The organism is Acidipila sp. EB88 (assembly GCF_003858395.1).
Taxonomy (GTDB): domain Bacteria; phylum Acidobacteriota; class Terriglobia; order Terriglobales; family Acidobacteriaceae; genus EB88.
The window spans coordinates 3516234-3631576 of sequence record NZ_QWEV01000005.1 but is presented as its reverse complement, the minus strand read 5'-3'; the positions used below and the strand labels follow the sequence as shown (position 1 = coordinate 3631576).

General features: G+C 64.9%; 101 protein-coding genes (2 of these 101 cut by a window edge). 43 read left to right on the top strand and 58 right to left on the bottom strand.

The features are described 5' to 3' along the window. From D1Y84_RS15330 to queF, 3 genes are all read right to left on the bottom strand, one after another. Window positions 1–674, bottom strand: partial view of a hypothetical protein gene (locus tag D1Y84_RS15330; protein ID WP_158615509.1) — the 5' portion only. Its footprint begins 73 nt before the window's first position; only the first 674 of its 747 coding nucleotides appear in the window; its start codon is at window positions 672–674; its stop codon lies beyond the left edge, outside the window. Window positions 675–854: 180 nt separating this feature from the next. Beyond that, on the bottom strand, window positions 855–2168 hold the full coding sequence (locus tag D1Y84_RS15325; RefSeq protein WP_158615508.1) for a glycosyltransferase family 2 protein: 1314 nt from the start codon (window positions 2166–2168) through the stop codon (window positions 855–857). Window positions 2169–2437: 269 nt separating this feature from the next. Then, complete coding sequence (gene queF / locus D1Y84_RS15320; RefSeq protein WP_124849460.1) at window positions 2438–2869, bottom strand: preQ(1) synthase; 432 nt, start codon at window positions 2867–2869, stop codon at window positions 2438–2440. A 149-nt stretch (window positions 2870–3018) separates the two neighbouring features. Here queF and D1Y84_RS15315 point away from each other — a divergent pair, with 149 nt between their 5' ends. From D1Y84_RS15315 to D1Y84_RS15305, 3 genes are all read left to right on the top strand, one after another. Continuing rightward, window positions 3019–4266, top strand: a complete 1248-nt coding sequence (locus D1Y84_RS15315; RefSeq protein ID WP_124849459.1) for an efflux RND transporter periplasmic adaptor subunit — start codon at window positions 3019–3021, stop codon at window positions 4264–4266. 224 nt (window positions 4267–4490) lie between these two features. Continuing rightward, window positions 4491–5453: a hypothetical protein gene (locus tag D1Y84_RS15310; protein WP_124849458.1), complete on the top strand. Its 963-nt coding sequence runs from the start codon at window positions 4491–4493 to the stop codon at window positions 5451–5453. Window positions 5454–5614: 161 nt separating this feature from the next. Continuing rightward, on the top strand, window positions 5615–6934 hold the full coding sequence (locus tag D1Y84_RS15305; RefSeq protein WP_124849457.1) for a TolC family protein: 1320 nt from the start codon (window positions 5615–5617) through the stop codon (window positions 6932–6934). A gap of 92 nt (window positions 6935–7026) precedes the next feature. Here the strand turns inward: D1Y84_RS15305 and D1Y84_RS15300 are convergent, their stop codons facing one another. Beyond that, a complete protein-coding gene (locus D1Y84_RS15300; RefSeq protein ID WP_124849456.1) occupies window positions 7027–7947 on the bottom strand; it encodes a LysR substrate-binding domain-containing protein in 921 nt (306 codons plus the stop codon). Window positions 7948–8030: 83 nt separating this feature from the next. On the opposite strand from D1Y84_RS15300, the gene D1Y84_RS15295 reads away from it, so the two are divergent. The 4 genes from D1Y84_RS15295 (at window position 8031) to D1Y84_RS15280 (ending at window position 11196) form a co-directional block, all read left to right on the top strand. Beyond that, window positions 8031–8552: a GNAT family N-acetyltransferase gene (locus tag D1Y84_RS15295; protein ID WP_124849455.1), complete on the top strand. Its 522-nt coding sequence runs from the start codon at window positions 8031–8033 to the stop codon at window positions 8550–8552. 185 nt (window positions 8553–8737) lie between these two features. Then, window positions 8738–10225, top strand: coding sequence for a hopanoid biosynthesis associated radical SAM protein HpnJ (gene hpnJ / locus D1Y84_RS15290; RefSeq protein WP_124849454.1), 1488 nt, complete (start codon window positions 8738–8740; stop codon window positions 10223–10225). A 99-nt stretch (window positions 10226–10324) separates the two neighbouring features. Then, the gene (locus D1Y84_RS15285) at window positions 10325–10774 is read left to right on the top strand and encodes an EamA family transporter (RefSeq protein WP_233581461.1); all 450 of its coding nucleotides are present in this window, start codon (window positions 10325–10327) and stop codon (window positions 10772–10774) included. Window positions 10775–10809: 35 nt separating this feature from the next. Continuing rightward, window positions 10810–11196: a hypothetical protein gene (locus D1Y84_RS15280; RefSeq protein WP_233581460.1), complete on the top strand. Its 387-nt coding sequence runs from the start codon at window positions 10810–10812 to the stop codon at window positions 11194–11196. A gap of 90 nt (window positions 11197–11286) precedes the next feature. On the opposite strand, the gene D1Y84_RS15275 is transcribed toward D1Y84_RS15280, so the two are convergent. The 7 genes from D1Y84_RS15275 to hpnA form a co-directional block, all read right to left on the bottom strand. Continuing rightward, window positions 11287–13140, bottom strand: coding sequence for a glycoside hydrolase family 15 protein (locus tag D1Y84_RS15275; protein WP_233581459.1), 1854 nt, complete (start codon window positions 13138–13140; stop codon window positions 11287–11289). Between the two features lie 89 nt (window positions 13141–13229). Then, entirely contained in the window at window positions 13230–15764 is a 2535-nt protein-coding gene (hpnE, locus tag D1Y84_RS19015; RefSeq protein ID WP_370245781.1) for a hydroxysqualene dehydroxylase HpnE, read from the bottom strand. Window positions 15765–15769: 5 nt separating this feature from the next. Then, complete coding sequence (gene hpnC / locus D1Y84_RS15260; protein WP_124849453.1) at window positions 15770–16780, bottom strand: squalene synthase HpnC; 1011 nt, start codon at window positions 16778–16780, stop codon at window positions 15770–15772. Between the two features lie 2 nt (window positions 16781–16782). Next, window positions 16783–17850: a zinc-binding dehydrogenase gene (locus D1Y84_RS15255; RefSeq protein WP_233581458.1), complete on the bottom strand. Its 1068-nt coding sequence runs from the start codon at window positions 17848–17850 to the stop codon at window positions 16783–16785. Then, complete coding sequence (locus D1Y84_RS15250) at window positions 17847–18932, bottom strand: alcohol dehydrogenase catalytic domain-containing protein (RefSeq protein ID WP_124850191.1); 1086 nt, start codon at window positions 18930–18932, stop codon at window positions 17847–17849. Before D1Y84_RS15250 ends, D1Y84_RS15255 begins: the two co-directional genes overlap by 4 nt. 134 nt (window positions 18933–19066) lie before the next feature. After that, window positions 19067–19753 carry a nucleoside phosphorylase gene (locus D1Y84_RS15245; RefSeq protein WP_124849452.1) on the bottom strand — a complete coding sequence of 229 codons (687 nt, stop codon included), beginning with the start codon at window positions 19751–19753 and terminating at the stop codon, window positions 19067–19069. Beyond that, entirely contained in the window at window positions 19750–20805 is a 1056-nt protein-coding gene (hpnA, locus tag D1Y84_RS15240; RefSeq protein WP_124849451.1) for a hopanoid-associated sugar epimerase, read from the bottom strand. The genes D1Y84_RS15245 and hpnA overlap by 4 nt, the downstream gene beginning before the upstream one ends. A 72-nt stretch (window positions 20806–20877) precedes the next feature. Between hpnA and D1Y84_RS15235 the strand changes: the two genes are divergently transcribed. Beyond that, window positions 20878–21183: a putative quinol monooxygenase gene (locus D1Y84_RS15235; protein WP_124849450.1), complete on the top strand. Its 306-nt coding sequence runs from the start codon at window positions 20878–20880 to the stop codon at window positions 21181–21183. 92 nt (window positions 21184–21275) lie between these two features. On the opposite strand, the gene bla is transcribed toward D1Y84_RS15235, so the two are convergent. The 5 genes from bla to D1Y84_RS15210 form a co-directional block, all read right to left on the bottom strand. After that, window positions 21276–22160 carry a class A beta-lactamase gene (bla, locus tag D1Y84_RS15230; RefSeq protein WP_199726424.1) on the bottom strand — a complete coding sequence of 295 codons (885 nt, stop codon included), beginning with the start codon at window positions 22158–22160 and terminating at the stop codon, window positions 21276–21278. A 46-nt stretch (window positions 22161–22206) separates the two neighbouring features. Beyond that, a complete protein-coding gene (locus D1Y84_RS15225; RefSeq protein ID WP_370245780.1) occupies window positions 22207–22782 on the bottom strand; it encodes a hypothetical protein in 576 nt (191 codons plus the stop codon). Further along, on the bottom strand, window positions 22782–23915 hold the full coding sequence (hpnH, locus tag D1Y84_RS15220; RefSeq protein WP_124849449.1) for an adenosyl-hopene transferase HpnH: 1134 nt from the start codon (window positions 23913–23915) through the stop codon (window positions 22782–22784). Before hpnH ends, D1Y84_RS15225 begins: the two co-directional genes overlap by 1 nt. A 22-nt stretch (window positions 23916–23937) precedes the next feature. After that, complete coding sequence (shc, locus tag D1Y84_RS15215; RefSeq protein ID WP_124849448.1) at window positions 23938–25962, bottom strand: squalene--hopene cyclase; 2025 nt, start codon at window positions 25960–25962, stop codon at window positions 23938–23940. 86 nt (window positions 25963–26048) lie between these two features. Beyond that, window positions 26049–27080: a 4-hydroxy-3-methylbut-2-enyl diphosphate reductase gene (locus tag D1Y84_RS15210; protein ID WP_124849447.1), complete on the bottom strand. Its 1032-nt coding sequence runs from the start codon at window positions 27078–27080 to the stop codon at window positions 26049–26051. A 370-nt stretch (window positions 27081–27450) separates the two neighbouring features. Between D1Y84_RS15210 and D1Y84_RS15205 the strand changes: the two genes are divergently transcribed. Next, on the top strand, window positions 27451–27870 hold the full coding sequence (locus D1Y84_RS15205) for a DUF6640 family protein (RefSeq protein WP_124849446.1): 420 nt from the start codon (window positions 27451–27453) through the stop codon (window positions 27868–27870). A gap of 131 nt (window positions 27871–28001) precedes the next feature. Here D1Y84_RS15205 and recN read toward each other — a convergent pair whose 3' ends face one another. Then, on the bottom strand, window positions 28002–29687 hold the full coding sequence (recN, locus tag D1Y84_RS15200) for a DNA repair protein RecN (RefSeq protein ID WP_124849445.1): 1686 nt from the start codon (window positions 29685–29687) through the stop codon (window positions 28002–28004). 285 nt (window positions 29688–29972) lie between these two features. On the opposite strand from recN, the gene D1Y84_RS15195 reads away from it, so the two are divergent. The 6 genes from D1Y84_RS15195 (at window position 29973) to D1Y84_RS15170 (ending at window position 35415) form a co-directional block, all read left to right on the top strand. Next, window positions 29973–30779, top strand: coding sequence for a MotA/TolQ/ExbB proton channel family protein (locus tag D1Y84_RS15195; protein ID WP_124849444.1), 807 nt, complete (start codon window positions 29973–29975; stop codon window positions 30777–30779). Beyond that, window positions 30763–31179: a biopolymer transporter ExbD gene (locus D1Y84_RS15190; protein WP_124849443.1), complete on the top strand. Its 417-nt coding sequence runs from the start codon at window positions 30763–30765 to the stop codon at window positions 31177–31179. Before D1Y84_RS15195 ends, D1Y84_RS15190 begins: the two co-directional genes overlap by 17 nt. Further along, a complete protein-coding gene (locus D1Y84_RS15185) occupies window positions 31180–32043 on the top strand; it encodes a TonB family protein (RefSeq protein ID WP_124849442.1) in 864 nt (287 codons plus the stop codon). Between the two features lie 28 nt (window positions 32044–32071). After that, entirely contained in the window at window positions 32072–33418 is a 1347-nt protein-coding gene (gene tolB, locus D1Y84_RS15180) for a Tol-Pal system beta propeller repeat protein TolB (protein ID WP_370245779.1), read from the top strand. Window positions 33419–33493: 75 nt separating this feature from the next. Next, complete coding sequence (locus D1Y84_RS15175; RefSeq protein ID WP_233581457.1) at window positions 33494–34258, top strand: OmpA family protein; 765 nt, start codon at window positions 33494–33496, stop codon at window positions 34256–34258. 185 nt (window positions 34259–34443) lie between these two features. Then, window positions 34444–35415 (top strand): tetratricopeptide repeat protein, encoded by a 972-nt coding sequence (locus D1Y84_RS15170; protein ID WP_124849440.1) that lies wholly within the window; start codon window positions 34444–34446, stop codon window positions 35413–35415. Between the two features lie 42 nt (window positions 35416–35457). Here the strand turns inward: D1Y84_RS15170 and D1Y84_RS15165 are convergent, their stop codons facing one another. The 7 genes from D1Y84_RS15165 to carA all read right to left on the bottom strand — a co-directional run bounded on the left by D1Y84_RS15165 (window position 35458) and on the right by carA (window position 45523). Then, window positions 35458–36519 carry an acetamidase/formamidase family protein gene (locus D1Y84_RS15165; RefSeq protein WP_124849439.1) on the bottom strand — a complete coding sequence of 354 codons (1062 nt, stop codon included), beginning with the start codon at window positions 36517–36519 and terminating at the stop codon, window positions 35458–35460. A gap of 94 nt (window positions 36520–36613) precedes the next feature. Beyond that, the gene (locus D1Y84_RS15160; RefSeq protein ID WP_233581456.1) at window positions 36614–38161 is read right to left on the bottom strand and encodes a M20/M25/M40 family metallo-hydrolase; all 1548 of its coding nucleotides are present in this window, start codon (window positions 38159–38161) and stop codon (window positions 36614–36616) included. A 43-nt stretch (window positions 38162–38204) separates the two neighbouring features. Next, entirely contained in the window at window positions 38205–38711 is a 507-nt protein-coding gene (locus D1Y84_RS15155) for a hypothetical protein (protein ID WP_124849438.1), read from the bottom strand. A 221-nt stretch (window positions 38712–38932) separates the two neighbouring features. Beyond that, window positions 38933–40030 (bottom strand): dihydrodipicolinate synthase family protein, encoded by a 1098-nt coding sequence (locus D1Y84_RS15150; protein WP_124849437.1) that lies wholly within the window; start codon window positions 40028–40030, stop codon window positions 38933–38935. A 57-nt stretch (window positions 40031–40087) separates the two neighbouring features. Then, window positions 40088–40957, bottom strand: a complete 870-nt coding sequence (locus tag D1Y84_RS15145) for a hypothetical protein (RefSeq protein WP_124849436.1) — start codon at window positions 40955–40957, stop codon at window positions 40088–40090. Further along, window positions 40950–44261 (bottom strand): carbamoyl-phosphate synthase large subunit, encoded by a 3312-nt coding sequence (carB, locus tag D1Y84_RS15140; RefSeq protein ID WP_124849435.1) that lies wholly within the window; start codon window positions 44259–44261, stop codon window positions 40950–40952. Before carB ends, D1Y84_RS15145 begins: the two co-directional genes overlap by 8 nt. A 134-nt stretch (window positions 44262–44395) precedes the next feature. Then, window positions 44396–45523, bottom strand: coding sequence for a glutamine-hydrolyzing carbamoyl-phosphate synthase small subunit (gene carA, locus D1Y84_RS15135; RefSeq protein ID WP_124849434.1), 1128 nt, complete (start codon window positions 45521–45523; stop codon window positions 44396–44398). Between the two features lie 133 nt (window positions 45524–45656). Between carA and D1Y84_RS15130 the strand changes: the two genes are divergently transcribed. After that, complete coding sequence (locus tag D1Y84_RS15130) at window positions 45657–46568, top strand: NADP-dependent oxidoreductase (protein WP_124849433.1); 912 nt, start codon at window positions 45657–45659, stop codon at window positions 46566–46568. A 155-nt stretch (window positions 46569–46723) separates the two neighbouring features. Here the strand turns inward: D1Y84_RS15130 and D1Y84_RS15125 are convergent, their stop codons facing one another. Genes D1Y84_RS15125 through ccsA form a run of 4 tightly spaced genes read right to left on the bottom strand, consistent with a single transcriptional unit; the run spans window position 46724 to window position 50830 of the window. After that, window positions 46724–47569: a uroporphyrinogen-III synthase gene (locus D1Y84_RS15125; RefSeq protein WP_124849432.1), complete on the bottom strand. Its 846-nt coding sequence runs from the start codon at window positions 47567–47569 to the stop codon at window positions 46724–46726. Window positions 47570–47586: 17 nt separating this feature from the next. Further along, complete coding sequence (gene hemC, locus D1Y84_RS15120) at window positions 47587–48519, bottom strand: hydroxymethylbilane synthase (protein WP_124849431.1); 933 nt, start codon at window positions 48517–48519, stop codon at window positions 47587–47589. Next, a complete protein-coding gene (hemA, locus tag D1Y84_RS15115; protein ID WP_124849430.1) occupies window positions 48516–50039 on the bottom strand; it encodes a glutamyl-tRNA reductase in 1524 nt (507 codons plus the stop codon). Before hemA ends, hemC begins: the two co-directional genes overlap by 4 nt. Continuing rightward, the gene (ccsA, locus tag D1Y84_RS15110; RefSeq protein ID WP_233581454.1) at window positions 50036–50830 is read right to left on the bottom strand and encodes a cytochrome c biogenesis protein CcsA; all 795 of its coding nucleotides are present in this window, start codon (window positions 50828–50830) and stop codon (window positions 50036–50038) included. The genes hemA and ccsA overlap by 4 nt, the downstream gene beginning before the upstream one ends. A 299-nt stretch (window positions 50831–51129) precedes the next feature. On the opposite strand from ccsA, the gene D1Y84_RS15105 reads away from it, so the two are divergent. The 5 genes from D1Y84_RS15105 to D1Y84_RS15085 all read left to right on the top strand — a co-directional run bounded on the left by D1Y84_RS15105 (window position 51130) and on the right by D1Y84_RS15085 (window position 58355). After that, window positions 51130–51390 carry a hypothetical protein gene (locus D1Y84_RS15105; RefSeq protein ID WP_124849428.1) on the top strand — a complete coding sequence of 87 codons (261 nt, stop codon included), beginning with the start codon at window positions 51130–51132 and terminating at the stop codon, window positions 51388–51390. A gap of 138 nt (window positions 51391–51528) precedes the next feature. Continuing rightward, the gene (gene mutS, locus D1Y84_RS15100) at window positions 51529–54384 is read left to right on the top strand and encodes a DNA mismatch repair protein MutS (protein WP_370245778.1); all 2856 of its coding nucleotides are present in this window, start codon (window positions 51529–51531) and stop codon (window positions 54382–54384) included. Next, window positions 54381–55601, top strand: coding sequence for a glycoside hydrolase family 3 N-terminal domain-containing protein (locus tag D1Y84_RS15095; RefSeq protein WP_124849427.1), 1221 nt, complete (start codon window positions 54381–54383; stop codon window positions 55599–55601). The genes mutS and D1Y84_RS15095 overlap by 4 nt, the downstream gene beginning before the upstream one ends. Continuing rightward, the gene (locus tag D1Y84_RS15090) at window positions 55598–56824 is read left to right on the top strand and encodes an anhydro-N-acetylmuramic acid kinase (RefSeq protein WP_124849426.1); all 1227 of its coding nucleotides are present in this window, start codon (window positions 55598–55600) and stop codon (window positions 56822–56824) included. The genes D1Y84_RS15095 and D1Y84_RS15090 overlap by 4 nt, the downstream gene beginning before the upstream one ends. Next, window positions 56817–58355, top strand: coding sequence for an ABC transporter substrate-binding protein (locus tag D1Y84_RS15085; RefSeq protein WP_233581453.1), 1539 nt, complete (start codon window positions 56817–56819; stop codon window positions 58353–58355). Before D1Y84_RS15090 ends, D1Y84_RS15085 begins: the two co-directional genes overlap by 8 nt. Window positions 58356–58389: 34 nt before the next feature. Here D1Y84_RS15085 and D1Y84_RS15080 read toward each other — a convergent pair whose 3' ends face one another. From D1Y84_RS15080 to D1Y84_RS15070, 3 genes are all read right to left on the bottom strand, one after another. Next, window positions 58390–59247, bottom strand: a complete 858-nt coding sequence (locus D1Y84_RS15080; protein WP_124849425.1) for an NAD(+)/NADH kinase — start codon at window positions 59245–59247, stop codon at window positions 58390–58392. 163 nt (window positions 59248–59410) lie between these two features. Continuing rightward, window positions 59411–60157 (bottom strand): TlyA family RNA methyltransferase, encoded by a 747-nt coding sequence (locus D1Y84_RS15075; protein WP_124849424.1) that lies wholly within the window; start codon window positions 60155–60157, stop codon window positions 59411–59413. Between the two features lie 4 nt (window positions 60158–60161). Then, window positions 60162–61733, bottom strand: coding sequence for a YncE family protein (locus D1Y84_RS15070; RefSeq protein ID WP_124849423.1), 1572 nt, complete (start codon window positions 61731–61733; stop codon window positions 60162–60164). 237 nt (window positions 61734–61970) lie between these two features. Between D1Y84_RS15070 and D1Y84_RS15065 the strand changes: the two genes are divergently transcribed. Further along, complete coding sequence (locus tag D1Y84_RS15065) at window positions 61971–62858, top strand: DUF92 domain-containing protein (protein ID WP_124849422.1); 888 nt, start codon at window positions 61971–61973, stop codon at window positions 62856–62858. Window positions 62859–62878: 20 nt separating this feature from the next. Here D1Y84_RS15065 and D1Y84_RS15060 read toward each other — a convergent pair whose 3' ends face one another. Further along, the gene (locus D1Y84_RS15060) at window positions 62879–63403 is read right to left on the bottom strand and encodes a YdcF family protein (protein WP_233581452.1); all 525 of its coding nucleotides are present in this window, start codon (window positions 63401–63403) and stop codon (window positions 62879–62881) included. A gap of 286 nt (window positions 63404–63689) precedes the next feature. Continuing rightward, a complete protein-coding gene (locus D1Y84_RS15055; RefSeq protein ID WP_124849420.1) occupies window positions 63690–64334 on the bottom strand; it encodes an L-threonylcarbamoyladenylate synthase in 645 nt (214 codons plus the stop codon). Between the two features lie 144 nt (window positions 64335–64478). Between D1Y84_RS15055 and D1Y84_RS15050 the strand changes: the two genes are divergently transcribed. From D1Y84_RS15050 to D1Y84_RS15035, 4 genes are all read left to right on the top strand, one after another. Beyond that, window positions 64479–65363 (top strand): RNA methyltransferase, encoded by an 885-nt coding sequence (locus tag D1Y84_RS15050; RefSeq protein ID WP_158615507.1) that lies wholly within the window; start codon window positions 64479–64481, stop codon window positions 65361–65363. Then, entirely contained in the window at window positions 65360–66685 is a 1326-nt protein-coding gene (locus tag D1Y84_RS15045; protein WP_124849418.1) for a replication-associated recombination protein A, read from the top strand. The genes D1Y84_RS15050 and D1Y84_RS15045 overlap by 4 nt, the downstream gene beginning before the upstream one ends. Before the next feature lie 311 nt (window positions 66686–66996). Next, complete coding sequence (locus D1Y84_RS15040) at window positions 66997–67575, top strand: DUF305 domain-containing protein (RefSeq protein ID WP_233581451.1); 579 nt, start codon at window positions 66997–66999, stop codon at window positions 67573–67575. Next, window positions 67572–69602, top strand: a complete 2031-nt coding sequence (locus D1Y84_RS15035) for an LVIVD repeat-containing protein (protein WP_199726423.1) — start codon at window positions 67572–67574, stop codon at window positions 69600–69602. Before D1Y84_RS15040 ends, D1Y84_RS15035 begins: the two co-directional genes overlap by 4 nt. A 76-nt stretch (window positions 69603–69678) precedes the next feature. Here D1Y84_RS15035 and D1Y84_RS15030 read toward each other — a convergent pair whose 3' ends face one another. From D1Y84_RS15030 to lnt, 12 genes are all read right to left on the bottom strand, one after another. Next, window positions 69679–70455, bottom strand: coding sequence for a glucose 1-dehydrogenase (locus D1Y84_RS15030; protein ID WP_233581450.1), 777 nt, complete (start codon window positions 70453–70455; stop codon window positions 69679–69681). Between the two features lie 19 nt (window positions 70456–70474). Further along, window positions 70475–71743: a tagaturonate epimerase family protein gene (locus D1Y84_RS15025; protein WP_124849417.1), complete on the bottom strand. Its 1269-nt coding sequence runs from the start codon at window positions 71741–71743 to the stop codon at window positions 70475–70477. 9 nt (window positions 71744–71752) lie between these two features. Next, a complete protein-coding gene (locus D1Y84_RS15020; RefSeq protein ID WP_124849416.1) occupies window positions 71753–73027 on the bottom strand; it encodes a lactate racemase domain-containing protein in 1275 nt (424 codons plus the stop codon). Continuing rightward, window positions 73024–74319, bottom strand: a complete 1296-nt coding sequence (locus D1Y84_RS15015; protein ID WP_124849415.1) for an MFS transporter — start codon at window positions 74317–74319, stop codon at window positions 73024–73026. Before D1Y84_RS15015 ends, D1Y84_RS15020 begins: the two co-directional genes overlap by 4 nt. A gap of 14 nt (window positions 74320–74333) precedes the next feature. Next, complete coding sequence (gene uxaC / locus D1Y84_RS15010; protein ID WP_124849414.1) at window positions 74334–75728, bottom strand: glucuronate isomerase; 1395 nt, start codon at window positions 75726–75728, stop codon at window positions 74334–74336. Between the two features lie 112 nt (window positions 75729–75840). Next, window positions 75841–77439 carry a glycoside hydrolase family 28 protein gene (locus D1Y84_RS15005; RefSeq protein WP_124849413.1) on the bottom strand — a complete coding sequence of 533 codons (1599 nt, stop codon included), beginning with the start codon at window positions 77437–77439 and terminating at the stop codon, window positions 75841–75843. A 150-nt stretch (window positions 77440–77589) separates the two neighbouring features. Further along, entirely contained in the window at window positions 77590–78195 is a 606-nt protein-coding gene (locus tag D1Y84_RS15000) for a redoxin domain-containing protein (protein WP_124849412.1), read from the bottom strand. Window positions 78196–78348: 153 nt separating this feature from the next. After that, the gene (locus tag D1Y84_RS14995) at window positions 78349–80541 is read right to left on the bottom strand and encodes a protein-disulfide reductase DsbD (protein ID WP_124849411.1); all 2193 of its coding nucleotides are present in this window, start codon (window positions 80539–80541) and stop codon (window positions 78349–78351) included. 8 nt (window positions 80542–80549) lie between these two features. Beyond that, on the bottom strand, window positions 80550–80825 hold the full coding sequence (locus D1Y84_RS14990; RefSeq protein WP_124849410.1) for a hypothetical protein: 276 nt from the start codon (window positions 80823–80825) through the stop codon (window positions 80550–80552). After that, window positions 80822–81265 carry a CoA-binding protein gene (locus D1Y84_RS14985; protein WP_124849409.1) on the bottom strand — a complete coding sequence of 148 codons (444 nt, stop codon included), beginning with the start codon at window positions 81263–81265 and terminating at the stop codon, window positions 80822–80824. The genes D1Y84_RS14990 and D1Y84_RS14985 overlap by 4 nt, the downstream gene beginning before the upstream one ends. A gap of 18 nt (window positions 81266–81283) precedes the next feature. After that, a protein-coding gene (gene prfB / locus D1Y84_RS14980; protein ID WP_199726422.1) for a peptide chain release factor 2 occupies window positions 81284–82427 on the bottom strand; the annotation gives its coding sequence in 2 pieces (ribosomal slippage) (window positions 81284–82357 and window positions 82359–82427; 1143 coding nt in all). A gap of 44 nt (window positions 82428–82471) precedes the next feature. Beyond that, complete coding sequence (gene lnt, locus D1Y84_RS14975; RefSeq protein ID WP_158615506.1) at window positions 82472–84178, bottom strand: apolipoprotein N-acyltransferase; 1707 nt, start codon at window positions 84176–84178, stop codon at window positions 82472–82474. 166 nt (window positions 84179–84344) lie between these two features. Between lnt and D1Y84_RS14970 the strand changes: the two genes are divergently transcribed. The 3 genes from D1Y84_RS14970 (at window position 84345) to D1Y84_RS14965 (ending at window position 87503) form a co-directional block, all read left to right on the top strand. Beyond that, on the top strand, window positions 84345–84701 hold the full coding sequence (locus D1Y84_RS14970; protein ID WP_124849406.1) for a VOC family protein: 357 nt from the start codon (window positions 84345–84347) through the stop codon (window positions 84699–84701). Between the two features lie 101 nt (window positions 84702–84802). Further along, entirely contained in the window at window positions 84803–84946 is a 144-nt protein-coding gene (locus D1Y84_RS17995; RefSeq protein ID WP_158615505.1) for a hypothetical protein, read from the top strand. A 262-nt stretch (window positions 84947–85208) separates the two neighbouring features. Continuing rightward, a complete protein-coding gene (locus tag D1Y84_RS14965) occupies window positions 85209–87503 on the top strand; it encodes an APC family permease (RefSeq protein ID WP_124850182.1) in 2295 nt (764 codons plus the stop codon). Window positions 87504–87666: 163 nt separating this feature from the next. Here D1Y84_RS14965 and D1Y84_RS14960 read toward each other — a convergent pair whose 3' ends face one another. Further along, window positions 87667–88377, bottom strand: coding sequence for a metal-dependent hydrolase (locus tag D1Y84_RS14960; RefSeq protein ID WP_124849405.1), 711 nt, complete (start codon window positions 88375–88377; stop codon window positions 87667–87669). 265 nt (window positions 88378–88642) lie between these two features. Between D1Y84_RS14960 and D1Y84_RS14955 the strand changes: the two genes are divergently transcribed. The 3 genes from D1Y84_RS14955 (at window position 88643) to D1Y84_RS14945 (ending at window position 91796) form a co-directional block, all read left to right on the top strand. Beyond that, the gene (locus D1Y84_RS14955; RefSeq protein ID WP_233581448.1) at window positions 88643–89974 is read left to right on the top strand and encodes a cytochrome P450; all 1332 of its coding nucleotides are present in this window, start codon (window positions 88643–88645) and stop codon (window positions 89972–89974) included. 61 nt (window positions 89975–90035) lie between these two features. Continuing rightward, window positions 90036–90557, top strand: coding sequence for a peptide-methionine (S)-S-oxide reductase MsrA (msrA, locus tag D1Y84_RS14950; RefSeq protein WP_124849403.1), 522 nt, complete (start codon window positions 90036–90038; stop codon window positions 90555–90557). A 123-nt stretch (window positions 90558–90680) separates the two neighbouring features. Beyond that, window positions 90681–91796: a radical SAM protein gene (locus D1Y84_RS14945; RefSeq protein WP_233581447.1), complete on the top strand. Its 1116-nt coding sequence runs from the start codon at window positions 90681–90683 to the stop codon at window positions 91794–91796. A gap of 84 nt (window positions 91797–91880) precedes the next feature. Here the strand turns inward: D1Y84_RS14945 and D1Y84_RS14940 are convergent, their stop codons facing one another. From D1Y84_RS14940 to D1Y84_RS14930, 3 genes are all read right to left on the bottom strand, one after another. Then, the gene (locus tag D1Y84_RS14940) at window positions 91881–92759 is read right to left on the bottom strand and encodes an aldo/keto reductase (protein ID WP_124849401.1); all 879 of its coding nucleotides are present in this window, start codon (window positions 92757–92759) and stop codon (window positions 91881–91883) included. 169 nt (window positions 92760–92928) lie between these two features. Then, a complete protein-coding gene (locus D1Y84_RS14935) occupies window positions 92929–93582 on the bottom strand; it encodes a class I SAM-dependent methyltransferase (RefSeq protein WP_124849400.1) in 654 nt (217 codons plus the stop codon). Window positions 93583–93703: 121 nt separating this feature from the next. Then, the gene (locus tag D1Y84_RS14930; RefSeq protein WP_124849399.1) at window positions 93704–94117 is read right to left on the bottom strand and encodes a polymer-forming cytoskeletal protein; all 414 of its coding nucleotides are present in this window, start codon (window positions 94115–94117) and stop codon (window positions 93704–93706) included. Between the two features lie 291 nt (window positions 94118–94408). On the opposite strand from D1Y84_RS14930, the gene D1Y84_RS14925 reads away from it, so the two are divergent. Next, window positions 94409–95302: a hypothetical protein gene (locus tag D1Y84_RS14925; protein ID WP_124849398.1), complete on the top strand. Its 894-nt coding sequence runs from the start codon at window positions 94409–94411 to the stop codon at window positions 95300–95302. A 20-nt stretch (window positions 95303–95322) separates the two neighbouring features. On the opposite strand, the gene D1Y84_RS14920 is transcribed toward D1Y84_RS14925, so the two are convergent. The 7 genes from D1Y84_RS14920 to mazG form a co-directional block, all read right to left on the bottom strand. Continuing rightward, the gene (locus D1Y84_RS14920) at window positions 95323–96108 is read right to left on the bottom strand and encodes a phosphotransferase (RefSeq protein ID WP_124849397.1); all 786 of its coding nucleotides are present in this window, start codon (window positions 96106–96108) and stop codon (window positions 95323–95325) included. 96 nt (window positions 96109–96204) lie between these two features. Further along, window positions 96205–96867: an HD domain-containing protein gene (locus D1Y84_RS14915; RefSeq protein ID WP_124849396.1), complete on the bottom strand. Its 663-nt coding sequence runs from the start codon at window positions 96865–96867 to the stop codon at window positions 96205–96207. Between the two features lie 91 nt (window positions 96868–96958). Beyond that, window positions 96959–97918: a GlxA family transcriptional regulator gene (locus tag D1Y84_RS14910; RefSeq protein WP_124849395.1), complete on the bottom strand. Its 960-nt coding sequence runs from the start codon at window positions 97916–97918 to the stop codon at window positions 96959–96961. A gap of 190 nt (window positions 97919–98108) precedes the next feature. Next, on the bottom strand, window positions 98109–98855 hold the full coding sequence (locus D1Y84_RS14905; protein WP_124849394.1) for a DUF2076 family protein: 747 nt from the start codon (window positions 98853–98855) through the stop codon (window positions 98109–98111). A 174-nt stretch (window positions 98856–99029) separates the two neighbouring features. After that, window positions 99030–100151 carry an o-succinylbenzoate synthase gene (gene menC / locus D1Y84_RS14900; protein ID WP_124849393.1) on the bottom strand — a complete coding sequence of 374 codons (1122 nt, stop codon included), beginning with the start codon at window positions 100149–100151 and terminating at the stop codon, window positions 99030–99032. 544 nt (window positions 100152–100695) lie between these two features. After that, entirely contained in the window at window positions 100696–101724 is a 1029-nt protein-coding gene (locus D1Y84_RS14895; RefSeq protein ID WP_370245813.1) for a hypothetical protein, read from the bottom strand. 5 nt (window positions 101725–101729) lie between these two features. Then, a complete protein-coding gene (gene mazG / locus D1Y84_RS14890; protein ID WP_124849391.1) occupies window positions 101730–102737 on the bottom strand; it encodes a nucleoside triphosphate pyrophosphohydrolase in 1008 nt (335 codons plus the stop codon). Between the two features lie 36 nt (window positions 102738–102773). Here mazG and D1Y84_RS17990 point away from each other — a divergent pair, with 36 nt between their 5' ends. After that, window positions 102774–103787, top strand: a complete 1014-nt coding sequence (locus D1Y84_RS17990) for an A24 family peptidase (RefSeq protein ID WP_158615504.1) — start codon at window positions 102774–102776, stop codon at window positions 103785–103787. Between the two features lie 108 nt (window positions 103788–103895). Here D1Y84_RS17990 and D1Y84_RS18725 read toward each other — a convergent pair whose 3' ends face one another. After that, window positions 103896–104594: a tetratricopeptide repeat protein gene (locus D1Y84_RS18725; protein WP_158615503.1), complete on the bottom strand. Its 699-nt coding sequence runs from the start codon at window positions 104592–104594 to the stop codon at window positions 103896–103898. A 129-nt stretch (window positions 104595–104723) separates the two neighbouring features. Between D1Y84_RS18725 and D1Y84_RS14870 the strand changes: the two genes are divergently transcribed. From D1Y84_RS14870 to recR, 4 genes are all read left to right on the top strand, one after another. Then, on the top strand, window positions 104724–105131 hold the full coding sequence (locus D1Y84_RS14870; RefSeq protein WP_124849389.1) for an SET domain-containing protein: 408 nt from the start codon (window positions 104724–104726) through the stop codon (window positions 105129–105131). 198 nt (window positions 105132–105329) lie between these two features. Further along, window positions 105330–107630, top strand: a complete 2301-nt coding sequence (gene dnaX, locus D1Y84_RS14865; RefSeq protein ID WP_124849388.1) for a DNA polymerase III subunit gamma/tau — start codon at window positions 105330–105332, stop codon at window positions 107628–107630. A 115-nt stretch (window positions 107631–107745) separates the two neighbouring features. Beyond that, window positions 107746–108072 carry a YbaB/EbfC family nucleoid-associated protein gene (locus D1Y84_RS14860; RefSeq protein WP_124849387.1) on the top strand — a complete coding sequence of 109 codons (327 nt, stop codon included), beginning with the start codon at window positions 107746–107748 and terminating at the stop codon, window positions 108070–108072. An 88-nt stretch (window positions 108073–108160) separates the two neighbouring features. Continuing rightward, complete coding sequence (gene recR, locus D1Y84_RS14855) at window positions 108161–108793, top strand: recombination mediator RecR (RefSeq protein WP_233581446.1); 633 nt, start codon at window positions 108161–108163, stop codon at window positions 108791–108793. Window positions 108794–108970: 177 nt separating this feature from the next. Here recR and D1Y84_RS14850 read toward each other — a convergent pair whose 3' ends face one another. Beyond that, on the bottom strand, window positions 108971–109342 hold the full coding sequence (locus D1Y84_RS14850; RefSeq protein WP_124849386.1) for a response regulator: 372 nt from the start codon (window positions 109340–109342) through the stop codon (window positions 108971–108973). Between the two features lie 260 nt (window positions 109343–109602). Here D1Y84_RS14850 and D1Y84_RS14845 point away from each other — a divergent pair, with 260 nt between their 5' ends. The 5 genes from D1Y84_RS14845 to D1Y84_RS14825 all read left to right on the top strand — a co-directional run. Next, window positions 109603–110961, top strand: a complete 1359-nt coding sequence (locus D1Y84_RS14845) for an AAA-associated domain-containing protein (RefSeq protein WP_124849385.1) — start codon at window positions 109603–109605, stop codon at window positions 110959–110961. Next, complete coding sequence (locus D1Y84_RS14840) at window positions 110958–112718, top strand: ABC transporter permease subunit (RefSeq protein ID WP_124849384.1); 1761 nt, start codon at window positions 110958–110960, stop codon at window positions 112716–112718. The genes D1Y84_RS14845 and D1Y84_RS14840 overlap by 4 nt, the downstream gene beginning before the upstream one ends. Window positions 112719–112804: 86 nt before the next feature. Next, window positions 112805–114736, top strand: a complete 1932-nt coding sequence (locus D1Y84_RS14835; RefSeq protein WP_158615502.1) for a CHASE3 domain-containing protein — start codon at window positions 112805–112807, stop codon at window positions 114734–114736. 6 nt (window positions 114737–114742) lie between these two features. Beyond that, a complete protein-coding gene (locus D1Y84_RS14830; protein WP_124849382.1) occupies window positions 114743–115186 on the top strand; it encodes a response regulator in 444 nt (147 codons plus the stop codon). Between the two features lie 50 nt (window positions 115187–115236). Then, a protein-coding gene (locus tag D1Y84_RS14825; protein WP_124849381.1) for a hybrid sensor histidine kinase/response regulator crosses the window boundary here: on the top strand, window positions 115237–115343 show its 5' end (the start). Its footprint extends 1561 nt past the window's final position; only the first 107 of its 1668 coding nucleotides appear in the window; the start codon lies at window positions 115237–115239; the stop codon falls past the right edge of the window.

Here is a 115343-nt window from a genome sequence, read left to right as displayed (position 1 = left end):
ACAAACGCGGTCGCGCTCAACAGGGTCGCAAGCGGAAGCCCGATTGGGATGATCTTGTTTTCGGCAACCCAGTCGCCTATCGCGGTACCGGTGGTGCGAGCCACCGCAATGATGCTCCAGTACCCCACTGCCCACTGCGCAGCCCGGCGGTACCCCGCCAGCAGCGCCAGCAGCAGGATCGCCCCGAGGGCGAGCGCGGCAAAGCCCTCTCCAAACGCATGCTCGCAAATGTCGCCAAGCACCGTGCCAAAGATCCCGGCACTCAGCATGGCGAGCCAGTACGCCGCGTTGGTTCCCGGCAGGCCGGGGGTGTGTTCCGGGCCGCGCGCACGACGTGAACTCATCCAGCCGAAGAGCCCGATCAGCGCTGCCGTCCCCAGCGTAAGCGGCAGGCCGGGCACGCGCAGGCGATAGGCAGAGTAGTCAGCAATATTGGTGGCCCCGGTCCGAATCAGCAGGATCACCAACCAGTAGTAAATCTCACGCCGATGATCGTCGAAGCGCTCAAGCAGGAACACGGCGGCTGCCAGCAGCGCCAGCACCACCAGGCCCATGCCAATCCCAAGCCCGCTTTTATGGGCATACAGGTCGCCCATGTTGGTTCCAAACACACTGGCAAGCGTGATGGCCGCCCAGTACCGCACATCCATCTGAGGTGTATGCACACGCTTCATCTGGTCTCCTGATCTGCTCGGGGGCAAACTGCCTGCGCTGGGTGCGCTTTGCTTTGCAGTCATAGACGCTCCGGCCGGCATCCCCGAGTACAGCTTTATGCACGGTAACTCGGCAAGCTTAAGGGCACGTGAAGCCGGGAGCAATGGCGCGGCACTGGCGCGTCCAGCGCTTGCACCCGCTTACCGGAGCGGCCCGGCTTCCCTGCGCAGCGTCGCCAGCGGGTACAGCGTGCCGCGCCACTCCACGCCGCCACGCACGAGCGTCAGGCAAATGGAGCGCAGGATGGCGTAGACAAACACCAGCGCGCCGAATGGGAAAAGCAGAGCGTACCCGACACTGTTGCCGGTCTTGCCCAGGTCGCGCCGGTACAGCAGCAGCAGCGCCAGCGCAAACGGCGCGAACGACCAACGCGTCGCCGGCGGCCCGAACAGCGCGGCAATGGGCGCAAACACCATCACGCACAGCGAAACCACGGCCAGGAGCGCCGGGACAAGCCGGTAGCGGAACAAGGCGAAGCCATTCTTGGTGAGGTTATTCGCCAGCCCCAGCGCCCCCACAGCCCAGCGCAATCGCAGCAGGTCCCGGCCGGTCGCGAACTGCTGATGCAGATGGTGCCTCCGTTTGATCTCCCATCCGAAACGCAGGTCTTCCAGCACCTCCAAACGCAACCGGTCCCAGCCGCCCACCTGCAGGTAAGCCTCCCGTCGAACCAGCGTGAACGAACCGACGCCAACGGAATCCTTGGCTCTTGGGTCGCTGATCTTCCAAAGCCGCAGCGACCACACGCCAATAGCCTGCAAGGCGCCGATCACCATGCGCTCGCCCACCGTTTCGGAAACAGGGGTCGCCGCGAACGCGAGGTGATCCAGTTGCTGCTGCTGAAAGAACGCGACACACCGCAACAGTGCGTCAGCCCGGTAGAGGATGTCGGCATCGGTGAACAGCAGCAGGGGTGCACGGGCGCGCGCGAAGCCCTGTGCCAGCGCGTGCGGCTTGCCAAGCCAGCCTTCCGGAAGCGTGTAAATGTGCAGCACCTCGAACGTATGCGGCCCCACATCTGCAGCGCTTTGCTCCGCATCGGGCGAGTGCGCGCGGGGCGCCGCCCGCGTAGCGGCAATCGAGTCCACGATCGAGTCCAGGATGCTCCCGGTTTGGTCAGTGGAACGATCATTCACCGCGATGATCTGCAACGGCACGCCCCGGCTCGCAAGCAGCGAGTGGATCGTAGCCGCGATCGCGGCTTCCTCGTTGCAGGCCGGAACAATCACGCTGAGTAGTGGCTCGGTGGAAGGAGCGAATGGCGCGGGCTCCGGGAGCCGCACCAGATCAGGTATGCGGTGCGAATACGCCAAGGCCTCAAGCGTCCGCAGCAGCCACGCACAGGAAACCAGCCACGGCAGCCCGAGAACCAGCAGGCGAAACAGGCCAGGCAGTGTGAGCGCACGGTGCCAGGGACCCAGAAGCAGCGGAATAGCGAAGTGGACCTGCGGCACGGTGTCCTCACGAAGGCAGTGCAGGCCTGGTTGCTGCAGAACGCGTGGATGAAGTGAGTCTAGCGAGGTATGCAGTAGCGATCCGAAGCCGAGCATACCGGCGGCGCAATGCCCGGCCGCTCGGAGCGCTCGCTACTCGCTCATTGCCGCAGTGCAACGGCTAAAACGCCCGCCGTCGACGGCCGGACCATCATGGTGTGGTCGACAGGCGGACTGGCGCGCACCACGCTACCGCCAGCCAGAAGCCACGGGCGCTTTACGCCAGCACCCTACTTCTTAGGCCGCGGCCAGCGGGCATCCACCAACGTGGAAATGCCGCCACGCGGACGGAAGTTCCCGTGCACATGCGCCCAGATCGGGTCGCAGGCTTTGACCACGTCGTTCAGCACCTGGTTGACGATGTTCTCCTGAAAAATGCCGAGGTTGCGGTAGCAGAAGAGGTATTCCTTGTAGCTCTTGAGCTCCAGGCAACGGTGGCGCGGCATGTAGCGCAGCTGGATCACGCCGAAATCTGGCAGGCCAGTCTTGGGGCACACGGAGGTGAACTCCGGATCATCGATGAGGATCTCGTAGCCGGCGAATTGGTTCTCCCAAGTTTCAATTTCGGGGAACACGGTGTCGAGGCCTGCGCGGGCGTGCTCGTCGGTGTATCGGGGGCTCGCTGCGGAAGAAGCGGATGAGGCTGAGGTGGTGGTCGCCATACCTACCAGTTTAGCTGACCGGCGCCCACCCGCATTGGGCATACACGCCGAGCCCTGCCGGATCGCAGGCAGACTCGCTGCCTTAGGGCCCGGGCAGGAAGAGGCCGCCAAAACGCTCCGGTATACTCAAGCGGGATTCCAAGACCTCGATGGCAAATGATCGACCGACCAGCGGCACCCGCAACATCATCATCTGGACAGCCGCCGTACTCGTTGTAGCACTGGTGTCTTACATGGCGCACGTTGCCACCCGTACCGTGCTGCAGGTGCGAGCCTTCACCGTCGTGCGCGGCCCGATTCGTAGTTCCGTTTCGACCAACGGCAAGGTGCAACCCGTAAACAACTACGAGGCGCATGCGCCGTACCCGGGACTGGTGAAGTCTCTACTGGTGCACGAGGGCGACGTGGTGCCGGCTGGTAAGCTGCTGCTCACCATGGATAGCGTGGACGCGCAAACGCGCCTGGCGCAGGCGCGCGCCACCCTGGCCGGCGCCCTTGCCAACCAGCGCTCCGTAGAGAGCGGCGGCGTGCCGGAAGACCGGTACACCTTCAATGGCCAGGTAGAGCAGGCCCAGGCCGATGAGCGCGCCGCGCAGCAGTCGCTCACGACTTTGCAGCAGCTGGCCGCCAAGGGGGCAGCCTCACCGAGTGAAGTGCTCCAGGCGCAGAACCGCCTGGCCAGTGATCACGCCAACCTCCAGGTGCTGCAGCAGCGCCAGACCGCCCGCAAGACACCACCCAACGCCGAGCAGGCACGCGCCGAGGTAGTGGAGGCGCAGGCAGCAGTCAATGGCGCGCTCGATGCGCTCAACAAGAGCAGCGTGCGCGCGCCCTTTGCAGGCACCGTCTACTCCGTGCCCGCCTCGCAGACCGAGTACGTGCAGCAGGGCGACAAGCTTCTGCAGGAAGCCGACCTGACACACATGGAGGTCTTGGCCTACTTCGACGAGCCCGACATCGGCAAGCTCAGCATCGGCCAGCCCGTGCGCGTCACCTGGACGGGCAAGCCCGACGAAGTGTGGCACGGCCACATCAAGCGGTTGCCGGCCACGGTGGTGACCTACACCACCCGCAACGTGGGCGAGTTGATCTGCTCCCTCGACGACCCGCATGATGGCCTTCTGCCCGACACCAACGTGGACGTCACCGTGACGACCCGCGAGGTGCAGGATGCCCTGTATGTTCCGCGCGAAGCGCTGCACACCGAGCAGGGGCTGACTTATGTCTACAAGGTCGTGCACGGCGCGCTGAAGCGTGCTGCCGTACAGGTGGGCAACCTCAACCTGACGCAGGTGCAGATCGTGACCGGGGTAGCTGCGGGCGATGTGGTAGCGCTCAATACCCTGGGCGGGCAACCGCTCGTGGACAAGGTCGCGGTTGCGGTGCAGCAGCAGTAGCTGCATCCGCTGACCGCTTCGGCTCATCCTTGCTTGCTATGTGGAGTTTCACCAGGCTTCCTCATGACTGCAGACGGTGGGTTCGCGGCACGGCCAGCAGTGGCAAAGCCATTCCACCGCCAGCCAGTTCCCAGCCAGTACCAACTCCCCGGACGGTCTGCCACGCGGCAACCCTCGCCTTTCCCGGCCGCCTGGCCGTCGCAACTCTGTGCGCCCTCACCCTGTTGCACCCGGCCATAGCCGCTCCGGGCGATGCGCGGACCGGCAACGAGCCGCAGGCCGCGGCAAGGCTGCTCGCGCGGGGCGAAGCCGACCAGGCACTTACCGTGCTGGGTCGCCGCCTCGCCACAAACGCCAAGGACGCGCTGGCACTGAACCTCCAGTGCCGCGTGCTGTACGCGGAACAGCGGGCCACGGACGCCGAGAAGCCTTGCACACGCGCCGCGCAACTGGCACCCGGCGTAAGCAGCTATCACCTCTGGCTGGGGCGCGTGCTGGGTGTCGAGGCCGAACATGCTTCGCTGTTTTCGGCGTATGGCCTGGCCAGGCAGGTCCGGGCGGAGTTTGAAGCAGCACACCAGCTGGACCCGCACGATGCCGGAGCGGCAGCCGATCTGGGCCGCTTCTACGTGGAGGCCCCTCGATTCGTGGGTGGCGGCCAGGCGAAAGCCCAGGCATTGGCCAACGAGGTCGAGGTGTGGTCGCCCGCGCTGGCGCACACCCTGCGCGCCGAGCTTGCTCAGTCCGCCAAAGACCCTGCCGCCGCCGAAACCGAGTGGAAAGCCGCCGCAGCGAGCCGCGATGCGCGACCCGACGAGTGGGTGACGCTGGCGGCATTCGAGCGCAAACAGAACCGCATCCCCGAAATGCTCACCGCGCTCGACCGGGCGATCGCGCTCGACACCGCGCAGGACGATGCGCTGGTCGCGGCAGCGCGTGAGCTGATGCACAGCGGGCAGCGCCTCTCCGAGGCGGCCACGCTGCTCCGCAGCTACCTCGCCTCGCCCAATCAGTCCGAGGGTGCGCCGGCGTTCGTGGTGCATGCGGAGCTGGCACGGGTGCTCGCGCAGATGGGTGACACCGGCGGAGCAGACCAGGAAATGGCCGCGGCCCGTGCGCTGGCCACGGGCTGGCAGCCACACCGGGGAAACAGGCAAGGCCCAGGCAGCGACCGGCAGGGTGCCTGACTGCGAAGCTACTCCTCTGGAGCGAGCGCGCATGCCGCGGCTGGCCACTCGCCGGTTCCGTTCAGCCAGGACGCCGCAGCGCATGTTGCGGCCACAGGACGCGCCGGCGCGTTCGGTCGCAGTAGTATGAGTGGAGTCTTTTCTTCCAAAGGAAGCAGCATTTGATCGGAACTGTTTCGCTGCGCGGCATACTGGCCGTCTGGTTCGCGATGGCTGGGCCGCTTGGAGCGATGCTGCTAAGCGCGCCGGCGCAGGCCCAGGTGTCGCTGTACACGGCGGTTGACCTGGCACGCCGCAACAGTGCGCCGGTGCGGATCGCGCAGGCCGACGTGGCGCGCGCCCAGGCCTCTTTGTCGGAGACCCGCGACGTTTACCTGCCTTCGTTCTCGGCCGGCTCTTCGGTCGGTTACACGTACGGCTTCCCCGTGGGACAGCCAACGCTTTTCAATGGGCAGGCGCAATCGCTGGTGGTGTCGTTTTCGCAGCCGGACTACATCCGCGCAGCGCGTGCCGGACTGCACGCGGCAACGCTGAGCCTGCAGGATGCGCTGGACCAGGTGGAACTCGACGCCTCGCTAGATTACCTGCAGCTGGACACCATTACCCAGCAGCTGGTGGCGTTGGGCGAGCAAAAAAGCTACGCCGAAAAGCTCGAGCAGGTTGAAGAAGCACGGCTCTCGGCCGGCGTGGAAAGCCAGATCGCAGCGACAAAGGCCGAGCTTAATGGGTCGCGGGCTGACCTGAAGCGCCTCGACCTGGAAGCGCAGGCCGCGGTGCTGCGCGAGCGGCTCAGCCACCTTGCCGGCCTGCCTGCAGACAGCTTCCGCACCAAGCCGGAGTCGGTACCCGGGGCACCGCCCAACCTGGACCGCACAGCCTTGCCGATGCAGACCTCCGGGGTGCAGGCGGCGTTCAGCGATGCGGCCAGCAAGCACTACCTCGCGCGCGGCGACGATCGGCAGATCCTTCGGCCGCAGGCAGCCTTCGGCGTGCAGTACTCGCGTTTTGCAATGTTCAACAACTATCGCCAGTACTACAACGCGTTTCAGCACAACAACTTCGATGTCGGTATCCAGCTGACCATTCCGCTATTCGACGCTGTCAAGACGGCCCATGCGCGGCAGAGCGCAGCCGATGCAGTGCACGCGGACACGCAGGCCGAGCAGGACCGGCAGAACGCCGATGAGCAGGTGGTGCAACTGCGCAAGAGCCTGGCCACCCTGCGTGCGCAGGCGAAGATCGCGGACCTGGAAGCGCAGCTTGCCAGCCAGCAACTGCAATCGGTGCTGCTGCAGCTTGCGAGCCCGCCGGCCTCGGCCACTCCGCTGACACCAGCCGACGAGATGCAGGCGCGCATCAACGAAAGGGCGCGTTTCAGCGATGCGCTGGATGCCCGCTTTGCCCTGCTGAAGGCGGAGCTGTCGCTTCTGCGCGTGACCGGCGGCCTGCACGCCTGGGTCGATACCGCGGCACGCCAGTAGCTATCCTGCTCGTCTACGGCAGGATAGCTGGCGGGCCTTGGGCAACTAACGAGTCGCAGAATGGTCAGTAAACAGGCCCACTGCGTCCCAGTTCAACGGCGACCCACCGCCGGCTCCGTCTTTGTCTGCAGGGTACCGGCAAGCCGGGCAAAGTTCTGCACGATGGGCCGCGTATCCCCCGCCGCATACGCCACCTCCAACTCGCTCGCGGCCTCGGTCCCTCGCAGCGGCAGGCAGACCACTTCCGCTGAGGTGATTTGCCGAACGCAGGCCGGCGCCACCGAGACTCCCATCCCCGCGCCCACCAGGCGCAGGATCGTCAACCAGTGCGACGCCTCCTGCACGATCTGCGGGCGGAAACCATGCTCCTCGAAAATGCGCAGCGGCTTTTCAAAAGCCCTCGCGCCCGCGCTGCGCGGGTAGTACACAAACGGCTCTCCCTGCAGCGCCGCCGGCGCAAGGCTCTTCTGCCGTGCGCATGCGTGCGTCGCAGGGAGCACGGCCACGTACGGCTCGGCATAAAGCGGCGCGGTGTGCAGTTGTTCCACCACATCGCTGTCCCGCAGGATGCCCACGTCCAGGGATCCGTTCTGCAGGCCTTCCTGCACCCGCGACGTAAATGATTCGTACAGGTGCAGCCGCACGCGCGGGTGGGTCTCGCGAAACGTCCGGAAGATCTCCGGCAGGTTGGACAGCATGGCGGAACCCACAAAGCCGATGTGCAGCGAGCCCACCTCTCCCTCGGCGACATGGCGGGTCTCGTCGATGTCGCGCTGCATCGTTGTGAGCACGCGTCGCGCCCGCTCCAGCAGACACTCGCCCGCATCGGTCAGCTTCACCGATCGCGACGTGCGCTGAAACAGCGGGTAACCGAGAATCTCCTCAAGCCGGCGAATCTGCTGCGAAAGCGGTGGCTGCGACAGGTGCAGCCGTGCGGCTGCCCGTCCGAAATGCAGTTCTTCGGCGACTACGACAAAGTACCGGAGGTGGCGAAGTTCAACATCCTGATCCATATGCGTAACGTCCTGATCCAGAGTTTTAATATATTGGACCTAACCAATAGGAGCGAGCACACTGTTTCTACGAGGTGCCACCCATGCACACTGACTCACCCACACATAGCAGTTCCGCCAGACTCCTCCGTTCGCCCGCGATCCACATCCGCCCGCTGCAGTCAGTGGCCGACGCACGCGCGTTTCGCGCCCTCAACGAGGAGTGGATACGTGCCCTGTTCGCGCTTGAGGCAAAGGACATTGAGGTGCTCGGCGATCCGGAGAACACAATCCTGCGCAAGGGCGGACACGTCTTCATGGTCTGCGAGGGCGAGGAAGCAGTTGGCTGCGCCGCATTGATCCCCATGCCGGAGCACACGTACGAGCTTTCCAAAATGGCCATTTCGCCGCGCCTGCGGGGCCGTGGTATCGGTCGCCGGTTGCTGCTCCACGTGATCGGGGAAGCAAGAAGGCTCGGGGCAAAGTCGCTGTTCCTGGGCAGCAGCACCCGGCTCGCCAACGCCGTGCACCTTTACGAGGCGGTCGGCTTTCTCCATGTGCCGCCTGCGGCACTGCCGCCCATGCCGTATACCCGCGCCGATGTCTTCATGGCGATGGAACTGTAATGCGTGCGAACTGCCTGCGGAGGGAACCCCAAGCCCGGCCGCACCGGTTGTGGTGCAGTTCGTATCAGCGGATATGCGGCACGTCGCCCGTCCCCGTGAGCTGCCCTGCGCGGGTTTGAGCTTGCGATTACAGGCTGGAAACGTGGTCACGCCAACTTAAAATGTTAGACTTGACCCATACGGATATGCCGCTAAAGACACTGTTTCTGAACCCGCCCTCCTTTGAGAATTTTGATGGTGGCGCCAGCTCACGCTGGCCCGCGACCCGTGAGATCGAGAGCTACTGGTACCCGGTGTGGCTGGCGTACCCGGCCGGCATGCTGGAAGGCTCCCGCCTGCTCGATGCCAATCCCCACCATGTGTCCTGGGATGGCGTGATCGAGATCCTCAAGGATTATGAGTTTCTGGTGCTGTTCACCAGCACCATCGGCTGGACCGGCGATCAGCGCGCGGCGGAAAAGGTCAAGGCAGCGTACCCGAACCTGAAGATCGCGTTTGTCGGGCCGCCCGTCACCACTGACACCGACAAGGCGCTGGACGAGTGTGCGGCAATTGACTTCATCTGCCGCCGCGAGTTCGACTTCTCCGTGGTCGAGTTTGCCGAAGGCAAGCCGCTCGCGGAGATCCTGGGCATCTCGTACCGCGATGCCTCGGGCAAGCACATCCACAACCCGGATCGTGCGCAGGTCGAGAAGCTGGACCGTCCGGACATGCCCTGGGTCACCGACATCTACAAGCGCGACCTCGACGTCACCAAGTACAACGTGCCCTTCCTGCTGCACCCGTACGTGGCGCTTTACTCCACGCGCGGCTGCCCGGCGCAGTGCACGTTCTGCCTCTGGCCGCAGACGCTGTCGGGCCATGCTTGGCGCAAGCGCTCTACCGATGATGTGGCCGCCGAAATGGCGCACGCCAAGAAGCTCTTTCCGGAAGTGAAAGAGTTCTTCTTCGACGACGACACCTTCAACATCCAGAAGGCGCGCACCATCGAGCTCTGCGCCAAGCTCAAGCCGCTCGGCCTTACGTGGAGTTGCACCTCGCGTGTCACCACCGACCGCGACACGCTCAAGGCGATGAAGGATGCCGGCTGCCGTTTGCTCATCGTCGGCTTTGAGTCAGGCGATCCGCAGATCCTCAAGAACATCAAGAAGGGCGCTACCGTACAGCGCGCGCGCGACTTCGTGAAGGACTGCCACGATCTCGGTCTGATCATCCACGGTGACTTTATCCTGGGCCTGCCAGGCGAGACGGCCGAGTCGATCCGCAACACGATCGATTTTGCGAAGCAGCTCGACGTCGAAACGATCCAGGTCTCGATCGCACACGCTTTCCCGGGCACCGAGTTCTTCGATTACGCCAAGCAGCACGGGTTCATCACCAATGAGACCAAGATGGTCGACGAAGGTGGACATCAGTTGGCGCACATCGAGTACCCGGGGTTGCCAACCGAGTATGTGCTCGAGATGGTGCACCGCTTCTACGATGAGTACTACTTCCGCCCCAAGGCCGCGTTCCGCGTGGTGTGGAAAGCAGTAGTCAACCGCGACCTGCCTCGCCTGTACGTGGAAGCCAAGTCGTTCCTGAAGCTGCGCAGCGAGCGCAACAAGATGGTGAAGCAAAGCAAGAGTGACAAGGCCCGCGAATCGCGGGAAGCAGTCAGCGCAGGCGTATAGTCGCGCAAGAGGGCAATGGCGTGGGCGATCTCGTATCGGCCGCGCCATTGTCGCAGCCACACCTGGTACCTCCCCTGCACACGCTGCTGATCCCTGCCGATGACCACAACCTCTTCCATGACGACGCAGCGTTATCTGGTCCTGTTGATCGTGGCCGTCACTGCGCCGCTTGGGGACACCCTGCTGGCCGTCGGCATGAAGCAGATCGGTCCGGTCTCGCTTGAGCACCCCGCGCTGTTGCTGCATGCGATTCTGAACCCATCGGTCGCGGCAGGTATTGCGTTGCTGATCGGCTTCTTCGCCTCCTACACCGCCGCGCTCTCCTGGGCTGACCTCACCTTCGTGCTTCCCACCACCTCGATCGGCAATGTCCTGATCGCGCTGCTCTCGCGCTTCTGGCTGCACGAACACATCTCGGCTTCGCGGTGGCTGGGCATCGCGCTGATCACAATGGGTGTAGGTTTTGTTGCAAATGGCAGCTCCTACACGGAGCACGCAGAACCAGCGGCACAACCTGCCTTCAGCGGACGAACGGCGGGCGACCTGTGACAGCGGCCCTGGCAGTCGCGTTACTGCTCCCCCCCGTGCACAGTTCTTCCGGCTGGGCAATCGCCTCGATGATTGCCGCCATCGTATTTTTCGCCACGCTCGGCGATCTGTTGATCGCCTCCGCCATGCGGCGACTCGACCTCGACGCAATCCGCGCCGAGCGAGGCATCGCCGGCGCCAGCTGGGCGGTCGTAACGAACCTCAGGTTTGTATGCGGCGTGCTCGGCATGGCGGGCGGGTTTTTCTCGCTGCTGTTCGCCCTGTCGCACGCGGACGTCAGCCTGATCGGTCCTGCATCTGCATCGCTGACGTTTGTGAGCAACGCAGTGGCAGCAAAGTTCTTTCTGCACGAAAATGTGGATGGGCGCCGCTGGGCGGCTGCCCTGTTTGTCTGCCTGGGCGTCGGGCTGCTTTCGCTCTGAACTGCCTTGCTCTCCCGAGCAACGCAACAGCCAACGACATCACGCAGAAAGGCGAGGCGGCATGCCGCGCAACACCTGGATCGATACCCTCTAGAGCCACTCCCCTTTGCCGCCATCCAGAGCCTTGTTCAGGTAGGTCGCAGTGCTGATCAGCGCAAGGTGTGTCAGCGCCTGAGGAAAGTTGCCCAGGTGCTCGCCGCTCGAACCGAGTTGCTCGGAGTACAGCCCGACATGGTTGGCGTACCCTAGCATCTTGTCGAACAGCAACCGCGCCTTGTCTAGCTGCTGCGAGCGCGCGAGGCATTCGATAAACCAGAACGAGCAGGCCGTAAACGAACCTTCCGCACCCTCCATGCCGTCGGAGCCCGGCGCATAGCGGAACACGAGACTATCCTCGGTGAGCTCTTCCTCGATCCGCTTCAGGGTAGAAAGCCAGCGAGGGTCGGTGGGGCTGATGTAACGCAGCATGGGCATCAGCAGCATGGCTGCGTCGACCGCCTTTTCTCCCTTGACCTGCACGAATGACTGCAACTCCTCGTCCCAGAAGTTGTCCAGGATGTCTTCGTTGATCAGCCGGCGCGCCTCGTACCACTCACGCAATGGCGCTTCCAGCGAGCGCTTGTCGGCAAGGCGAATGGCGCGGTCGAACGCGACCCACGACATCAGGCGAGAATGCAGCATTTCGCGGCGGCCGCCGCGCATCTCCCAGATGCCCTCGTCCGGCCGTCGCCAGTTCTTGCACAGCCAGTCCATCAACCGGCAGATGCGGCGCCAGCCGTCCTTGGAAATGCCATCGGAGTACTTGTTGGACAGGTACACCGCATCCATGACTTCGCCGTAGATGTCGAGCTGGAGTTGACTGTTGGCGCCGTTACCGATTCTCACCGGCCGCGAGTCGCGATAGCCCGCGAGATGCGAAAGTTCAGTCTCTTCCAGGTCGCTGGTCCCGTCGGAGCGGTACATGATCCGCAGCGGGCCATCCTCGGTGTCGTTCTTGAGGCCATCCATCACCCGCTCACGCAGCCAGGTGGTGTAGGCGCGCACTTCGCTTGAAAAGCCAAGCCGCACCAGCGCATACAGGGAGAAGGAAGAGTCGCGCAGCCAGGTGTACCGGTAGTCCCAGTTGCGAGAGCCCCCGATCTGCTCCGGCAGCCCGAAGGTAACGGCAGCGATGGTGGCGCCATGCTGCTCGTCGAAAAGAAGCTTCAGCGTCAACGCAGAACGGTTCACCATTTCGCGCCAGCGGCCCTTGTAGGCTGACTTCGCCATCCAGTCCCGCCAGAACTGCGCAGTCTCCTTAAAGCAGTGCTCGATCCGTTCCGGATCCAGAAGCTCGCGGCGGTCCTTCTCTTCCGGCAAAATTGCACCGAAGGCAAAGGAGGCAGCCTCACCCTGGTTCAGGGTGAAGTCAGCCTCCGCTTCGTTGTCATTAATCGTCAGCGGCACTGTGGCGTGCAGGGCCATGGAGCGAAGCTCCTGCTGCTGCGGGCAAAAGCAGACGGCATCACCTTGCCGCTCGACACGGTGATCGCCACGCGCGTAGTCAAAACGCGGCGCGCATCGCACCTGGAATCGAACCGTCCCCTTGATGACGCGCACCATGCGGATGATCTGATTGGCGTAAGCGCTTTGCGCGCCTTCCTCGGTCACCGGCATAAAGTCCGTCACCTCGGCTACCCCGCACTCGGACAGATACCGGGTCAACAGGATGTTGGTGTCGGGCAGGTAAAGCTGCTTGTAGCGCACATCGTCCATCTGGGGGTCGATGCGGAAGCAGCCACCCTTCTGCGTGTCCAGCAGCGAAGCAAAGATCGTCGGCGAGTCAAAGTTAGGAAAGCAGAAGAAATCAATAGTGCCGTCAACAGCGATAACGGCTGCAGAGCGCATATTGCCGATGACAGCATGGTTCTCAATGGGTTGCGAACTACCGGGAACGTTCAACAAAATGGTCCTCCACCAATTGGCGCACGAGGGCCAACGTTTGTTGGATGCCGAACCGAACGAGGGAAGCCGAGGGGCCTGCTGGGGTACTGCTAGCCGAGAAAACGCATCAGCCCGCGCGGCGGGAGGTCGGGAGCCACGAATCGCCGGTAATGGCCCGACCGGGCATGCACGGCCTCCGCGGCAAGGAATCCGGAGCGGGCCGCGCCTTCCATGGTCGCGGGCCAGCCCGTGTCTGTCCAGTCACCGGCGAGGAACAACCCTGGCCACGCAGTGCGCGCACCAGGCCGGTGGGCATCCACCCCCGGCGTAACGGCGAAGGTGGCGCGCACTTCCTTGGTCACGACGCCCTTGAGCAGGGTAGCTTCGGCAACGGCCGGAAAGAACAGCGCAAGCTCCCGCAAGGCGAGCTCGATGATTTCGGGCTGCGTCATTGGCACCAGCTTGTGAGCGACGCTGATGACAAGCTCGAGGTGACTGCCGGAGGCTGCCGCCGATGCATCCGCGGAGGCTTCTTTCGGTCGCAGCTTGTCGCGCTGGTACATCCACTGGATCGTGGTATCCAGTAGGACGGCATGCGCCAGCTCGGTGATCTCTCGATCGAACCAGAGATGCACACCGGCCAGCGGCACATGCTCAAACTGCTCCAGGGTATGCGCGAGCTCGTCACGATCCGGCCCGGCCGGCAGTGCAGGGACGAGACGCTGCGTGGCTTCGAACGGGAGCGCAACGATTACGTCGTCGAACACCCCGGCATGGGGACCGTCGGCCGTATGCACGCGCCACCCGACCGTGTCACGCCCAGCCTCCGTAACCTGCTCCAGCTTCTCCACCGAGGTGCGCAGGTGCACCGTGCCGCCTAGCTGCACGAGGTAGCGCGCCGCGCCCGCATACATCTCTGACAGCGGCAACAGCGGCACGCCGATCTGCCCGGCCTCGGCCGAGTTCAGGAAGGACTCCTTGAGCACCTTGCCCGCGTAATGCACCGAGATGCGGTCCAGATCATCATTGAGCGCGGACTGCAGGATCGGCTCCCAGAACCGCTTGATCGCTCCCGGCGTCTGCCGGTTTCGCAGCGCCCACGCAAGAAAGCTTTCGCCACCCGGCGTGTCGACCGGGTAGCCCGAGAAGAACTGGCGCAGACCGTGCGCAATGGCGCGCTTGTCTCCCGGGGAGAAGCACCGTGCCCGCAGGAACGAGGGCGCGGACTGCAGCGGCGCGGGCAGTGCCGTGGGCTGCACGACACTGCGGCGGCCGCCCGGTTCGATGTAGGTGATGGCCGAAGTCCAGGCAATCGCGTCGGCGCGCCCCACCCGCTCCAGCAGCGAGCGCAGGCTGGTGCAGCAGCCCAGCAGGATGTGCTGGCAGTTATCGATGACCTCGCCCGAACCAGGATGGAGGTACGACGATGCACGTCCACCCACGTAGGGTCGCCGCTCAAAAACCGTCACAGCGTGGCCGGCTTCGGCAAGCGCGCAGGCAGCCGCGAGGCCCGAGACCCCGGCGCCCACGATAGCGACGGAACGCCCCGAACCGTGCTTGGAATTCTGCCCGAACGGATCGACTGATACCCGGCTACACGAACACGTCACCGAATCCAGCATTGCCGGCGAGCCGGCAGAAGGCTGCATCTTGGGCGTACCGGGGGTCTGCAAAGTGCTGGCGGTACCCGGCAGGACAGCAGTGCGCGCACCCTCGGGAGACTCATGCCGGGTGCGCAGCACCCGCACGCCGAACGTGCGCATCAGCCCGCGCGCAAGCAGCCCGAGCTTTTCTGCGGTCGGTACACTGTGCCGCTCGGTAAACACGTCGTAGTCTGCACGCCGGATGCGCAGCAGCAGCCGATGGTAGATCTGCATCAGCACCTGCAGCGCAGGACGGCTGTCAGGCGCGATGTACGGCAACAAGAGAGTCCCGGAGCGATACAGCTGATCGGCGCGCGTGCACTGCGCGGCCAGCATGGTGCGCATCGTGGCGTCGGGCGCCTTGCCACTGCGCGCGGCAGCGGCAAGCGACTCGGGCGTAAAGCCATAGGCATCCAGCTCATCGACCGGGAGATACACGCGGCCACGCTCGGCATCTTCCCGCACGTCCCGCAGGATGTTGGTCAGCTGGAACGCAATGCCCAGCTCCTCGGCAAGTGACTCGGCTTCCGCGCCGCTGTACTCAAAGATGCGAATGCACACCAGCCCCACCACCGATGCCACCAGGTAGCAGTAGTGGCGGAGCGCGGCGTAATCGGCGAAGGTCTGCCCCGCGTCATGCTCCTCGCTGAGATCCATCGTCGTGCCTTCCACGAGCTGGTCCAGCAGCGTCAGCGGGATCCGGAAGCGGAGACGGGCATCGTTCAGGGCGAAAAAGACCGGGTCGTCGGAGTTTCCCAGTGTCGCAGCCTGGTGCCAGGCCGCCGTCCAGGCAGCCATGCGGGCACGCCGCTCGGCACGCGGCACGGACTCGTCATCAGAGATGTCGTCGGCCTGCCGCATAAACGCATACACCGCGCAGATGGCATTGCGCTTGGCCGGGGGCAACGCCAGGAATGCAAAGTAGAAGTTCTTCGCCTCCCTGCGCGCGATGAGGCGGCAGGTGCGGTACGCGCTGTTGAGAATCTCGGAAGGTGTCGGCACTCGGCTCAGCCCTTGCTGCCTCGCAGGCGCAGGTACTTGCCGGCGATTGCGTGCAGAAGCAAAGCAGCTTTGCGTGGTTTGGAGATGGAAGGACGCGCACACAGCACGTCGAACTCCTGCTTTTCGATGGCCCGCAAAATCTCCAGGCCGCCGCGGGAGAACAGGTCCAGGTCCACAGCAAGCTCGCGATTCACCATGCCGATCAATGGCATCCCGCTGCGGAACATCACCCGCGCATACCCCACTTCATAGCGGAGCAGCTCCCGCACTGCAGGGTTGGCCACGCGTGCGGCAATGCCTTCGGCCAGCATCGCCTCCGTGACCTTGAAACGCTTCATATCGGCCTGGGGAAGGTAGATCCGGCCCTTCTCGTGGTCGACCCGCACGTCCTGCCAGAAGTTCGCAAGCTGCAGTGCGGTGCAGGTCTGGTCCGACAGGCGAAAACGCTCTTCATCCCGGTAGCCCGCGACATAAAGCACCAGCCGGCCCACCGGGTTCGCCGAGTAGCGGCAGTAGTCGAGCACGTCTTCAATCGAGGCGAAACGGGTCGTGTGCTGGTCCTGCCGGAAGGCGTGCAGCAGGTCGGCGAACGGCTTGATCGGAATGTTGCAGGCCTGGATCGTCGGGAGCAGCGCCACGAACACAGGGTGCGTCGCAATACCACGGTAGCAAAGCTCAAGCTGTTCCTGCCACCAATCCAGCAGGGCCAGCGACTGGGCTGCGTCGCCTACCTCGTCGCCAAGGTCGTCGGACACGCGGCAGTACGCGTAAATGGCGTGAAAGTGCGTGCGCATGCGGGCCGGCAGAAAAATGCTGGCCACGTGGAAGTTCTCGTAGTGTGTCTCGGTGAGGTGCTGGCACCAGCGCCGGGCTTCCTCGAGACTGGGCGTGTAGGACGGCGGCCGGTACGCGGCAGGCAGCGCAGCCCAGCCTGCTGCAAGCAGCTGCGCGCGTTCCGCGTCGGGCTGTTCACCGGGCCGGGCCTGAGGGTCGTGCTCGATCGGAAAGGTCGCCATGACTAAGGAAGAATCACCGTCTTGATGCCCCGCGTGGCTCCACTGCTCATGGTGCGATACAGCGAGACTACATCGCCGAGGGAGGCACGCGCGGTAAGAAACTGCCGTGTCTGGAAGCGGCCGCCCGCCAGCAGCGCGAAGGCACGACGCACCGTGCGCGGCGTGTGATGAAAACTCGCGCGCAGGGAAAGCCCGCTGTAGTGCAGCTGGTTGGTGTCGAGCTGCACCTGGGTGCCGGCCGGGGGGCCTCCGAAAAAGTTCACCGTACCGCCCTTGCGGGCCATGTCCACCGCCCATCCCCACGTTGTGGGCGAGGCAACGGCCTCGATCGCGATGTCCACGCCACGGCTTTCCTCGGTAAGCGCCCGCACCGCATTCACGGGGCTCTGGTCCCGCTCCAGCATCACGATTTCGGCCGCGCCGAGTTCTTTGGCGATTGCTGCCTGCTCGCGGTGCTTGGCGATGGCGATCACGTGCATGCCCGAAAGCGCCGCGGCATGCACAAACAGCAGGCCGATAGGACCACAGCCAATCACTGCAAGCGTATCGCCGGGGCGCGCATTGGCCTCTTCGAGCCCCAGCATGACGCACGCCAGGGGTTCCGTCAGCGCGGCATGCTCGAGCGGCAGGTAGTCGGGCACGCGCAAAGTGTTTTTGCCCGCGATGCGTGCCGGCACCCGCAGAAACTCCGCATACGCACCGTTGTTGAAGAGCAGGTCGTTGCACAGGTTGGCCTGGTCGCGACGGCAGAAGAAGCACTGTCCGCACGGGGCAGAATTAAGCGCCACCACGCGGTCGCCCACGCGAAAGGTCGAGCCTTCGCCGGCTTCGGCGACTACGCCCGCGATTTCATGCCCGAACGGGATTGGCGGCTTGAGCATGCGCGCGTGATACCCACGCCGGAATACCTTGAGGTCGGTTCCGCAGGTCAGCGCGGCGCCTACCTGCAGAACAATTTCACCCGCGGCAGCGCGGGGACGCGGCACTGTCTCGAGCCGCAGGTCTTCCTTGCCATACAACACGGCAGCCTGCATCGTCGGGCCGTGGGGGGATCGCTTCAGCAGGCTCATCGCTTCCCTGCCTCGCTGCCGGGCTGTTGCTGGGGCAGGATAAAAATCTTCATCGAATCGGCCACGGGATGCGAAGCAAGATCGATTGCCTCCACGGCGTCGGCAAGCGCAAACCGGTGCGAGATGAGTCCGGTAAGATCGAAGCCGTTGCGATACCCCTCGAACACAAGCGCAGCCCCTTCATCCTGGATCTCGACCGAGGCACTGTAGGAGCCGATCAGCGCCTTCTCGTCCATGCAGATCGCCGCCGGATCAATCGGCGCGTCGCCATGCTGGGTCTGCGCGAACAGCAGCACTCGGCCGCCACAACGGGTCGCGTTCATCGCGACCTTGATCAACGGATCACCCGCCACCGCCACAATGGCAGCGTCCACTCCTCGGCCTTCCGTCTCGGCATGCGCGCGCGCCACAACGTCTTCCCTCGCTGCGTCGATTGGGTGCGACAGTCCGTAGCCCGCAGCCACCGCGTGTCGTTCCGCATACAGATCAGAGGTAAGCACCTTTGCCCCGGTCCGGGCAGCCAGCGCAGCCAGGATGATCCCGATCGGGCCCTGCCCGATTACGAGCACGGTCTCGTCCGCCTCGAGCGCCAGGTTCTTGATGGCCTTCAGACAGGTGTTGACCGGCTCAATGAAGGCCGCCTGCTCAAACGGGATTCCATCCGGAACCCTCACGAGCCCCCGCTCCACAATCCAGTCCATCACTCGCACATATTGCGCGAACCCTCCGCCAGAAGGCTCGTAGGCCGCGGTGACACCGACCTTCTTGTAGACGGGGCACTGCGCAAACGTCTTTTTGCGGCAATAGTAACAGTGACCGCAGGGAATGTGATGAAACACCATGGCGCGATCGCCCGGCGCGAATGCAGTGACTCCTTCGCCGACGGCAATTACCGTACCGGCTGTCTCATGCCCGAAGACGCGCGGGGCCGAGTGGGAGCCGGTATGAATCTTCTTCAGGTCCGTGCCGCAGATTCCGCATGCTTCTACGCGCAAAAGCACTTCACCCGCTGCAATCTCGGGCGTTTCGACCTGTTCGATGCGAACGTCGTCAACGCCACGATAAACGGCTGCCTGCATCATCGCCGGGACGCGAGGACCGTCAAGCGGACTCCGGGCCGATACTGCGGAAGGCAGCGACTCGGATGCCGGCTTCGAAACTGGCTCTGCAACGGTTTCGGAGCGCGGCTCAGAGATGTGTGTCGCTATACCCATGGTTAGTAGGATACCAACTTGGCGCTTGCCAGCAGGTTAGGAATTTCACGCGCCAGTAACCGGGCAGACTCGCTGCTCTGCCGCTGCAGCGTCAGCAGCGCGCCCCAGTCCGCCGGACGCACCAGTGTGCGCAGCAGAAACCGGGCGGTACGCAGCTGTCCGCGCCCATCGATAAAGGGGTTGAAGTCGGGCATGTGGTCGGTGTACCCGTCGGAGATGCCGCGCAGGCACAGAAACGGAATCCCGTGTGCGCGGGCCAGCCGGCCCACTGTAGCCGCCTCCATGTCCACAAGCGAAGCCTGGTAACGCTCAGCCAGTGGGCGCTTTTCGTCAGGACGTGCCACGTGGTTCAGCGTCACCAGCCGCTGCGTGGCTTCCGGCGAAATCGTGCGAAAGCGCTCGCCCGTACCCGCATCCACCACTTCGCGCACAGGGTGCACCTGTGGCGGCTTGACCCCGCAGGAGAGCGCGCCCGACCAGCCATAGGAAAGCACCGCATCCAGCTGCCCGGCGGCCGCGCGCACCGCCGCGAACGAGCGCGTGGCAGCGTCCGCACCCATACCTTCGGCAGCGGCAAAGCACTGTAGGTTTCCGATCTGGCCGCAGAACACCTGGTCGGTTCGAGGCCACTCGCGGACCAGCGGGTGCAGCTCAGCGGGGAGTGCGGCAATGATGCCGACGTTGATCATGCGCTTGCTCCAATGTTCGGTGGCGAACCAAGATCGACCGGATCACCCTGGGCCCCGCCCGCTGGCGCATAGCCATTGGCGCGGAACCAGTCAATGGCAGCCCGGAGCGCCGGGTACACAGGCAGCACGCGAAAACCCAGCTCTGCCTCTGCTTTCGCCGACGATGCAAACATCTTCTTTCGCCCCATCCGCACCGCCTCGACCGTCGCGCGCGGCTCGCGGCCACGTAAGCGCCCGGTGATCCATTCATCGAAGAATGCGAAAGTGGCAGCCACACTATGCGGCACCTTGTGCTTCGGCGAGGGAATCCCGGTAATCGCCGACATCTTGTCGAGGATCTGCTTGAGCGTCAGGTTTTCGCCGCCCAGGATGTAGCGCTCACCCGGCGTTCCGCGTTCAAGCGCCGCAACATGGGTGCGGGCGACCTCGGTCACGTCCACGAGGTTGAGTCCGGTGTCCATGTAAGCGGGAAAGTTACCGTTCAGAAAATCCACCACGATGCGACCGGTAGGCGTCGGCTTGCGGTCGCCCGGTCCGATCGGGGTGGTCGGGTTGAGTGTGATGACATGCTGGCCTGCCCGTGCTGCGGCAAGGGCCACTTCTTCCGCCATGTATTTGGAACGCTTGTAGTGGCCAACCATGTTGTTGAGTGAGACCGGCGTTGCCTCATCGACCACGAGGCCGCTCTCGTGAAAGCCCATGGTCGCGACGCTCGACGTGTACACCGCGCGAGGAACATTTTCATCGCGCGCAAGCTGTAACAATGCGCGCGTGCCTTCCACGTTCGAGGCGTACATTTCGTCCGGATCGCGCACCCACAAACGGTAATCAGCAGCCACGTGCATCAGCGCATCGCAGCCACGCAGGCCAAGGCGCAGGGACTCGGGCTGGCGCAGGTCGCCGGTATGCGACTCAAATGCACTGAGCCGCTCCAGGTTGCGCAGATCGCTGGTGGGGCGCACCAGCACCCGCAGTGTCGCACCCTGCTCCAGCAGTGCTGCGGCTACATGGGCCCCGAGAAATCCTGTCGCGCCAGTAATAAAGACTTTCATGCCTGCTTCTGATTGTACGAGGCGCGAGGGTGCGTCCTCGTGCACCGCGCATCACAGAAAGTGGAGGCTTTCATGGACAAGCTGGCGATCTGGGTACAACTGGAAGCGAAACAGGGCAAGGAAACGGAACTGGAAGAATTCTTGAAATCAGCGCTGCCGCTGGCGCAGGCCGAGGCAGGTACCACTACCTGGTACGCGCTCAAGATCGGGCCATCCAAGTACGGGATCTTCGACACATTTGCGGACGATACAGCACGGGAAAAGCACCTGACCGGCGAGATCGCCAAGGCCCTGTTCGCTAAGGCCGACGAACTGCTGGCAAAGCCACCAGAGATCGACAAGCCGGAGATCCTGGCGGTCAAGGCTCCCGGCGCCTAGCTGGCTTGACTTATCCCACTTACCTCAAGAAAGGCCAGACCGCGTCCTGCGGATCTGGCCTTTCTTCCGTCTCGGCCGCAAGCGAGCTGTCTCTACCTGGCCCAGCCCGCAATGACACTGCCTATGTTGCGAATGGCTTCTTCGCGGGTGTCGATCGAGACGGAGTCCTCGCCCTGGTTGTACAGCGCAGCCACCAGGATGGGGCGCTCGGCGGCTCGACCCTGAGGCCATGCCACCGCGATGTCATTAGTTTCCGTATCACCGGTGCCGGTGCGGTCACCCACCATCCACGTGGCCGGGAACCCCGCGCGCAGACGATGCACACCCACGGTGGTGGCACAGAGCCACTCGACCAGGCGCCGGCGCGAAGCGGCACCCAGCGCCGTACCCAGCACCAGGCTCTTGAGCAGCATCACCGCCGCCCGTGGCGTCGTGGTATCGAGCTCGCCCGATGGCCGGTTCAGGGCAAGCTCAAAGCGATCGAACCGCGACACCGCGTCGCCGGCGGACCGGACGAAGCGGGTGAGCGCCGCAGGCCCACCGATGCGCCGCAGCAGCAGGTTGGCTGCGCCGTTGTCGCTGACCGTCATGGCTGCAGCGCACAACTCCTCAACCGACATGGCGCCTTCAGCCACGTGCTGCTCGGTCACCGGCGAGTGCGGAAACAGGTCCTGGCGCATGTAGTGCACCGGCGCGTCGAGTCGTTCCTCGCCGCGGTCCACGCGGGCCAGCACCGCGGCCACCAGCGGCAGTTTCATGGTGGAGCACCACAGAAAGCGCTCGTCCGCACGGTGAGTGAGGGTGCGCCCCGTGGCCAGGTCCAGCGCGAACACTCCAAGCCGTCCGCCGTACCGATGTTCCATTGCCTGGAGTGGGTCGTCCTGGGCTGAGAGCGGTGTCAGCGCCAGGCCAGTAGCTGTTAGTGCAGCAAGCGCGGCGAGGATTTCGCGGCGGGAAAGATCCGGCATATGCTTCATGGCTCCAACTGTTTTCCCGGTTCGGCCAGTGGGTATCCACTCGAAGTTAGTCGAGCGTCTCCGGCGTGATCGCGATGTTGGTTTCGCCTGCCGCTTTTTTCTCGTGGTACTTCTTCACCCAGGCTTCAAAGCTCTTGCCGGCAGCCGTGTCGCGCCCGGTAAACTTCAGCGCGGCGATCTCGCTGTAAGGCACAGAGATCTTGGTTCGCTCGGAGGCGGGGATGATGCGCACCACGGAGGTCGCAAGACTGCTGCCCACGCGGCGATCGAAGATGTAGCCTGTCAGGATCGATCCGTCGCGCAGCGTCAGCGTCACGTCGCCGCGGTAGTCGAATGCCTTCTCGAAAGCCTCCTGCTTTTCAGCGTCGGTGGCCAAAGCAGGCACCCAGCCTTCCAACTGCTCGCGCTCGCGTCCTGCGGCGATCTCGAGCTGGTCTGGATCCACAAACGCGTCCATGCCCTTGCCGCTGATTTCCTCCGCTCCGGTCGACGGCCCCGAAGCGATGCCGGTGCCGAAGTTGGGCACCTGGTGCGGGTCGAGCGGCGACAGCGATTCCGTGGAGCCGGGAGCGTAGATCGAGTGCGTCGAGGCAGGCGTGTCCGGCGAAGCGTTCGTGCTCATCAGGCCACCGTCTCGTGCTTCTGCTCGGCACGGGCTTCCGCGCTGGCGCCGATTTGTACCAGCGGCGCATGCGCCGGCTTGATCGGCTCATTCAACAGGTCCAGCGCGCCGCGGTCCTCGTACTTCGAGAACAGGGTCGCCATCGCCGTCTCGGCAAAGCCCTTCCAGGATGAAAAGGTGTAGTACGCGCCGGAGGCTTCATACCCGGAGTGCACCATGCAGTTTGCGCACTTGGGGTTGCCGGACTCCGTACCGTAGTTGTTCCAGTCGGTGGTCTCGATCAGCTCGTTGAACGTGTCCGCATAACCGTCCTGCAGCAGGTAGCAGGGCTTCTGCCAGCCAAACACCGAGTACGCGGGCATGCCCCAGGGCGTGCAGGTAAACTCCCGCTTGCCCATCAGGAACTCCATGTACATGGGCGACGCGTTGAACTTCCATGCCTGCTTGCGATTGGACAGAATCGCGCGGAACAACCGGCGGGAACGAGCGCGGCCCAGGAAGTGCTTCTGGTCGGGCGCCTTCTCGTAGGTGTATCCGGGTGCCACCATCATGCCCTCGACGCCGAGCTGCATCAGCTCGTCGAAGAACGCGCGCACCGAGTTCGGGTCGGCTCCGTCGAACAGCGTGGTGTTGGTGGTCACACGGAAGCCCGCCGCCACCGCTGCCTTGATGCCTTCGACCGCAATATCGTAGCCGCCCTCACGGCAGACGGAAAAGTCGTGGTGCTCGCGCTGCCCATCCAGGTGCACCGAGAACGACAGGTACTTGGACGGCTTGAAGAGGTGAAGCTTCTCCTTGAGCAGCAGCGCGTTGGTGCACATGTACACGTACTTCTTGCGCTCCACCAGCCCCGCCACGATCTCGGCAATCTGCGGGTGCAGCAGCGGCTCGCCGCCCGGGATCGACACCATGGGTGCTCCGGCTTCCTCGACTGCGCGGAAGCACTCTTCAGGCGACAGCTCCTGCTTGAGGATGTGCGCGGGATACTGGATTTTGCCGCAGCCGGCACAAGCCAGGTTGCAGCGGAACAGCGGCTCGAGCATGGTGACGAGCGGAAACCGCTTCCGGCCACTCAGCTTCTGCTTCAGGATGTAGGTGGCCACTGTCCAGGCCTGCGATACGGGAACTGCCATGCTGTGTACTTCCCTTCTGTGCTTACTCGTCGCCGCGTTCGATCGCGCGTTTATACGTCGTCAGCGCGAGGAGTGGGAAATAATCCCGGTACAGGTGGTACGCGAGATAGAACACGCGTGGAAAACCTGTACCGGTATAAACCGCCTGTTTCTGCGTCGCAGCGTCGGTGGACTCGTCCCACCCACCCGACTCCGCCTGGTGCTCAAGCAGCCAGCGCACGCCCTTGGCCACCGAATCGGAACGCTTGTCGCCCGCTGACAGCAGCCCGAGCACCGCCCAGGCGGTCTGCGAGGGCGTGCTCGCGCCGACGCCACGCAGGTCAGGTTCATCGTAGGAGAGGCAGCTTTCGCCCCAGCCGCCGTCCGCGTTCTGCACCATGCGGATCCACTCGGCGGCCTGCTGAATCTGCGGCTCGTGGTTCCAGATACCGATCGCCTCAAGCCCGCGCAGCACCAGGAACGTGCCATACAGGTAATTGACGCCCCAGCGTCCGAACCAGGAGCCGTCCGACTCCTGCTCATCGAAGATGAACTTGATCGCCCGCTCGATGCGCTTGTCCGAGCGGGTGTAGCCATAGGTCGACAGCGTCTCGAGCACGCGGCCCGTGATGTCCACCGTCGGCGGGTCCAGCATCGCGTTGTGATCGGCAAACGGGATGTACTGGAAGATCATCTTGGTGTTGTCTTTGTCGAACGATGCCCAGCCGCCATTGCGGCACTGCATCGCGAAGATCCAGTCGAGCGCACGCTTGGACACGTCGTACTGGTAGCGCTCGCGCGGGTTGTCGACCTTGTTCAGTGCCAGCAGTACCTGCGCGGTGTCATCCACGTCCGGGTACCACTCGTTGGCAAACTCGAAATACCAGCCGCCCGGCTCGGTGTTGCGCACCTTCTCGGCCCAGTCGCCCTTGTGCCGGACTTCCTTGGACAGCATCCAGTCCACGGCCTTGAGCATGCGCGGGTCGGTACGCTCAACCCCTGCTTCCCCCAGCGCGAACACGGCCTGGGCCGTATCCCACACCGGCGATACGCACGGCTGCATGCGAAAGGTCGGCTCGGCGTAGTCGGCGGTGCCCTCGGGCGCGTCGATACCGAGCTTCTCGAACTCGTCACTCGCGCGGATCATCTGCGGGTCGTCAATTGAGTACCCCAGCCAGCGCAGCGCGATCATGCTGTTCAGGATGGCCGGATAGATGGCGCCCAGGCCGTCCGATAGTTCGAGCCGGGCCAGCATCCACTTTTCCGCGCGCTTCAGCGCCATGCGCCGCAGCGGACGGATATGCACCCGCTCGGCCCAGTGCGTCAAACGATCCGTCAACAGGAAGAAGTTTCGCCACGAGACCGGCTTCTCACGGTCCCAGCGCAAGTGCAGGTTGGCGTTCTCGCGGCCACCCACGAACAGCTCATCGATGCCCTGCTCCGGAGCAATCTTTTTGAACGGCTTCTTGGCGTAGGCGATCGACAACGGCACCAGGATCGCCCGCGACCACGAGCTGATCTCGTAAATGTTGAAGTAGAACCAGTTCGGGAACAGAACGATCTCGGGCGGCACAGCCGGTACCGCGTCGTACTCGTACTGCCCCATGAAGCAAAGGTAGATCTTGGTGAAGGTGTTGCACTCCACCACGCCGCCATTCGCCAGGATCCACTCGCGCGCTCTGACCAGGCGAGGCTCGTCCTGCGACCAGCCCATCAGCTTGCAGGCAAAGTAGCACTTGACCGAGACCGAGATATTGCCGGGCCCTCCGGGGTAGTTCGCCCAGCTGCCATCCTCTCCCTGTGTGCGCATCATCTCGGCAAGCGCGCGCTCGAGCCGGGCAGGGTCTCCCGTGCCCAGCAGCATGTGGCCAAAGATGTAGTCGGCCTCGAGCAGCGAGTCCGCTTCGAGCTCACCGCACCAGTAGCCATCCGGGTGCTGCTGCGAGAAGAGCCAGTCCCGCACGCGGCCGATCGCCGACTCCACTGAGTCGAGTGCCACGTCGAGGCGGCCGAACCGCAAGCGTGAGCCCTGGTTGCCGAGTTGTTCCTGCTGGGGTGCTGTGCTCATGCGCTCTTATCTGATTACAACAAGGTGACTGGAGATTCCACAGGTTCGGGCGCTGCGAAGGTATATGTGGAGGTACGCGAACCGGGCTAGACCGGTTCCGAGGTCGCCCCCGTGGCAGCTCCGGCGAGGGATTGTGCCGCTGCAGCCTGGGCAATCTCGGGCGGCAGGCCAAACCGGACATTCTCCGGCATGACCTCGACCTCCTCGGCATCGCCAAAGCCACGCGACGAAAGGAACTCGACCACGCCCTGCACCAGCACCTCGGGCGCGGACGCACCCGCGGTCACGGCGACCGATGTCACGCCCTCCAGCCACTCCGCGCGAATGTCTTCTGCCTTGTCGATCAGGTACGAACTGGTGCTGAGGTTCTGCGATACCTCGACCAGACGGTTGGAATTGGAGGAGTTGGTGGAGCCGACCACGAGCACGAGGTCCGCCTGGTGCGCGACGTTCTTGACGGCGACCTGGCGGTTCTCGGTCGCGTAGCAGATGTCCTGCGAGTGCGGACCGGCGATCGCGGGAAACTTTTCCTTGAGCGCCTGGATGATGTCGCGGGCTTCGTCCAGCGACAGCGTGGTTTGGGTCAGGTACGCCACGCGGTTCGGGTTCGGCACCTCGAGCGCCTGCACCTCCTCCACGGTGGACACCACCTGCGTTACGTCCGGGGCTTCCCCGAGCGTGCCTTCGATTTCGTCGTGGTCACGATGGCCGATCAACACCAGCGAGTATCCCTGCTTGGCGAATTTGATCGCTTCCACGTGCACCTTGGTGACCAGCGGGCAGGTCGCGTCAATCACCTTGAGTCCGCGCCGCTTGGAGTTCTCACGCACGGCCGGCGAGACACCGTGCGCCGAATAGATCACACGCGCGCCTTCCGGCACCTCGGAGATATCTTCAACGAAGATTGCACCTTTCGCGGCCAGCTCGTTCACAACAAAGCTGTTATGCACGATCTCCTTGCGCACATAGATTGGGGCGCCAAAGGTTTCGATCGCGATGTTCACGATGTCGATAGCGCGCACTACGCCGGCGCAGAACCCGCGCGGCTTGAGCAGAAGGATGCGCTTCGATCCAGGGGTACGCGGCGTCTTGAGGGTGATTTGAACGGTGGAGGTCACGTCGGTCAGTATATCGTGCGCGGCGCCACAGGGTAAGCAGTTTGCACTGCAGTCGGTGCAAAGCTTCAGCAAAGCCGACGCCCCTACGCTTTCAGAGTTTGTTCAAAACTTTACGCGCATCTCCCTTTTGCGCGCGGCACACGCGCTCCGCAGCCCACCCCGGGATGCAAGACCGTCCAGGCTTCCAGGCTGCCCGGGCCACGTGTTGACCAGGATCATGCCATCGCTCTAGTTTGCCGCGAGACGCGCGCACGCCCTGGAGCCTCGATCCGTCCGGGAACAAGCGCATCGTCACGTCACGCTGGGCAGATAGTCGGGCTGGCTGGGACCAATCGCGTCATCTTCCCCGGCAGCAGAGAAGGGGTGTCGCATGGATAAAGCGAGGTGGCTCGTCGTGATCGTAGCCTTAGCCAACTACGGTGGCGTGGTGGCCGACGCCATCGTGCCCGGCACGGCCAGGCAGCACCTGTGGAACCCCGCGTGGCCGCCCCATGCCAAGTTCCATAATGGCCAGACCATGGTCATGGGGCTTTTCGGAGGAACGCTGTCCCTGATCCTGCTGTTCGGTTGCGGGCCGCTTACCCGCTTGCACTTGTTCCTCGCCTGCGCGGCCGCGGGCAGCTACTTCTTCGCAATGGTCTTCGCGCCGCTCTTTCCCGGCACCGCCTGGACCGATCCCGAGTTTGCCGCGATCACGCCGGCACCGCTCGGCCTCGCACCCCAGCAACTGATCACCTACGTGCTGTGCGTTTTGATCGTCATCGCAGTCGCGCTTGGATCCGTACACTAGGCACGAGCCGCCGGCCATTGCACCGGCGCGCACTTACGTCCATGTCTCTTGTTCGGCGCCTCTGGCCTTGCGCGGCGGCAATGCGGCGATGCCGAGGGCTATGGCAGTGAAGCCCGCACCAGCAGCCGCCGCTAGCGGCTGGAGGCCAGCATCTGCTCGGCGTGCTTGCGGCTGGTTTCGGTCACGGTCGCGCCCGAGATCATGCGGGCCAGCTCCTCGGTGCGTTCGCTCGAGGTCAGCAGGCGCACGCTAGTGGCCGTACGGGCCTGCTTCTCGCGCTTCTCGATCAGGAAGTGCTGGTCGGCAAAGGCGGCGATCTGCGGCAGGTGCGTGACGCACAGCACCTGCTGCGAACGGGAAAGCGCCTTGAGCTTCTGCCCCACCGCCTCAGCCGCGCGGCCGCCGATACCGATGTCGATCTCGTCAAAGACCAGCGTGCGCGGCGTCGGCGCCTTGCGGCGGTTTCGCGCGTTCGCGCCCTCTTCCACGCTGACCTTGAGCGCCAGCAGCACCCGCGACATCTCCCCGCCCGACGCGACCTCGTTCAAAGGCTTGAGCGGCTCGCCCGCGTTGGTCGCAATCCGGCAGGTCACCAGATCCCAGCCGTGGCTCTGCCAGCCGGCTTGTTCGTGGCGCGCGGTCACCAGCACCTCGAAGCGGACCTTCATGGCCAAGTCGTTGATCTGCTGCGCCGCTGACTTGCCCAGGCGCGCGGCGGCTGCCTTGCGCTCGGCCGACAATGCTTCTGCCGCGGCCCCGTACGCGCTCTCGGCTGCTGCGAGTTCCACGCGCAGCAGCTTCACGAGCTCGTCCCGGTTCTCGATCTCGGCGATCTTGCCCGCGACCTCTTCGCCGTAGCGGATCACCTCGGCAAGCGTCGCGCCATACTTGCGCTTGAGCCGGTCGAGCGCGGCAAGACGATCTTCAATCTCTTCCAGCCGGTCGGGCGAGCTTTGCACCGTCTCGGCGTAATCGCGCACCGTTGCGGAGACGTCCCCGATCATGGCGCGGGCCTCCACCAGCTGCGAAACCTGCTCGGCAAAACGCGTATCGTAGCGGGCCAGCTCCTCCACCTGGCGCAACGCGGCAGCCAGCGTCGTTTCGGCGGAAGCAGAGCCCTCGTAGAGCAGGTCGTGCGCGCTCAGCGAGGCGGCCAGCAATTTCTCAGAGTTGGCCAGCACGCGGCGCTCGGCTTCGAGGCTCGCATCCTCCTGGTCCTGGGGTGCGACCGAGGAGATCTCCTTGTGCTGAAAGCTCCAAAGGTCCAGCGCACGCAGGCGGTCCTGCTCTTCCTGCTCGAGCGACCGAAGCCGCTGCTGAATGGTGCGCCAGTTCCGGTGCGCCTGGGCCACCGCTTCGCAGGAGAGGCTGGCGAAGCGATCCAGCAGGCCACGCTGCTGCGCCTCGTCAAAGTCTGCGCCGGTTTCTGTCTGCGCGTGCACCAGGGCAAGCTCCGGCGCGAGCTGGCGCAACACGCTCACCGTTGCTGGCTGGTTGTTGATGAAGACGCGGCCCTTGCCGGTCGCCAGCACCTCTCGGCGCAGGATGATCTCGCTGCCCTGCGGATCGATGCCGTTTTCCTCAAGGATGCCCTCGGCCCCCGTGGTCGACTCGAACACGCAGGCAACCACGGCACGCTCGGCGCCGTGACGCACGATGTCGCTCGACGCCTTTTCGCCAAGCAACAGCGCCAGCGCGTCGACCAGGATGGACTTGCCGGCGCCGGTTTCGCCCGTCAGCAGGTTGAGCCCGGGGCCAAAGGTAGCGATCGCGTGATCGATGACGGCGTAGTTTTCAGCGCGCAGTTCGAGCAGCATGGGGTCCTATTCGGGAGCATAGCAGCCCAGGGCCTGCAGGCTGGTCGGGATCACTCAGGGAACAGGTTACGAACAAAGCCCCTCGCGCACTGCTCTTCCCGGCAATCAAGCAGCCTACTTTGGTCGACGGGACGAGCAACCAGCGAAAAGACCGGTCACGAAGTGCCCGCCTCCCACGCAGGGGAATCTGCTTGAAGCAGTGGTAACGCAGGCTTCAGGTGCAGTGGCAACTTGGAAGCCGTATCCGGCGTCTGCTAACGTGAACGCGGGCTTCCTTTCCTACGAATGACATATTCCTTGACCCTAGCCGTACTTCTATTTCAGGCCGACACCGACACCGGCGCGCCCCCACCTGTCGCCGAGCATGGTTCCGCATTGCTGGAGATGCTGCGCAACTCCGGGCCCGTTGCCCTGGCAGTGCTGCTCGCGTTGCTGCTGCTCTCCCTGTACTCCTGGGCCATCATCCTAGGCAAGCTGGGCACGTTCCGCAAGGCGCGCGCGCAGAGCCTGCGCTTTCTCCGGGCTTTCCGCAAAGCGCAGCGCCTGCAGGAAATCGCCACCGTCAGTGAACAGTTCAAGCCTTCGCCCCTGGTCTCCGTGTTTGACGAGGTGTACGAGACATATCGCCGGCAGACCGGCGGTGGCGGCCCGCCGCGCAACATCACGGCGCTCGAGCGCTCGGCGCAGACTGCATCGAGCGAGTCGCTCACCGTTCTGGAAACACGCCTGACCTGGCTCGCCACCATTGGCTCCATCTCCACCTATGTCGGCCTGTTCGGCACAGTGATGGGCATCGTGGACGCGTTCCACGGGTTGGGCACGCAGGGTTCGGCCACGCTGCGCGCTGTTGCGCCCGGAGTGTCGGAAGCGTTGATTACCACCGCTGCCGGCCTGCTGGTCGCGATCCCTGCGGTTATCGCCTACAACCAGTTCACCGCGCGGCTGCGGGAGTTTGGCGCACGCAACGACGACTTCGCGCGCGAGCTGCTCAACTCGCTTGAAGAGGTGCAGCTTCGCCCCGGTCAGGATCCGCGGCAGGCGACCGGCGAGCTGCAGATGGAACGGGAGTCCACGCGTGGCATTCACAACTAGAGAAGGCCACACCCGCACCTCGCTCGCCGAGATCAACATCGTCCCACTGGTCGACGTGGTGCTGGTGCTGCTCGTGATCTTCATGCTCACGGCCCCCGTGCTGCAGTCGGGCATCGAGGTCGCGGTGCCCAAGACGCACACCGTCAAGGAAGTTACGGAACAGCGCGCCGTGGTGACGATCGACCGGCAGCAGCGCGTATTCTTGGGCGATGCGCCCGTTAACCTGGCCGAGCTGCCTGCCAAGCTCCGCAAGCCCGATACCGACGTGGCGCGGCAGGTGATCTACCTGCGTGCTGATGAAAAGGTACCCTTCGGCGCGTTCGCCTCCGTGATGGACGCGGTGAAACAGGCTGGCATCACGAACATCAGCATCGTGACCCAGCCGATCGAGCAGAAATAAATGGCCGCACGCACCGCAGGGGCAGACTTCTACCCGCGCAATCCCGACCAGGATCCATTCCGCAAGTCAGCGCTGGGTTCACTCGCGCTGCATGCCGGCGTATTCGCAGCGCTGACCATCTCGGCGCTCGTGATCGCGCATATTCACGGCAACGCCTGGGGCAACCACAGCGACACGCAGGGCGCCATCCAGGCGACTATGGTGAGCTCCGCTCCCGCCATCCCGCTGCCGCGCGAAGAAAAGCCGACCGACCAGGTGCTGGCCACGCAGACACCGAGTCCCGCGCCCGCGCCCCCCGCACCCAAAGCCAGAGCAGCCGAGGCGCAGGACTCCATCCCGATTGCCGTGAAGCAGCCGGTGAAGCCAAAGCTCGAGCCCAAGAAGCAGGTGGAGCAGGAAAAGCCACTCAAGGTGCCGGTACAGCATGTGCCAATTACCAAGGCCGCGCCGCACCCCGAGCCTGTACGCCCGGTCAACCGCGCCGAGTACGGCGAGGCCACACCCGCGGCTGTGCCGCGCTCGATGACGCAGGCCACCCCCGCGGCCCAGGTAAACGTGCAGGGCGGCAACTTCGGCGCGATGTTCCCCTGGTACGTGGACAAGATCAAGCGCATGACTGCCCAGAACTGGTACAAGCAGGAGGTAGACCCGGGCACCCAGCAGGGCGCGCGCGTCTTCGTCACCTTCACCGTGCATCGTGACGGCTCGCCGACCGATGTGCACGTGCAGCAATCAAGCGGTTCCTCAACCCTGGACAGCTCGTGTGTGCGCGCGGTGCAACGTACCGATAGTTACGGTCCGCTGCCCGGCGGGTACACCGGTTCCACTCTTCTGGTGCAGTACTATTGTGAGCAGTCGCGCTAGCGGTTGCGAGCGGACGCAGGCTAAAAGAATGAAGAAGATGCGCTTGTTTTCGTGGGGTGGTTCGAGTGCCCTGCTGTTGTCCTTGGTAACCGCGCCCTCCGCGCATGCGCAGGACTGGGTACGCACCGGCACCAACCTCGGAGCGCAGCGGATCCGCATCGCCGCGGCGAACTTCAAGCCGGGCTCCGCCGACTCCGAGACCGGATCGTTGAAGCAGGTATTCGACCAGACACTCTTCACGGATCTGCAGAACGCCGGCATTTTCGACATGGTTTCGAAGAGCATGGCGCCCCCGCTGACGCCGGGTTCGCAGGGCGAAGCACAGCTTGCCACCTGGGCCGCAGCGCCAGCCAATGCGGAGATGCTCGCCTTCGGCACTCTCACGGTTAATGGTGGCCAGCTCGCCGTCACCGGCTTTCTGGACGATACCAAGAACACGCAAAGCCCCCAGGTGTTGGGCAAGCAGTACTCCGAAGCCGCTTCCACCCAGAGCGCGCGCCATATCGCGCACCGGTTCGCTGACGAGATCATCGAGCGGCTGGGCGGACTCCCCGGGATCGCCGAAACCACGATCTACTACGTGTCCGCGCACAGCGGCACCAAGGAGATCATGGCGATGGACTACGACGGCCAGAGCCCCCGTGCGGTAACGCACCTCGGCACCATCTCGCTCTCGCCGCACATCTCGCCGGACAACGCACGCGTGGCGTTTTCCTCGCTGGGCAAGCAAGGCTGGTCGATCCGGATGTACTCGCTGGAGCTGAACCGGCCGGTGAACTTCAACTCGCCCGCCGGCACCACCCTGTCGCCCGCATGGTCGAGCAACGGGGCGCAGGTTGCGTTCTCGTCAGACCGCCCGGCCGGTGACTCCGAAATCTACGTGAGCGACGCGGCCGGCAATGGTGTGCGGCGGCTCACCAGCTTCCACGGGCCCGACGTCTCCCCTTGCTGGAACCCCAAGACCAACGCCCAGATTGCCTGGGTGAGCGGTCGCACCGGGCTGCCGCAGATCTACACCATGGATTCGGACGGCGCCAACGTGATGCGCATGACCGACGGCGGGTATGCCACCTCGCCATCGTGGTCGCCGAATGGCCAGTTCCTGGCCTACGCCTGGAACCGCAAGTATGGTCCCGGCGCGCCCGGCGGCCAGGATATCTACATCATGGATGTGGCCAGCCGCCGCTGGATCCAGCTGACGCATGATGCCGGTCGCAACGACTTCCCCACCTGGTCCCCCGATGGCCGTCATATCGCTTTCCAGCGTGAGGGCGAAGGAGGCCTGCAGATCTGGACGATGCTGGCCGACGGCAGCGAACAGCAGCCATTGACCCACGGAGGCAGCTTCTCGCAGCCAAACTGGAGCCTGAAGTAGATGCGAAGCGCCTTGCGTCCTGGAACCACACTCGGCACCAAACTCGAAGAGCGGAATTATTTCAAGGAGAACTCTGTGACCCAACCTGTACGTACTGCCTCATGGCAAGGGCGCAAACTGTCGCTGATCGGCCTGGCCGCTCTGCTTGCTGTTGCCGGCTGCCACAAAAAGGCTTCTCCGCCGCCGCCGCCGCCCCCGGTTATGTCGGCCCCCGCACCCACGGCTGATATCACCGCGACCCCTGCGGCCATCAACGCGGGTGACAGCACGATCCTGACCTGGCACACCACCGGCGCGACCGACGTGTCCATCGAGGGTATGGGCGCCGTCGCGACCTCGGGCACGCAGACCGTGCGTCCGACCGACTCCACCAACTACCACCTGGTCGCACGCGGCGACGGCGGCACGGCGGATGCCACGGCGCGCGTCACCATCGGCACCGGCAACAACAACAATGCGAACTCGGGCCGCATGAACGAAGGCGACATCGACGATGCGACGTTCCACCAGAACGTCAAGGACATCTTCTTCGACTATGACTCCTATGAAGTGAATGCCCCGTCCGCCTCTGTGGTGTCACAGGACGCCGCTTATCTCAACCAGCATGCGGGCGTAAAGATTGTTCTGGGCGGCTACTGCGATGATCGCGGTTCCACCGAGTACAACCTGGCACTGGGCGAAAATCGCGCCAATGCCGCCAAGCAGGCGCTGGTTGCCGCGGGGGTCCCGGCGGAGCGTATCCGCACGGTCAGCTACGGCAAGGAAAAGCAGTTCTGCTCCGAGCATGACGAAAGCTGCTACCAGCAGAACCGTCGCGCACAGTTCACTGTTGATCGCTAACGCCCGGCTGTGGCACTGGTTGCACGTGTAAGCAAAGGCCCGGATGCTGGGATATCCCCGCAGCCGGGCCTTTGTTGGCAAGCCTGCTCTGCGGCTGTCGCTACGGTACTTCAGCAGGCGCGGCTCCCGAGCTTCGGGGCTGCGCCCACCGGCTTCATCGTTTCAGGCTTTTAAGGAGATTGCCCATGCGGAAGAGTTCGATCCTCGCTCCTGCCCTGCTCAGCCTTGCCCTGTTCCTGCCGGCGTTCCCGGCGCATGCCGTGTCCAAGGAGATGATCCAGCTCCAGACGCAGGTCCAGGCGCTGCAGGACATGCTTGGGCAGTTGCAGCGTTCCAACTCCGAGCAGATGGGCGTGCTGCAGCACCTCGTCGAGCAGTCCAACGACAACCTGAACCGGATGGCCCAGCAGATGACCTCGCTGCAGGCCAAGGTCGAGGCCGAGGGTCAGAACACGCAGCTCTCCGGGCAGATCCAGAGCCTCAATGACTCGGTGGACGAACTCAAGAACCGCCTCGGCAAGATCGACGCGACCCTGGGCAACATCCAGAGCCAGATGCAGAACGTGAACGCAGCCCCGGCAGGCGGCTCCACTGCACCGCAGGACGCAGCTCCCCAGGGAGCACCCGCGGGCGGCACCAGCGTGCCCCTGAGCGCACCGCAGACGAATGGCGGCAACGGTCCCGGCGGCTTGGCCTCGGCGCCTGCCATGGGTCCGGTACGCGGCGGCGGGGCGCAGGCGCCGCCGGTGGAGCAGCTCTACCAGAGTGCAGTGCGTGACTACAACGGGGCCAAGTACGACCTTTCCACCAGCGAGTTCGCCGACGTGGTGAAGTTCTACCCGGACAGCCCCATGGCCGGCAACGCCTCGTACTACCTTGGCGAAATGGCCTACCGGCAAGGCCTCTACCCGGCAGCGATCCGCAACTACGACATCGTGCTGGAACACTTCGCCGGCAGCCCCAAGGCCGCCGCCGCGCAGCTGCGCAAGGGCGAAGCCGAAATCGCCAGTTCGCAACGCGATGCCGGCGTGGCCGACCTCCGGGCGCTGGTCCAGCGCTACCCCACCTCCCCTGAAGGCGCACAGGCCCGCAGCCTGTTGAACGGCATGGGCGTGCGCATCAGCACGGCCGCCAAGCCCAGCCCCTCCCGGCAGTAAGCCTCACTCGCGGTAAGCCGCCCGTGCCCGACAGCGCCAGCCTTACTGGGCGCCTCCGCTGCCAGGCCTGGCGCGCTGCGTGAACAAGGCCTTGGGCAGGATCGCGTGCACGCCGACGTTGGTGTCCACCAGTTGCGTGATAACAAGGTCCACCGCCACGCTCGACAACTGGTAAGCCTGGTCGCGCGTCAGGTGCTTTTCCGTTTCCAGGAACGCCAGCATGTTGTGCAGCGCAATCTGCGTGGCCTTCTCCAGGTCCGGGCTGAAACCCATGGTGATGTACGCGGTAGGCGTCTCCGCGTAGGGCCACAGCAGCTGTGGACCACCCTTGTGCACCACGAACCGGAAGGTCCCCGTTAGCATGGTCTCGAGCGCCGTGATATCGACCTCGCCATTGCCCTGCCCGGCATGCCCATCCCCTACTTCAAACAAGGCGCCCTTGGCATGCACCGGCAGATACAGCGTGGTACCGGCAACCAGCTCCTTGTTATCCATGTTGCCGCCATGCATCCACGGTGGCGCACTGTTGTAGCGCCCTGCAGACTCGGGCGGCGCATCGCCCATCGATCCAAAGAACGGGTGCAGCGGGATCTCGATGCCCGGCGCAAACTCTGCCACCATGCGCTGTCGATCGAGCGGGATGCGCTTCATGATGCCGTACGGGTAGTCATCCGGCAAAAAGCCGCGCCCCGCGCCGAAGCCATTGCAGGCCCACGGCACATCGATGTCGATCTTCTGGATCTGCACCTCGAGGACATCGCCGGGCTCGGCACTCTCGATGGCAATCGGCCCCGTCAGGATATGGCCGCCCGGGCCCTTGTCGATCCCCTTGGCGTCATACAGCGCGGTCACCGAGGCCGGGATGTCTGCAGCGGCGATGCCCATGCCTTTCAAGCGGTCGGGATCGCCGCAGGTTGAGAGCGTATGCACCACCACGGTGTCGCCGCTCTTGACCGTGAGCACCGGCTTCGCATGCGCCGAGTAGTAGCCCCAGGCGACCGTGGTGGGCGTGGCATCCAGCCGCTGCTGGGCAGAGGCAGCGACGGGTGCGACAAAACTGACGAGGCAGGAAGCGAGCGCGCAGAGCAAGCGAGAACGATGCATGCAAGGAGGTATACCAAGCCTCGCACCTAGGCACTAGTTGCAAATTATGGCAACCTGCAGACCTCGCTACACGCGCTACCGCAACTGCCCCTCGCTACTTCTCAGGCGCGAGTCGCGGTGCCGGCTCCACGGCCTCGGCCAGCGCGTAGGCCGTCACCGCCATCACCGCCGCATTCTCGGCAAGATGATGCGGATCCACCTTGTCCAGGGTGTCAGCCGCCGTGTGGTGATAGTTAAAGTAGAATCGCGAGTCCTGCGTGGGCGTAAAACCCGGCACCCCCCTGGTGACGATGGCAGCTATGTCCTCACCCGCATCTTCACCACGCGTCACGAGCGTCGCACCGATTGGCGCGAGCGCGTCGGCGACCGGTTTCAGATACTCCGCCAGCAGCGGCGAGCCGGCAAACGTGATCCCGATCGGGTGATCCGCTCCCAGGTCGCTCTCGAGCGCGGCCACATGGTCGGGCAGCGCATCGGCGTGGTCCGTGGCATAAGTCGCCGCGCCCTCCGAGCCCGACTCCTCGTCCATCCACGCCACAAACCGAATGGTGCGGCGCGCATGCAGTCCCATCGCATGCAGCAGGTGGATCGTCTGCATGGAGACGGCAATGCCCGCGCCGTCGTCGATCGCGCCGGTACCGAGGTCCCATGAGTCCAGGTGGCCCGAAACCAGCACCACCTGCTCCGGATGCTCTTTTCCCTTCCAGTCTGCAATGACGTTGTACGACGGCGTGAGCGGCAGCGTTTGCGGGGTGAGCACGAGGTGCATGGTGACCGGCCCCTGCTTCACCAACGCATCGAGCAGGTCGGCATCTTCCGCCGTTACCGCACCCGCCGGGATGTGCCCCGCCGCGCCCTCGTACGAGGTCGCCCCGGTATGCGGCAGGCGGTACTCGGCCCCACCGACCGAGCGCACCAGCACCGCCACCGCTCCGGCGGCCGCCCCTGCGGAGGGCGCCAGCGCGCGGTACAGCACCGATTGTCCATAGGCAGCTGTGCCCTGCCCATTGGCCGCCATTTCCTTATCGAACGGGTGGTCAAATACCAGGATCCTGCCATGGGTGGCAGCGGGCGGCAGCCGCTTCAGCTCGGCCAGGTCGTGCACCAGCACCACAGGCGCGGTGATTCCCTCCGGGGGCGTGGCGGCACTCCCGCCCAGCGCTGTCACCACAATCTTCTGCGTGGTGCCGGGCGTGGCGCCGGGCCAGCTGGTCAGCGAAGCGGTCTCCTCACCGCGTACCCAGTGGGGCACCATGGTCTTCTCGAGACTCACGGTCGCGCCCTGCTTGCGCATCTCGGCGGCAACCCATTCCACCGCGGCCTGCGCCTGCGGCGATCCACTCAGGCGCGGGCCAATGTTGTTGCACAGGTGTGCCAGCTCGTCATAGGCGTAGGGGTCCTTCATCGCGGCATCGCGCACCTTTGCCATGGTGGCAAGCTGCGACTCCGTCCAGGCTCCGGAAGGTGTCTGCGCAAGCCGCTCCATGCGCTGCGCGCGGCCTGCGGAGCCCGTTGTTGCGGGAGCAGGTTGTTGCGGCCACACCGGCGCAGCAGCCATCAGCAAGGCAGCCGCCAGAAGTGGCGCCTTCGCGAGATAGCCGTGGCGCAACGCGAGAGCGGAAGAAGCAGAACGATCGGGCATGCATTAATGTAGCAAGCCCGATCGGCTTGATCACCTGTGCCGACTAGGGCAGCCGGAACACGATGCCGGTGCTGAGCGTGCGCGGATTGAAGCTGCCATCAAACGCGGACAATCCGCCGTAGGAGAAGTCCACGACCCGCCAGTCCAGCCGCGGAAAAAAGGTGTAATCAATGCCGCCGACGAAGTTGTAGGCGAACTTGGTCGTGCTGGTCTGCGCCGCACCCTCGCCAAACTCCGCATGCCCCACGCCACCCAGCGCCTCCACATACGGCATGATGGGCAGAACATGCGGCTTGAACACCAGGCGCGGGCCCACCAGGCCACTGTCGAACTTGGTCGACCCGGAGCCGACCACGGCCCCGCGCCCGTCGATGCCGAGCGCAAAGAACGGAACCGTCCAGTGGTTGTCGTAGATCCCGAAGGTCGAGCCGTAGTTCCAGCCGGTGTTTGCCACCCGGAAATTGGAAGCGGAGAACGTGCCGTACAGTCCGATCTGCGCAAGGGCGGGCAGCGGAACACACAGGGCAAGCAGCAAAAACAGGCGACGCATGGGGGAAACTCCAGAACAGCGCAACAGCGGCGCAGGATAAGTGACTGTTAAGTCAGACAGCCCTGCACCCCGGGAAGTTGCCAACGAAACAAGAGACGGGCTTTACCCTGTTGAGTCGCTGTGCCGATGCTCACGCACCACGATCCAGCCCGCATGGCCGCACAATGCATACGCCGCAAGCAGTCGCCCCTGCTGCCCTGAGCGCAGCGGTCCGGAGCCCTCTAGTTACGCAGATCCTGCATCACGCGCGCCACCTCGGCCTGCTCCTCGCCGGTAAGTGGCAGCAGCGGCAGCCGTGCCCGTCCACCGTAGTAGCCGTTCAGATCGCAGGCGTACTTGATCGCCGAAATACCAAGCCGGCCAGCCACGACTTTGGACGCTTCCACGATCCGCTCCTGCTTTTCTTCCGCAAGTGGCAGGTCGCCTTCCTTCCAGGCAATGTAGGCTTCGTGACACGCCTGGGGCGCACACGCTGCTAGCCCCAGCACCGCGCCGCTCGCCCCTGCCACCAGCGAGCCCAACAACTTGTCGGCAACGCCGCACAGGATCTGGAAACCGACTTCGCGATTGCGCGTGCGCAGTGTGCTCGCGGGAGGGACAGCGGGCGTGAGCACCGCCGCGCCGGTCTGTCCAACGGCAGCGGCGGCGCTTGCCTGCGCGCCACCGATCGTCACCAGCGCCGGGGCAGCTTCCGCGGGTGGCATCGCGGCCGCGAGCATGCGGCCGGTCACCGGCGCAAACACTGGCGTCACCGTCGCCAACCGCTTCGGGGCGTCTGCCGTGGCAGCCGCAATCGCGGCTATGCGCTCGATGCTTCCGCTCGAGTCCTTGAGTCCGACAATGTTGGGATGGTGCGCAAGCTCGGCAATCAGTGCAACCGGCAGGTCGTAGTGCGTGAACTTGGGAATGCTGTACAGCATCACCGGGATCGGCGAGTGGTCCGCCACCGTGCGGTAATACGTGAGCATGGCCAGCGGCGTCATCTGGGGCGCATAGTAGTTCGGCGTCTTCACCAGTGCTATGTCGTAGCCCACGCTCGCGGCGAACTCTGCCATGCGGATCGTGCCGATCGCCGAACCATGCGCCACACCCGCCAGCAGGACCTTCTCAGGCGCGGCCGCAAGCGCTGCCGTCCGCAGGGCTTCGCGTGCCTCCGCATCGTCGAGCAGCACGGACTCGCCCGTGGAACCGAGCACCGCAATGCCCGCAACCGGGGTGCGCGAGTAGCGTTCCATGTTGTGCTCGAGCTTGCGTAAATACAGGCTGCCGTCCGGGTAAAACGGCGTGGTAGCAGCGGCGAAAATGCCTTCTAGGAGCATCCTCCTATTGTAAGCCGCGTGGTTCCGCGCGGAGCATTCCACGTCTAGGCAGCAGCGTTACCGCGGGGCGACGGGAGCAGTTGCGGCGGGCGCCGGCTCACCGGGGAACGGATCCTTTTGCGCGGCCAGGACCTTGACCACCTGCGACTTGATGTAGTCATAGCCAGGCGCGCCCGAGAAGCTCCGGTAATCCACATGCGGGTAGCTGTCGCCGCTTTCCAGCTGGAACTGGCGCTGGCCTTCCTTGGCCTGCTTCGGATACGCCATCGCCCACGACGACTGGTTGAGCGAATCGCTGTTGGCCTCGATCGTCCACACATGCGCGCCCGCCGCATTGCGCACGATAAAGCGGAAATACGTGTTGTAGCGTCCGAATGGCTTGAAGTAGTCAATCGCTTCGACGCTGTAGCGGCCTTCGCGGAACAGGTCCAGCAGATAGCCGTTGGTGCCGCGCGCATCGGGCAGCGCGGGGTTATTATGCGCGGCCTCAAGGATAGCGCGCTCCGCATCGCGATGCTGCGCGTCGCCGGCCATGCTGTACGCGGTCACCAGCGTGGTGTGCACCTTCCAGTTCGCAGGCTCGAGCGCGTGGGCGCGTTCGGCATAACGCACAGCATCGGCAGGCTGATACAACGCGATCGCTGCCGTGGCCGCAAGCAGGTTAGCCGCGGCATCGCTCGGGTCCGCCGCAATGCGTTGCGTAAAGATCGCAAGCGCTTTTTCCGGCTCGCCAGCGCGCAACGCCGCAAGCCCTTCCTGCAGCTGCGGCGCTCCCGTGGGCTGCGTCAACAGCTGCACGGCAGCGGGCGACGCGGTCTGGCTCTGTGCGCCCGCAGTGCCTGTCGCGATCATTGCCGCGGCACACAGCCCCACGAGGACGATCCCTCGTCCGCGTACGCTGCGGCCACCGCCCGCATGCCTACGCATGGCTTGCAGCTTCCGCCGGACGCGCCGCGTCGGCCAGCTCCTGGTGCAGGTGCTGCATGGCATACACGTGGATGGTCTGCTGCTGCATCGCGGCGATACCTTCCGCGGCCGCGCGTGCAGCCGCCATGGTCGTAATCATCGGGATACGCTGCTGCACGGCCGAGCGGCGGATCGCCTTCTCGTCAAAGAAGGTATCGGCGCCGCGGGGCGTGTTCACGATCAACTGGATGCGCTCGCCCTTGATGAAGTCCACCACGTTGGGCCGGCCTTCCTTGACCTTAAAGACCCGCTCCACCGTGAGACCGGCGGTCTCGAGCACATCGGCCGTTCCTTCCGTGGCCACGATCGCGAAGCCGAGCGCCACGTACTGCTGCGCCAGCGTAAGCAGTTGCGTCTTGTCCCGGTCGTTGACGCTGAAGAACACGGTGCCGCGCATCGGCAGCTTCAGTCCCGCTGCAAGCTGCGCCTTCGCGAAGGCCTCGCCAAAGTTATCGGCAACGCCCATCACTTCGCCGGTCGAGCGCATTTCCGGGCCGAGCACCGCGTCCACGCCCTGGAACTTGCTCCAGGGGAATACGGGCGACTTCACGAAGAAGTGCCGGCCCGTGCTGAGATCTTCGCCGCTCGCTACCGCCGCCGGCAGAAGCTCGCGCAGGGTGCGGCCTGTCATCAGACGCGAAGCGATCTTGGCCAGCGGCACGCCGGTAGCTTTCGAAACATAAGGAACCGTGCGCGATGCGCGCGGGTTCACCTCGATCACGAACACCTTGTCGCGCTGAATGGCGAACTGCAGGTTGCACAGGCCGATCACGTTGAGCGCGAGCGCCAGCTTGCGGGTGTACTCGCGAATGGTCGCCAGCACGGGTGCAGCGAGATCCACCGGCGGCAGCACGCACGACGAGTCGCCCGAGTGCACGCCCGCCTCTTCAATGTGTTGCATAATGCCGGCGATGACCACGTCCTTGCCGTCGCACAGCGCATCCACGTCCACCTCGACCGCGTCCTCCAGGAACCGATCGATCAGGATTGGGCGCTCCTGCGAGTACTCCACTGCTTCGGCCATGTAGCGCGCCACGGCGGCGCGGTCATACGCAATCACCATCGCGCGGCCACCGAGCACGTACGAAGGCCGCACTAGCACGGGGTACCCAATCGAGTCGGCGCCGGCAAGTGCTTCCTCCACGCTGGTTGCGGTCGCCGCATCTGGCTGCGGAATCGCAAGCTCCACCAGCAGCTTGCCGAAGCGTTTGCGGTCTTCCGCAAGATCAATCGACTCGGGCGAGGTACCGATGATCGGCACGCCCGCTGCCTTGAGACGCAGCGCAAGGTTGAGCGGTGTCTGGCCGCCGAACTGCACAATCATGCCGATCTCGGCGCCGGCCGAGGCTTCGTGCTCATACACAGCCAGCACGTCCTCCAGCGTCAGCGGCTCGAAGTACAAACGATCGCTGGTGTCGTAATCGGTCGAGACAGTCTCCGGGTTGCAGTTCACCATCACGGTCTCGTAGTCGTCTTCGCGCAGCGCGAAGGCCGCATGGCAGCAGCAGTAATCGAACTCAATGCCCTGCCCGATGCGATTTGGACCAGAACCAAGAATGATGACCTTGCGCTTGGCGGTTGCCGGCGCTTCGTCCTCCTCGTCATACGACGAGTACAGGTATGGCGTGCTCGACTCGAACTCCGCGGCGCAGGTGTCCACCAGCTTGAAGATCGGCCGGATGCCCGCGGCCTGCCGCTGCATGCGCACCTGCTCGACGCCGGCGGCCCCGGGCAATCCCCACGCATCCGCAAGCCGCTCGTCCGAGATACCCATCCGCTTCGCTTTCCGCAACTGCTGCGGTTGCAGATTGTCCGCGGTCGAGACTGTCAGTGCACCAAGAGTGTCCGTGATTTCCTTGATCTGGTGCAGGAACCAGGGGTCCATCTGCGTAAGCCGCTGCACCTCGCGCACGCTCATGCCGCGCTGGAACGCAAAGCGGATATAGTTCAAACGCTCGGGCTGCGGAGTCACCAGGCGATACGTCAACTGCTTCGGGTCAAGCGTTTCGGCGCCCACGCGCTTGCCGGTTTCAAGCGCGCGCACGGCCTTCATCAGCGCTTCCTTGAAGGTGCGGCCCATCGCCATTACCTCGCCCACTGACTTCATCTGCGGGCTCAGCGTCTGGTCGGCTTCCGGAAACTTCTCGAACTGCCATTTTGGAATCTTCACCACGACGTAATCGATCGACGGCTCGAAACACGCCGGCGTCATGCGCGTGATGTCGTTCGGGATCTCGTCCAGCGTGTAACCAACCGCAAGCTTCGCCGCGATCTTTGCAATCGGAAAACCTGTTGCCTTCGACGCCAGCGCGGACGACCGCGACACGCGCGGGTTCATCTCGATCACCGTCATGCGGCCGTTCGCAGGGTTCACCGCGAACTGCACGTTGGATCCGCCCGTCTCCACGCCGATCTCGCGAATCACCGCGATCGCAGCGGAACGCATCGCCTGGTACTCGCGATCGGTCAGGGTCTGCGCAGGCGCCACGGTGATCGAGTCACCCGTGTGCACGCCCATCGGGTCCATGTTTTCAATGGAGCAGATGATGATGACGTTGTCGGCGAGGTCGCGCACCACCTCCAGCTCGTACTCTTTCCAACCCAGCACCGACTCTTCCAGCAGGCACTCGTGCACCGGCGAGAGATCGAGCCCACGCGCGAGGATTTCCATCAGCTCTTCGCGGTTGTACGCGATGCCGCCACCCGAGCCGCCCAGCGTAAACGAAGGCCGGATTATTACCGGGAAGCCAAGCTTGGTCGCAAATTCGAGCCCGTCGCGCAGGTTGTCCACCAGTGCCGACTTCGGGACGTCGAGGCCGATGCGCGCCATCGCGTCCTTGAACAGTAGGCGGTCTTCCGCCTTCTTGATCGCCTCGAGCTTGGCACCAATCAACTCGATGCCGTACTTGTCGAGAATGCCGCCATCCGCGAGATCCACCGCGAGGTTCAGCGCGGTCTGCCCGCCAACCGTCGGCAGGATGGCGAACTTGCCGGTGCGTCCTTCCTTGACCAGCATCTCGGTTTCGATACGCAGAATTTCTTCCACGTATGGAATGGTGAGCGGCTCGATGTAGGTACGATCCGCCAGCTCCGGATCCGTCATGATGGTGGCCGGGTTGGAGTTCACCAACACCACCTCGTAGCCCTCGGCGCGCAGCGCCTTGCAGGCCTGGGTGCCGGAGTAATCAAACTCCGCGGACTGCCCAATGACGATCGGCCCGGAGCCGATCACAAGTATCTTGGCGATGTCGTTCCTACGTGGCATCTTGTTCCTTCATCCTCTTGGTTCGGCCGCTTGCCGGGGCGGCGCTGCTCCCGGCCGGGAGGGTTGCGCGTGCGCCCTTCGCAGAACTGCCGGCACAGGGCCGGCAGCCTTCCACAACATGGATCGAGCCGGGCTCACTTGCCCTTCCACTCATCCATCATCTTGCGGAAATCATTGAACAGGTAATGCGAGTCATGCGGCCCGGGGCTTGCTTCGGGATGGTACTGCACACTCAGCAACGGCATGGTGCGGTGGCGCAGCCCTTCCAGCGTCTGATCGTTGAGGTTGATGTGTGTCAGGTCCACCTCGTTAGCATTGATCGAGTCCGGATCCACCGCGTAGTTGTGGTTCTGGCTCGTGATCTCCACGCGTCCGGTGGAAAGCTGCTTCACCGGGTGATTGCCGCCGTGGTGGCCAAACTTCAACTTGAACGTCTTGCCGCCCAGTGCCGCACCTACCAGCTGGTGGCCCAGGCAGATGCCGAAAATCGGCGTCTTGCCTGCCAGTGAACGAATCGCATGCGTGGCATATGTCAGTGGTTCCGGGTCGCCCGGACCGTTCGACAGAAACACACCGTCAGGCTTGAGTGCCAGCACATCTTCAGCCGTGGTGCGCGCCGGCACTACCGTGACACGGCAACCCTGCTGACCCAGCATCTGCAGAATGTTCTGCTTGATGCCGTAGTCATAGGCCACCACGTGCAGGTCGCACTCTGGCTGCGCCGGCGCGATGCCGTGCTGAAGCGGGTTTTCGCGCTGCTTCCACTCGTAAGGGTGCTTGGTGCTCACCACGCTCGCAAGATCCGTGCCGTCCATCTTGCGCAGCGCACGGGCCTTGGCCACCAGCACATCGGTGTCAGTCTCGATGGTTGAGATCACGCCACGCATCACGCCGTTGTTGCGCAGGTGCCGTACCAGGGCGCGCGTGTCGATCTCAGAGAGCACCGGCACGCCATAGCGTTCCAGGTACTCATCGGCAACCTGCTCTGACCGCCAGTTGGAACTGACAACCGAAAACTCGCGCACAATCAGCCCTTCGATGTAAGGCCGGGAAGCCTCTGCATCGGCCTGGTTGGTGCCGTAGTTGCCTATCTGAGGATTGGTCAGAACAACAATCTGTCCTGCATAGGAAGGATCGGTAAAGATTTCCTGGTAGCCGGTCAAGGAGGTGTTAAAAACAACCTCTCCGGAGCATTCGCCCTTGGCTCCGTAACCGTCCCCGCGGAAGATGCGCCCGTCTTCGAGCGCAAGTATCGCCTGCATCGCAGCTCCAACACGTAGATTCAATCGATGGTAGCAGGAGTAGGGCCGCAGCGCATCGTTGCCGCGCCGGAAGAGGCAGCCGCGGGACCGTCTGCATCTCACCCAATACCCATCTTTTCAGGAGCGGAACCCTATGAAGGCAGTACTGCTGTACGAATACGGCGACATCAGCAAGCTCGTGTACGAGGACGAAGACCTGCCCGAGCCCGGCACCGGCGAAGTGCGTGTAAAGCTTCACGCCACCAGCATCAACCCGGTCGACTGGAAGCTGCGCACGGGTGCGGAAAAAGAACGCTTCCCGCTGGATCTGCCGGAGATCCTGGGGGTGGATGTCTCGGGCGAAGTGGACAAGGCAGGCGACGGCGTCACCGGCTTTCCCGTGGGCATGCGCGTCATGGCCAAGGCCAACGGCACCTACGCCGAGTACACCGTGTGCAAGGCGGATGTGCTGGCGCCCATTCCCGACGCTCTGACCTACGAGCAGGCGGCCGCGCTGCCACTGGTGCTGCTGACCGGCACCCAGCTGATCGAACGCGCAGCCAAAGTTGAAGCAGGCCAGACCATCCTGATCACGGGGGCGCTGGGCAGCGTCGGCCGCACGGCCGTGCATGTCGCAAAGCAACGTGGCGCCAGGGTCATTGCCGGCGTACGCTCGGCCCAGCTCGAAGCCGCAGCAACGCTCGGCGCGCACCAGGTGGTAGCGCTGGACGATGCAAAGGAGCTGGCGCACCTGCACGATCTCGATGCTGTAGCCGACACGATCGGTGGACTGGTCGGGGAGCACAGCCTGAAAACACTGCGGGATAACGGTGTCTACGCAACCGTGGTGGAGCCGCCAAAGCATCCACCCGCGCGCGGCATCCGCGTGGAAGCCATGATGGCAGCGCCCGATGCTTCGCGCCTGTACGAACTGGCCGACGAAGTAGCACGCGGCGGCCTGGTCATTCCCATCGCGAAGAGCTTTCCGCTCTGCGAGGTACACCAGGCGACGGAACTCGCCGAAAGCGGCAAGGCCGGCGGCAAGGTTGTGCTGACGATCGCATAGCCGCAGCCACACACGTTTTTGCAGAGAGCAGCCACGGCAATGTGGCTGCTCTTTTTGCCTGCTGGAGCACACCGTTCAACTTCGATCCCTTGAGAAAGCAGCCACACAGTGTTGCGAATGCGCGGCCTTATTGAAGCTTCTAAGATCCAGCGCCGCTAGGTATGGAACAACGCTTCGATCGCCCGCACCAAGCCAGCCACATCATGGCTTTCTGCCTCGATCGCAGGCTCGAAGCCGTGGCGACGAAGCGTGTCACTCGTTATCGGTCCGATCGAACAAGCCCGGCTCCGCGCGAGCGCCCGGTGCGCCGCACCCTCTCCAAGCAGCGCGACAAAGTTCTCCACCGTTGAAGAGCTGGTGAACGTCACGGCGTCGATCTCCGCCGCGCCAGGATGCTGATCACCAGAATGCTCATCACCAGCAAACAGCTCCGCAAGCTTCGCAGCAGACTCCCCGGCAAGCACTGTCCGGTAAGCCTCGACCACATCCACCCGCGCGCCCGCTGCACGCAGCGCTTCCGGCAGGAGCTCGCGTGCGACCGCTGCGCGAACCAGCAGCATCCGCTTCCCGGCGGCCGTCGGTGCAAGCGCAGCAATCACCGACTCCGCCACCGACGGCCTCGGCTCCAGGTCCACGCGCAGGCCATACCCGAGCAGTGCATCGCGCGTCGCAGGGCCAATCGCAACTGTGAATGGCTGGTGTGCCCACGGGGTCGCGAGCCTCGACGCGAGCGCTTGGGCGGTGTTCGCACTGGTCACAAGCAGGGTGTCGTACTCCCGCAGCCGCGCAAGCGCAGCATCCAGCGCCGCAAAGCTCTGCGGCGGTTCAATGCGGATCGTGGGGATCTCGATCACCTCGGCGCCGCGCACACGCAGGGCCTCGGCAAGCGTGCTGCTTTGCGCGCGGGTTCGCGTCACCAGGATGCGCCTGCCCCGCAGTGTCGCTGGCGGCAGGCCCGCATCCTCCGAGTCAGCAGCGTCCATAAGTTCCCCAGGCGCCATTGCCAGCCTCCAACCGTCTACTCGGCCGCGAGCAGCGCACCCGCACCCTGCCGGAGCAGCTCTTCCGCCAGCCGCTCGCCCAGCGCGCGCGGATCTTCTTCCGTACGATGCTCGAGCGCAACGCGCACTGCGGCGCGGCCCTCCGGGAGCAGCACGGAGCCGCGTATCTGCCAGTGGGTCTGGCCCTGCTGCTGGTGCTGCTCGCAGTAAATGCCGATCGGCACCTGGCAGCCGCCGCCCAGCGCATGCAGCGCCGCACGCTCCGCGGTAACGGCAAAGCGCGTCTCTGCGTCATCCAGAAAGTGCAGCGCCTCCGCAATCGCGAGATCGCCCCCTCGCACCTCGATGGCCAGCGCGCCCTGCCCCGCCGCAGGACAAACGATCTCCGTGGACAGTCGCTCGCGCAGCAGCCCCGTGCGCTCCAGGCGATCAAGCCCGGCGCACGCCAAGATGCACGCCTCCGCCTCGCCACTCTCGAGCTTGCGCAGGCGCGTGTCCACATTGCCGCGGAACTCGACATACTGGAGGTCATGCCGGTGCGCCCGCAGCTGCGACTGCCGCCGCAGGCTGCTGGTGCCCACGCGCGCGCCCGGCGGCAACGAGGCAAAGGTTGCAAACTCCTTCGACACAAAAGCATCGCGCGGGTCCGCGCGGCGTGGCAGCGCGGCCAGCGCAAAGGCCGGGTGCAGCTCGGTCGGCAGATCCTTGAGGCTGTGCACGGCAAGGTCGACGCGTCCATCCGCGAGCGCCTCTTCGATCTCCTTGGTAAACATGCCCTTGGTGCCGACCTTGTTGAACGCCACGCCCTGCAGGCGGTCGCCCGTGGTGCGAATCACCTCGATCTCGACCGTGTGGCCCGCACCGCGCAGCGCCGCCGCGACATGGTGTGCCTGCCACATTGCCAGCTCTGACCCGCGCGATCCGATCCTGATCCTGCTTCCGCTGCTCATGAACGACCTTCTCCCCTGATCCCCGGCAACTCCAACTCTGCCGCCTCGAGCAACTTGTCTGGCGCTGCTCCAGCCTGATGCTCTCCCGGCTGCAGCTTCAAAACGCTCTCGCCTGCAGTGTGCTTTGCTGCGTAAACAGGCTGCCCTGGTTTACCCTCTGAGTCGCTGTCTTCCCTAACCGTCTCCCGCGCGGCTGCCGTGTCCAGCGCTTGCGCGCCATGCAGTCCGCCACTCGCTCCCGGCGCAGGTACCCCGTCCACAGCTTCGCCACTCTCCGCCAGTTGAAACACCTGCCTGAGCAACAGCAAACGCTCATCGTCGCCGTCCTGTGCCGCGGCGCGCAGCGCCTGCGTCGGCGCATGCAGAAACTTGTTCATCAGCCCGCGGGTCAATGCTTCCACCGTTTCGCGCTGCTCCGCGGTAAAGCTTTCCAGGCGACCCGCGCGCCGCAGCTCCGCCTGCCGCAGAGCCTCGGCATGGCCGCGCAGGGCGCGCAGCGTCGGCACCGCATCCACTACGTGCGCGCGACGCGCAAACTGCTCCACCTCGTTCTGCACCATGCGCTCGGCGCTGGCGGCCTCACGCGAGCGGTCGGCCAGGTTCGCTGCGGCCACATTCTGCAGGTCATCGATGTCGTACAAAAACACGCCATCCACCCGGTTCATCGCGGGGTCCACATCACGGGGCACGGCGATATCGATAAAGCACATGGGGCGTCCGCGCCGCCGTCGCAGCATGCGCACGCCATCTTCCCGGCGAAACACAAACTCGTGCGAGCCGGTCGAGGTAATCAGGATGTCGGCCTGGTCGGCGCGCTCGAGCAGTTGCTCAAACGGCATCACCTGGCCGCCAAACATCTGCGCCAGCCGCTCGGCCCGCGCCAGTGTCCGGTTGCTTACCATGATCGAGCCCGCGCCCTGCGCCAGCAGGTGCCGCGCCGCCAGCTCGCCCATCTTGCCCGCGCCCACCAGCAACACCTTCTTGCCCGCAAGCGAGCCGAAGATCTTCAGCGCAAGGTCCACCGCGATGCTCGCAATCGACACCGAGGTCGAGCCGATCGCCGTGTCGGTGCGCACGCGCTTCGCCACGGAAAACGTGCTTTGCAGCAGCCGCTCCAGTTCGCTGCCCACCACGCCGGCGCTGCGTGCCGCCGCATACGCTTCCTTGACCTGCCCCAGGATCTGCGGCTCACCCACCACCATCGAGTCCAGGCTCGCGCCCACACGGAACAGGTGCCGCACCGCCTCAGCATCGCGGAACTGGTAAAGATGCGCCCGCAGGTCCTGCGCGTTGACCGGGAACCGCTGCGCCAGGAACCCGTGAAGGTCCGGAGGCTGCTCGCCGCACGCGGTAAACAGCTCCACCCTGTTGCACGTCGACAGGATCATGCACTCGCGCACGCCGGGCCACTGCCGCAGGGCAGCCAGCGCGTCCGGCAGATCCTCCGCGGTAATCGCGACCTGCTCCCGCAACTCCACCGGCGCATTGCGATGATTCAGACCTGTGACCAGGAAGTTCATGGGGCGGCGAACCTGTGCACCGACGAGAACAGGTTTGCCGCCCACACGCTCAACACCACCAGAAACGCAATCGTCGAGACGTACATCGCCTGCCGCCCGCGCAGGCCCTTGGACTGCCGCACCAGCAGGATCGAAACATAGATCAGCCACATCGCGAAGGAGAGCACGACCTTGGGATCTTGGAAGTATGTTGCGCCCACCCGCTCCTGCGCAATCAGCGAGCCCGCAAACAGGCCCAGCGTCATGCACAGAAAGCCGAGGACCAGCGTTGACTGCGCTATACGGTCCATCGTATCCAGCGGCGGCAGCCACGCGAAAAAGCCCGGCGCATGCTTGTCCTTGAGGCGGCGCTCCTGCAGCAGGTACAGGAACGAGGCCAGCAGCGAAAACACCAGCGCCGTATCCGCGGCCAGCAGCGAGGCCACGTGGATCGCGATCCAGCCGCCACGCGCCAGCGGCGACGAGAACGTGTAATGGTCAGGCCCCAGCGCGGAAGGCAGCGCCAGCAGAAATGCCATGGGCAGCGCGAACAATCCGAAGGAGATGGTGCGGTAGCGCGCTGCGATCAGCAGAAACGCCGCGGCGATCAGCAGGCCCAAGGCTGCCTGCACCTCGTGCGTGCCGGTCGGGATGAAGCGGTGATGCGCCGCGGCCATTCCCGCAAACACCACGCACTGCAGCACGGCCGCCGAGCATGCCAGCGCCAGCGCTGCCGTGCGAAAGCGCGCCCGGTTCCAAAGCACAGCCGGCAGGGCGCACAGGCTGGCTACCCCGTACATGGCTGTGGCCACGCGTATCCAGAACAGTTCCATAGTTCGAGCTCGGGCCCTCGGGGCGAGTTCCCAGTATACGGCGCTGTGCCCTGCCTCCTGCCACGCCCGTGGAACGAGCCGGCCCAGCTTCTCAGCCCTTCGGGTGTCGCGCCGAGCTCACGGCACCAAAGCAGGAAACAAACAAATTATCGAGAGCGCGGCAACAGAACCCACCAGCCCTTCATCTCTCCTGTTGTCAGCAGATGCAGGGTTCCGGGCAAGCGGCACACCCCACAACGTACATCACCAACCAACACAAGCCATGGAGGCTGAAACATATGTCCGACTATCGCGTGCAAGCTGGAGACATCCATGAAGACCAAGTCACCTCGTTGATGGAGAGCTACAGCGCGAAGCTGCCAAGCTCATTTTTCCTCGGCGCTTCCTTTGCCTCCATCATCGGTTCCCTCATCCTCAAGACCCAGGGCAAGGATGAGAATGCATTGTTTGTCGGTCAGTGGGCTGCGCCGTTCCTGCTGCTGGGCATCTACAACAAGATGGTGAAGCAGCACGGTTCGGACGCCGAAACCCGCGACTAGTGCTTTCGCAGTGAAAAAAAGAGGCCGCCCACGCGGCCTCTTTTTTTGTGCCAGCTCCCGGCACCAGCAATCCGTTCCCTGATTTCCCCAACCCTCTCCCGCCGGCTCCCGGACGCGTGATTTATTCTGGGCAAGCCTGTGAGCGACGCAACCACCCAGAGCCCTGAAGCGGATCACGGCATGCTCGAAGCTGCCGGCAAGGACGCGGCACCGCGTGTGCCCGCTGAGGCTCTCCCGCTCGTCCCCGCCGCTGCGCCCTCCTGGGATGCACCCCAGACGCCCCTGATGCGCCAGTATGCCGCGGCCAAGCAGCAAAACCCCGACGCCCTGCTTTTCTTCCGCCTCGGCGACTTCTACGAACTCTTCTACGAGGACGCACGGGTTGCCGCGCGCGAGCTCGGCATTACTCTCACCTCGCGTGATCGCGAGCGCGGCGTGCCCATGTGCGGGGTTCCATTTCACGCGGCGGACGCGCACATCGCGCGCCTGCTGCGCCGCGGGTTCCGCATCGCCGTCTGCGAACAGATGGCCGACCCCAAGCAGACCAAGGGCATCGTGCCCCGCGAGGTCACCCGCGTCCTGAGCCCGGGCACCGTGCTCGACCACACCCTCGACGCCGGAGAAAACAACTTCCTTGCTGCCATCCATGTATGGCAGCGCGGCGCCGAGCACGCCCGCACTGCCGATGCCGAGCGCAGCCCCGACAAGGTCCTGGAAAAAGCTGCCCGCGCAACAGCTACGGTAGCCGCGCTCGCGCTGCTCGATCTTTCCACCGGCGAGTTCCGCACCAGCGAGTGGTCCGGCCCCGCCGCCATCGCGCAGTGCGCCGACGCACTCGCCAACGCCGGCGCAACCGAGGTGCTGCTCGCCGCGCACAATCCCTTGCTGCTCGGCGAGGAATCGACCATGCGCGCACTCGAGCGCATTCGCACCAAGACCACACTCGACGCGTGGGTGTTCACCGCGGACTACGCTCTACCCTTGCTTGAAAAACAGCTCAGCGCTCGCTCGCTCGAGGGCTTCGGCCTGGCTGGGCACACCGCCGCGGCCATCGCAGCCGGGGCCGTGCTGCACTACGCGCAGTCCACGCAACGCTCCGCGCTCCAGCACATCGACACCCTGCGCTTTGAAGAGCGCAGCCAGCACCTGCAGCTCGACGCCGTGTCGGTGCGCAATCTTGAACTGCTGGAGCCACTATTCCGCGGCGCAAACGAGAGCGCCCACATCGCCACGCTGGCGCACACGCTCGACTGCTGCCAGACTCCCATGGGCAAGCGCCTGCTACGCGCCACGATCCTGCGGCCACTTGCCGATCCGGCAGCCATTCGCGCCCGGTACGCTGCGGTCGCCGAGCTGCGCGCCCACCTGATCCTGCGCGAAGAGCTGCGACGCGCCCTCGGCAATGTGCTCGACCTGGAACGGCTGCTCGCACGTGTCGCGCTTGAGAACGCAGGCCCGCGCGACCTGCTTTCCCTCGGGAGCTCCCTGCGCGCGCTGCCGTCGCTCTGTGCCACGCTGCAGCAGCTTCAGCAGGCACCCTGGTCGCAGGTGTGCGGCCGTATGCACTCGCTCACCAACGAGCTTGCCGCGCTTGAGCAGGCCATCAGCACCACCCTGGTGGCAGAGCCCCCCGTGACAATCGCCGAGGGTGGCGTCATCGCGCCCGGCGTCCACGCGGAGCTCGACACACTCCGCACGAGCTCCGGCGACGGCCGCTCCGCCATCGTTGCGATTGAGGAGCGTGAACGAGCCCGCACCGGCGTCGCCTCGCTCAAGGTGCGCTACACCTCGGTGTTCGGTTACTACCTTGAGCTCACGCGTGCCAACCTGCGCCACGTGCCTGCGGACTACGAACGCAAGCAGACTCTTGTCAACGCGGAGCGCTTCACCACGCCCGAACTCAAGGAGCTCGAGCACCGCATCCTGTCCGCGCACGATCGCTCTGTTGCGATCGAGAAGCAGCTCTTCGCCGACCTGCGCGCCTCCGTGCTCACCAGCGCCGCCGCAATCCGCTCCACCAGCACGCTGCTCGCCGAGATTGATCTGCTCGCGAACTTCGCGCACCTGGCCGCCGAGCGCGACTACTGCCAGCCCGTGCTGGTTGAAGGCGAAGCCTCTCTGCTCGAAGCCGCCGCCGCGCGCCATCCCGTGATCGAAAGCATCATGCAGCGCAACGGGCTCGGGCGCTTTACCCCCAACGACGTGTACCTCGACAGCGAATCAAGCAGCATTCTGCTGATCACCGGCCCCAATATGGGCGGCAAGAGCACCTACCTCCGCCAGGCCGCGCTGCTCGTCATCCTCGCGCAGATGGGCTGCTTTGTGCCCGCAACCAGCTTTCGCTACTCGCTGGTGGATCGGGTGTACACCCGCATCGGCGCCAGCGACAATGTCGCCCAGGGCCGCTCGACCTTCATGGTCGAAATGACCGAGACCGCGACCATCCTGAACACGGCGACCGCGCGCTCCCTCGTCCTGCTCGATGAGATGGGCCGGGGCACCGCGACCTTTGATGGATTGGCGCTCGCCTGGTCCGTGCTCGAGCACATCCACAACACCATCCACGCACGCACGCTCTTCGCCACGCACTATCACGAGCTCACCAACCTCGCCACGCAGCTCCCGCACCTGCGCAACGTGCGCGTGTCGGTCAAGGAGACGCCTGACGGCATCGTGTTCCTGCATGCCATCGAGCCCGGCGCCGCCAACAAGAGCTACGGCATCGACGTCGCACGGCTCGCCGGCGTGCCGCAGCGCGTACTCGCGCGCGCCCGGCAGGTGCTGCGTGCGCACGAGCGCGCCGAGCGGCACGAGCTCGCCGCCGAGCTTGCGCCTGCCACCGAGCCGCTGCAGCTCACCATGTTCACACCACTCTCGCAGCGCATCGTCGATCGCATCGAGTCCACCGAGATCGACAGCCTCACCCCCCTGCAGGCGCTCAACCTCCTGCAGGAGCTGCAGGAAGAACTCCGCATCAGCAAGGCCTCCGCATGAGCACGCCCGCCCAGCCGCGCACACGCATGCCTGCCCGCAACCGCCTGCGTCACCAGGTCGCCCAGCTCTTCCTGGTAGGCCTTGGCGGCACCACGCTCGATGCCACCGAGCGCGCGTGGCTGCGCCTCCTGCAGCCGGGAGGGGTGATCCTGTTCCGGCGAAACATCGAGAACCCCGCGCAAACCACAGCGCTGCTGCGCGAGGCAACCGAAGCTGCCGCCAGCGCGGGCGAACACATCCCTTCGATCCGCGCGGTCGACCTCGAGGGCGGCCTGGTCGACCGTCTGCGGGATGCGCTTGCGCCCATGCCCTCGGCTGCGCTCGTTGCGGCTAGCGGCAGCCTGCACGATGCGCGCCGGCACGGCGAGCTGATCGGCCGCGCCGTGCGCCTGCTTGGCTTCAACACCTGCTTCGCCCCGGTGCTCGATCTCGCACTGCCGGAGTCCGCACCCGTAATGCGCACCCGCGTTTACGGCGCCTCTGCCGAAAAGGTGGTGCGCTATGCAGAGCCATTCCTGCAGGCCATGCGCGGCGAGCGCGTACTGGCCAGCGGCAAACATTTCCCCGGGCTCGGCGGCGGCACGCTTGACTCGCACCACGCCACGCCGCACATCCATCGCACCTGGCAGCAGTTATGGGACGAAGACATGCTCCCCTACCGCGAACTGCTGCGCCTCTTGCCCATCATCATGGTGAGCCACGCCAGTTACCCCCGCATTGTGCAGGCAGGCGATGAGCCCGCATCGGTCTCGCATTTCTGGATCACCGAAACCCTGCGCCGTCGCATCGGCTATGAAGGACTCATCCTCTCAGACGACATGGAGATGGGCGGACTGCTGACGCAGATGACCATCGAGGAAGCCGCGCTGCGCGCAATCCTCGCCGGCTCCGACCTGCTCGAGATCTGCCGCGATCCGGCGCTGGTGCTGCGCGCTTACGAGGCCGTTCTCTCCGAAGCAGAACGCTCCACCGCGTTTCGCGCGATGGTCCGCCGCGCATGGGCGCGCGTCGTCGCACACAAGCACAGGCTGCTCACCCCGCAGCTCCCGCGCAACAGCACCGAGGAACAGCTCACGCGTATGCGCTCCGAAATTCTTGTCTTCACCGCGGAACTCGAAGCCTCGGAGCGCAGCCGCGCGAGGCAGCACGATGCCAACGCACCCGTGGCCGCAGCCTCTGGCCTCACCATTGCCGCACCCGAAGGAGAAGCGTCATGAGCATTGTTCCGCCGCCTGCTCCTGCTTCGCGACGCCGCCGTCCCACTCCACTTACAGTGGCCGGCATCATGAGCGGAACCTCCGCCGACGGCATCGACATCGCCGTGGTGCGCATCACGCCCCGCCCACGCGCTGCCTCACCCCGTATCGAGCTGCTCGCGCATCGCGGCTACCCGTTCCCCGGGGCTTTGCGTGCCGCCGTGCTGGCCGCGCAGGACGCGCAGCGCACCAGCACCGCAGAGCTGGCGCATCTCAACTGGCGACTCGGCGTAGCCTACGCGCAGTGCTACCAGAAAACAGCAGCCGCATATGCAGCACCTATTGACCTGGTCGGCTGCCACGGGCAGACCATCTACCACCAGGGCGCCGTCGAAACCTACGCAGGCGCACGCTTCCGATGCACCTGGCAGATCGGCGAAATGGCCCTGCTGGCCCAGGCCGCGGGTGTGCCGGTGGTTTCAAACTTCCGCCCCGCCGACATGGTCGCCGGGGGTCAGGGTGCGCCGCTCGTGCCCCTGCTCGACCAGGCACTCTACCGCGACGCACGTCGAACCCGCGTGCTGCAGAACATTGGCGGCATCGGCAATCTCACGGTGGTCCCGCCCGCGAGCAGCACCGCTCCCGTGATCGCATTCGATACCGGTCCCGGCAATATGGTCATGGATGCACTCATGCAGCAGCTGTACAGCAAAGCGTTCGATCGCGGTGGGCGCATTGCCGCCAGTGGCAACGTGCTTGAACCCGTGATCACAGCGACGCTGCGCGACCGCTTCTTCCGCGAGCCGCCGCCACGTTCCGCCGGGCGCGAGCAGTTCGGCGAGCGCTTCGCTAAGGAGTTCCTGCGCAGCTGCCGCCAGCACAGCCGCCTGCCTGCCGACGCAGTGGCCACCGCCACCGCGCTGACAGTGCATTCCATCGAACGAGCGCTCCAACAGTTTGCGACTGCACCAGATACAGATACGCCGCTCGACCTACTCGTCTCGGGCGGCGGCGCGCGCAACGGCACCCTCATGCACATGCTGCGAACCCGTCTCACCTCGCGCTCCGTCCGCGTACTCGCCACCTCCGACCCGTCGCTGCCCTCGCCCATGCCGGTGGAAGCAAAGGAGGCCGCCGCCTTCGCGCTGCTGGCCTACAACAGCTGGCACGGTCTGCCCGGCAACATCGCATCTGCAACCGGCGCTGCTACACAAGTGGTCCTGGGCCAGGTCACCTGTGCATAGACCATGGCAACGCGCCCTGGGCGCTTCCCTGCTGCCGCTGCTCGTGCTTGTGCCCGGCTGTGACCGGCACCGCGCATCCAGAAACACCGTCACCGTGCTGATCGAGTCAAGCCCCACCAACCTCGATCCACGCATCGGCACCGACGCCGCATCCGAGCGCATCGATGCATTGCTGTTCGACGCACTGGTGCGCAAAGACGCAAACTACAACATCGCGCCCGAGCTCGCCACAAGCTGGGACACACCCGACCCGCTCACCTACATCTTTCACCTGCGCGCCGGCGTGCGCTTTGCCGACGGCCGCCCACTCACCGCGCGCGACGTGAAGTGGACGATGGACACCATCCTCAACGGCTCCATCAAGACCGTGAAGTCCGCTGCCTACCGAAGCTGGAAGTCGATCGAAACCCCGGACCCGCTTACGGTTGTGGTGCACCTCAGGCAGCCCGATACCGGCCTGCTGCTCAATGTGTGCGACGCCGCGTTCGGGGCGATTCCATACGGCAGCGGCGCCGATCTGTGGCGTCATCCCATCGGCAGCGGACCCTTCACCTTTGTCAGCCAGGAGCAGGACAAGGAAGTCGTCGTCCGCCGCAATCCCCTGTACTGGGGCGGAGCGCCATCCATCGAGAACGTCCGATTCGCAGTGGTGCCCGATGCCATCACCCGCGCGCTCGAGTTACAGAAAGGCTCCGCGGACATCGAGGTCAATGCGCTGCCGACGGATCTGCTGCCCACCCTCGCGCGCAACCCGCACCTAGCGGTGCAAAGCGCACCCGGCACCACTCTGGTCTATGTCGTGTTCAACCTGCGCGATGCGCACCTGCGCGATCTCCGCGTGCGCGAAGCTATTGCCGCTGCCGTGGATCGCAGCCTGGTCGTACGCACGCTGATGGATGGACGCGCCCGCACGGCCGGCAGCGTGCTGCCGCCGGAGCACTGGGCCTTTACTGCCGACGACGAGCAGCATCCATTCAACCCGGCAGCAGCCAACGCACTGCTCGATCAGGCGGGCTACCCCCGCGGCAGGGATGGCGTGCGCTTCCACGTGGTGCTCAAAAGCTCCACCGACGAGCAGCGGCGCCTTATCTGCGCGGTGCTGCAGTCACAGCTTGCCGCGGTCGGCATCGCGCTCGACATCCGCTCCTACGAGTTCGCAACCTTCTACTCCGACATGACCAAGGGTGCGTTCTCCATGGCGCTCTCCAACTGGATCGGCGCCAACGAAGCGCCGGACATCTTCGGCTACGCCTACAGCTCCACGCGCATGCCGCCACACGGGGCCAACCGTGGCTTCTACTCCAATCCGCAGGTGGACGCGCTGATCGCCGACGGCGCAGCCAACGCGGATCACGCCGTGCAGGTGCACGATTACGAGGCAGTGCAGTCACTGCTTGCGCATGACCTGCCGGTGCTGAACCTTTTCTACATGGATACGGTGGCCGTGCAGAACACGCGCCTTACGCCGCTCGCCCTGAGGTCTTCCGGCAATTTCGACTTCCTGCGCACCGCCGCCCTGCGCAAGCCATAACACTGGCGAGTAAGGGTTCAAGCAGGCACGCGACCTACCGCGTGCCCCACTTCAGCTTGGTGCGCAGCACATCGTAAAAGGAGCCCGTGCCCACGCGCAGCAGCTTCACCTTGTGCTCCGAGCGCCAGCAGCGCAGCTCATCGCCGGCTTCAAGCGGCTGCGACTCCTGCCCGTCCACTGTAAAGAACGTTGGGTCATCGCCCGAGATCACGCGAATCTTCAAACGCGCATCGCCGCGCACCACCAGCGGCCGCATCGTCAGCAGGTGCGGGCACACCGGCGTCACGATATGCGCGTCCACCGACGGATCCAGCACCGGCCCGTTGGCAGAAAGTGAGTAAGCCGTCGAGCCGGTCGGTGTCGCCACAATCACGCCGTCCGCGCGGTACTCCGCGGCAAGGTGCCCATCGACGGACACGCTGAAGTAGCCCATGCGCGCAATCGTGCCCTTGGTGATCACCGCGTCGTTCAATGCCTCGTTCTCGCAGATCAGCTTGTTGCCACGCCACAACTCCGTGTGCAGCATGGTGCGCACGTCCAGCGCGCCGCAATCCACGCACCAGGCCTCCAGCGTCGTGTACAGGTCACTCAGCCGCACCTCGGTCAAAAAGCCGAGCGAGCCCAGGTTGACGCTCAGGATCGGCGTGCCCAGGTGCGCAAACACGCGTGACGCCGCCAGCAGTGTTCCATCGCCGCCCAGCACGATCACCAGCACCGGCACGTGCTCACTTAAACTCTCGCGTGCCACCACCGGGGCAGCATCGGTGTACGAGCCGCTGATCGCATCGAGTACCGGGGTAAAGTCGTGGTCGCGCAACCAGCCAATCAGTTCCACGAGAATCTCGCGCAACTCAGGCTTTTCCGGCTTGGAGACGATGGCAATGGTACGCATATCGACAAGTGTACCGGCTGGCCGCTCAGCGCCCCGCGCGCCCGCCAACGTCTCACGCTAGGGGCGGCGCACGGGCAAAAGACGCCCGCTCAAAACGGGCGTACCCTTGCCCGGTGTGGCGGCTCAAGCCCGCAACGCTGCGAGCGCTCGATTTACCTGGCGTTCATCGCCACAGCGCGTGCAGCAGAAACTCGTGGTTCCCCTCGGTCCCGGTAATCGGCGACTCAATCAGCTCAACCGAGTTCGCCCCGGCTGCCACCACGCACAAGCGCACCTTCTCCTGAGCCAGCACATGTGCTTCCGGGTCGCGCACGATACCGCCCTTGCCAACCCACTCGCGCCCCGCTTCAAACTGCGGCTTCACCAGCACCACGGCTTCGCGCACGGTGGGCGCGGCCAGCAACACCGGCGGCAACACCAGTGTTGCCGAGATAAACGACACATCCATCGAAACGAAGCTCAGCGTGCGCTCGGACACGGCCTTGGCAAGCTCGTCCGGCACCAGCTTGCGCGCGTTGCAGCGCTCCATCAACGTCACCCGCACATCGCTGCGCAGCTTCTGCGCAATCTGGCCCCACCCGGTATCCACCGCCAGCACGCTTGCGGCACCATGCTGCAGCATGCAGTCAGAGAAGCCCCCGGTCGAAGCGCCCACATCCAGGCAGTCGCGCCCGCACAGGTCGATGCCCCAGTGCTCCAGCGCGCGCTCCAGCTTCAGCCCGCCACGGCTCACATAGCGAAGGTCGTCCCCCAGCAGTCGCAACGCAACGCCCGGGTCGACGGACAAGCCGGGCTTCGTCTGCTTCTGCTCATCCACCAGCACGCGGCCGGCAAGTAAAAGGGCCTGTGCACGCTCTCGCGTTGGCACAAGCCCCCTTTCCACCAGCAGTTTGTCGAGCCTTGTCTTCACGGGGCTACTGGCTTGTGGTGGTGCATACAAACGGGGTCGTCGGCGCACCCGAACCCGGCGAGTTGCTCATGTTGACGATCGTGTTGGCCGTCACCGCGTTGCCCGCAATCGTGCTCTGCCCCACGTACTGGTAGTTGGTGTGCACGTCTACGCCGCAGCCAGGCAGTGCCAACTGTGCGGAGATCGTGTCGGTGTCAGTGCGCAGAATCGTCAGCGTCTCGCTGTCCGGCGCCACCGTGTACACCTTGCCCTCGGGATTGTTGTAGGTGGAAGCAATCACGCGCGGGTGTCCCGGTACGGCAATCGTGTTCTGCAGGTTAAAGCTGGTTGCATTCACAATCGCGATGGCACCCGAAGCAGTGGCATTGGTCGGATCACCCTGCAACACTACGTACACGCGGCTGCCATCGCCCAGGATCGACAATGCTGCCGGGTAGCTGCCGACGCTCACCGTCTTGAGCACCGTGCCGAAACCAGCCGCATCGTTGCCAAACGCGTCCACCGGCACACTGATGAACGTAATGGTGCCCGAGTCATAGTTTGCCGTTACCAGCAACGAAGTCGCCGGGTAGTACGCCGCGTACACCGGACCGGCGCCCACCTGGATCGTGCCAGGCTGGCCCGAGTTGCTGGTGAACGAGGTGTCCAGCGTATCCTGCTGCGCATTGATCACGGAAACAGTACCCGAACCGCGATTCAGAATAAACGTCCGCAGTCCGTCCGGCGAGGTCAGGCCGAACACCGGGCATGTGCCCACGGGGATCCGGCTCGAGACCGCGTTGGTAGCCGTGTCGATGCCGTCCACCTGGCCATTCGTCGTCACCGAGGTGGGGTCGGCACACTGGCCCCAGGTCACGTTGTTGCCATCCGCGCCCTGGCTGATCGCGTACACCCTCTGCGATGAGGGCGAGCCCGCCAGTGCAACTACCGCGGGCGCAACCGGGATCTCCTGCAACAGAGCTGGAGGAGAGCCTGCGTTGAGCGCCCCGACACTGTTGGGCGAGCGATCCTTGTCCACCGTGTAGATCGCAGCATTCTGCACGAGCAGGTTGCTTTCCACGTAAGCCGCGCCCAGCGTCGTGACCCCACCCGTGGTGGTGGTCGGCGCCGCAAACAGCGTCGTGGTCGAAATATTGTTGGCCTGCAGCGTCGACGTCAGCGGAATGCCTGAGATCGTACCGTCACAGTTGAGGCTGTACACCTCGTTCGTGTCCGGGGAGATTGCCGTCGTCAACGGTCCGTAGCCGGCCGCCGCCTGCGCCAGGATGCTGTCGCCCGAGAAATCGATCACCGTCGCGATGGACGGCTGCGCATACAGGGTCGTGGCGCTGGGGTTCCCCGCGGTTGGCGCGGCCAAGGGGGTGGGGCATGGGTTGGTGGCGGAGGCCGCTGTGCGCAGCGCCGGCTGCGTCAACACCATAGCGTATCCGCCGGCTGCGGTGCCAGCGGGTCCGGTAGGCTGTACGGGATTTACGACCGGACGATACTTGTTGCCGCAACCGATGGTGACTGCTGCCGCTACCAGCACAAACCCGCCAGCAAGCCATGGGCGCGCTGGTCCTGCGATACTTCGCACTCTTATGTACCCTCAATGCGGGATGGCGCGAGCTACTCGCTCGCTCCGAACAGCGGATCCGTCGAACAAGACCCTGCCGCTGGCTGATTGTAAACCACCTGCGCCGAGGCCCGCCCCGCCAGGCTGTGTGTTACCGGGCAACCGCGCCGCGGGGCCGCCTGCACGCCGACCGCCCCCATTCCCACTTTCGCCGCATCGCCTGTCGCTGCCCGGGCAGCGCTGAGCGAAGATACATCCATGAGCGAGACACCCCCGAGCAACGGCGCGCGATTCGGCTCCGAGCCACAGCCTGCAACCACCCGCCTGGCGGCCAGCGACTGGCAGTCCCGCACCGTGCTGCTGCTGGTTGTGCCCGCCGCCGCCGTGTACGCCGCGATCCAGGTGCTGGATGTCCCTTCCAACCGCCTGCTGGCCGCCAGCGCCCTGCTCAGCCTGCTGTTTGCCGCGCTGGTGTACGCTGTGCGCGCTGCCGGCATGGCCGCCGCACTCACGGGCGCTCTGCTCGCCTTCTGCTACGCGCTCACCCCGGCGTACCCGCACTCGCCGCTGTGGCCGCTCGCAGCCATGCTGGTACTTACGCTGGGGGCCTCGCGTATCGGGCGCAGGCGCAAGGCCGCGCAGTACGAGGCGCAGGGCCGGGCCGAGTTACACCATGGTCGATCCGCCGCGCAGGTCGCCGCCAATATCGGCGCCGGCGCTCTGGCAGGCGCGCTCATCAACAGCCAGGGTATGGTGCTGGCGCACGCCGCATTGCTGGCCGCGCTGGGCGAAGCGGCTGCGGACACCCTGGCCTCCGAACTGGGCCAGCTTGCTGCCGCGCCCCCACGCCTGCTGCTCACGGGGCAAAGAGTTCCACCCGGTACCGATGGCGCCGTGTCCATCCCCGGCACGCTCGCGGGTTTCGCGGGCGCTGCAGCCGTGGCCGCCTGCGCGTGCTGGGCCTTTGCCCTGCCGGTATGGGCTACCGCCCTGGGTGCGGGCGGAGCACTGTTCGGCTTCCTGGCCGACACCGTGCTCGGTCAGTTGCTGGAGCGGCGCGGCTGGCTGCGCAATGACGCCGTGAACTTCATCTCGACCCTGTTCGCCATGCTGTTCACCGTCGCGCTCGGGCGCCTGCACCATTAAGACCGGCAACCGCTGCGACGCTAGTGAAGAATGCCCATCACCCACGCGGTGTAACTCAGCACCTCGTGCGCCACGCGCGTGGCACGCTTGCGCCACGGCAGTGCCACCAGCTCCTGCCGCGGCGAGGTGTACACGGCAAGGCCTGCCCGCTCACACAAGGCATGCACGCGGAACAGGTGGGTCCCGTCGCTCACCACGATGATGCGGTGCAGGTTGTTGGCGCGCGCTATGTCGCTCAGGCGCGCCGCCGACTCGCGCGTATCGCGCGAACGCGTTTCGGCGATGATGTGCTGCTCCGGAACGCCGCGCGCCAGCAGGAAGTCCTCGCCCACTCCACCCTCGGAGTGCGCCTCGCCGCCTTCGCCGCCGCCCAGCGTAATCATCATCGGCGCCAGCTTCTCCTGGTACAGCCGCAGCCCATGCATCAGCCGCGCACGCAACACCGGCGAAGGACGTCCGTCATACTCCGCCGCGCCAAACACAGCGATGGCATCCGCCGGCTGCGCCTGGTCATGCGTCGCATAGTAGTGGATGCCCGCTGACACGTACCCCACCCACAACACCGCGAGCGACAACAATCCACCGCACGCTAGCAAGAGCCAGCGCCGCCGTGGCCGCTCTGGCGCAGCACGCAGCACGGGCGCCTGCGTCGCTTCCTGTAGTGTCCGCGGTATTCGCGATGTCTCGGGTACGGCTGGTTCTTGCATAGGGTCGGTAATGGTTACTGATTCCGCGGAGGCACAAAGGCTTCAGGCAAAGTTCACACAGCCCGTCCATTGCACCGCGCTGCCGGCCCGCATACCGGCCGAACGCCTGCCACGGCTCCGGCGCTTACCGCCCGAGGCACAACGCTATGTCGTACGTGGGGATCGCGCCTTCACGCAGAATCTGCCAGTGGTGGTCGCCGTTCGACAGGTCCACGATCGTCGTGGGCAGGCTGCGCCCGGTCGGGCCGCCATCCACAATCAGCGGAATCCGGTCACCGATCTGGTCGCGTACACAGGCCGCGTACGTACACTCCGGCGCGTGCTGCAGGTTGGCGCTGGTTGCGGTAATCGGCAACCCGAACGCCTCCACAATCGCACGTGGAATTGCCGCATCGGGAATACGCAGCGCCACATTGCCCGTGTTCGCCGTCGAGCGCAGCGGCAGTCGCGAGCTTGCCTTGACGATCACCGTCAACGGCCCCGGCCAGAACTTGTCCGCAAGCTTGTCGAAGTTGTTGCCAATGTCGCGCGAAAGCGAGTACGCCTGCTCGGCGCTTGCGATCAGCAGCGACAACGGCTTGTTCTTCATGCGCGACTTGATCTCGTAAATGCTCTCGACCGCACGCAGGTTCACGGGATCCACGGCCAGCCCGTAAAAAGTATCGGTGGGCATACCCACGACCTGGCCACTCTGGAGGCACTGCACCACATACCGCACGCGGTCTGCTTCCGGTTCATCCGGATGCATGCGCAAAATCTCTGCTGACACGTTCACTCCGCAGCCTGGGAAAGTTATGGAACCGCGCAGAACCCGGGCATGGCGGCGCGGGGCGATACAATCCCACCGATGCACCCTGCGCTTACAGCACGTACACGAATTGTACAGAGTCCCGCCAATCGCTGGGTCAAAGCATTGCGCGCCGCGCTCACGCACCCGCCCGTGCTTGCCCGCAAACCATACGAGCCCAGCGAGACGCCACTGCTTGCCCTGGAAGGCTTTCACCTGGTCGCTGAAGCCATGCGCAGCGGCCTCGCCCCGGCTGCGCTGTTCTTCCGGTCCGGCGAAGAAGCCGGTGCGCTTGAGACGCTTGAGCGCATGCTGGCACAACAGGATCCCGCGCCCACCGAACACTCCATCGCGGCCGACCCCGCGGAGCTGCTCGCCCTGCCACCCGCGCTGTTCAGCTCCCTGCTCGAGACCGACGCGCCCCAGCCCATCGCCGCGCTCGTACCCGCACCCTGCTGGACCGCCGCCCAGCTCTTCACGGGTTTAACGCCTGCGCGTGGATCCAGCGAGCGGCCGGCCTCGCCCTTGCTCCTCGTGCTCGCCGCACTGCAGGACCCCGGCAATGTCGGCACACTCCTGCGCTCCGCCGAGGCTTTCGGTGCTACCGGCGCGCTGCTGCTTCAAGGCACCGCCACCCCGTGGAGCAGCAAGAGCCTCCGCGCTGCCGCGGGCTCCTCCCTGCGCCTGCCTCTGCTTGCGATCAGCCACGGTGGCGAAGCCGCTGTGCTTCTGCGGCAGCAGGGCATCCGCTCCTTCGCCGCTGTGCCTGCAGGCGGCATCTACCCGGGCACCGCCGGCCTCCATCATGCCGCGGCCCTCTGGATTGGCAACGAAGGCGCAGGGCTCAGCGAGCGCGATCTCGCCGCCTGCGACGCCCGCATCTCGCTCCCCATGCACGGCCCCACCGAGTCGCTCAACGCCGCTGTCGCCGGCAGCCTCCTGCTCTACGAGGCGGCACGCGTACGCCACGCCGCTCCTCGCGCCAGCACGGCCGCATCTCAACCCGCATGAGCCTGTTCGGCACCACGCCCGACGCCGCCGCACGCTCCGCGCCCCTGGCCGAGCGCATGCGCCCGCGCTCACTCGCCGAGTACGTTGGCCAGCAGCATCTGCTCGCCCCGGGCAAGCCCCTGCGCCTGCAGATCGAGGCCGACGACAGCGCCTCCATGATCTTCTGGGGACCGCCCGGCGTCGGCAAGACCACGCTCGCCAAGATCATCGCCGAAACCACCACCGCCACCTTCATCGAGTTCTCCGCCGTGCTCTCCGGCATCAAGGAGATCAAGTCCGTCATGGTCGACGCCGAAAAAGCCGCCGGCTTCGGCTCGCGCACCATCCTGTTCGTCGACGAGATCCACCGCTTCAACAAGGCGCAGCAGGACGCCTTCCTGCCCTACGTCGAGCGCGGCACCATCCGCCTCATCGGCGCCACCACCGAGAACCCCTCCTTTGAAATCATCGCCGCGCTGCTCTCGCGCTGCCGCGTCTACACCCTGCACGCGCTCTCTGACGACGAGATCGTCGCCCTGCTCGAACGCGCGCTCCATGACCGCGAACGCGGACTCGGCCTGCTCGCCGTCGACGCGGACCGCGACGCGCTGCTCCGCATCGCCGACTACACCGGCGGGGACGCCCGCAACGCGCTCAACGCGCTGCAGGCCGCCGCGCAGATCGCCGCAGTCTCCGCCGCGAAACGCATCAGCGTCGACCTCGTCGCGCAGGCTCTGCAAAAGCGCACCCTGCTCTACGACAAGGGCGGCGAAGAACACTACAACCTCATCTCCGCGCTGCATAAGTCGGTGCGCAACTCCGACGCCGATGCCGCCCTGTACTGGCTCGGCCGCATGCTCGCCTCGGGTGAAGACGCTGGTTACATCGCGCGGCGCATCGTGCGCATGGCCATTGAAGACATCGGCCTCGCCGCACCCGAAGCACTCAACCTCTGCCTCTCCGCCCGCGATGCTATGGACTTCCTCGGCGCACCCGAAGGCGAGCTCGCGTTGGCACAGGCTGTCGTGTACCTCGCGCTCGCGCCCAAGTCCAACGCCGTCTATACCGCCTTCAACGCCGTACAGGCCGACGTCGAAAACACCCGCGCCCAGCCCGTTCCCCTGCACCTGCGCAACGCCCCAACCCGCCTCATGCGCGAGATGGACTACGGCAAAGGCTACAAGTACGCCCACGACCAGGAAGGCCGCGTTGCCGCCATGGAGTGCCTCCCCGAAAACCTTCGCGGCCGCCGCTACTACCAGCCCACCGACCAGGGCCGCGAAAAACTCCTCGCCCAGCGCATGGAAGAAGTCCGCCAGCGCCAGAAAGCCGATCAGAAATAAAAGGCACCCCCCCTGCGCGGGAGGCGGCCACTTCGTGGCGGGTGATCTCGAAGAAAGACAAGTCACGAAGTGATCGCCTCCCGCAGGGGTTTTCGGTCTTCAGTCCCAACGCACAAGCTTCTGCAGTCTCGCCATAACTTCGTGTTAGCGTGTCAGCATCGATGATGTTCGCAAGATTCAGAATCCCTGATCCGCTGTTCCATTCCCCAGGCTCACACCCCACGCGATCGCCGCACGTGCCTGCTGCTGCCATCGCGCTTGCCGCCATGCTTTCCTTTGGCGCCAACGCGCAGCAGTCGGCGCCCGCGATCGTGCAGCCCGGCGCACCCGGCGCGCCCAGCAGGCAACTGCCATCCGGTACCCACGCCATCGGCACTCCGATCAACCAGGCCGACGTCGCGTTCATGCAGGGCATGCTGATGCACCATGCGCAGGCCGTCGAAATGACCGCGATGATCCCCTCGCACACACACAACCCCGAGGTGCGCGCACTCGGCGCACGCATCAGCTCCTCGCAGTCTGACGAAATGCGGTTCATGCAGCGCTGGCTCGCCGCGCGCAACCAGCCGCTGTCGATGGGCATGCCCGGCATGCCCGATATGGATATGCACGGCGATCCCATCGAGCCGATGCCCGGCATGCTGACGCCCGCGCAACTCGCCGCACTCAGCCGGTCAAAAGGCGCGCAGTTCGATCACCTGTTCCTCACCGGTATGATCCAGCACCACAATGGCGCTCTGGTCATGGTTAAGGATCTGTTCGCCAGCGCAGGTGCCGGGCAGGACGCCGACCTCTTCGATTTCGCAACCGACGCAGACAACACGCAGCGCGCCGAGATCCGCATCATGCAGGGTATGTTGGACAACAAGGCTTTGGAGGAGAAACGATGAAGCAAGCGCAGCGCGCAGCACGACGGCTGGCCCACGCAACTGTAACCGCGGCGGTGTTATATGGAGGAGTCACCCTGTTGGGTGCTCAGGCCCAGTCCACACAGACCGCCCCCGCCGCACAGCCCGCGCCTGCCGCCAAGGCCCCGGACGCGCCCGCGAACCCCTTCGCACCGCAGTCCGCGCCGCCGCTGCCCCCCGGCATGACCGGCTCCGACACGTCCGATCCTCGCTACACCCTCAAGCCCGGCCTCTACGACGCAGGCGAAGCCGCCATGGGCCTGCGGCACCTGCAGTTGCTGAAAAAGCCCGACGCCTTCCAGCTCGGCGCCGACCAGCCTGACGATCCAAAGGTAGCCAGGACCCTTGCACAGCTTGGCGTCGGTGAGCCCGGCAAGATGGCGCCGCCCATGAAGATGGAAATCGCGCAGCTCGCCTTTGCAAACTCTGACTTCGCGTTCCAGGGCACCCATCTCTTCCAGGGCAACTTCTACGGCGTCAATATCTTTGACATCTCCCATCCGTCCAACACAACGCTGCTCACCTCGCTCGTGTGCCCCGGCGGCCAGGGCGACGTGTCCGTGTACGGCAACCTCCTCTTCATGTCGGTGGAAATGCCCAACGGCCGTCTCGACTGCACCGCGCAGGGCTTCCCTGCCGCGCCGCCGCCCGCGCCCGGCCATGAGCACGACCACAACCCGCCGCCCGCGCAGAAAGATCGCTTCCGCGGCGTGCGTATCTTCGACATCACTGACATCAGGAATCCCAAGCAGGTAGCCGCCGTGCAGACCTGCCGCGGCTCGCACACGCACACGCTCGTCATTGACCCCAACGACAAGGACAACGTCTACATCTACGTCTCCGGCACGTCGTTCGTGCGCCAGCCGGAAGAACTCGCCGGCTGCTCCGCCGAAACGCCCGACAAGGATCCCAATACCGCGCTGTTCCGCATCGACGTAATCAAGGTTCCCGTCGCCGCGCCGCAGGAGGCAAAGATCGTCTCGAGCCCGCGAGTCTTCATGGACCCGCGCACCGGCGCGCTCAACGGCCTCAACAACGGCGGCACCCACGACAAGGGTCACGAGAAAGCCGCTGACACCAACCAGTGCCACGACATTACCGTCTACTCCGCCATCGGCCTCGCCGCGGGCGCCTGCTCCGGCAATGGACTCCTGCTCGACATCAAGGATCCCGCGCACCCCAGGCGTGTCGACGCCGTCAATGATCCCAACTACGCCTACTGGCACTCCGCGTCGTTCTCCAACGACGGCTCCAAGGTCGTCTTCACCGACGAGTGGGGCGGCGGTCTCGGCGCGCGCTGCCGGCCCAACGATCCCAACAAGTGGGGCTCCGACGCGATCTTCCACCTGTCCAACGACAAGCTGAGCCTCGCCAGCTACTACAAGCTGCCGGCCGCGCAGGGTGACACCGAAAACTGCGTCGCGCACAACGGCTCGCTGATTCCCGTGCCCGGCCGCGACATCGAAGTGCAGGCCTGGTACCAGGGCGGTATCTCGATCATGGATTTCACCGACGCGGCGCATCCGTTCGAGATCGCCTACTTCGATCGCGGTCCCATCGATCCCAAAATGCTCGTGCTCGGCGGCGACTGGTCGGCCTACTGGTACAACGGCAACATCTATGGTTCCGAGATCGCGCGCGGCATGGATGTCTTCGAACTCACCCCGACCAAGTTCCTCACGCAGAACGAGATCGACGCTGCCAAGTCGGTGCGCCTGTCTGAGCTCAACGTGCAGGATCAGCAGAAGATCGAGTGGCCCGCGCAACTCGTCGTGGCCAAGGCGTACCTCGATCAACTCACCCGCTCGAAAGCGCTCCCGCAGGACCGCATCTCCGCACTCGAGAAAGCCATCGCACAGGCCGAAAGCACGCACCTCGGCTCCGCTGAACTCGCAAAGCTCCGCGCCATGGCGGCACCGCTCGAGCAGAACGCAACTGCAGCCACCAACCCTGCCGACGCAACGCGCCTCCACGCGCTCGCCAGCGTGCTGATGCACCCCACCGCGTAACCTGCTCAACGCCACACGCACAAAGGCGAGATGCTTCCTGCATCTCGCCTTTGTGTTTTCGCTTCCCGTCGACGCGCTACTGGTTCACACCACTCGCCAAAAATCCACCGTCGACCACCAGCACCTGCCCGGTCACAAACGAGGCAGCCTCCGAAGCGAGATACACCGCCGCCCCGACTAACTCGTCGGTATGTCCAAACCGCCCCATCGGTGTGCGCATCAGCAACTCCTGCCCGCGCGGCGTACTGTCCAGCAGCTCTGCATTCAGCGCCGTGCGAAATACCCCCGGCGCAATTGCATTCACCAGCACGCCATGCTTTGACCACTCCACCGCCAGCGAGCGCGTCAGCGACGCCACCGCCGCCTTGCTTGCCGCATACGCCGCCACCTCGTTCAACGCCACAAACGTGTTCAGCGAAGCGATGTTGATGATGCGCCCGTACCCTCGCTCCAGCATCGCCTTGCCGAACACCTGGCACGCACGCAGCGTGCCCGTCAGGTTCGTATCCAGGATCTCCTGCCATTCGTCCTCCGGCATCGTCAACGTCGGCGTGCGCTTGATCTTGCCCGCGCAGTTCACCAGGATATCGACCTTGCCGAACGCCGCCAGCGTCTGCGACAGCAGCTCTTCAATCGACGCACGCTCCCGCATGTCCGTGCGCACGCGCAGCGTAAGCCGCCCTATCGCCTCGATCTCCGCAGCAACACTTTCCACGTGCTCAGCCCGACGCGCTGTCGCCACCACATCCGCGCCCGCCTCGGCCAGTCCAAGGCTCAGCGCATGGCCAATCCCGGCCGTGCCGCCAATCACCACCGCTACCTGTCCTTCTAAACTGATCGCTGTCTTCGACACATCTCTCCTCTGCTGCTTGCTACTGCCGCCCAAGAAACACCGGCGCAATGTGACGCCGATACAAATTCTCTGTAACGTTCTTCGCAATCACCTGCCGGTGCGCTTCGAGCAGTTCCAGGTATCGCAACCCCATCTTTGCCGCCACCTTGAAACCCACATGCAGGAGTTGCCGCACGCTGCTGTTGTATGCCGCAGCGCCCGGCACGTGGCGCAGCGCCCCGGTAAACTCCTCGCTGGTCCACTCGTTCACCACCGCTGGCTGCGGCAGCTTCGCCAGGTCAATATCGATCACCGTCGCATATGGCGCACACAACTCTTCGCGATGCGCAAACGCCTCGGCGTAAATCTCCTTGGCCAGCGCGAGTCCATCGCCGCCTGCCTCCGCCAGCCCAATCAGCTCTTCGAGCCAAGTGGTACCGGCGGTTTTCAAATGCACGCCCGCATCTCGCTTCTGCATCGCCGCGTAAATGGCGGGATAGATCGAGAACTTGTCGCTCCCCGAGTGAATGCTCAGCTTCAGGTTTTCCGGCAGTCCAAACTGCCCTACTGCGTACGCAATCGCCGCCATGTCCAGCTCGAGTTCTCGCGCAAACTGCGCCACATCCCCCACGTAATCCACGCCCTTGTTGAACCGCCCGCTGAACTTCGGCGCAATCGTCTGGACCGGAATCTGCTCATCCGCAACCGCCGCCAGGATGATCAGCAACTCCAGCGGTGTCTGCGCGGTATCGGTCTCGTCCATCGATATCTCCGCCACAAACTGCCCCGCACCTTTCGCCGCTTCAATCGCACGGTACACCAGTCCCGCCTGCTGCACAGCCGCAAGAAACTTCTCTGCCACCGTGCGCAACAACTCCGGCGTTACCACGAGCGCTGCATCCACCCCCGGCAGCGAAAGGTCGCCATGCAGCCGCGTCCACCGCGCCACAAACGTATCGATTGCCGCCGCATCCGCCTGCTGCCCGATGAAATCGGCCACGTCAATCGTGTAGAAATCGCACGGCGCGAGGTACCGCTCCACTGTCTTCAACTGGATGTGATCCGCATCGCAGAAGTAGGGCTTCTTCCACCCCAGCATCCGCACCGCCGCATCCGCTGCAGCCCGCGTCATCGCCGGCTCCGAGCCGAGAATCAGGTGCTCGCGGTTCGACTTGTTCCAAACCGGGATCACGTCGACGCCCGCTTGCTCGGCCAGCACGCAGGCCGCAAGCTGCGCCTCCGCCTCGCGTGCAAACCGGTCGCCCACACCAATCGAGTACTTACCCAATCGCACTGCATTGCTCTGCATTTCTTGTCCTCACTCCTGCAAACGATCGCGATGCGCCCACAAGCCAAGCCCGGGGTTCGCGATGTAAAACACTCGCTCGCCTTCGATCTCATTCATGCCATGCTCCAGCCGAGCCGGATCATAGCGCGCGCGCATCGCTTCAAGGTCGCCATACCCGAACCCAACGCTCTCAATCTCCTCACGCGAAAGGCCGCCGGGGCACCACGTGATCCGAAAGCGCCCTTCCGACGATCCGTGGATCAGGTGCGCCGCGGCACTCAGGTCCGCCGCCAGATCCGCATTCTTTTGCACCGCGTCCAGCGTCGCTTGCGTGCCGAAGTAGCCATACTTGCGGATCATCGCGTCGATGCCGGCGTCCTCGCCAAACTCCTTTACCGCCGGCGCCAGGATGATCAACTCCGCATCGTCCGCAAGCGCCATGCGCGTGCGATAGATCGCCTTGTTGCCAAGCCACGTCGACTGGAACTCATGCGGTTCCAGGTAGACCAGCGCCTTGGTAATTGGTTCCGGCACGAGCTCAAAGTTCACTTTGAGGCTCAGCTCTGCGGCCCGCGCAAAACACTCCTCGTCATCGCCGATAAACAACCCGCGCACCACCTGCGCACCGCCCGCATCGCGTCCCACCACTGTCAGCGCATACACAATCGGCAGCAGCGCCAGAAACCTTGATGCCGCTTCGTTCAGCACGCGCCGTACCGGGTTATCGGCGCGCCCCATGATGCGCTCCATCCCGTACACCGCCCCTAGGTAGTGACTGCGATTGATCCCCTCACGGCCGCCCGTCCCGATCAGGATGTTTTTGTTGTAGTTCGCCATGCCGATCACTTCATGCGGCACCACCTGCCCGATCGAGAGAATGAGGTCGTGGCCGCCTTCCGCCACCAGTCGGTTCACCTGCGCGGGCCAGCTGTAGTGCAGCTTCCCTTCTGACTCCTGCTCGATGAACTCCCGCGGCACCTCTCCCAGTGTCTGCACATCCGTGCGCCAGTGGTGCACGCGCACACGATCCTGCGGCATCTCGCCAAACATCCAGCGCAGCTGCGCGGGCGTCATCGGCGCATGCGTTCCCAACGCCGGCAAAATGGCATCGAGACGATCGCCATAGTACTCCGCGGCCCAGCGTGTCAGGTCGCCTGCACGCGAAGCCGCGCGTGTATGGTCCGGCGGCACCAGCAGCACTTTGCGCCGCGTGCCAAGTGCTTCCAGTGTCGTCACCAGCATCGATTGCAGCGCATCCGGCGCAATCGCTGTCTCTTCTCCGCCATGTGCCAGAAACAGACTCATGCGTGAAACTCTGCCTTTCGCAACCCCGGCGCCACCAGTCGCAGCACCAGCAAAGCAAGCAGGTACACGCTGGCCGAGATGCCGAACAGCACACTGTAGCTATGCGTCACCTGCAAAAGCCTGCCCGCACCGACGGAGAACAACACGCCACCCAGTGAGCCCGCCATCCCGCCGATGCCCACCACCGCACCCACCGCGGTCGATGGAAACATGTCCGACGCCGTTGTAAACAGGTTTGCCGACCAGCCTTGGTGCGCCGCCGCCGCAAGGCTCAGCAGCGCTATCGCCGCCCACTCCGAGTGCACCCGGCTCGCATAAAAAATCGGCAGCGCGAGCACCGCGCACAGCGTCATCGTCGCCATACGCGCGCCCACCGCATCCATGCCAAAGCGTCGGAACAACGCCGGCAGCCAGCCCCCGCCGATCGAGCCCACGGCGGAGAAGTTGTACACCAGGATCAGCGGCAGTCCCAGGTGCGTCAGCCCGAGGTGAAAGCGCGCATCGAAAAACGACGGCAGCCAGAAAAGATAAAACCACCAGATCGGGTCCGTCATAAACTTGGCCGCGGCAAACGCCCAGGTCTGCCGGTACGTCAGCAGCTTCAGCCACGGAATCTTCGGGCCCATCTGCGCCGCGGACTGCTGGTAGATATGCCGCAGCTCCTCGCCCGTCAGCGTCGGGTGCTCCGCGGGCTTGCGGTAGTTGCGGTACCACCAGACGATCCACACCGCGGAGAACAGGCCCGTCGCAAGAAACGCAGCACGCCAGCCAAACCGCAGCGTGATCCACGGAATCAGCGCCGGTGCAATGATCGCTCCCACGTTCGCGCCCGAGTTGAAAATTCCCGTCGCGAGCGAGCGCTCACTCTGCGGAAACCAGTCTGCCACCGTCTTGATCGCAGCCGGGAAATTACCCGCTTCCCCCAATCCCAGGAAAAAGCGCGCCACGCCAAATCCGAACGCGGAGCTCGCCAGCGCATGCGCCATCGCCGCGATGCTCCACGTGCCCATAATCAGCGTGTACCCCACGCGCGAGCCCAAAGCATCTACCAGCCTGCCTGCCGCCAGCAGCCCGAACGCATACGCAAACTGAAACGCCGCGATGATATAGCCGAAGTCCGCTTCCGTCAGGCCGATCGAGTGCTCCAGCGTCGGCTTCAGCAGCCCGATCACCTGGCGGTCCATGTAGTTAATTGAGGTCGCCACAAACAGCATCGCGCAGATCTGCCACCGCACGCGCCCTATCCGCACTCTCTGCTTCTTCGCGCCCTGTTCCGCTGCCAGTGGCTGCATCGCTGCCTTTCGACCTACAGGTTGTATGCGGCTCGCGCCAGTCCGTTGGTCAACGCATACGCCACTTCGTGCGCCTCGTCCTCGTCCAGCCGGCGCTCCAGCACCAGCCGCGCCAGGAACGAGCAATCCACGCGGCGCGCCATGTCATGCCGCGCCGGGATCGACAGAAACGCACGCGTGTCATCGTTGAAGCCCACCGTGTTGTAAAAGCCCGCGGTTTCCGTCACCTGCTCGCGAAATCGCATCATGCCTTCCGGGCTGTCGTGAAACCACCAGGGCGGGCCCAGCCGCAGGCACGGGTAGTGCCCGGCGAGCGGCGCCAGCTCCCGGCTGTACGCTGTCTCGTCCAGCGTAAACAAAATCACGCGCAGTCCGGGCTCGTTGCCAAACGCATCCAGCATCGGCTTCAACGCGCGCACATAGTCGGTCTGCGTTGGAATGTCCCCGCCCACATCCCGCCCGTAGCGTCGATACAGCGCCTCGTTGTGGTTGCGCGCGCTGCCCGGGTGGATCTGCATCACAAGCCCATCCTCCAGGCTCATGCGCGCCATCTCGCACAGCATCTGCGCACGAAACAGCTCCTGCTCCGCCGCATCGGCATTGCCCTCGCGCACGCGCCCAAACAACGCAGCAGCCTCATGCAGCGCCAGGTTCGCAGTACGCGCGGTCGGGTGTCCATGGTCGGTCGCCGTGCAGCCCATGGCCTTGAAACGCAGCCGCGCCTTGCGTAACGCCGCAAGATACCCGCTCCACTCCGAGGTGTCCTCGCCGTTCTGTTCTCCCAGCTTTGCAATGTTCTCGCGAAACCCCGCGAACTCCGGGTCCACCACTGCGTCCGGCCGGAACGTCGGCAGCACGCGGCCACTCCATCCCGACGTACGGATCGCAGCATGGTCCGCCAACGTGTCCAGCGCCGAGTCGGTCGTCGCCAGCACCTCGATCCCGAAACGCTCGAACAACGCACGCGGCCGAAACTCCGGGGTGAGCAGCTTCTCCGCGATCACGTCGTAGAAGTGGTCGGCCGTTTCAGCAGAAAGCCTCTCCGTCAATCCGAACAGCGTGCCGAACGTGTGGTCGAGCCACATGCGCGTCGGCGTGCCGCGAAACAGGTAGTAGTGCTCCGCGAACACACGCCACACCCTGCGCGGATCCTTGATCTCCCCCGCACCCAGCTCGAGGTCTTCAAGCGAAACACCCTGGCTGTACAGCATGCGAAATACGTAGTGATCGGGCTGCACCAGCAGCTTCGCCGGGTCGGGAAATGGTTCGTCGTTTGCGAACCACGCCGCCTGCGTATGCCCATGCGGACTCAAAATTGGCAGACCTTTCACGCCCGCATACAGCTGCCGTGCCAGTGCCCGCGCCGCAGGCTCCGCAGGCAATAGCCGATCCTCATCCAGCAAGCTCATCGTCCCGCCATTTCTCTGCTGCATCTCTGTCCGCGCGTCGGCACGGTACACCCGGCGCACCACTCACAAACTGAATGCACAGGTACTACTCGCGCCACTTGTCGCGCATCCGTCACAGCGAGGTTTCGTCCACCGCAGCCATCTTCGCATCCGCCACAAACTGGCTGCCGAACACGCGAAAGTCCTGCACCCGCCGCAGCGAAAACGCAGGCGCGCTCGTCGGCCGTGGCGCCCGCACGCGAAAGCAGTCCGCACCCTCCACATCCACCAGTGCAAACGCTGGCCGCGCATCCGGCTTTGCCGTGGAAATCTCGACGTTGCTCAGCTCCAGGTTGCGCACATGGCGCACATACAACCCCGTCGCCGGCAGATCGCCAAACATCGTCGGCTCGGGATACGCCTGCTCCTGCTCCGCCGGACTCAGCTTTGCCATTGCCGCGTCGCCACCGCCCACCTGGTGCAGGTACACATCGCTGATCTTTATGTCCTCCAGAGGGTAGCCAGGCACACCCGCTAGAATCGACGGCAGCTGCATCCCATCCGAGCTCGTGACATTCGAAATCAGCACCCTGCGCAGCGTGCCTACCTTCGCATCCGCGGGCCCCCGCATCCGCCGGCCCAGGCGCAGAAACAGCGGCGCATTCATCGAGCCGCGCATCGCCACACCCGTAAACGTGATGTCCTCGCACACCGCTCCATCCACCGTCTCAAGCGCAAACCCGCGCGAGTGCTCAAACACGCAGTTCGCAATCGTGATGTTGCGGAAGCCGCCGTTCGACTCCGTGCCGCACTTGATGCGGCCCGTCGCATACTTGTTGAACTCCTCCGGCATGCGTTTCCAGCTGCCGTCCAGCACCGACCCGATCACGTACGAGCCCGTCACAAAACAGTTCGTAATCGTGACGTTCTCGGTCACACGCGCATACCCGAGCGCATACGAACTCTTCGGACAGATCCCGTCATCGATTGGCGAGTTCACCGTGCAGTTCGATACGCGCACATTGCGGCAGCAATCAATATCCATGCCGTCGCGATCGGTATCGATCTTCAGGTTGTCGATCGTGAGATTGTCGACGCCTGTCGCAAGAATGCCGAACCAGCCGCCCTTCAGAATCGAAAAATCACGCAGCACCACGTTGCGGCAGTTCTTCAACGCGATCGCCTTGTTGCCCACGCCGGGCTTCTTGGTATCGGGCAGTTCCTTGTCGAAGTCATGGCCCCGGCTCAACCCTTTGCCCCAGATCAATCCAGGCCCAAGGATCGAAACATCATGAATGTCCTCACCCCACAACAGGCTATTGTGCCAGTGGTTGTGGCCATAATCTTGAAAGGCTTCATATGCCGGGTCCTGCGGCTCGGCAGCATCGTAGCCGCCCGTCGTCGTGCCTTCCATGGGCACCGAGGCTGCAAGAATCGTCGCACCCTGGTCGAGATACAGGCAGATGTGGCTCCACAAATGCAGTGAGTAGCACGCGTACGTTCCAGCCGGGAAAAACACTGTGCCGCCCCCGCGTGCCGCCGCCGCTTCAATCGCGCGATTGATCGCAGGGCTATCCAGCGTGTGGCCATCGCCGGTCGCGCCAAACTGGCGCACACTCACGATGCCGCTCATCACCTCGGGCGACGCCTCGGCATGCAGCGCCCCCGCTGGTATGCCGGCCAGCATCGCTCCACGCGTCGCCATCGAAAGCACCTGCCTGCGATCCAACATGCCGCTCCACAAGGTCGCGCCGCCTGGTCTGCGTGCGGCAAGTAGGACTCGGCGCAACACACACACGCCTGTTTCGCCTCTGCCACTGCGACACGGCAGTTATAGGGTCCACGCGCCAGGGCTGTCAAAGCCACGGCGGCGACCCGGCCGCTACTGCCCGTACTTCACGGCGCAACCGTATGGCTGCGTATACGTCTTGGCAATCGGCTGTCCATCCATCGCCTCGGTCAGTGCTTCGCTCACGTAGTTTTCCGAGCCCTTCAAGCCTGCAGGATCGGTGCTCCGGTCGCTGTCAATCGCGCCCTCGTACACCAGCACGCCCTTGGGATCTATTACGTACATGTGCGGCGTGGTCTTGGCCTCGTACATGTGGCCGAGCGCTCCCGCCGGATCCAGCAGCGCAGCACGCGGCGCAGCCCCCACCTTGTGAAGATAGGCATTCTCATCCGCTGCGGAGCTGTACCCTTCCTGCCCCGGCGCCGACGACAGCACCGACAGCCACACCACGCCCTTGGCTCCCCATTGCTTCTGCAGCCGCTGCATGTTGCCGCTGTCATACTGCTTCTTCGTGTACGGGCAATCGCGATTCGTCCACTCCAGCACCACGAACTTGCCTCTGTACTGCGCAAGCGTCTCGGTCTGTCCTTGTGAGTCCTTGGCCGTGAAGTTCGGCGCCACCGTGCCGACCTTGACCGCATGTGCGCTGCTCACCGCCAGCAACGCAGTACCAAGCAAAACCATCGCTGCACGCTTCATTACGCCTCCTCGGGCTGCCATTAATCCTGCGATTCGTTCGATCTGCGGGTCCTTAAGCGCGGTTGCCAGCCCCTGCCGGCGGCCACACCATGCCGACCCAAGCACCCAATTTGTGCAACGAGCCGCGCTGCACCCACACGCTCGACCAGGCAGCTACTGCCCCGCAGGTGCAGTGCCCGCATGCAACTCATCCAGCGCCGCATACACCACGCCTGTGGTCAGCACCTCGGGCAGCATCTGCGGCGGCGCTGTTGCCGAAGCCGGGTACAGCGCATAGGTCGGAATGCCACTGCGCCCCAGTGTTGCCAGCGCTTCGCCGATGGAGGCATCATGCCGCGTCCAATCTGCCTTCAGCAGCACCACGCCGCTCCGGCGCAAACGATCCTGCACATCCGCGCGATCCAGCACCACGCGCTCGTTCACCTGGCAGCTCAGGCACCAGCTCGCCGTAAAGTCCACCAGCACCGGCTTGCCCTCGGCGCGGTACATCGCCAGCGCCTCCGGCGTAAACGGTTTCCAGTCGTTGCCCGCACCCTTGGCCGTGCTTGCAGCCGCACCCAGCGGCGCGCCAAACTGCTGCACCGCGTACACCGGCAGCGCTGCCGCAAGTGCAACGATCACAATGGCCGATAACGTGGCCCCGCGTTGCGCGGGCCAGCGGCCCAGCACGGCGCCTGCCACCGCCAGCAGCAGAAAGCCCCCCAGCAGCCCCAGCAGCGCATTCACCCCGGCAGCCTGCGTGAACAGCCAGATCAGCCAGATCACCGTCGCCAGGATCGGGATCGCCGTCAACTGCTTTAACACGTCCATCCACGCGCCCGGCCGCGGCAGCAGCCGCGTCCAGCCCGGGTTGTACACCAGCAGCAGGTACGGCGTCGCCAGCCCCAGCCCCAGCGCGGTAAACACCGCAAACGTCACCACGCCTGCACCGCCATGGGCCAGCGCGTAGCCAATCGCCACGCCCATCAGCGGTGCGGTGCACGGCGTCGCCACCACCATCGCCAGCACCCCGGTAAAGAACGAGCCGGCATAGCCCTGCTTTTTTGCCAGTTCTCCGCCCGCGCTCGTCATGGACAGGCCAATCTCGAACTGCCCCGCAAGCGACAGAGACAGGAAAAACAAAAACAACCCCATCAGCGCCAGGAACACCGGCGACTGGAACTGGAAGCCCCACCCAAGGTTGTGCCCAAGCCCGCGCGCCACCAGCAGCACCGCCACCACGATCCAGAACGACACCAGGATGCCCAGCGTGTACACCCAGCCATGCGCCCGCAGCGTGCTCCGCTCCTCGCGCGATGACTGCACCAGCGAAAGCCCTTTGATAAACAGCACCGGGAACACGCATGGCATCAGGTTCAGAATGATGCCGCCGCCAAAGCCCAGCAGCAGCGCCTGGAAGAACCCGCTGTCCGCATGCCCCTGCGCCAGCACCGCCGCCGGGATCACACCCGGCGTTGCCGCCACCGTGTACGACGCGCCGCCCGGCAGCACCAGCACGCCGTTCAGCGTGCTCAGTTTCCCCTGCTGGTTCTCATCTTTGACCAGCTCCAGCCGCACGCCCTTGGCCACCGGCGCTGCCTGTTCCGGCGCAGCCGCCGCAATCACCGTCTGGTCCGTCGGGAAAAACTGCGCCGTGTTTGCCTGCTGGCCGGTCTCGACCGCCAGCGTGAACCCCTTGGCGCTCGCCGCGAAATGCGCTGCCCCGGCAGGCAAGGGCTTGGGCAGCGAAGCCACGCCACGATCCACGATTGCCTTGTGTCCAGCATCCACGCCCGCCGTCGTCCCCGCGGCCGCGATAGTAGTCGCCAGCGACAACGTTGCCTTGCCCGGCAGACAGACCTCGCGACACACGAGCCAGTCCACGTCCGCGCGCAGCGTCGCCGCGCCCAGCGCCGCATCCGCAGCTACCTTAATCGGCACCGGGAACACCACGTCGTGCTCGTACCCGTAATCCATCAACGGTCCAAGCGGCAGCCTTTGCGGCGCGGGATACTGAAACGCCGCAGCCGCAACACCCTTCGGCAGCGTCCAGCGCACACGCGGCGGCTCGCCCGAGTCCCCGGCGTTCAGCCAGTACACGTGCCAGCCTTTTTCCAGCTCGAAGTGCAGCCCGGCCGTTAGCGACGCGCTTCGTACCAACTGCTGCTCCGGCACCACCAGTTCCACCGATAGGTGCTGCGCATCCACACGCGCACCCTGTGCCTGCAACACCGTTCCTGCACACAACGCCAGGAGGCACGCCAGCAGCGAAAGCAGCCACAGGCCCCGCACCTTCGCGGCAGCCTGTCGCAAACGACTCTCCGTACCGAAATCGATCCCGTCGCAACCGCTGCTTTCCTGCGCCATGCGCTTCCTCACTGATCACTCCATCGCGTGGTCGAGCCATGCGTCACACCCGAGCCATCCAGCACGGTCACCACCAGCACGTGGTCCATGCCGGGCTCGCCTCGACCCACGCCGGCAAAGCTCCGGGTGTAATCGTCGGTGCCGCTGCCCAGTTCCAGCTCTTCCAGCGTCATGCCGTCCAGCACAATCGCCACAGACGCGATCGAATCCTTGTCCGAGGCCACCACGTGCACTGTGAGGTCCGTGCCCACGAACGCCCGCGCATGCGTCACCGTGAACGTCACTGGCTCGCTCCCGCACCCTGCTTCCACGCGGCGTGGTCCTGCATAATGCAGCGATCCATCACCGTCAGCACGCCGTCACGCTCGGCCCACTCGGCAGCCTCCTCGTGACACACGCCTAGCTGCAGCCAGATCGCCGGGATCTTCAGCCGCATCACGTCCTTCACAATCTCCGGCACATACGTCGATGCGCGAAACACGTCCACCAGGTCGATCGATATGCCTTCTGCCTTGAGCGCCTTGCATGCATCGTCCAGCGTCGGGTACGCCTTCTCGCCCAGCGCACTTTCAATCTGCGGATTCACCGGGATCACCCGGTACCCCGCCTGCTGCAGGTACCGGCTCACGCCCGCGCTGGCCCGGCCCGGCGACTCGCTCAGGCCAATCACCGCAATCGTTTTCGTCTGCTTCAGGATCCGTTCAATCGTTTCCGGTTCGTTCATCTGCTGCCACCCGCTCTCTTAAAGCTCCAGATCATCGGATGCGCCGGCGCCTTCCACCGGTGCGCCATTCCTGCGCATGCGCAGATACCCCTGCAGAAACGGTTCGATCGACCCGTCCAGCACCCCGTCCACGTCGCCCACTTCCACCTTGGTCCGGTGATCCTTGGCAATCCGGTATGGCTGCAGCACGTACGAGCGAATCTGCGAGCCGAACTTGATATCCAGCTTCGCGTCTTCCACCTTGCGGCTCGCGTCCTTCTGCTTGTCCAGCTCGTACTCGTACAGGCGCGACCGCAACATCTTCATCGCCTTCTCGCGATTCTTATGCTGCGACCGCTCATTCTGGCACTGCACCACGATGTTGGTTGGCAAGTGCGTAATGCGCACCGCCGAGTCCGTGGTGTTCACGTGCTGGCCGCCCTTGCCGCCCGAACGGTACGTGTCGGTGCGCAGCTCGTCCGGCTTGATGTCGATCACGATCGAATCATCGATCTCGGGCGATACGTACACGCTCGCAAACGAGGTATGCCGCCGCTTCGCCTGGTCGAACGGCGAAATCCGCACCAGCCGGTGCACGCCCGTCTCCCCGCTCAAGAGTCCGAACGCGAACTCGCCCGAGATGGTGAACGTGGCCGACTTGATGCCCGCTTCTTCCCCATCCTGGTAGTCGTTCATCTCGGTTTTGAAACCGCTCTTTTCGGCCCAGCGCAGGTACATGCGCATCAGCATCTCGGCCCAGTCCTGCGACTCGGTGCCGCCTGCTCCCGGGTGCACCGTGACGATGGCGTTCAGCCCGTCCGTCTCGGCCGACAGCAGTGTGCGTTCTTCGAGCTTGTCGCCAAAGCTCGAGAGCCCGGCGATCTCCTTGGAAAGCTCGCTTTCCATCTCGCCCGTGCCGTCGTCGCGCGCCAGGTCAAAGTACGCCGCGATATCGCCCGTGCGGCGATCCAGCTCCTCCGCATCGCCCAACAGGGCTTCCAGTCTGCGACGCTCGCGCATCATCGGCTGCGAAGCAGCGGGGTTCGACCACATCGAAGGGTCTGACAACTTGGTCTCGATCGAAGCTAACTGCGCCCGCAGGTGGTCCGGGTCAAAGATACTCCCGCAGGTCGGCAATCTTCTCTCGTACCGGCGTATACGCAAACTCCAGATCACTCAACATCGCGTCGCTCCTGATACCCGGCTGCCAGGGGCAGCCGCAGAAAATCAAACCTGTCTTTTCGCTACAGAATCCTGCCAGTACCGGCGGCCCACAAAGCCCAGGCCACCGAGTGAAAGTATTTCACACAGCCACGCGAACCAGTCGCCCCACCGCGTGTACACGGTCATCCGCGTGCGGTAGCCGTAGTCCGCCGTCAGCGCGGTCAGCTTGTGCCGCCCTACCGACTCGGTCACCCGCCCCAGCGGATCGATCGCCGCCGTCACCCCCGAGTTCGTATCCCGCACGATCCACCGGTTGTTTTCGATTGCCCGCATCCGCGCCATGTTCAGGTGCTGCCACGGCGCGCTGGTGTCGCCATACCAGCCGTCGTCTGAAATATTCACAAATACCTCGGCGCCGTTCTTTGCGAACAGCCGGATCTCCGACGCAAACACCGCCTCGTAGCAGATGAAAATGCTCATCCGGTGTCCATCCGGCAGCGCAAACACTGTCCGCTCCGTGCCCGGGTCAAAGCGCCCCACGTTCTGCGTCAGCGTCCCTGCAAACTTGAAAAACCTCTTGAACGGCACATACTCGCCCCACGGCACCAGGTGGATCTTGGCATACTGCCCCTCGGCCGTTCCATTCGGCCGGGTCACCACCGCGGCGTTGTACAGCTCGCTGCGCACACCCACCGCAGGCGCGCCCACCACCGTGGTTGCCAGCGTCTCGATCCGCAGCTGCTGCAGCAGCAGCGCAAACCGCGGGTCCCACGCGCGAAACGGCGACGGCGACTCCGGCCATGCCACGATCGTGGGCTGCCGCGCCGGTCCCCAGCACTCGCGCCGCACCTCGATCGGTACCGGCTCCGGCATACCCAGCAGGTACGGCGTGCACGGCGTGCCGCTCAGCCGCAGGTACTCCGCCGTATGCCGCGACCACTCGGGATCGCCGGGCCGGTCCACCCAGTCGTTCTCATCCCCTGTGCCCGCGCCCACCCGGAGGTTGGGCTGCAACAGCACCGCCTCGGCCCCGGCCACCTCGGGTGCGCGCACCAGCAACGAGCCCGCCTGCAGGCCGCAGGTAAGCACCAGCGCCCCCGCCGCAAACCGCACCTGCCTCCGCCTGGTGCGCGCATAAAAACTGCCCAGCCACACCGCGTTGACCCCGGCCAGCACCCACGAGAGCCCATACACTCCCGTCCACGGCGCCAGCCGCGTCAGCACAAGATTGTCCACCTGGCTGTACCCAAGCTGGTCCCACGGCACGCAGGTAAAATGCGCCGCCAGGTACTCCACCGCGATCCACAGGCACGGCACCGCGCACGCCGCGAACAGCAGCCGGCCAGTCGCCTTGCGCACAAACGCCGCCAGCAGCGCGAACAACGCAAAGTACAGCCCCAGGATCAGCGAAAACAGCACCACGATCCCCGCCGACACCCACGGCGGCAGCCCGCCATACTGGTGCATCGTGGCGTAAATCCAGTAGCAGTTCATCCCGTACCACAGCGCGCCCGTCGTGTACCCGCACAAGGCAGCCTCGCGCAGCGGCCGTGCAGCCCGTGCAGCGCCCGCGCCGATCACCGCCACCAGCATCGGCAGGAGCGCCACCATGCTCAGCACCGCACGCATCGGTGGCATGGGTCCCGCCACCGGGAAGGCGAAGTTCAGCAGCACCGCCGACAAGGCCGCAAGCGCCAACCGCACGCCCAGCGACGAAACAACCACCGGGCCGGTAGCAGAAACAGGAGCAGTACCGAAAGCAAAGCGCATCGGCGCCAGACTACCATTCCCGCACAGCCCTCCCGCCGCTCTGCCTCTGTCGGTACGCACGATCCCGCCGATTAGCCCGATCCACTCCACGCACAGTCGGGAGACAAGCCCACGTTCCGGGTATAGAGTGATGCCCGCATCCACCTCCCATCCAGGCAGGTGTCCCATGGCCTACAATCAGATCGCCTACGTCGAACTCCCCACCGCCGACCTGCAAACCCTCAAGCGCTTCTACGCGCAGGTATTCGGCTGGACCTTCCTCGAACTCGGTGAAGACTATGCCGTCTTCCAGAACGCGGGCATCGACGGCGGCATCAATCCCAACCAGAACGACCGGACCGGCACACCGCTCGTTATGATCGAGACCAGTCACATCGAAGCCATGCAGCAGATCGTCCGCGACGCCGGCGCGACCATCACAATGCCGCTCTTCGCCTATCCGGGAGGCAGCCGCTTCCATTTTCTCGATCCCAGCGGCAACGAACTGGCAGTCTTTCAGCCGGATCCGTCCACCGCCCCCTGAAGCACGGCTACCACAGTCGGGCCTCCATATCTATTTTCACGATCCAGCCGTACCCAGGAACTGCTATCCCCCGCGCGCCCGGTCTGCGTTAAAATCCGCACATGGACCTGCTCGCTCACTTTTGTGTCCACCTGCTTGAGACGCTGTTCTTTCTCGGGCTCGCAGGCTCCCTGGCAGTCGTTTCCATCACCGCCGTCGCCGACATCCGCGAGCTTTTCGGCAAGCCCAGGGCGGAGTCGCTCTGAGTTCCCTACACCCCCCACCGCTCCCCACTGCCTGCCCGCTCGCGACTCGCCGCGCCCACGCCGCGTGCCCGCGCACTGTGGCCCCGCACTGCTTTTCGACCACCCTGCTTCCGCACCACCCCCTGCGCACGGCGCACCCCTCACGATGAGCGCACCTCCCCCGACCGCAGTCCCTCCACGCCCAGCCGCCACCGCCACCCACGTCGCCCCGGCGCTGCTCGGATCCTCGGCACGTGTCCGCCTGGTCGTCGCCTCCTCCGTGATGCTGACCTTCATTTCGTTCTGGCGCGCTGCCGCGGTGGTGCTCAATGATCTCGGCTCCTCCGCCTTTTACGCCGGCGGCATCGCCGAAGAGTCTGTTGGCAAGTCCGCTCCCTGGTTCATCCTCGGCGTCATGGTCTTCGCCTTTTCCGTGCGCAAGGTCTACATCGAGAGCTGTTCCATGTTCACGCGCGGCGGCGTTTACCGCGTGGTCAAAGAGGCCCTCGGCGGCACCTTCGCCAAGGTCAGCGTTTCGGCGCTGATGTTTGACTACATCCTCACCGGCCCCATTTCCGGCGTCTCCGCCGGCCAGTACATCACCGGGCTCCTCAATGAGCTTCTGCAGGTCGGCGCCATCCACAACTGGCTGCCCCCCGCGCTCCTCCAGTCCGCGCATGCCGCCCGCCAGCTTCCCGTCGACGGCACCTCCGCCGTCTTCTGCGTGCTGGTCACCATCTTCTACTGGTGGGAGAACATCAAGGGCATCAAGGAGTCCACCGGCAAGGCACTCGAAGTTATGAAGATCACCACCGTCATGGTGGTCATCATCATCGTCTGGGGTATCTACACCGCGCTCAGCCGCCACGCCAGCTTCCCGCCGCCGCCCATCCCCTCCAATCTCCACTTCTCGCACGACGCGCTGGGCTTTCTGGCCGGCACCCACCTCGCCACCACCCTCGGCCTCTTCGGCATCATCATGGCCTTCGGACACTCCGTGCTCGCCATGAGCGGCGAAGAAACCCTCGCCCAGGTCAACCGCGAGATCGAGCACCCCAAGCTCAAGAACCTCAAGCGCGCCGCCACCGTCATTGCCATCTACTCCTTCTCCTTCACGGGGCTGGTCTCGCTGCTCGCCGTCATGATCATTCCCGACGCGGTGCGCATCCCCATCTACCGTGACAACATCATCTCCGGCCTCGCCATGTACATGGCCGGTCCCATCACGCTGCGCATCATCTTCCGCGTCTTCGTGGTCGTCGTCGGCTTCCTGATCCTCTCGGGCGCCGTCAACACCTCGCTGCTCGGCTCCACCGGCGTGCTCATGCGCATTGCCGAAGACGGTGTGCTCTCCGACTGGTTCCGCAAGCCGCACCGCCGCTTCGGCACCTCCTACCGCATCGTCAACCTTGTCGCCGTGCTCCAGCTCTTCACCATCATCGTCACCCGCGGCAACGTTATCGTGCTCGGCGAGGCATACGCCTTCGGCGTCATCTGGAGCTTCACCTTCAACGCCCTCGCCATGCTGGTGCTCCGCTGGAAGTACCAGGGCGAACGCGGCTGGAAAGTCCCGATCAACCTTAAGATCAACGGCCGCGAGATTCCCCTCGGCCTCCTGTCCGTCTTCTGTGTGCTGCTCACCACCGCCGTCACCAACCTCTTCACCAAGTCCGTCGCCACCGTTTCCGGCATCGTCTTCTCGCTCGTCTTCTTCATCATCTTCACCATCTCCGAGCGCCAGAACGCCCGCCGCCAGCACGACACGGCCCTGCAGATGAAGGAGCACTTCCAGCTCGAGCACGAAGAAGACATCGGCCGCGAAAACCTCCAGATCAAGCGGGGCGGCGTGCTCGTCACCCTTTCCGACCCCACCCGCGCCTCTGCGCTCAAGTGGGCGCTCGCCCGCTCCAACACCGACGAGCAGGACATCGTCGTGCTCACCGCGCGTATGGTCGGCACCGGCGGCTCCGAGTACCTCGACCCCAGCGAGCAAAGCTTCTCCGAGCACGAACAAATGCTCTTCACCAAGGCCGTCTCGGTCGCTGAAAGCTTCGGCAAGCACATCTCCCTGCTGGTCGTGCCCGCCGCCGAGATCTTCACCGCGCTGGTCCGCACCGCCGTCTCGCTTGAGGTCGCGCTCGTCGTCTCCGGTCTTGCCTCCACCATGACGGCCACCGAGCAGGCCTACCAGATCGGCCACGCCTGGGAGATCCTGCCCGAGCCCAAGCAGCAGTTCACTTATGTCATCGTTACGCCCGACGGCCAGGCCCAGACCTTCCACCTCGGCGCGCACGCCCCCACCCTCAACGCCGACGACGTGCAACTCGTGCACCGTCTCTGGCTCAACATCAGCCGCGACCCCGGCTTTTCCGAGCTCCATCACTCCGACATCGTCACCTACGCCCTGACCCGTCTCGCCTCCGACTACGCCCGCAACAAGCCAGAGATTCTCGACGAGCTGCGCCGCACCGGCTGCGACGGCCGCCGCAGCGTCGCCACCCTGCGCTCGCCCGTACCCACCGCCGCCGCCAACATGCCCATGCGCGCCCTGCGCGAAAACGACCGCGGCGACGAATAGACCGCCTGCTCGGCACGAGCCACCTGCCGTAGGGCCGGTACCAGAAAACGAAAGCCTCCCGCCGGCCAGAATCTCTCGATCCGACCAACGGGAGGCTATCGCCGTTCGAAGTTCACAAGCCACGAAGTGGCCGCCAGCCGCGCAGGCGGTATGGCTTTAGCCTCTACCCAACGCTCTCGCCCGGCTTGAGCTTCAGAACCTTGACCTTGGCATCCCCAAGCTCCTGCTCCAGCTGCTCCGGCGTTCCGGCCAGTTGAGGCATCGTGCCCCAGTGCAGCGGTAGCACCGTATCCAGCCCCAGGAACTTTGTTGCCAGTGCCGCGCCACGCGGATCCATCGTGAAGTGCCCACCGATCGGCAGCATCCCGAACGTCGGCTTCCACAGCTCGCGAATCAGCTGCATATCCGAGAACACCGAGGTATCGCCCGCGTGGTACAGCACCGGGCCATCCTTGATCGTGATCACGAACCCGGCCGGCTCGCCGCCGTACACAAACTTGCCGTCGTCCTCGATACCCGACGAGTGCCGCGCCTCGGTCATCGTCAGCGTCACGTCCTTCAACGTGTACGATCCGCCATAGTTCATACCGACGGTGTCCTTCACGCCCTTGCCCGTGAGCCAGCCCACCAGCTCGTACATGCCCACCACCGGCGCGCCATACTTCTTCGCTGTCGGCACCGCGTCCGCAATGTGGTCCGAGTGCCCATGTGTCGCCAGGATCAGGTCCAGCTTCTCCGGCAGCTTGTAGTCCTTCGGAAACTTGGGGTTCTGCTCCATAAACGGATCGATCAGGATGTTGGTGCCGCCCGCCGTTTGGACCAGCACCGTGGCATGGCCCAGCCACGTAACGCTGGTTCCCTGTAAATCAGACATGCGATGTTCCTCTACTTTCCGGGGTGTATGCATTGCTTCCTGCACTGAGATGCGCAAAGCCCCGCGCCTCGGCGAGCCATTGCCGGAACGCACACCCACCTCCATCGCCCCAACAACAACCTCTCCGCCATGCCCCTCTCTTCTGTCACCCCCGCGATACACTCACCCACACATGAGCACTGCACCCACCCCCGCTGCACCCGTCCCGCACATCCAGCACCTCCCCGGAGCCCGCTTCCCCTCCGGTCCCACCCTTGCTTCGCGCGTGCTCGCAGGCGACCTCTTCCGGCTCAACCCGCTGCCCTTCATGGCGGGCTCTGCTCAGCGCTTCGGCGACCTGCTTCACTACCGCGCCGCCGGGCGCCACATCTTCCAGTGCAACCACCCCGAGCTAGTGCAGGAAATGCTGGTCCAGCACGCCCGCCATCATGATCGCGGCATTGTCATGCAGAAAGCCCAGCTCGTGCTCGGCCAGGGCCTGCTCTCAAGTGAGGATCCGCACCACATGCGCCAGCGCCGCCTCGCGCAGCCAGCCTTCCACCGCGACCGCATCGCCGCGTACGGACGCATCATCGGTGACTATGCAGCGCACACCACCTTCGCCTGGCGCTCCGGCGAAACCCGCGATCTCCACGACGACATGCAACTGCTCTCGCTGCGCATCGTCGGCAAAACCCTCTTCAATTCCGAGCTCGAAGCCGTCAACCTACGCATCGCCCGCGCGATCGAGGCCTTCATGTCCTTCCTGCCGCTCGCTTTTCTCCCTGCCTCCGAACTGCTCTACAAACTCCCGCTGCCCATGATGAATCGCATCCGCCAGTCGCGCCGCGATCTCGACGAGCTCATCTACGGCCTCATCGCCGAGCGCCGCGCCGACAACCAAGACCGCGGCGACCTCCTTTCCATGCTCATAAGTGCGCAGGACACCGAGGAAGGCACCGGCTCCATGTCCGACGAGCAGGTGCGCGACGAGTGCGTCACTGCCCTGCTCGCCGGCAACGAGACCACGGCCAACGGCCTCTCGTTCGCCCTTTGGCTCATTGCCCAGCACCCCGAGGCGCAGCAGCAACTCCAGGCTGAAGCCTCCGCCGCCCTCGCCACAGGCTCCAATGCCCGCAACGCAACAGCCTCCGACTACCCCGCGCTGCCCTTTGCCCACGCCTGCTTCGCCGAGGCCATGCGCCTCTACCCGCCTGTCTGGACCATCGCCCGCACCGCCGCCGAACCCTACCAGTGGCGCGGCTTCGAGATCCCCGAAGGCGCAGTACTTCTGGCCCCGCAATGGGTCGTGCATCGGGATCCGCGTTTCTGGGCCGAGCCCACACTCTTCCGCCCCGAGCGCTTCCTGCAACCCCCTGCAGGCAGCGATCCCGCCACCCGTCCAAAGTTCGCCTACTTCCCCTTCGCTGCCGGCAGCCGCCAGTGCATCGGCGAAGGCCTCGCCTGGATGGAAGGCGTCCTGATCCTCGCCGCCATCGCCCGCGACTGGACCCTCGCGCCCGCGCCCGGCGCCCCCTCCACCCTTCGCCTCGACCCCAAAGTCACCCTCCGCCCGAAAGACGGCATCCCGCTCCAACTCACTCGCCGCGAAGCCTGACAGAAGCCGATCCACCTCCGCCCGCATCGAATCAGGGAAGACCACGCAGGAGGACACACCCATGGCAGCCACAACTGAAACAGCCATACTCGCAGGCGGATGCTTCTGGGGCATGCAGGAGCTGTTGCGCGACTATCCCGGCGTCCTTGCCACCTCCGTCGGCTACTCCGGCGGCGAAGTCGCCAATGCCACCTACCGCAACCACGGCAACCACGCCGAAGCCGTCAAAATACTCTTCGATCCTGAGAAGATCAGCTTCCGCCGCATCCTCGAGTTCTTCTTCCAGATCCACGACCCAACCACGCGCAACCGCCAGGGCAACGACCTCGGCGCCAGCTACCGCTCGGCCATCTTCTACACCAGCGACCAGCAGAAGCAGGTCGCCCTCGAAACCATCGCTGACGTCGACGCCTCGCGGCTATGGCCCGGCAAAGTCGTCACCGAGGTCGCCCCCGCTGGCCCCTTCTGGGACGCTGAACCCGAACACCAGGACTACCTCCAGCGCCTCCCCAACGGCTACACCTGCCACTGGGTGCGCCCCAACTGGCAGCTGCCGAAGCGCGCCGAAGCCGTAAGCGCCTGACAATAAGCTCCCTCTGCGCGGGAAGCGGTCCCTTCGGGACATGTATACCTTGAAGGCCTCTCTGGTACACCCGTCACGAAGTGACCGCCAGCCGCGCAGGCGGTCTTGCCCTCTCCTGGATATTTGATCCAACAAACACTTTCGCTTGATCTTCGCCCTGAACAGGCCTATCGTATCCTCATGGGCGAACAAACGACGAACACGCTCTTCCCGATCCTTCAGTCCGGCCCGCCCGCACTTCAGGGCATCGCGAAGCTGGCTGCTTCTGCTGAGGAGGCCGGTGCCGGCCACCTCGTCCGTTTCCACGCGCTTCCGGTCAAGTCCGCGCTCAATCGGTCTGTCTCGAAACGCAAACTCTGGTTCGCGCGCACCATCAATCCCTATCGCGGCTGCGAGTTCGCCTGCCGTTATTGCTATGCGCGCTACACCCACGAGTTCCTGAACTTCAACGATCCCGCCGCCTTTGAGCGCGAAATCTACATCAAGCAAAACCTCGCCTGGCTGCTCGAGCAGGAACTCCGCGGCTTCGATCCCGCGGAGGAGATCGCAATCGGCACCGCCACCGATCCCTACCAGCCCATCGAGCGCACCGCCCGTGTCACCGAGGCCGTGCTTGAAGTCCTTGCCCGTCAGAGCGGCCTGCGCATCGGCCTGGTCACCAAGTCCACGTTGATTGAGCGCGACATCGCCCTGCTGCAGCGCATTGCCGAGCGCAACACGCTCACCCTGCACATCACCATCACCACCACCGACCGCGCACTCGCCCGCAAGCTTGAGCCGCGCGCGCCGCGGCCCGACCTTCGCTTCCAGACGGTGCGCCGCCTGCGCGAAGCCGGCCTCACCGTGGGTGTGCTCTGCTCGCCGCTGCTGCCTGGCATCACCGACAACGGGCCCGCGCTCAACCTTGTTGCCCGTGCCGCTGCCGAGGCTGGCGCAAGCTTCCTCTCCGCCGAGCCGCTATTTCTCAAGTCCTGCTCGCGCGACACCTTCTTCCAGTTCATCGCCGACGAGTTCCCCAAGCTTGCCGCCTCGTACCGCGAGCGGTACCGCACCGACGCCTTTGTCGGTCCCGCCTACGCCGCGCGCATCCGCGCCATGGTCGCAACCATCACCGCGCGCCATGGCCTCGCGCACCGCACCATGGACGCCATCCTCACACGCGAACCCGCAGGCGCCGTCCCCGCAAAATCGCCCGCGCAGGCCTCGCTCTGGCCCGAGCAGGACCGCACCTGCGCCTGAGTCACGCATCGCGGCAAAACAGAACGCGCCCAAGGAGGGCGCGTTCTGTTTGCAACCAGGTCCATCCCTGGACAGGCGAAGCCGCTAAGCCAGCGCCAGGTTCAGGTTGTCGATCGCTTCGTCGATCTCCCGGGTGTTCTTGTAACCCACCGTGACGCTATCCACCCCGGCATTGCGAAATGCATAGCGCATCGCCTTCTGCCGGTCCTCGTGGTTAAACACGCCCTCGCCGATCAGCTTCATGCTCACCACGCCCATGCCCTGCCGGCGCACCGTTTTCACGTGTTCCACCACCTCGCGCACGTTGCCCAGCTCGTCCGTGTCGTGGTGTTCCGAGTCCATGCGCACGCCATTGTGGTTCATGCGGATCATCGCCACCTGCAGCCACTGGTTGCCCGGCATCTGCCGCAGCGCCGGCAGCCCGTGCACCGACGCGCCCCGGCTCACAATCACCTTGCGATGCTGCGCCTCCACGATCCCGTCCTGCCAGCGCTTGCTGGTCTCCGGCCAGTCTGCCTCGTGCTGCCAGTGCAGCAGCATCACGTCAAAGTACTCACACTTCGCCTGCCGCCGCAGGTCGTCAAACCGCTGCTGCGGGTCCACGGCATCACTCGTCGTGATCTTCGACATGATCCGGTAGCTGTCCCGCGGAAGCCCCTCCAGCGCGATCCCCAGCATGCGATGCATATCGTCGTACGAGTCCGAGGTCTCAAAAAAGCGAATGCCGCGATCGTACGCATAGCGCACCAGCGCGTTAAACCCTTTCTGCCCTAGGTCGCGCTGCACCTGCCCGCTCATCGAGCCCGTGCCGAATGCCAGCCGCGTCACCTCGACGTCCGACTTGCCCAGCGTCACCCAGTCCGTCGCCATGGCCGGCTGCGCCAGCCCCGGCAGAGCCGAGCTCGCCACCGCACCGGCCACCAGGCCGGTGCGCACAAAATCCCGTCGCGTCAACTGCGCCATGTATGCCTCCGCGGAAGGTGCCCCAGACTCCCTGACCTCCCAGGCACGCACAGTCTACGCCTGCTCACCAAGGCTTTCAAAGCGTCTCCTTTCGGCCGCCGGCAAACGCAAAACGGCCGCTCCACAAACAGGAGCGGCCGCGCCCATCGACGCATCAACGCGCGCCTGCTTAGCGCGTAATCAGCACTTCGTACAGGTTGTCCTTGGCCAGGAAGAAGCGCGTGTTGTTGAAGTCAGCAAACAGCTTCTCGATGTTGCGATTCGTATACACGCGTCGCACCGGGAACTTCTGCGTCTCCTGCATCTCCACGGAGTCGGAGTCCGTCAGGTGGTAGCGGTAAAACTCCGTATTCGGCCCCACCAGCTTGGTATGGAAGATCGCCAGCAGCCGTCCGCCGGGGCGCACCGCCTTGCGCAGCTCCGCAATCAGCGGCTGCACCAGGCCCTCCGGAATGTAGTCCAGAGCGGTCCACAGCAGCACCACGTCAAACTCGCGCCCACCGAAGTCCATATTCTGCTGGAAGAAGCCCGCGGTGTCGAAGGTGGACTCCCCGCCAGGCTCTGTCGGCGGCGTTTCCCACGGACCCTTCAAAGCTTCGGTCGCCAGGTCAGCCATCCACACACCGTGGCCCGCCTGTGTCAGGTAATTCACATTGGCCGGCGAGGTCGGCCCGATATCGAGCACACGCAGGTTCGGTTCCGACGCCAGGTGCTTGCGCAGCGCCGCCCACGCACTGGAGTGCCGGGGAATACGCGGACCGGAAAGCAGCGTCGGGCTCTTGCCCTTGCCGTCATCACGCCGTGAAAAGAGACTTCGGAGCACAGCATCGCCTCGCACTACAGGTAAAACGGGGAACCTGTCCTGCAGCCCCCGCATCCGTTCATCCATCGTTAGCAAAGCAAAACAACCGGCAGTGCCTGCGCGCCACCGGCCCTGGCTGCTTCTAGCTGAAGCGCGGCGTTGCTGGTGCTGCCGGCTCCTGCACTGCTGCTTGCCCGGTCGTGCCCGTTGCCGCTGCCGCGCTGCTCTGCACCAGGTCTACCTTGCCGGAGAAACCGGCATTCTCCTCGATCGACAGCCTGGAAGCCTGGATATCTCCAATCAGCGTCGCCCCGGAGCGCAGTTCCACCCGGCCCGTCGCCGTGATGTTGCCGTTCAGCGTTCCCAGCACAATCACATCCCGAGCTGCCACATCGGCCTGCACCTTGGCATGCGCCCCGATCGTCAGGCGGCTTCCGGAAAGAGTAATCATCCCTTCCACGAACCCTTCCACCGTCAGATCTTCGCTGCCACGCACTTCTCCGCGTACCTGCACGCTCTTGCCAATGCTCGCGCTCACATTCTCAACCACTGCCATCGTGCCCTTCTCCTAGGCGCCTGCTTTCGAGCGGGCTTGGTTTCACTCTATATGCTCGCTTGGGGCGCAGCAACAACACCGCCCAGCCGTACCTTCCGCGATACTGCCACACTCCCGATCGGTCCTGTTCCGGACACTCCGAAGGCTCGAGCACAGTGCCCACCCGCCCCCCTCGATGCCGCCCGTCTCCCATGCGCCTGCCGACCCACCCGCGAAAGGTGCATCATGGGTGCAGCATAAGGCCGCGCCCGCGCAACCAGCCGGCCAACACACGGCCGCACCCGAGGACAGATGACCCAACGCCCGCACTGCTTCGCCCTTCGCCCTGCTCGCCTGACCCATCCGTTGCTGCACCTGGGCGCCCTGCTCGTCTGCTCCGCCTCCACGTTGTCCGCGGTCGCACAGTCCGAAGCGCCTGACCCGCTCAAGCTCGTCCGTGCCGCCTCCTACAACGAACTGCGCGCCTCCAACCAGGGCCACACCTTCCGCTACCGCACCCATTCCATCGACGACGGCAAGTCCTCCACCAAGGAGATCATTGAGACCCGCGACGGCGACATGTCCCTGCTGGTTGAGAAGAACGACAAGCCACTCGACGCCGACGCAGAGCAGGCCGAACGCGACCGGCTCACGAAACTCAAGGCAGACCCCGCTGACCAGGCGCGGCGCCACCACAAAAAGTCATCGGAAGACGATCGCGACAACGAGATGATCCGACTCCTGCCGGATGCCTTCCTCTACACGTTTCTCGGCATGGAGCACGGCCCCAATGGTCCCTGCTACCGTCTCGGTTTCAAACCTAATCCCGCCTTCAACCCGCCCGACCGGCAGGCGCAGGTCTACCACGGCATGGCCGGCGAGCTCTGGATCGACCAGTCCGAGCAGCGCATGGTGCGCCTCGACGCCCACCTCATCGAAGACGTCGACTTCGGCTGGGGCGTCGTCGGCCGCCTCTTCAAGGGCGGCACCATCCTGATCGAGCAGAAGGATGTCGGCGAACGCCACTGGGAGAACACCCTGACTCGCCTCGACCTCGAAGGCCGCATCCTGATGCTCAAATCCCTCAAGATCAAGTCCACCGACGAGTCTTCCGACTTCCAGCCCGTCCCCAACGCCGGCTACCAGGCCGCCATCGACCTGCTGCTCAAGGAGCGTCCGAACTCAACCGCCGGCGCGCCCCGGTAGCGCGACCGGACGCGCAGCAGCTATGCCTCGCCACCAGCGCGCCCGGTCAGCATGCGCCTGAGCTCCGCACCCTGCCGGTCGATTAAGTCCGACACGGGTCCCCAGTAGTGGTGATGCCCCTCGCTGTACAGTCTTGCCCAGGGCTGCCGGTCTTGCCGTGCGCCCTGCACGATCAAGGCGCACTCCTCGCGCGCTCTCCTAACCATCCGCCGGATCAGCGCCCCATAGAAGCGCGTCTCCAGCCCGTAGCCATCCAGCAACGCGCGCATGGCCGCGGCAACAACAGCAAGGTCGCACTCGGGTGCAAAGGGCGGAAACGTAATCGACGCCCACGCCAGGTCCCACAGCCGCGTGCCCGGCGCGGCTTCGTCCCAGTCGATAAACACCCAGCGCTCCGGACCACACACCAAATTCCACGGCGCAAGATCGTTATGGCACACAAGGGTATGGCCATCCGGCACCGTGCGCGCCGCCCATCCAGCCCGTGCAGGCGCCTGGAACGAGGCCGCTCCCTCGTGCAATGCTTTGATCAGCGCTCCCACCCGCGCAAGGTCAGCATGAGAACGCGGTGCACCGCCGAGCCACAGCGTTCCGGGCACAAACTCCAGAACCTGGCGTCCCTGTTCGTCCAACCCATAGGCAGCAGGCGCTCCCCGGAAGCCCACCGCGCGAAGATGCTGCAGCAGGCCGTGCACCGCAGGTGTGGCCTGTGTAACCGGCTTGCGCACAGTTTGCCCAAGCCTCACTACTGACTCGGCAGTGTTGCCTCCTGTCAGCGCCTCTTCTTGTTCTTCGGGCAACCGCATGCGCAACTGCTCTCCAGGACTCCACTACTGAGGCTGCGGACGCGCTCATCACCACGCACATGCATGACGAGCCCACCCGCAATCACCTCGCCCCACTTACCCCCGCCAAGCCGATCCGCGAATTACCGCGCAGAAGTTCCCCCGCTTGAACCCCGGATCGAACGCCTCCAGCACATCCGCTTTGACGTTCCCGAACGTCGTCTCCGGCTTGTGCGCAATGCCGTCGTAGAACGCCCGCAGAATATCCTCTTTAAACTGCGGCGTCCGCGGAAACCTTGCTACCACCGCCTCGCGCTCCGCCGCGTCGAACTGCTCGTACTCCAGCCCCAGCACATCCATCTCCACGCCCGCCGTCACCAGCGCCACCAGCGGATGCATATGCTTCGGAATGCCCGGCGTCGTGTGCAATGCAATCGCCGTCCACACCCGCTCCGTCTCCTGCGCATCGATGCCGCGCGCCTCCAGAAAATCGCGCGCCGCGTTCGCACCATCCACCTCGAACCGCTCCGTCGCCGAGCTATACGCGGGCATCAGCCCCACGTCATGAAACATCGCACCTGCATACAGCAGCTCGCGATCGAACCGGAGTCCGCGCCGCGCCCCGGCAAGCGCGCCAAACAGGTACACGCGGTTGGAGTGGTTGAACAACAACTCTGTTTCCGTGTCCCGCACAAACTCCGCGATCTCCCGCGCGAGCTTGCTGTCCGGTACTTCCATTGGGGCAAGAGCAGAATGCGTTTGCTGCAACTGTGTCGACATAGCAAAAACCTCCAAGACAACTTACTTCCCTCAACCTAGTCCCCGCGCACCATTACCGCCATGACACGGTTGCTGCAATTTCGGACCTGCCTCAATCCGCGGCCACACTCCCGGCGCGTCGGAACCGGCTCGCATACTCCGCCGCCGTCACCCCCAGCACCCGCACAAACGCGCGCCGCATCGCCTCCGCCGTGCCAAAGCCGCACGCATCCGCAATCTCCTTCAGCCCCATCGTCGAGCTGTCGACCTGCTGCTGTGCCGCTTCTACCCGCATGTGGTCCACGAATCGGCCCGGGTTCATGCCCGTTTCCCGCACGCACACCCGCGCAAAGTGCCGGGCGCTCACGCCCATGCGCTCCGCCAGCTGCTCCACCGAGAATCCCTCGCCAAGGTGCTCCAGCATCCACACCTGCAGCTCGCGCAGCGGCCGCGAGGCCCCCGCCTGGTGCAGCAACATATGGCTGAACTGCGCCTGGCCACCAGGCCGCACCAGAAACATCACCAGGAACCGCGCAATCTCCAGCGCCGCCCTATGCCCGCAGTCCTCCTCCACCAGAGCCAGCGACAGGTCGATCCCCGCCGTGATCCCGGCCGAGGTCGACACCGCGCCGTCCCGCAGGTAAATCGGGTCGCGCCGCACTCGCACCCGCGGATACTGCGCCGCCAGCTGATCGCAGAACCGCCAGTGCGTCACCGCCTCCCTGCCGTCCAGCAGCCCTGCCTCCGCCAGCACAAACGCCCCCGTGCAGATCGAGGCCACCCTCCGCGCGCGCCCCGCCGCCGCGCGCAGCCAGGCAATCAGTTCCGGGTCAAACGCGCCACTCTCCGCGCCGGGGCCGCCCACCACGATCAGCGTGTCGATCGCGCCGCTGTACTCCGCGAACGGTGTCGCATTCCCAAGCGGAACCCCGCGGTTGGTCGCAAGCCACTGCTCGCCCCGCGGACACAGCAGCACTACCTCGTACCCGTCCCCGTTGGCAAAAACCTCCAGCGGCCCCGTCACATCCAGGATCTGCACCGGCGGCTGCCCGGTAATCACCACTCGCCTCATGCGCCCATCCTGGCCCATGCGTTTGCACCCACAGAACCCTCAATCCGGTCTTGCATTCCCGCCCGCCTTTCCAGTAGAAGGCACGCCCGCCGCAGCCACGCCACGTGGACTCGCCCAACCAGCCCTCAACGCGAAAAAAGGTGGCACGCTCGCAAGCGTGCCACCCGTACCGCAATCAATACAGCCAAACCTAGCTGAAGTTCGTATCGTCGTCGCCGCCGAAGTCACCACCACCATCGGTGTAATCGTCCCCGTAGCTCGCGTCGTTCGAGCCCGAGTCAAACGGTCCCTGCGGCTGCTCATCCGGACCGCTGTTGTAGTTGCCTCCACCACTGCCGCCGCCCGGCGAGTCGTAGTAGTTGTTGATGATCTCCTCGCGCGGCGCTTCCCCGCCACCGAAGCCGCCTCCACCGAAGCCCTCGCCACCAAAGCCGCCTCCACCGCCCATGCCGCCGTGCAGCAGACTTTCCACACCCTGGAACGCCAGCGCGCCCGCCGCCACACCGGCAGCCGTAGTGGCCGCCGAACGCAGAAAGCTTGGCTGTCCGCTCGGAGGCGGCGCAAAGCCGCCCTGCGGCTGCGCATACTGGGGCTGCGCATACTGCGGCTGTCCGTACTGCACCTGCTGGTAGCCGCCCTGCTGCTGCGGCGGCGGGGCCTGGGGCTGCGGGTCGCGATGACCCAGCAGGCTGCCCAGGAAGCTGGTCGCCTTGGCCGGGGCCGCCGGCGCCTGCTGCATCTGCATCAACTGCTGCTTGGCCTGTTCCAGTGCAATGTTCTGCACCAGCACCGTCTGCGCCAGCATGTACAGCGCGTCCTGGTTGCGCCCCAGTCCATCCCGCAGCAGCTGCTCCGCGGCATCGTCCTTCTCCTCAAGGTTGGTGCTGTTGATCTTGTGCACCAGGTCATTCAGCATGGCTTGTTCTTGCGAAGTCATCGGTTCTCCTTTGCTGCCGCCCACCTACGAGGCCACAGCATCCCACACGTTAGACGCAACAGCGCGCCGGGAGTTGGCAGCGCCCCCAAGCTCTTGCCCTTATCGAGCGAGAGTCCCGAAGGGACCGCCAGCCGCGCAGGCGGTTTTGCCCCGACCCTTGTCGTGGTCTTGCTGCTACGCCAGCACAAACGCCCGCACATCCTCGCGCCGCACGCACAGACGCTCCACCAGGTCCTCGCGCACCGCGTATCCGCGCCCGGCCGCGGTCGGCACCGTGATCTCGCCATGCGCCGATACCGTGATCTCCGGCTCCACGATGTCGTCTTTCCAGTACCGGCTCGACGCCGAAACATCCCCCGGCAGCGAAAAGTTCGGCAGCGACGCCAGCGCGATGTTGTGCGACCGTCCGATCCCGGTCTCGAGCATCCCCCCGCACCACACCGGGATCCCGCGCTCCATCGCCGCATTGTGGATCCCGATCGCCTCCGTGAACCCGCCCACGCGCCCCACCTTGATGTTGATCACCCGGCACGAATCCATCTCGATTGCCGCCAGCGCATCCCTTCGGTTGCGAATCGACTCGTCCAGGCAGATCTTCGTCTCGATCTGCTTCTGCAACATCGAGTGGAAGTAAAAGTCATCACTCCACAGCGGCTGCTCCAGCATCGCCAGCTCGTAGTGGTCAAACGACGCCAGCAGATCCATGTCCTTCAACCGGTACGACGCGTTCGCGTCCGCCGTCAGCTGGATCCGCGGCCACCGCATGCGGATCGCCGCAAACACATCCGTATCCCAGCCCGGCCGGCACTTCACCTTGATTCGCTGATAGCCCGCGGCCAAAGCTGTCTCCACTCGCTCCAGTAATTGCTCCAGCGTCGGCGTAATCCCCAAGGAAACCCCGCACGGAATCGTCGCGCGCGTACCGCCCAGCAGCGATGCCAGGCTCACTCCCTCCGCCTGCGCCTGCACGTCCCACAGCGCATTTTCAAACGCCGCCTTGCACATCCGGTTGCCGCGAATCTGCCGGAAGATCTCGTGACACTGCCCGCCATGCTCCGGGTCCGCGTCGAGCAGCAGTCGGGCCAGCTCGTGCCGCCCCACCTGCCACGCCGTGTCAATCGACTCCTCCGAGTACCAGGGATGCTCGCCGGCCACGCACTCGCCCCAGCCCACCAGCCCCTCTGCGCGCACCTCCACCAGCATTACCCGGCGGTGGGTGGTCATGCCAAAGCTGGTTTCAAACGGTGTCACCAGCTCCATCTGTAGTTCACGCAGCACAACCGCATCGATCTTCATGGTTTCTTTCGCTTTCCGGGATATAAGGTGATCGTGGACTTTGCTGGCCGCGATCTCCGCGCGTTCTGCCAACCGTCAGGAGCAATGTACGTTTGCTACTGTCTTGTTCGTGTGCCTGCACCCGCCTCGCGCCTCGCCTCCGCTCAACCTCTTCTCCAAATTGCTCCAAACGTTTGCTGAGTGCTGGTCTCTTGGCTTCCATCTACCTGGGCCGTGCCAGCCCAAGCCGCCACAGTACGTTTCTGGTCGTCCCAGCGACGCGCCAATCAGCCACTCCACCCAGCCACGGCAGCCGCTGGCTCTGCTTACAATCCGGGCGGTTTTGTTCACCCTATGTCCACTACAAGACATTGCTGCGAATACTTCGAAGAATTCCTTCCAAGTGCCTGCTCAAAGCGCTCGGGCACGTAAATAAACGGACACGCGCATGCGCTCCTACCCGCACAACAGCTCCCCAACATCACCAGCCGGATAGACATGGCCGCCCCTTGAAGATTGGCACTGTGGTCGGCTCCGGGGCCGCCGCCAGCAGCAGATATGCCGTCTAGATATTATGCAACGCTCCCTCCGCATACAGCCGGTATCGGCCGCCGCCGCCGGGCGTCGGGGTAAACCCCTCCATCACCAGCCCCCGCGCGAACGCTGCTTCCAGCCGCTCACGCAATGCACGCTGCGCCTCCGCCGCGTCCCTGCCGCCTTCGGCCCGCCACCGCACAATCTCGCCCGGCAGCTCCACTTCCTCCACCGGCGTGACGGCCTGGCTTCGCCCCGCAATCCGCTGCGTCACCCGCTCGCTCGCCAGCGACCACTCCGCCAGCAGACGGTCAGACGGCAGTCCGCCCTGCTGCTCCGAGTCGAGTGGCCCGTAGAAGTTGGCGATGTAGCGGCGCACCGTGACACCCAGCCGCTCGAGATTGAGAAACGCGTTCTTGGCTACCAGCGGATCAAACGTCCAGCGCATCGTCCGGATCCCGAGCCGCAGCGCATCCTCGCGCTGCGCCAGCTTCAGCGCCACGCCGAGCCCGGTATTCCGGTCCGCCGCACGCACCGCCAGCATGTGCGAGTGCAGGTAGCATTCCGGTTGCACCGCGTCCTTGCTGCCCGCACGTTCATCCACGGCTCCAGCGTTCCGGCTATCTCCCCGCATGCGACCCGGCAACATATCCGCAGCAGGGTCTGCCTGCTCCCGGCCCTGCTCAGCCCCCCGCATCCATCGGCCGGCAGCCAGGTCGCTCTGCGGCGCATGCGCAGCCATCGCCATCGCGAAACCCGCCAGAGTCCCCGCAGCGTCCCATGCCCCGAACACATGGCCGCCCAGCGACTGCGCCAGCACATAAATATTGCGCGGCACCACCTCGCGATCGGGGTACCCCCACGTTTCCTGCTGCAGCGCCACGCACGCATCCAGTTCCGCGGCCGTGGCGCACCGGCGAATCAGGAACACCCGCCCGTCTCGGCTGCGATGCTCCCGAACAGGCTCCGGCGCCCACCCGTTCGAAACCTCCGCACGATGCAGCAGCGTCGTCTCCCGCGCGCGTACCCCCGCGCCCAGAAGCTCCTGTTCCACGGGCACGATGCTCAAGCACCCACCCCGGGCAGACCTGCGAGAAGCCGCTCACGCTGCTTGGCCTGCTGCCACAAGGCTTCCAGCTCATCCAGCGAACGCTGCTCCAGCGGCGCACCGCCCTCCCGTTCCGCCTGCTCCATCGAGGCGAACCGGCTGCGAAACTTCGCATTCGCATCCCGCAGCGCCATCTCCGCATTCACATGGAGGTGTCGCGCCAGGTTGCTCACCACGAACAACAAGTCCCCAACCTCGAGCTGCATCTCGCGCGTCGAACTCGCACTGGAGCTCGAAGCCGACAAATCCCCCGTGCCATCGCCCGGCGCCATCGCGATCTCCGCCTCGACCTCGTCCGCCTCTTCGCGGATCTTGGCCAAAAGCCCCGTGGCATCCGGCCAGTCAAACCCAACCTTGGCCGCTGCTGAACCCAGCTTCTGCGCCTCCAGCAATGCCGGCTGCGCGCGCAGCACCGCGGCCATGCGCGACTCAACCCCCGCATCGGCCCCCGGTGTTTGCTTCTGCTGGCGTTCCATCCGCTTGATGGCGTTCCAGTTCGCCAGCACCTGTGTGGGCGCAATGCCCTCGGCGGCGCTTTCCAGCACCGCGGCATTGCCGGCTGCCTCCGCGGCAGCCGCGCCAAACACATGCGGATGCCGGCGCACCAGCTTGCGGTTCAGCCCGCTCAGCACATCCGCAATGCCGAACTCGCCTGCCTCCGACGCCATCTGCGCATAAAACAACACCTGCAACAGCATGTCGCCCAACTCCTCGCACAGGTTGGCCGAGTCCTTGCGCTCAATCGCGTCCAGCACTTCGTAGGTTTCTTCCAGGGTGTACTTGCGAATCGTCTCCGGCGTCTGCTCTCGATCCCACGAGCATCCATCCGGCCCGCGCAGCCGCCGCATAATCGCGACCGACTCCGCAAACAACGCTGCAGGTTCCTCCGCAACCGGGGAGGCTGCAGAGGAGGCGGTTTCCGGCGCGGTACACAGCGACCCTTGGGTCACATCGGGCGGAGCCATGGCTCCACTCTAACCGATGGCCTAAACTCGGACGCAGTGATTTCCGTATTCCTGCTCCCCGCACGACTCCATGCACCGCTACCCGGCAGCGCCTTTGGCGTCTTTACGGGCTCGCTTTCCGCTCCAGTTCTGGAGCTCGCGCCCTCCCCGCTCTGGATCGCCATCGTTGCCATTGCCGGCCTGCTGTTCGGCAGCTTTCTCAACGTCTGCATCGCCCGCCTGCCACACCATCGGTCCATCCTCTGGCCCGGTTCGCACTGCCCGCACTGCCAGGCCGGCATACGCCCATACGACAACATCCCGCTGGTCTCGTTCCTGCTGCTCCGCGGCCGCTGCCGCCACTGCCACACGCGCATCTCGCCGCGCTACCCGCTGGTCGAGGCCGCTACCGCCGCGCTTTTCCTGCTGGCAACCTTCCACTTCGGCCCGGGCTCCGCTGCCCTGCTGGCCGCGGTCTTCTCGTTCCTGCTGCTCGGCCTGCTGGTTATGGACGCCGAATGTTTCCTGCTCCCTGATACCTTCACCCTGCCCGGCATCGCGTTTGGCGTCGCCCAGTCGCTCCTGCCGGTAAGTGGACAGGCCGGCGAGGGCGGCAACTCACTCGGCAGCCCCTTCAGCAACCACGCCGCCGACCCAGCCGGTGGCCTCATCGGCTGTCTCCACCTCGCCGCGACCACCCCGTTCCCCACCCCAGCCTGGCCCGCATGGCAGGGCAGCCTGCTGGGCGCGGCTGGCGCCGCTTCCCTGCTGCTCGCGATCCGCTGGCTCTACTGGGTGGTGCGCCGGCAACAAGGCATGGGCCTCGGCGACGTGAAGCTGGCCGCACTTCTCGGCGCCTGGCTTGGCGTCGCCGGGGCGTCGCTGGCCCTCACACTGGCTGTTCTGCTCGCCGCCTTGTGCGGGCTCATCCTCATGGCAAGACCGAACCAGCCCGGCACCGACCGCCCGGCCCTGCGCCTACCCCTCGGAAGCTTCCTGAGCCTAGGCGGCCTGCTCACCCTTTACTGCGGAGCGCCGCTTCTCACCTGGTACTTTCAGTTTTGGCGTTAAACGCATCTTTTAAATAGCTTTATCCGTAAAGGGGTAGTTCATGATGAAGTTCTCTGCGGTCGCCAACTCAGCCGGTTCGGATGACTAAGTAGAGTAGCCGGCAAGCCCCTACTTCCCCGCCAGCTCACCCAGCGCCTTCTTCGCATCCTTGGACCGCTTTCCCTTTGGCTCGGCATCCAGGTACAGCTTGTAGTTCTCCGCCGCCTCATCCAGGTGCGCCGTTTTGCGTGCAGCCTCCGCCAGGTAGAACACCGCGTCCACGTTGCCCGGTCCTACCTCCGTCGCCTCCTTGAACCGCGAGTACGCCCCCGCGAAGTTGCCCGACCCCATGTACAGCTGGCCGATCCGGATATCTTCCGCCGCCAGCTTCGGGTCGTTCACTACGCCGCCTGCCCCGTTGCTCGCCTCGGAATCGTGATCTCCCAGCAGGTCCACGCCCTTCATCCGCGACCGGCTCGACGAGGAGCCGCCATTCTCACCCGGCGTCGTCGCCGGCCCGTCCGAAGCCGAGGCATCCCCCGCATTCGCTTCCTTCTCCGCCGCCTGCGACTGCTCTTCTGGAAACGCATTGTCGTTCGCCGGAGCCGCAGGCTTGGCCGGTGCCGCCTGTTGCCCCGGCGACTGTTGCCCCGGCGCAGCCGGCTGGGTCGGTGCCGCCTGCTGCCCCTGGCCACCCTGCTGCGCCGGCCACACCGACGCCCATGCAGCCTGGGACCACATGCCACAGCCCGCCAGCCCCATCCACGCCATCCCCGCAGCCTTCGCCATCCGCCCAACGCGTGCCATCTTCACCTTGCGCCTGTCCATCGCAAAGCCTCCCTTCTCCCATACGCAAAACATCGTCTCCTCTATTCTGACGCGCCACACCGCCGATGCGCGCCACAATCGCCCCACGCACCCACATGGGCCGCCAACCCCGCTATACTCGCGGCACCCATGTCTCTCGTGATCCGCTCCTCCGCCATCCACGCCGCCGGCTGCTACACCACCACCCCCATCCGCAAGGGTGCCTACGTGGTCGAGTACACCGGCCCGCGCCTCCGCAAGGACCTCGCCGACATCCGCTACGAGAACCTCCCCATGACCTACCTCTTCGGCGTCGGCGACGGCAACACCGTCATCGACGGTCACGGCACCGCCATGTTCCTTAATCACTCCTGCGACCCCAACTGCGAGACCGAAGAAGAACACGGCCGCGTCTGGATCCAGGCCATCCGCAACATCGCCGCCGGCGAAGAACTCACCTACGACTACCACCTCTACGACGGCGACCCCGCCGACGCCCCCTGCCACTGCGGAGCCAAAGCCTGCCGCGGCTCCATGTTCTCGAGCACACCCGCGTAAAGACAAAGACCCCCCTGCGCGGGGGGCGGTCTTTTCGGGACACGTACTCTCTATAAACGAAAGCCTCAAAACACCCTGGCCTGTTCTTGCCAGGGTGTCTTGAGGCCCTTGCTTTTCAGGTACACCTGCCACGAAGTGGCCGCCAGCCGCGCAGACGGTCTTGCTCTACCCGACTGCCCGGTAAAATAAGAACCAGCAATGGCCTATCAGGTACTCGCCCGCAAATACCGCCCGCAACGCTTTTCCGACGTCGTCGGACAGGACCACGTCACGCGCACGCTCGGCCATGCGCTGGAGCAGAACCGCATCGCGCACGGCTATATCTTTTCCGGCCATCGCGGCATCGGCAAGACCACCATCGCGCGCATTCTGGCCATGGCGCTCAACTGCCGCCGCACCATCGGCTCGCCCGAGCGGCCGACCTACGAGCCCTGCGCCACGTGTGAGAGCTGCGAAGAGGTGCGTGCCGGCAACGCCGTCGACGTGATCGAGATCGACGCCGCCACCAACCGCGGCATCGACGAGATCCGCGAGCTTCGCGACGCGGCCCGCTATCGCCCCGCGCGCGACCGCTACAAGATCTACATCCTCGATGAGGCGCACCAGATCACCGACGCCGCCTTCAACGCGCTGCTCAAGACGCTCGAGGAGCCGCCCGAGCACGTCGTCTTCATGATGGCCACCACCCAGCCCGAAGACATTCTCCAGACCATCCGCTCGAGGTGCCAGCACTTCTCGTTCCACGCCGTAAAGTTCGACGCCATCCTCGAGCAGCTCCGCACCATTGCCGGCGATGAACACGTGCTGGTCGATGACGAGGCGCTCGGCCTGCTCGCCGAGGCCGGCGACGGCTCCATGCGCGACGCGCTCTCCATCATGGACCAGGCCATTGCGTCCGCCCCGCTCGAGGACGGCCACGCCCGCCTCGACGCCGCCGAGATTCGCGAGCTCATGGGCACCATGCCCAACGCGGTGTTCGCGCGCCTGCTCGAGTCGGTCGGTGAAAACAACTCCGCCGCCGTGCTCGGCGAACTCGACCGGCTGCTCGCCAACGGCAACAGCCCTTCGCAGATCGCGCGCCAGCTCGTGCGCTACCTCCGCAACGTGCTCATGGCCCGCATCGGCGGCGAGTCCACCGAGCTGCTCCAGCTTTCGCCCGACGAGCGAGCGCGTGCCGCCGGCTCTGCCCTGCTGTTCGGCGAAGAAGAGCTCACGCGCTTCCTGCAGATCATGCTGCGTACTTTTGACGAGCTCAACTACCGCCAGGAGCAGCGCTTCCACCTCGAGCTCGGCGTGCTCAAGCTCGTACACCTCCAGCGCCTCCTGCCCATTGAAGAGCTGATGTCGCAGCTGGCCAGCTCACCCGCCGGCACGCCCGGCAGCCTGCCCGGCACTTCACGCCCCGCCACCGCGCTGCCCCCCGCGTCCGCGCCGGCGCGGCCGCCCGCTGCTCGGCCCACCCCTGCGCCGGCTGCGCCCCCGGGCCGGCCCGCGCAGACGGCCACTCCCGCCCGCACTTCCGCAGCACCCGTCGTCACCGAGCCCGGCCCGGAACCGGCATTCTCTCCATTCGAGCGCGACGCGCAGCGCAAGACCGCACCGCCCCTCGCCCGCATGCAAACCGCTACCGTCGCACCCGCGGCAGTGCTGCCTCCGCCGTCGTTCGCCATCCCGGAGCTTCCGGAGCAGGCGCCATTGCCTGCGCGCACTGCGTCAACTCCGCTACCACCCGCCCCCCGGCCACAACCGCCGGCAGAGTTCTCCACCCCGGAACCTGACACGGTCCCGGCACCGCCCGTCTCGCCAGACGAGTCCATCGCCAGTGCGCCAGCCACATCCGCAGCACCATCCGCACCTTCAGCTCCAACTCCATCCGCGATTCCGGCCTCCGCTCCATCTGTAGCCTCGGATTCAGCTCCATTCGCGGCGACGGCTTCAGCTCCGATCCAGGCCCCAGCGCCAGCCGCGATCTACCAACCAGCGCCAACAGCCGAGCCTCAAGCCGTCGCGCCACCGCATCCAGCGCCCGCCGCGCCAGCAACCCAGGCGCCCCCCGAACCGCCAGCAACCCAGGCCCCGCCCACGCACCCTGCCGGCACACTCGACCTCGATGGCATGCGCGAGGCTGCGACCTCCGCACTGGAAGGCGCCGGCCACACCACCGCCGCTGTACTGCTCGGCAACGGCAACTGGGTCGAAACCCCGGAGATGGTGCGCATCGAAGTCTCCGCGAAGAAAACCATGCTCGGCCTCACCATGAACCCCGAAGCCGAAAAGGTCGTGCGCGCCGCCATCCGCCCGTTCACCGGCCAGCCGCCGCGCCCCGTCCAATGGTTCCCCGGCGAAGGCGGAGGTACCCGGTCCACCGCAGCCGCCGCTCGCCCCGCAGCCACCGGCAGCGTACAGGCCCTGGCCATGGAAAATCCACTCGTCCAGCAGGCAAAAAAGCTGTTCCAGGCCGAGGTACGCAGCGTCGTCGATCTCCGCGGCAAACGCTGACACCCCCCGCGCCCGCCGCCGTCCCTCATCCCCGCACCCTGTCATCCTGAGCAAAGCGAAGGATCCGCGGTCCCGCCCACCCCGCATCCAAACCACATAAGGAGCCACACACCCAATGGACATGAGCAAAATGGAAGCCATGCTTGCCCAGGCCAAGCAGATGAGCGCCGCCGCCGACCAGCAGCTCGCTGCAGTCAGCGTCGAAGGCTCAGCCGGCGGCGGTGCCGTGCGCATTCGCATGAGCGGCAAAAAAGAAGTCCTCGGCGTCACCCTCGACCCCGCTGTACTTGGCGCCCTCGGCTCCTCGCCCGACGACCTGCAGATGCTTGAAGACCTGCTCCGCGCCGCCTTCAACGACGCCGGCCGCCGCGCCGACGAAGCTGCAGGCGGCAGCATGTCCGGCATGCTCAGCGGCCTCGGCCTGCCCGAGGGCTTGCTCTAACCCTGCCCATACCCTCGAGCGAAAACCCGGGACGCACCCCGATCCAGCCGCGCCCGGAACGAAGCACCCTCCACAGGAGCCACATCCCATGCCGCCCCGTTTCGCCGAACCCATGTCGCGCCTCATCGATGAGCTGCGCAAGCTCCCCGGCGTCGGGGCCAAGAGCGCCCAGCGCTACGCCTTCCACATCCTGCGCTCCTCCGCCGCCGATGCCACCGCGCTCGCCGACGCCGTGCGCGCCCTCAAGCGCGAACTTCGCCTCTGTTCCATCTGCAACAACGTCACCGACGTTGATCCCTGCATCTTCTGCGACAGCCCCGACCGCAACGGCCGCTTGGTCTGCGTCGTCGAAGAGCCCACCTCCATCGATACAGTGGAGCGCTCGCGCGGCTACGACGGTGTCTATCACGTACTCCACGGCACGCTCTCGCCCCTGCACGGCGTCGGCCCCGAGCACCTGCGCACCAGCAACCTCGTGGCGCGCGTCGCGCGCGGCGACATCGACGAGGTCATCCTCGCCACGTCGCCCACCATCGAGGGCGAAGCCACTGCCGGCTATCTCGCCGAACTCCTGCGCGAAGCCCAGCGCGGCCGCTCCCCCGAGACCCGCCAGCCCCTGCGCATCACCCGCATCGCCACTGGCATTCCCGCTGGCAGCGATCTTGAGTATGCCGACGAAGTCTCCATGGCTCGCTCGCTCGAAGGCCGCCGCGACCTGTAGCCGCAGCAGCAGGCCCCCTGCACAATCTGCCCAAACGGAAAAACGCCCTCAAACCAGGTTTGAGAGCGTTTACACGGGTGACTTTCCCGCGAACTCCGCACAGCTTGTCCTTATCAACAATGCAGGTTTGCGAAAGCCTGGAGGGAGCAGGCTTCCAGCAACTGCGCTGCCCGGCGCTTACGAGCGCAAACGGGCGAGCAGGTCCTGCGGGTGTACCGGTTTGGCCAGGATTTCGAACTCGTGCCCCTGCACACGCGCGCGATCCAGCAGGTCGGCCGTTGCGGCCTGGCCTGAGAACAACAGGATCTTGCATGAGGGCAGCATCGTTCTGATCTTGATTGCGGCATCGATGCCGTTCAGGTCCGTCATGATCACGTCGGAAATCACCATGTCCGGCTGCAGTGTGCGCGCCGTCTCCACTGCCTTCTCTCCGCTGTATACCGCGGTCGCTTGAAAGCCGCTCTGGTTGAGGATGATCGCCAACGTGTCCGCGATTACCCGTTCGTCGTCAGCGACCAACACTTTGGGCTTTACCGAATTTTCTTGCATGCGCTCCTTTGTAAACCTTCTTCAACCGGCAGGCAATGCGCGAGTCACCCACGCGCAGCACCACTTCCACAAATTGTTCAACGCTTGTTGGACGCTTCCGGATGGAAAGAAGGGTCTGCTTCCTTCGCAATGATACGCTTGCTTGAACGTGTCCGCTTTACCGCAGTGCAACCTCCATCCTTGAAACTGGCTGCATAGCGCAAGGTGCAGCCGCCCGCTTCGGGTAAGCCCCATTCTTGTCGCCGATGGACTGCCTCGCCATGTCACAAGACGCCATCATTCGCGCCGAGAAAATCGAAAAGTACTACGCGCAGCCCAGCGAAAACCGTATCCAGGTCATCGCGCAAACCGACCTTTCCATCGAGGCCGGCGAGATCGTCGCGCTGCTCGGTCCCTCCGGCTCCGGCAAGTCCACGCTGCTGCGCATGCTCGCCGGGCTTTCCAAGCCCTCCGGAGGCAATGTCTTCTGGCATGGCAAGCCCATCCAGACACAGACCATTAACGTCTCCATCGTCTTCCAGAGCTTCGCGCTCTTCCCCTGGCTCACCGTGCTTGAGAACGTCGAAGCGCCGCTTAAGGCGCGGGGCATGGGCCCGTCTGATCGCCGCGAGCGCGCCCTCGCCATCCTCGATACCGTCGGTCTCGACGGCTTCCAGAGCGCCTATCCCAAGGAGCTTTCGGGCGGCATGCGCCAGCGCGTCGGCTTTGCCCGTGCCCTCGTCGTCGAGCCTGAAGTCCTGTTCATGGACGAGCCTTTCTCCGCGCTCGATGTCCTCACCGCCGAAAACCTCCGCTCCGAACTGCTCGAGCTCTGGGCCAAGAAGACCATCCCCACCCAGGCCGTCTTCATCGTCACCCACAACATCGAGGAAGCCGTCCTGCTCGCCGACCGCATCATCGTGCTCGGCCGCAATCCCGGCCATGTCCGCACCGACTTCAAGGTCACCCTCGCTCACCCGCGCGATCGCAAGAGCGGACCCTTCACTCAGCTCGTCGACTACATCTACAAGGTGCTCACCCGGCCCGACGTCATGCCCGAGGTGCCCCGCATCGAGGACGGCAAAACTGTGCGCGACCAGCGACAGATGCACTACGAGATGCTGCCTCACGCACGCCCCGGCGGCATCGCCGGTCTGCTCGAGATGATCATCGACATGAGCGACAGCTCCGGCCGTGCCGACATCTACAAGGTGGCCGACGAACTCGCCTTCGAGATCGACGACTTGTTGCCCATCGTCGACGCCGCACAGCTCCTGCGCTTTCTCAAGGTCGAAGAAGGTGACGTCACCATCACGCCCGAAGGCCGCACCTTCGCTGAGTCTGAGATCCTGCTCCAGAAAGATCTCTTTCGTAAGGCCGCCACCGAACACGTCCTGCTACTCCGCCAGATCGCCCGCGCTCTCGACAACAAGCGCGACCACACCGTGCCGGAAGAGTTCTTCCTTGACATGCTCGACGAGCAGTTCTCTGACGAGGAAACCCGCCGCCAGCTCGAGACCGCTATCAACTGGGGCCGCTACGCCGAGCTCTTTGACTTCGACGGCTCGCGCCGCCGCTTCATCCTGCCCGAAGAAGAGGAAGAGGAAGAAGAAGAGACCGCGGAAGCAGGTACCGAGTGAGCGAGACGCAGCAGGCGCGTCCGCCCCGTCTCCTTTTCTCCCGCGCTTTCCTGGTCGACCGTTCCTGGCCCATCGTCCTTGACCTCGGCATCGGCGCCGCCCTCATCGCCCTGTTCTACGGCGTGCTGCTGCTGGCCCGCTACTGGTCCGGCACCGTTGTGCCCGAGTCGCAGATCTCGCTCGCCGCCTCGGCCCTGCCGCGCTACGCCTTCTACTCCTGCGCGCGCATCCTGCTCGCCTACCTGCTCTCGCTCGCCTTTGCCATCGGCTACGGCTACCTCGCCGCCTACAACAAGCGCGCGGAAGCCTTCCTGATCGCCACACTCGACATCCTCCAGTCCATCCCGGTCATGTCGTTTCTGCCGCCCGTCATCCTCGCCATGATGACCCTGATCCCGACCCACCAGCTCGGCATCGAGCTCGGCGACATCGTCGTGATCTTCACTGGCATGGTCTGGAACATGGCCTTCTCCTTCTACGCCTCGCTCAAGGCCATCCCCCGCGAGCTGCAGGAGGCCTGCAAGATCAACCGCTTCTCGCCCATTCAGCGCGCCTTCCAGCTCGAGCTTCCCTTCGCTGCCATCGGCCTCGTCTGGAACTCCATGATCTCGGTCGCCAACGGCTGGTTCGCGCTGATGATCTGCGAGATGTTCAACCTGGGCTCGCGCAACTTCCGCCTGCCCGGCCTCGGCTCCTACCTCGCCACCGCCGCTTCCATGGGCGACAACCACGCCATGGCCCGCGGCCTCATCACGGTGGTCGTGCTCATCGTCGCCATTGACCAGCTCATCTGGCGGCCGCTTATCGCCTGGTCCGACAAGTTCAAGTTCGAAAATGTCGAAAATGCCGACCGCTCGCGCTCGCCCATCCTCGACCTGCTGCGCCGCTCCAATATCCTCACCCGGGTCTCCGAGCACACCCTCGAGCCGCTCTCCGAACGCATGTACGCGGCACTGGCCCGCGGCGAGCGTAAGCGCGCCGGTGTGCTGCCCGACGTCGATCGCACCCGCCGCTCCTACCTCGCCACCGCCGTCTTCGGCACCTTTCTGCTGCTCATCGCGGCTCTCACCATCTGGAAAGCTTCGCTGCTCGTCCGCGGCCTCCCGTTGGTGGAGTACCGCCAGCTCCTGATCGGCGCGGGCGCCACCTTCCTGCGCGTCATCGTCGCGCTCGTGCTCGCCGCCGCCTGGACCATCCCCGCCGGCGTGATGATCGGTTTCAACCCTCGCCTGGCTCGCATCGCTCAGCCCTTCGCGCAGATCGCCGCCTCGTTCCCCGCAACCGCGCTGTTCCCCCTGATCCTGGTCGCCCTCTTGCGCACCGGCGCCGGCCTCGGGCTTTCCGCCGTCGTGCTCATGATGCTCTCCACGCAGTGGTACATCTTCTTCAATGTCATCGCGGGCGCCATGGCGATCCCGTCTGATCTCAAGGAAGTTTCCACCCTGTTCGGCTTCTCACGCATCCAGCGCTGGCGCACCCTGATCCTGCCCGGCATCTTCCCCTACCTCATCACCGGGCTCATCACTGCGTCCGGCGGCGCGTGGAACGCCTCCATCCTCACCGAGTACTTCAAGCTTCACGAGCGCACCCTCTCCACCGTCGGGCTCGGCGCGCAGATCGATCACGCCACTGACACAGGCAACTTCGCCGTGCTGCTCATGGCCACCGTCATCATGGCGCTCATCGTTGTGACCATCAACCGCCTCCTCTGGCGGCCGCTCAACCGCCTCGCCGAGACCAAGTACCGACTCGAGTAACCCCGACCGTAACTTATACTGCGACAAATCCCCCTCGGCTCCCCTCTTCACCGGCTACTATGGGGAGCCGCTGCACCCCTCCCCCCATGAGACCCTCCCGCTTCCAGCAATTCCTCTCCGGCCTCTTCCTTGTCGCGGTGCTGCTGATCGCCGCCAACGCCTGGCTCGCCTTCCATGCCGAGGCCATTCTCGAGAACTCCGAGCACTGGGTCACCCACACCCTTGAGGTCATCACCGACCTCGAGCGCGTTCTGCAGAACATTGCCGAGGCGGAGTCCAGCGTGCGTGGCTTCATGCTCACCGGCCGCGAGCCATACCTGGCGCGCTATCTGGCCGCGCAACAGTCCCTGCCCGCCCAGTTCGAACTGCTCGAGCACCTGGTCTCCGACAACCATGCGCAGGTCTCGTCCATGCGCCTCGCCGCCGCGCTGGTCCAGCAGAAGATGGACTATCTCGGTTACGCGGTATCGATTCGCCGCGACCAGAACAAGGGCGCCATCGGGCACGTCCTCGGCAACGGCAAGGGCGAAGCCTACATGCGCGAGGTCGACAAGATCATGCGCGAGGCAGAGCAAAGCGAGCGCACCCTGCTTGTGCAGCGCCTCAGCGACTCAGCCGAGGCTCGTTTCGAAGCCAAGTTCACCGTCGCCCTCGCCAGCACCCTCGACATCCTGTTCGTGATCTTCTCTCTCTACTCCCTTGAGTACGAGCGCAACCTGCGCCAGCGCGCCGCCGAAGGCACGCGCCGTCTCGAGAAGCTCCAGTCCGTCACCGACGTCGGCTTCACCCAGCTCACCGTGCCCGAGCTCACCACGCAACTGCTCGGCCGCCTCCGCGAGGCGACAGACGTCGAAGCCCTGGTGCTCTGCCGCTGGTTCCACGAAGACGCGGGCGACCAGATCGAGCCAACTGCCTCCGAAGGCAATGCCGTGGTCATGCCCGGGCGTCGCCGCGTGGTGCCTGGCGGCGCCTTGTGGCAGGCCGCCCACACTGGCGAACCGATGCACCTCGAGCGCAGCCCCAACGCCGCGCTCGAGCCCGGGACTAACAACCAGCTCGACCCCGGCATACTGCCCGACACCCTGCACTCCCTGTTGATCGTTCCGCTGCGCGCGTCCTCTCGCATCATCGGCATGCTCGTCGCCGGTAGATCCCGCGACTCTACCTTTTCCCCCGCCGACGAGGAACTGCTGCGCCTCGCCGCTGACCGCATCGCCCTGGCGCTCGACCGCGCCGCCGCCTACGACGCGGAACGTGCCGCCCGCCACCTCGCCGAACGGCACGCTCAGGAGAACGCCGACCTCAACGCGGTCCTCGAAGAACGCGTGCTGCTTCGCACCGCCGAGCTTGAAAACACCAACCGTGAGCTTGAAGCCTTCTCCTACTCCGTCTCGCACGATCTCCGCGCGCCGCTGCGCTCCATCGATGGCTTCTCGGTCGCGCTTGAGGAGGACTACGGCCCGCTGCTTCAGGGGGACGGCCTGCACTACCTCGGCCGGGTCCGCGCTGGCGTGCAGCGCATGGGCCAGCTCATCGACGCCCTGCTGCAGCTTTCCCGGATTACCCGCGCTGATCTTTCGCGCGAACAGGTCGACCTGTCTGGCATCGCGTTCAGCGTTGCCCAGGACATCGCACTCAGCCTGCCCAACCGACCACTGGACTTTCACATCGAACCCGGCCTCGAAGTCGAGGGCGACGCTAGGCTTCTGCGCGTCATCTTTGAAAACATGTTCGGCAACGCCGCCAAGTTCACCGCCAACGTGGCCCAGCCCGAGATCCACTTCGGCTGGTCTCCCGAAGAGGCGGCCTACTATATTCGTGACAATGGCGCTGGATTCGACCAGCAATACGCAGGTAAACTTTTCGTTGCCTTTCAGCGTCTCCACGGGGAGAAAGATTTCCAGGGCTCTGGCATCGGCCTTGCCACCGTGGCACGCGTTATCGCCCGGCACCACGGTACCATCCGGGCACAGGGAGTGGTCTCGCAAGGGGCAACCTTCTGGTTTACGCTGGGTTAGGACTCTATGATCGCGACCGGTACCCGTTCAATCCTGCTGGTGGAAGATGACCCAGACCACGAGCTCCTCACCATCCGTGCGCTGCGCAGGTCCAACGTTGCCAACGACGTTCGCGTCGCACGCGACGGCGAAGAAGCCCTCGCGATGCTCTTCGACAAGGACAATGCCGCTGTGTCGTCACTGCCGCAACTCATCCTGCTCGACCTCAAGCTGCCCAAGGTCGATGGCCTCGAGGTGCTGCGGCGCATCCGCGAAAACGAACGCACCCGCATGCTGCCCGTGGTCGTGCTCACCTCGTCGGATGAAGAGCGCGACATCCTCCGCTCCTACAAGCTGGGCGTCAACAGCTACATCCGCAAGCCCGTCAACTTTTCCGACTTCACCGAAACGGCCAATCAGCTTGGCATGTACTGGCTGGTGTTGAACGAATGTCCGCCTCTCGCTCACTAGGTCCGGCTGTTCCTCCGAACGCGCGCGAACGCGTGACGCTTGCAGCTGCCATGCAGGCCCCGCGCCCCCTCCGCGTTCTGCTTGTCGAGGACAACGAGGACGATGCCATGCTGCTCAAGCGCCATCTGAGCAAAGCCGGCTTCGCGCCGGAAATGCA

What these genes read in the sequence shown, in the direction of transcription:
- D1Y84_RS14940 (WP_124849401.1), bottom strand. Translation starts at nt 92,759, where the DNA reads ATGGCGCAGTTGACGCGACGGGATTTTGTGCGCACCGGCCTGGTGGCC.
- D1Y84_RS14830 (WP_124849382.1), top strand. Translation starts at nt 114,743, where the DNA reads ATGATCGCGACCGGTACCCGTTCAATCCTGCTGGTGGAAGATGACCCA.
- D1Y84_RS15130 (WP_124849433.1), top strand. Translation starts at nt 45,657, where the DNA reads ATGAAGGCAGTACTGCTGTACGAATACGGCGACATCAGCAAGCTCGTG.
- queF (WP_124849460.1), bottom strand. Translation starts at nt 2,869, where the DNA reads ATGGCGACCACCACCTCAGCCTCATCCGCTTCTTCCGCAGCGAGCCCC.
- D1Y84_RS14910 (WP_124849395.1), bottom strand. Translation starts at nt 97,918, where the DNA reads ATGAGGCGAGTGGTGATTACCGGGCAGCCGCCGGTGCAGATCCTGGAT.
- D1Y84_RS15000 (WP_124849412.1), bottom strand. Translation starts at nt 78,195, where the DNA reads ATGAAGCGTGCAGCGATGGTTTTGCTTGGTACTGCGTTGCTGGCGGTG.
- D1Y84_RS14930 (WP_124849399.1), bottom strand. Translation starts at nt 94,117, where the DNA reads ATGGCAGTGGTTGAGAATGTGAGCGCGAGCATTGGCAAGAGCGTGCAG.
- D1Y84_RS14995 (WP_124849411.1), bottom strand. Translation starts at nt 80,541, where the DNA reads ATGGCGCAGGAAAGCAGCGGTTGCGACGGGATCGATTTCGGTACGGAG.
- D1Y84_RS15150 (WP_124849437.1), bottom strand. Translation starts at nt 40,030, where the DNA reads ATGCTCCTAGAAGGCATTTTCGCCGCTGCTACCACGCCGTTTTACCCG.
- D1Y84_RS14850 (WP_124849386.1), bottom strand. Translation starts at nt 109,342, where the DNA reads ATGCAAGAAAATTCGGTAAAGCCCAAAGTGTTGGTCGCTGACGACGAA.
- hemA (WP_124849430.1), bottom strand. Translation starts at nt 50,039, where the DNA reads ATGAACTTCCTGGTCACAGGTCTGAATCATCGCAATGCGCCGGTGGAG.
- dnaX (WP_124849388.1), top strand. Translation starts at nt 105,330, where the DNA reads ATGGCCTATCAGGTACTCGCCCGCAAATACCGCCCGCAACGCTTTTCC.
- msrA (WP_124849403.1), top strand. Translation starts at nt 90,036, where the DNA reads ATGGCAGCCACAACTGAAACAGCCATACTCGCAGGCGGATGCTTCTGG.
- tolB (WP_370245779.1), top strand. Translation starts at nt 32,072, where the DNA reads ATGAAGAAGATGCGCTTGTTTTCGTGGGGTGGTTCGAGTGCCCTGCTG.
- D1Y84_RS15020 (WP_124849416.1), bottom strand. Translation starts at nt 73,027, where the DNA reads ATGAGTCTGTTTCTGGCACATGGCGGAGAAGAGACAGCGATTGCGCCG.
- carB (WP_124849435.1), bottom strand. Translation starts at nt 44,261, where the DNA reads ATGCCACGTAGGAACGACATCGCCAAGATACTTGTGATCGGCTCCGGG.
- D1Y84_RS18725 (WP_158615503.1), bottom strand. Translation starts at nt 104,594, where the DNA reads ATGGACAGGCGCAAGGTGAAGATGGCACGCGTTGGGCGGATGGCGAAG.
- D1Y84_RS15170 (WP_124849440.1), top strand. Translation starts at nt 34,444, where the DNA reads ATGCGGAAGAGTTCGATCCTCGCTCCTGCCCTGCTCAGCCTTGCCCTG.
- D1Y84_RS15315 (WP_124849459.1), top strand. Translation starts at nt 3,019, where the DNA reads ATGGCAAATGATCGACCGACCAGCGGCACCCGCAACATCATCATCTGG.
- recN (WP_124849445.1), bottom strand. Translation starts at nt 29,687, where the DNA reads ATGCTGCTCGAACTGCGCGCTGAAAACTACGCCGTCATCGATCACGCG.
- shc (WP_124849448.1), bottom strand. Translation starts at nt 25,962, where the DNA reads ATGAGCACAGCACCCCAGCAGGAACAACTCGGCAACCAGGGCTCACGC.
- D1Y84_RS15125 (WP_124849432.1), bottom strand. Translation starts at nt 47,569, where the DNA reads ATGGCGCCTGGGGAACTTATGGACGCTGCTGACTCGGAGGATGCGGGC.
- D1Y84_RS15155 (WP_124849438.1), bottom strand. Translation starts at nt 38,711, where the DNA reads ATGCGTCGCCTGTTTTTGCTGCTTGCCCTGTGTGTTCCGCTGCCCGCC.
- D1Y84_RS15185 (WP_124849442.1), top strand. Translation starts at nt 31,180, where the DNA reads ATGGCCGCACGCACCGCAGGGGCAGACTTCTACCCGCGCAATCCCGAC.
- D1Y84_RS15235 (WP_124849450.1), top strand. Translation starts at nt 20,878, where the DNA reads ATGGACAAGCTGGCGATCTGGGTACAACTGGAAGCGAAACAGGGCAAG.
- D1Y84_RS15065 (WP_124849422.1), top strand. Translation starts at nt 61,971, where the DNA reads ATGAGCGAGACACCCCCGAGCAACGGCGCGCGATTCGGCTCCGAGCCA.
- D1Y84_RS15095 (WP_124849427.1), top strand. Translation starts at nt 54,381, where the DNA reads ATGAGCACGCCCGCCCAGCCGCGCACACGCATGCCTGCCCGCAACCGC.
- D1Y84_RS15295 (WP_124849455.1), top strand. Translation starts at nt 8,031, where the DNA reads ATGCACACTGACTCACCCACACATAGCAGTTCCGCCAGACTCCTCCGT.
- hpnA (WP_124849451.1), bottom strand. Translation starts at nt 20,805, where the DNA reads ATGAAAGTCTTTATTACTGGCGCGACAGGATTTCTCGGGGCCCATGTA.
- carA (WP_124849434.1), bottom strand. Translation starts at nt 45,523, where the DNA reads ATGCAGGCGATACTTGCGCTCGAAGACGGGCGCATCTTCCGCGGGGAC.
- D1Y84_RS15285 (WP_233581461.1), top strand. Translation starts at nt 10,325, where the DNA reads ATGACCACAACCTCTTCCATGACGACGCAGCGTTATCTGGTCCTGTTG.
- D1Y84_RS14905 (WP_124849394.1), bottom strand. Translation starts at nt 98,855, where the DNA reads ATGACTTCGCAAGAACAAGCCATGCTGAATGACCTGGTGCACAAGATC.
- hpnC (WP_124849453.1), bottom strand. Translation starts at nt 16,780, where the DNA reads ATGGCGACCTTTCCGATCGAGCACGACCCTCAGGCCCGGCCCGGTGAA.
- D1Y84_RS17995 (WP_158615505.1), top strand. Translation starts at nt 84,803, where the DNA reads ATGGACCTGCTCGCTCACTTTTGTGTCCACCTGCTTGAGACGCTGTTC.
- uxaC (WP_124849414.1), bottom strand. Translation starts at nt 75,728, where the DNA reads ATGAGCTTGCTGGATGAGGATCGGCTATTGCCTGCGGAGCCTGCGGCG.
- D1Y84_RS15035 (WP_199726423.1), top strand. Translation starts at nt 67,572, where the DNA reads ATGAAGCAAGCGCAGCGCGCAGCACGACGGCTGGCCCACGCAACTGTA.
- D1Y84_RS14915 (WP_124849396.1), bottom strand. Translation starts at nt 96,867, where the DNA reads ATGTCGACACAGTTGCAGCAAACGCATTCTGCTCTTGCCCCAATGGAA.
- D1Y84_RS15015 (WP_124849415.1), bottom strand. Translation starts at nt 74,319, where the DNA reads ATGCAGCCACTGGCAGCGGAACAGGGCGCGAAGAAGCAGAGAGTGCGG.
- D1Y84_RS15160 (WP_233581456.1), bottom strand. Translation starts at nt 38,161, where the DNA reads ATGCCCGATCGTTCTGCTTCTTCCGCTCTCGCGTTGCGCCACGGCTAT.
- recR (WP_233581446.1), top strand. Translation starts at nt 108,161, where the DNA reads ATGCCGCCCCGTTTCGCCGAACCCATGTCGCGCCTCATCGATGAGCTG.
- D1Y84_RS14845 (WP_124849385.1), top strand. Translation starts at nt 109,603, where the DNA reads ATGTCACAAGACGCCATCATTCGCGCCGAGAAAATCGAAAAGTACTAC.
- D1Y84_RS15255 (WP_233581458.1), bottom strand. Translation starts at nt 17,850, where the DNA reads ATGAGCCTGCTGAAGCGATCCCCCCACGGCCCGACGATGCAGGCTGCC.
- D1Y84_RS15225 (WP_370245780.1), bottom strand. Translation starts at nt 22,782, where the DNA reads ATGAGCACGAACGCTTCGCCGGACACGCCTGCCTCGACGCACTCGATC.
- D1Y84_RS14970 (WP_124849406.1), top strand. Translation starts at nt 84,345, where the DNA reads ATGGCCTACAATCAGATCGCCTACGTCGAACTCCCCACCGCCGACCTG.
- D1Y84_RS14925 (WP_124849398.1), top strand. Translation starts at nt 94,409, where the DNA reads ATGACCCAACGCCCGCACTGCTTCGCCCTTCGCCCTGCTCGCCTGACC.
- mazG (WP_124849391.1), bottom strand. Translation starts at nt 102,737, where the DNA reads ATGGCTCCGCCCGATGTGACCCAAGGGTCGCTGTGTACCGCGCCGGAA.
- D1Y84_RS15195 (WP_124849444.1), top strand. Translation starts at nt 29,973, where the DNA reads ATGACATATTCCTTGACCCTAGCCGTACTTCTATTTCAGGCCGACACC.
- D1Y84_RS15145 (WP_124849436.1), bottom strand. Translation starts at nt 40,957, where the DNA reads ATGCGTAGGCATGCGGGCGGTGGCCGCAGCGTACGCGGACGAGGGATC.
- D1Y84_RS15245 (WP_124849452.1), bottom strand. Translation starts at nt 19,753, where the DNA reads ATGATCAACGTCGGCATCATTGCCGCACTCCCCGCTGAGCTGCACCCG.
- hemC (WP_124849431.1), bottom strand. Translation starts at nt 48,519, where the DNA reads ATGAGCAGCGGAAGCAGGATCAGGATCGGATCGCGCGGGTCAGAGCTG.
- menC (WP_124849393.1), bottom strand. Translation starts at nt 100,151, where the DNA reads ATGAAGATCGATGCGGTTGTGCTGCGTGAACTACAGATGGAGCTGGTG.
- D1Y84_RS15250 (WP_124850191.1), bottom strand. Translation starts at nt 18,932, where the DNA reads ATGATGCAGGCAGCCGTTTATCGTGGCGTTGACGACGTTCGCATCGAA.
- D1Y84_RS14860 (WP_124849387.1), top strand. Translation starts at nt 107,746, where the DNA reads ATGGACATGAGCAAAATGGAAGCCATGCTTGCCCAGGCCAAGCAGATG.
- bla (WP_199726424.1), bottom strand. Translation starts at nt 22,160, where the DNA reads ATGAAGCATATGCCGGATCTTTCCCGCCGCGAAATCCTCGCCGCGCTT.
- hpnH (WP_124849449.1), bottom strand. Translation starts at nt 23,915, where the DNA reads ATGGCAGTTCCCGTATCGCAGGCCTGGACAGTGGCCACCTACATCCTG.
- D1Y84_RS14985 (WP_124849409.1), bottom strand. Translation starts at nt 81,265, where the DNA reads ATGAACGAACCGGAAACGATTGAACGGATCCTGAAGCAGACGAAAACG.
- D1Y84_RS14960 (WP_124849405.1), bottom strand. Translation starts at nt 88,377, where the DNA reads ATGTCTGATTTACAGGGAACCAGCGTTACGTGGCTGGGCCATGCCACG.
- D1Y84_RS15165 (WP_124849439.1), bottom strand. Translation starts at nt 36,519, where the DNA reads ATGCATCGTTCTCGCTTGCTCTGCGCGCTCGCTTCCTGCCTCGTCAGT.
- D1Y84_RS14835 (WP_158615502.1), top strand. Translation starts at nt 112,805, where the DNA reads ATGAGACCCTCCCGCTTCCAGCAATTCCTCTCCGGCCTCTTCCTTGTC.
- D1Y84_RS15025 (WP_124849417.1), bottom strand. Translation starts at nt 71,743, where the DNA reads ATGCAGAGCAATGCAGTGCGATTGGGTAAGTACTCGATTGGTGTGGGC.
- D1Y84_RS15205 (WP_124849446.1), top strand. Translation starts at nt 27,451, where the DNA reads ATGGATAAAGCGAGGTGGCTCGTCGTGATCGTAGCCTTAGCCAACTAC.
- D1Y84_RS15105 (WP_124849428.1), top strand. Translation starts at nt 51,130, where the DNA reads ATGTCCGACTATCGCGTGCAAGCTGGAGACATCCATGAAGACCAAGTC.
- D1Y84_RS15045 (WP_124849418.1), top strand. Translation starts at nt 65,360, where the DNA reads ATGAGCCTGTTCGGCACCACGCCCGACGCCGCCGCACGCTCCGCGCCC.
- D1Y84_RS15090 (WP_124849426.1), top strand. Translation starts at nt 55,598, where the DNA reads ATGAGCATTGTTCCGCCGCCTGCTCCTGCTTCGCGACGCCGCCGTCCC.
- hpnJ (WP_124849454.1), top strand. Translation starts at nt 8,738, where the DNA reads ATGCCGCTAAAGACACTGTTTCTGAACCCGCCCTCCTTTGAGAATTTT.
- D1Y84_RS15080 (WP_124849425.1), bottom strand. Translation starts at nt 59,247, where the DNA reads ATGCGTACCATTGCCATCGTCTCCAAGCCGGAAAAGCCTGAGTTGCGC.
- D1Y84_RS14920 (WP_124849397.1), bottom strand. Translation starts at nt 96,108, where the DNA reads ATGCGGTTGCCCGAAGAACAAGAAGAGGCGCTGACAGGAGGCAACACT.
- D1Y84_RS14965 (WP_124850182.1), top strand. Translation starts at nt 85,209, where the DNA reads ATGCTGACCTTCATTTCGTTCTGGCGCGCTGCCGCGGTGGTGCTCAAT.
- D1Y84_RS15005 (WP_124849413.1), bottom strand. Translation starts at nt 77,439, where the DNA reads ATGTTGGATCGCAGGCAGGTGCTTTCGATGGCGACGCGTGGAGCGATG.
- lnt (WP_158615506.1), bottom strand. Translation starts at nt 84,178, where the DNA reads ATGCGCTTTGCTTTCGGTACTGCTCCTGTTTCTGCTACCGGCCCGGTG.
- D1Y84_RS15300 (WP_124849456.1), bottom strand. Translation starts at nt 7,947, where the DNA reads ATGGATCAGGATGTTGAACTTCGCCACCTCCGGTACTTTGTCGTAGTC.
- D1Y84_RS14870 (WP_124849389.1), top strand. Translation starts at nt 104,724, where the DNA reads ATGTCTCTCGTGATCCGCTCCTCCGCCATCCACGCCGCCGGCTGCTAC.